105 protein-coding genes (2 of these 105 only partly in view) are annotated in these 114,733 nt (G+C 63.8%); 57 read left to right on the top strand and 48 right to left on the bottom strand.

Features of this window, described 5'->3' with window-relative positions; all coding sequences use genetic code 11:
- The 4 genes from PCA31118_RS15925 to PCA31118_RS15910 form a co-directional block, all read right to left on the bottom strand.
- A protein-coding gene (locus PCA31118_RS15925) for an SDR family oxidoreductase (protein WP_150626102.1) crosses the window boundary here: on the bottom strand, positions 1-32 show its beginning. 760 nt of this gene lie to the left of the window's left edge; 32 of the gene's 792 nt are visible here — the first part of the coding sequence; the start codon lies at positions 30-32; the stop codon falls past the left edge of the window.
- Between the two features lie 26 nt (positions 33-58).
- Entirely contained in the window at positions 59-841 is a 783-nt protein-coding gene (locus PCA31118_RS15920; RefSeq protein ID WP_150626101.1) for an ABC transporter permease, read from the bottom strand.
- A gap of 45 nt (positions 842-886) precedes the next feature.
- Positions 887-1,756: an ABC transporter ATP-binding protein gene (locus tag PCA31118_RS15915; RefSeq protein WP_150626100.1), complete on the bottom strand. Its 870-nt coding sequence runs from the start codon at positions 1,754-1,756 to the stop codon at positions 887-889.
- Between the two features lie 343 nt (positions 1,757-2,099).
- Entirely contained in the window at positions 2,100-3,176 is a 1,077-nt protein-coding gene (locus PCA31118_RS15910) for a porin (protein ID WP_174990498.1), read from the bottom strand.
- Positions 3,177-3,709: 533 nt separating this feature from the next.
- Between PCA31118_RS15910 and PCA31118_RS15905 the strand changes: the two genes are divergently transcribed.
- The 4 genes from PCA31118_RS15905 to PCA31118_RS15890 all read left to right on the top strand — a co-directional run bounded on the left by PCA31118_RS15905 (position 3,710) and on the right by PCA31118_RS15890 (position 7,891).
- The gene (locus PCA31118_RS15905; protein ID WP_150626098.1) at positions 3,710-4,867 is read left to right on the top strand and encodes an FAD-dependent monooxygenase; all 1,158 of its coding nucleotides are present in this window, start codon (positions 3,710-3,712) and stop codon (positions 4,865-4,867) included.
- Positions 4,868-4,992: 125 nt separating this feature from the next.
- A complete protein-coding gene (locus tag PCA31118_RS15900; protein WP_150626097.1) occupies positions 4,993-5,844 on the top strand; it encodes an IclR family transcriptional regulator in 852 nt (283 codons plus the stop codon).
- 485 nt (positions 5,845-6,329) lie between these two features.
- Positions 6,330-7,325, top strand: a complete 996-nt coding sequence (locus PCA31118_RS15895) for a hypothetical protein (RefSeq protein ID WP_150626096.1) — start codon at positions 6,330-6,332, stop codon at positions 7,323-7,325.
- A gap of 263 nt (positions 7,326-7,588) precedes the next feature.
- The gene (locus PCA31118_RS15890) at positions 7,589-7,891 is read left to right on the top strand and encodes a DUF4148 domain-containing protein (protein ID WP_150626095.1); all 303 of its coding nucleotides are present in this window, start codon (positions 7,589-7,591) and stop codon (positions 7,889-7,891) included.
- 148 nt (positions 7,892-8,039) lie between these two features.
- On the opposite strand, the gene PCA31118_RS15885 is transcribed toward PCA31118_RS15890, so the two are convergent.
- From PCA31118_RS15885 to PCA31118_RS15875, 3 genes are all read right to left on the bottom strand, one after another.
- Entirely contained in the window at positions 8,040-8,750 is a 711-nt protein-coding gene (locus PCA31118_RS15885) for an ArsR/SmtB family transcription factor (protein ID WP_425495367.1), read from the bottom strand.
- Between the two features lie 119 nt (positions 8,751-8,869).
- Positions 8,870-9,607, bottom strand: a complete 738-nt coding sequence (locus tag PCA31118_RS15880) for an ankyrin repeat domain-containing protein (protein WP_174990493.1) — start codon at positions 9,605-9,607, stop codon at positions 8,870-8,872.
- Positions 9,608-9,786: 179 nt separating this feature from the next.
- Entirely contained in the window at positions 9,787-10,119 is a 333-nt protein-coding gene (locus PCA31118_RS15875) for a hypothetical protein (RefSeq protein WP_150626092.1), read from the bottom strand.
- 323 nt (positions 10,120-10,442) lie between these two features.
- On the opposite strand from PCA31118_RS15875, the gene PCA31118_RS15870 reads away from it, so the two are divergent.
- The 3 genes from PCA31118_RS15870 to PCA31118_RS15860 all read left to right on the top strand — a co-directional run bounded on the left by PCA31118_RS15870 (position 10,443) and on the right by PCA31118_RS15860 (position 14,846).
- Positions 10,443-11,729 (top strand): cytochrome P450 family protein, encoded by a 1,287-nt coding sequence (locus tag PCA31118_RS15870; protein WP_150626091.1) that lies wholly within the window; start codon positions 10,443-10,445, stop codon positions 11,727-11,729.
- A gap of 227 nt (positions 11,730-11,956) precedes the next feature.
- Positions 11,957-13,372 carry an MFS transporter gene (locus PCA31118_RS15865; RefSeq protein ID WP_217431272.1) on the top strand — a complete coding sequence of 472 codons (1,416 nt, stop codon included), beginning with the start codon at positions 11,957-11,959 and terminating at the stop codon, positions 13,370-13,372.
- Between the two features lie 220 nt (positions 13,373-13,592).
- On the top strand, positions 13,593-14,846 hold the full coding sequence (locus tag PCA31118_RS15860) for an Hsp70 family protein (RefSeq protein ID WP_150626090.1): 1,254 nt from the start codon (positions 13,593-13,595) through the stop codon (positions 14,844-14,846).
- 84 nt (positions 14,847-14,930) lie between these two features.
- On the opposite strand, the gene PCA31118_RS15855 is transcribed toward PCA31118_RS15860, so the two are convergent.
- The 7 genes from PCA31118_RS15855 to zwf form a co-directional block, all read right to left on the bottom strand.
- The gene (locus PCA31118_RS15855) at positions 14,931-16,307 is read right to left on the bottom strand and encodes a GntT/GntP/DsdX family permease (RefSeq protein WP_246190259.1); all 1,377 of its coding nucleotides are present in this window, start codon (positions 16,305-16,307) and stop codon (positions 14,931-14,933) included.
- A 179-nt stretch (positions 16,308-16,486) separates the two neighbouring features.
- Positions 16,487-17,986, bottom strand: coding sequence for an AMP nucleosidase (locus tag PCA31118_RS15850; RefSeq protein WP_044454615.1), 1,500 nt, complete (start codon positions 17,984-17,986; stop codon positions 16,487-16,489).
- Positions 17,987-18,113: 127 nt separating this feature from the next.
- A complete protein-coding gene (locus PCA31118_RS15845; protein WP_044454613.1) occupies positions 18,114-18,323 on the bottom strand; it encodes a dodecin in 210 nt (69 codons plus the stop codon).
- A 46-nt stretch (positions 18,324-18,369) separates the two neighbouring features.
- Positions 18,370-18,993, bottom strand: a complete 624-nt coding sequence (locus PCA31118_RS15840; RefSeq protein WP_174990492.1) for a MarR family winged helix-turn-helix transcriptional regulator — start codon at positions 18,991-18,993, stop codon at positions 18,370-18,372.
- A gap of 74 nt (positions 18,994-19,067) precedes the next feature.
- Positions 19,068-20,939, bottom strand: a complete 1,872-nt coding sequence (locus PCA31118_RS15835) for a bifunctional transcriptional regulator/glucokinase (RefSeq protein WP_174990491.1) — start codon at positions 20,937-20,939, stop codon at positions 19,068-19,070.
- Positions 20,917-21,594: a 6-phosphogluconolactonase gene (pgl, locus tag PCA31118_RS15830; RefSeq protein WP_150626088.1), complete on the bottom strand. Its 678-nt coding sequence runs from the start codon at positions 21,592-21,594 to the stop codon at positions 20,917-20,919. The genes PCA31118_RS15835 and pgl overlap by 23 nt, the downstream gene beginning before the upstream one ends.
- A gap of 184 nt (positions 21,595-21,778) precedes the next feature.
- Positions 21,779-23,254: a glucose-6-phosphate dehydrogenase gene (gene zwf, locus PCA31118_RS15825; protein ID WP_150626087.1), complete on the bottom strand. Its 1,476-nt coding sequence runs from the start codon at positions 23,252-23,254 to the stop codon at positions 21,779-21,781.
- Between the two features lie 114 nt (positions 23,255-23,368).
- On the opposite strand from zwf, the gene edd reads away from it, so the two are divergent.
- The 4 genes from edd to PCA31118_RS15805 all read left to right on the top strand — a co-directional run bounded on the left by edd (position 23,369) and on the right by PCA31118_RS15805 (position 27,401).
- Positions 23,369-25,216 (top strand): phosphogluconate dehydratase, encoded by a 1,848-nt coding sequence (gene edd / locus PCA31118_RS15820; protein ID WP_174990490.1) that lies wholly within the window; start codon positions 23,369-23,371, stop codon positions 25,214-25,216.
- A 143-nt stretch (positions 25,217-25,359) separates the two neighbouring features.
- A complete protein-coding gene (locus tag PCA31118_RS15815) occupies positions 25,360-25,755 on the top strand; it encodes a hypothetical protein (RefSeq protein WP_150626086.1) in 396 nt (131 codons plus the stop codon).
- 137 nt (positions 25,756-25,892) lie between these two features.
- Positions 25,893-26,774 (top strand): 4-hydroxy-tetrahydrodipicolinate synthase, encoded by an 882-nt coding sequence (gene dapA / locus PCA31118_RS15810; protein ID WP_174990489.1) that lies wholly within the window; start codon positions 25,893-25,895, stop codon positions 26,772-26,774.
- A 51-nt stretch (positions 26,775-26,825) separates the two neighbouring features.
- Positions 26,826-27,401, top strand: a complete 576-nt coding sequence (locus tag PCA31118_RS15805) for a hypothetical protein (protein WP_150626084.1) — start codon at positions 26,826-26,828, stop codon at positions 27,399-27,401.
- Positions 27,402-27,460: 59 nt separating this feature from the next.
- Here the strand turns inward: PCA31118_RS15805 and mgtA are convergent, their stop codons facing one another.
- Complete coding sequence (gene mgtA / locus PCA31118_RS15800) at positions 27,461-30,229, bottom strand: magnesium-translocating P-type ATPase (RefSeq protein ID WP_150626083.1); 2,769 nt, start codon at positions 30,227-30,229, stop codon at positions 27,461-27,463.
- A gap of 78 nt (positions 30,230-30,307) precedes the next feature.
- Complete coding sequence (locus tag PCA31118_RS15795) at positions 30,308-30,511, bottom strand: hypothetical protein (protein ID WP_150626082.1); 204 nt, start codon at positions 30,509-30,511, stop codon at positions 30,308-30,310.
- A 627-nt stretch (positions 30,512-31,138) separates the two neighbouring features.
- On the opposite strand from PCA31118_RS15795, the gene PCA31118_RS15790 reads away from it, so the two are divergent.
- Positions 31,139-31,741 (top strand): phosphatase PAP2 family protein, encoded by a 603-nt coding sequence (locus PCA31118_RS15790; protein ID WP_150626081.1) that lies wholly within the window; start codon positions 31,139-31,141, stop codon positions 31,739-31,741.
- Positions 31,742-31,831: 90 nt separating this feature from the next.
- Here PCA31118_RS15790 and rnk read toward each other — a convergent pair whose 3' ends face one another.
- Positions 31,832-32,257: a nucleoside diphosphate kinase regulator gene (gene rnk / locus PCA31118_RS15785; protein WP_150626080.1), complete on the bottom strand. Its 426-nt coding sequence runs from the start codon at positions 32,255-32,257 to the stop codon at positions 31,832-31,834.
- A gap of 149 nt (positions 32,258-32,406) precedes the next feature.
- Here rnk and hemL point away from each other — a divergent pair, with 149 nt between their 5' ends.
- From hemL to ribD, 5 genes are all read left to right on the top strand, one after another.
- Positions 32,407-33,711 carry a glutamate-1-semialdehyde 2,1-aminomutase gene (hemL, locus tag PCA31118_RS15780; RefSeq protein WP_150626079.1) on the top strand — a complete coding sequence of 435 codons (1,305 nt, stop codon included), beginning with the start codon at positions 32,407-32,409 and terminating at the stop codon, positions 33,709-33,711.
- A 114-nt stretch (positions 33,712-33,825) separates the two neighbouring features.
- Positions 33,826-34,440 carry a LemA family protein gene (locus PCA31118_RS15775; protein WP_150626078.1) on the top strand — a complete coding sequence of 205 codons (615 nt, stop codon included), beginning with the start codon at positions 33,826-33,828 and terminating at the stop codon, positions 34,438-34,440.
- Between the two features lie 10 nt (positions 34,441-34,450).
- Positions 34,451-35,356 (top strand): TPM domain-containing protein, encoded by a 906-nt coding sequence (locus tag PCA31118_RS15770; protein ID WP_150626077.1) that lies wholly within the window; start codon positions 34,451-34,453, stop codon positions 35,354-35,356.
- 5 nt (positions 35,357-35,361) lie between these two features.
- Complete coding sequence (locus PCA31118_RS15765) at positions 35,362-35,919, top strand: TPM domain-containing protein (protein WP_150626076.1); 558 nt, start codon at positions 35,362-35,364, stop codon at positions 35,917-35,919.
- 14 nt (positions 35,920-35,933) lie between these two features.
- Positions 35,934-37,028 (top strand): bifunctional diaminohydroxyphosphoribosylaminopyrimidine deaminase/5-amino-6-(5-phosphoribosylamino)uracil reductase RibD, encoded by a 1,095-nt coding sequence (gene ribD / locus PCA31118_RS15760; RefSeq protein ID WP_150626075.1) that lies wholly within the window; start codon positions 35,934-35,936, stop codon positions 37,026-37,028.
- Between the two features lie 106 nt (positions 37,029-37,134).
- Here ribD and PCA31118_RS15755 read toward each other — a convergent pair whose 3' ends face one another.
- From PCA31118_RS15755 to PCA31118_RS15745, 3 genes are read right to left on the bottom strand one after another with little or no spacing between them, the layout of a single operon-like run.
- A complete protein-coding gene (locus PCA31118_RS15755; protein WP_044454586.1) occupies positions 37,135-37,896 on the bottom strand; it encodes a 2-keto-4-pentenoate hydratase in 762 nt (253 codons plus the stop codon).
- The gene (locus PCA31118_RS15750; RefSeq protein ID WP_150626074.1) at positions 37,893-38,723 is read right to left on the bottom strand and encodes a 2-keto-4-pentenoate hydratase; all 831 of its coding nucleotides are present in this window, start codon (positions 38,721-38,723) and stop codon (positions 37,893-37,895) included. Before PCA31118_RS15750 ends, PCA31118_RS15755 begins: the two co-directional genes overlap by 4 nt.
- Entirely contained in the window at positions 38,723-38,932 is a 210-nt protein-coding gene (locus tag PCA31118_RS15745) for a tautomerase family protein (RefSeq protein WP_150626073.1), read from the bottom strand. Before PCA31118_RS15745 ends, PCA31118_RS15750 begins: the two co-directional genes overlap by 1 nt.
- A 165-nt stretch (positions 38,933-39,097) precedes the next feature.
- Here PCA31118_RS15745 and PCA31118_RS15740 point away from each other — a divergent pair, with 165 nt between their 5' ends.
- The 6 genes from PCA31118_RS15740 to PCA31118_RS15715 all read left to right on the top strand — a co-directional run bounded on the left by PCA31118_RS15740 (position 39,098) and on the right by PCA31118_RS15715 (position 45,306).
- The gene (locus PCA31118_RS15740; RefSeq protein WP_150626072.1) at positions 39,098-40,003 is read left to right on the top strand and encodes a LysR family transcriptional regulator; all 906 of its coding nucleotides are present in this window, start codon (positions 39,098-39,100) and stop codon (positions 40,001-40,003) included.
- A 414-nt stretch (positions 40,004-40,417) separates the two neighbouring features.
- The gene (locus PCA31118_RS15735; protein ID WP_150626071.1) at positions 40,418-41,530 is read left to right on the top strand and encodes a branched-chain amino acid ABC transporter substrate-binding protein; all 1,113 of its coding nucleotides are present in this window, start codon (positions 40,418-40,420) and stop codon (positions 41,528-41,530) included.
- Positions 41,531-41,634: 104 nt separating this feature from the next.
- Positions 41,635-42,558, top strand: a complete 924-nt coding sequence (livH, locus tag PCA31118_RS15730) for a high-affinity branched-chain amino acid ABC transporter permease LivH (RefSeq protein WP_044454576.1) — start codon at positions 41,635-41,637, stop codon at positions 42,556-42,558.
- Positions 42,559-42,566: 8 nt separating this feature from the next.
- Positions 42,567-43,841: a high-affinity branched-chain amino acid ABC transporter permease LivM gene (locus PCA31118_RS15725; RefSeq protein WP_150626070.1), complete on the top strand. Its 1,275-nt coding sequence runs from the start codon at positions 42,567-42,569 to the stop codon at positions 43,839-43,841.
- On the top strand, positions 43,838-44,605 hold the full coding sequence (gene livG / locus PCA31118_RS15720; RefSeq protein WP_150626069.1) for a high-affinity branched-chain amino acid ABC transporter ATP-binding protein LivG: 768 nt from the start codon (positions 43,838-43,840) through the stop codon (positions 44,603-44,605). The genes PCA31118_RS15725 and livG overlap by 4 nt, the downstream gene beginning before the upstream one ends.
- A complete protein-coding gene (locus PCA31118_RS15715) occupies positions 44,605-45,306 on the top strand; it encodes an ABC transporter ATP-binding protein (RefSeq protein WP_150626068.1) in 702 nt (233 codons plus the stop codon). The genes livG and PCA31118_RS15715 overlap by 1 nt, the downstream gene beginning before the upstream one ends.
- A gap of 129 nt (positions 45,307-45,435) precedes the next feature.
- Here the strand turns inward: PCA31118_RS15715 and PCA31118_RS15710 are convergent, their stop codons facing one another.
- A complete protein-coding gene (locus PCA31118_RS15710) occupies positions 45,436-45,960 on the bottom strand; it encodes an SRPBCC family protein (RefSeq protein WP_150626067.1) in 525 nt (174 codons plus the stop codon).
- Positions 45,957-46,295: an ArsR/SmtB family transcription factor gene (locus tag PCA31118_RS15705; RefSeq protein ID WP_150626066.1), complete on the bottom strand. Its 339-nt coding sequence runs from the start codon at positions 46,293-46,295 to the stop codon at positions 45,957-45,959. Before PCA31118_RS15705 ends, PCA31118_RS15710 begins: the two co-directional genes overlap by 4 nt.
- A gap of 146 nt (positions 46,296-46,441) precedes the next feature.
- Here PCA31118_RS15705 and ribBA point away from each other — a divergent pair, with 146 nt between their 5' ends.
- From ribBA to PCA31118_RS15685, 4 genes are all read left to right on the top strand, one after another.
- Positions 46,442-47,563, top strand: coding sequence for a bifunctional 3,4-dihydroxy-2-butanone-4-phosphate synthase/GTP cyclohydrolase II (ribBA, locus tag PCA31118_RS15700; protein WP_150626065.1), 1,122 nt, complete (start codon positions 46,442-46,444; stop codon positions 47,561-47,563).
- 132 nt (positions 47,564-47,695) lie between these two features.
- On the top strand, positions 47,696-48,211 hold the full coding sequence (gene ribH / locus PCA31118_RS15695) for a 6,7-dimethyl-8-ribityllumazine synthase (protein ID WP_044454562.1): 516 nt from the start codon (positions 47,696-47,698) through the stop codon (positions 48,209-48,211).
- The gene (gene nusB / locus PCA31118_RS15690; RefSeq protein ID WP_150626064.1) at positions 48,211-48,663 is read left to right on the top strand and encodes a transcription antitermination factor NusB; all 453 of its coding nucleotides are present in this window, start codon (positions 48,211-48,213) and stop codon (positions 48,661-48,663) included. The genes ribH and nusB overlap by 1 nt, the downstream gene beginning before the upstream one ends.
- A 53-nt stretch (positions 48,664-48,716) precedes the next feature.
- Positions 48,717-49,919 carry a pyridoxal phosphate-dependent aminotransferase gene (locus PCA31118_RS15685; RefSeq protein ID WP_150626063.1) on the top strand — a complete coding sequence of 401 codons (1,203 nt, stop codon included), beginning with the start codon at positions 48,717-48,719 and terminating at the stop codon, positions 49,917-49,919.
- A gap of 210 nt (positions 49,920-50,129) precedes the next feature.
- On the opposite strand, the gene PCA31118_RS15680 is transcribed toward PCA31118_RS15685, so the two are convergent.
- Positions 50,130-51,185 carry a lytic transglycosylase domain-containing protein gene (locus PCA31118_RS15680; RefSeq protein ID WP_150626062.1) on the bottom strand — a complete coding sequence of 352 codons (1,056 nt, stop codon included), beginning with the start codon at positions 51,183-51,185 and terminating at the stop codon, positions 50,130-50,132.
- Positions 51,186-51,753: 568 nt separating this feature from the next.
- Between PCA31118_RS15680 and PCA31118_RS15675 the strand changes: the two genes are divergently transcribed.
- The 3 genes from PCA31118_RS15675 to PCA31118_RS15665 all read left to right on the top strand — a co-directional run bounded on the left by PCA31118_RS15675 (position 51,754) and on the right by PCA31118_RS15665 (position 57,148).
- Positions 51,754-53,304, top strand: coding sequence for a UbiD family decarboxylase (locus tag PCA31118_RS15675; protein ID WP_150626061.1), 1,551 nt, complete (start codon positions 51,754-51,756; stop codon positions 53,302-53,304).
- 360 nt (positions 53,305-53,664) lie between these two features.
- The gene (locus PCA31118_RS15670) at positions 53,665-55,116 is read left to right on the top strand and encodes an NAD-dependent succinate-semialdehyde dehydrogenase (protein ID WP_246190271.1); all 1,452 of its coding nucleotides are present in this window, start codon (positions 53,665-53,667) and stop codon (positions 55,114-55,116) included.
- Between the two features lie 415 nt (positions 55,117-55,531).
- Positions 55,532-57,148 carry an APC family permease gene (locus PCA31118_RS15665; protein ID WP_150626059.1) on the top strand — a complete coding sequence of 539 codons (1,617 nt, stop codon included), beginning with the start codon at positions 55,532-55,534 and terminating at the stop codon, positions 57,146-57,148.
- 110 nt (positions 57,149-57,258) lie between these two features.
- Here PCA31118_RS15665 and PCA31118_RS15660 read toward each other — a convergent pair whose 3' ends face one another.
- The 9 genes from PCA31118_RS15660 to PCA31118_RS15620 all read right to left on the bottom strand — a co-directional run bounded on the left by PCA31118_RS15660 (position 57,259) and on the right by PCA31118_RS15620 (position 64,621).
- Positions 57,259-59,166: a GGDEF domain-containing protein gene (locus tag PCA31118_RS15660; RefSeq protein WP_246190258.1), complete on the bottom strand. Its 1,908-nt coding sequence runs from the start codon at positions 59,164-59,166 to the stop codon at positions 57,259-57,261.
- A gap of 418 nt (positions 59,167-59,584) precedes the next feature.
- The gene (locus PCA31118_RS15655) at positions 59,585-60,397 is read right to left on the bottom strand and encodes a MetQ/NlpA family ABC transporter substrate-binding protein (RefSeq protein WP_150626058.1); all 813 of its coding nucleotides are present in this window, start codon (positions 60,395-60,397) and stop codon (positions 59,585-59,587) included.
- 76 nt (positions 60,398-60,473) lie between these two features.
- The gene (locus PCA31118_RS15650; RefSeq protein WP_010804449.1) at positions 60,474-61,127 is read right to left on the bottom strand and encodes a methionine ABC transporter permease; all 654 of its coding nucleotides are present in this window, start codon (positions 61,125-61,127) and stop codon (positions 60,474-60,476) included.
- On the bottom strand, positions 61,117-62,151 hold the full coding sequence (locus PCA31118_RS15645) for a methionine ABC transporter ATP-binding protein (RefSeq protein ID WP_150626057.1): 1,035 nt from the start codon (positions 62,149-62,151) through the stop codon (positions 61,117-61,119). Before PCA31118_RS15645 ends, PCA31118_RS15650 begins: the two co-directional genes overlap by 11 nt.
- Before the next feature lie 170 nt (positions 62,152-62,321).
- The gene (locus tag PCA31118_RS15640; protein ID WP_044454541.1) at positions 62,322-62,744 is read right to left on the bottom strand and encodes a response regulator; all 423 of its coding nucleotides are present in this window, start codon (positions 62,742-62,744) and stop codon (positions 62,322-62,324) included.
- 13 nt (positions 62,745-62,757) lie between these two features.
- On the bottom strand, positions 62,758-63,399 hold the full coding sequence (locus PCA31118_RS15635; protein WP_039400349.1) for a response regulator: 642 nt from the start codon (positions 63,397-63,399) through the stop codon (positions 62,758-62,760).
- Between the two features lie 71 nt (positions 63,400-63,470).
- Positions 63,471-64,028, bottom strand: coding sequence for a ferritin-like domain-containing protein (locus PCA31118_RS15630; protein WP_150626183.1), 558 nt, complete (start codon positions 64,026-64,028; stop codon positions 63,471-63,473).
- Positions 64,029-64,254: 226 nt separating this feature from the next.
- Positions 64,255-64,416 (bottom strand): DUF1328 domain-containing protein, encoded by a 162-nt coding sequence (locus tag PCA31118_RS15625; RefSeq protein ID WP_023597266.1) that lies wholly within the window; start codon positions 64,414-64,416, stop codon positions 64,255-64,257.
- A gap of 28 nt (positions 64,417-64,444) precedes the next feature.
- Entirely contained in the window at positions 64,445-64,621 is a 177-nt protein-coding gene (locus tag PCA31118_RS15620; protein ID WP_042114863.1) for a DUF1328 family protein, read from the bottom strand.
- A gap of 321 nt (positions 64,622-64,942) precedes the next feature.
- Between PCA31118_RS15620 and PCA31118_RS15615 the strand changes: the two genes are divergently transcribed.
- The 5 genes from PCA31118_RS15615 (at position 64,943) to PCA31118_RS15595 (ending at position 68,557) form a co-directional block, all read left to right on the top strand.
- Positions 64,943-66,418: a sensor histidine kinase gene (locus PCA31118_RS15615; protein ID WP_150626056.1), complete on the top strand. Its 1,476-nt coding sequence runs from the start codon at positions 64,943-64,945 to the stop codon at positions 66,416-66,418.
- 146 nt (positions 66,419-66,564) lie between these two features.
- Positions 66,565-66,771 carry a CsbD family protein gene (locus PCA31118_RS15610; RefSeq protein WP_039374866.1) on the top strand — a complete coding sequence of 69 codons (207 nt, stop codon included), beginning with the start codon at positions 66,565-66,567 and terminating at the stop codon, positions 66,769-66,771.
- Between the two features lie 121 nt (positions 66,772-66,892).
- Positions 66,893-67,030 carry an entericidin A/B family lipoprotein gene (locus tag PCA31118_RS15605; RefSeq protein ID WP_039374867.1) on the top strand — a complete coding sequence of 46 codons (138 nt, stop codon included), beginning with the start codon at positions 66,893-66,895 and terminating at the stop codon, positions 67,028-67,030.
- Positions 67,031-67,116: 86 nt separating this feature from the next.
- The gene (locus tag PCA31118_RS15600; RefSeq protein ID WP_246190257.1) at positions 67,117-67,701 is read left to right on the top strand and encodes a hypothetical protein; all 585 of its coding nucleotides are present in this window, start codon (positions 67,117-67,119) and stop codon (positions 67,699-67,701) included.
- 550 nt (positions 67,702-68,251) lie between these two features.
- Complete coding sequence (locus PCA31118_RS15595) at positions 68,252-68,557, top strand: hypothetical protein (RefSeq protein WP_084070380.1); 306 nt, start codon at positions 68,252-68,254, stop codon at positions 68,555-68,557.
- A gap of 169 nt (positions 68,558-68,726) precedes the next feature.
- On the opposite strand, the gene PCA31118_RS15590 is transcribed toward PCA31118_RS15595, so the two are convergent.
- Together PCA31118_RS15590 and PCA31118_RS15585 are read right to left on the bottom strand one after the other, a co-directional pair.
- Complete coding sequence (locus PCA31118_RS15590; protein ID WP_150626055.1) at positions 68,727-70,136, bottom strand: methyl-accepting chemotaxis protein; 1,410 nt, start codon at positions 70,134-70,136, stop codon at positions 68,727-68,729.
- 376 nt (positions 70,137-70,512) lie between these two features.
- On the bottom strand, positions 70,513-71,415 hold the full coding sequence (locus PCA31118_RS15585; protein WP_246190256.1) for a LysR family transcriptional regulator: 903 nt from the start codon (positions 71,413-71,415) through the stop codon (positions 70,513-70,515).
- 79 nt (positions 71,416-71,494) lie between these two features.
- On the opposite strand from PCA31118_RS15585, the gene PCA31118_RS15580 reads away from it, so the two are divergent.
- The 3 genes from PCA31118_RS15580 (at position 71,495) to PCA31118_RS15570 (ending at position 74,490) form a co-directional block, all read left to right on the top strand.
- Positions 71,495-72,382, top strand: a complete 888-nt coding sequence (locus PCA31118_RS15580) for a sulfite exporter TauE/SafE family protein (RefSeq protein WP_246190255.1) — start codon at positions 71,495-71,497, stop codon at positions 72,380-72,382.
- 120 nt (positions 72,383-72,502) lie between these two features.
- Positions 72,503-73,495, top strand: coding sequence for a carbohydrate kinase family protein (locus PCA31118_RS15575; RefSeq protein ID WP_150626054.1), 993 nt, complete (start codon positions 72,503-72,505; stop codon positions 73,493-73,495).
- 86 nt (positions 73,496-73,581) lie between these two features.
- A complete protein-coding gene (locus PCA31118_RS15570; RefSeq protein WP_150626053.1) occupies positions 73,582-74,490 on the top strand; it encodes a LysR family transcriptional regulator in 909 nt (302 codons plus the stop codon).
- 85 nt (positions 74,491-74,575) lie between these two features.
- Here the strand turns inward: PCA31118_RS15570 and PCA31118_RS15565 are convergent, their stop codons facing one another.
- Positions 74,576-75,682, bottom strand: a complete 1,107-nt coding sequence (locus PCA31118_RS15565; protein ID WP_150626052.1) for an SDR family oxidoreductase — start codon at positions 75,680-75,682, stop codon at positions 74,576-74,578.
- 45 nt (positions 75,683-75,727) lie between these two features.
- On the bottom strand, positions 75,728-76,633 hold the full coding sequence (locus PCA31118_RS15560; RefSeq protein WP_150626051.1) for a MipA/OmpV family protein: 906 nt from the start codon (positions 76,631-76,633) through the stop codon (positions 75,728-75,730).
- A 254-nt stretch (positions 76,634-76,887) separates the two neighbouring features.
- On the opposite strand from PCA31118_RS15560, the gene PCA31118_RS15555 reads away from it, so the two are divergent.
- The 11 genes from PCA31118_RS15555 to PCA31118_RS15505 all read left to right on the top strand — a co-directional run bounded on the left by PCA31118_RS15555 (position 76,888) and on the right by PCA31118_RS15505 (position 91,480).
- Positions 76,888-77,592 (top strand): response regulator, encoded by a 705-nt coding sequence (locus tag PCA31118_RS15555; protein WP_150626050.1) that lies wholly within the window; start codon positions 76,888-76,890, stop codon positions 77,590-77,592.
- A gap of 3 nt (positions 77,593-77,595) precedes the next feature.
- Positions 77,596-78,897 carry an ATP-binding protein gene (locus PCA31118_RS15550; RefSeq protein WP_150626049.1) on the top strand — a complete coding sequence of 434 codons (1,302 nt, stop codon included), beginning with the start codon at positions 77,596-77,598 and terminating at the stop codon, positions 78,895-78,897.
- Between the two features lie 177 nt (positions 78,898-79,074).
- Positions 79,075-80,211 (top strand): porin, encoded by a 1,137-nt coding sequence (locus tag PCA31118_RS15545; RefSeq protein WP_150626048.1) that lies wholly within the window; start codon positions 79,075-79,077, stop codon positions 80,209-80,211.
- Complete coding sequence (locus PCA31118_RS15540; protein ID WP_150626047.1) at positions 80,211-80,930, top strand: ABC transporter ATP-binding protein; 720 nt, start codon at positions 80,211-80,213, stop codon at positions 80,928-80,930. Before PCA31118_RS15545 ends, PCA31118_RS15540 begins: the two co-directional genes overlap by 1 nt.
- Before the next feature lie 39 nt (positions 80,931-80,969).
- A complete protein-coding gene (locus PCA31118_RS15535; protein WP_246190254.1) occupies positions 80,970-81,914 on the top strand; it encodes an ABC transporter substrate-binding protein in 945 nt (314 codons plus the stop codon).
- Positions 81,911-83,572: an ABC transporter permease gene (locus tag PCA31118_RS15530; protein WP_150626045.1), complete on the top strand. Its 1,662-nt coding sequence runs from the start codon at positions 81,911-81,913 to the stop codon at positions 83,570-83,572. The genes PCA31118_RS15535 and PCA31118_RS15530 overlap by 4 nt, the downstream gene beginning before the upstream one ends.
- Positions 83,573-83,940: 368 nt before the next feature.
- Positions 83,941-84,726 (top strand): DUF3050 domain-containing protein, encoded by a 786-nt coding sequence (locus tag PCA31118_RS15525; RefSeq protein ID WP_044457785.1) that lies wholly within the window; start codon positions 83,941-83,943, stop codon positions 84,724-84,726.
- Between the two features lie 162 nt (positions 84,727-84,888).
- Positions 84,889-85,812, top strand: a complete 924-nt coding sequence (locus PCA31118_RS15520) for a diiron oxygenase (RefSeq protein WP_150626044.1) — start codon at positions 84,889-84,891, stop codon at positions 85,810-85,812.
- Positions 85,813-85,822: 10 nt separating this feature from the next.
- Positions 85,823-89,509 (top strand): amino acid adenylation domain-containing protein, encoded by a 3,687-nt coding sequence (locus PCA31118_RS15515; protein WP_150626043.1) that lies wholly within the window; start codon positions 85,823-85,825, stop codon positions 89,507-89,509.
- Between the two features lie 93 nt (positions 89,510-89,602).
- Positions 89,603-90,097: an SRPBCC family protein gene (locus PCA31118_RS15510; protein ID WP_150626042.1), complete on the top strand. Its 495-nt coding sequence runs from the start codon at positions 89,603-89,605 to the stop codon at positions 90,095-90,097.
- Between the two features lie 156 nt (positions 90,098-90,253).
- Positions 90,254-91,480: an aminotransferase-like domain-containing protein gene (locus tag PCA31118_RS15505; protein WP_150626041.1), complete on the top strand. Its 1,227-nt coding sequence runs from the start codon at positions 90,254-90,256 to the stop codon at positions 91,478-91,480.
- Positions 91,481-91,574: 94 nt separating this feature from the next.
- On the opposite strand, the gene PCA31118_RS15500 is transcribed toward PCA31118_RS15505, so the two are convergent.
- Positions 91,575-92,489 (bottom strand): LysR family transcriptional regulator, encoded by a 915-nt coding sequence (locus PCA31118_RS15500; protein ID WP_150626040.1) that lies wholly within the window; start codon positions 92,487-92,489, stop codon positions 91,575-91,577.
- 300 nt (positions 92,490-92,789) lie between these two features.
- Here PCA31118_RS15500 and PCA31118_RS15495 point away from each other — a divergent pair, with 300 nt between their 5' ends.
- Positions 92,790-93,824: a sigma-54-dependent Fis family transcriptional regulator gene (locus PCA31118_RS15495; RefSeq protein WP_246190253.1), complete on the top strand. Its 1,035-nt coding sequence runs from the start codon at positions 92,790-92,792 to the stop codon at positions 93,822-93,824.
- Between the two features lie 58 nt (positions 93,825-93,882).
- On the opposite strand, the gene PCA31118_RS15490 is transcribed toward PCA31118_RS15495, so the two are convergent.
- Positions 93,883-94,881 (bottom strand): aldo/keto reductase, encoded by a 999-nt coding sequence (locus PCA31118_RS15490; RefSeq protein ID WP_150626038.1) that lies wholly within the window; start codon positions 94,879-94,881, stop codon positions 93,883-93,885.
- 435 nt (positions 94,882-95,316) lie between these two features.
- On the opposite strand from PCA31118_RS15490, the gene PCA31118_RS15485 reads away from it, so the two are divergent.
- Positions 95,317-96,123 carry a 4'-phosphopantetheinyl transferase family protein gene (locus tag PCA31118_RS15485; RefSeq protein ID WP_150626037.1) on the top strand — a complete coding sequence of 269 codons (807 nt, stop codon included), beginning with the start codon at positions 95,317-95,319 and terminating at the stop codon, positions 96,121-96,123.
- Positions 96,124-96,161: 38 nt separating this feature from the next.
- On the opposite strand, the gene ahpF is transcribed toward PCA31118_RS15485, so the two are convergent.
- The 4 genes from ahpF to PCA31118_RS15465 form a co-directional block, all read right to left on the bottom strand.
- Complete coding sequence (gene ahpF, locus PCA31118_RS15480) at positions 96,162-97,751, bottom strand: alkyl hydroperoxide reductase subunit F (RefSeq protein ID WP_150626036.1); 1,590 nt, start codon at positions 97,749-97,751, stop codon at positions 96,162-96,164.
- 195 nt (positions 97,752-97,946) lie between these two features.
- Positions 97,947-98,510: an alkyl hydroperoxide reductase subunit C gene (gene ahpC, locus PCA31118_RS15475; RefSeq protein ID WP_150626035.1), complete on the bottom strand. Its 564-nt coding sequence runs from the start codon at positions 98,508-98,510 to the stop codon at positions 97,947-97,949.
- Between the two features lie 186 nt (positions 98,511-98,696).
- Positions 98,697-99,392, bottom strand: a complete 696-nt coding sequence (locus tag PCA31118_RS15470; protein WP_150626034.1) for a Vgb family protein — start codon at positions 99,390-99,392, stop codon at positions 98,697-98,699.
- Between the two features lie 74 nt (positions 99,393-99,466).
- Entirely contained in the window at positions 99,467-100,687 is a 1,221-nt protein-coding gene (locus tag PCA31118_RS15465; RefSeq protein WP_150626033.1) for a helix-turn-helix domain-containing protein, read from the bottom strand.
- A 115-nt stretch (positions 100,688-100,802) separates the two neighbouring features.
- On the opposite strand from PCA31118_RS15465, the gene PCA31118_RS15460 reads away from it, so the two are divergent.
- Entirely contained in the window at positions 100,803-102,209 is a 1,407-nt protein-coding gene (locus PCA31118_RS15460; protein WP_150626032.1) for a DEAD/DEAH box helicase, read from the top strand.
- 66 nt (positions 102,210-102,275) lie between these two features.
- On the opposite strand, the gene PCA31118_RS15455 is transcribed toward PCA31118_RS15460, so the two are convergent.
- The 3 genes from PCA31118_RS15455 to PCA31118_RS15445 all read right to left on the bottom strand — a co-directional run bounded on the left by PCA31118_RS15455 (position 102,276) and on the right by PCA31118_RS15445 (position 105,618).
- Positions 102,276-103,769, bottom strand: coding sequence for a YfcC family protein (locus PCA31118_RS15455; protein ID WP_150626031.1), 1,494 nt, complete (start codon positions 103,767-103,769; stop codon positions 102,276-102,278).
- Between the two features lie 104 nt (positions 103,770-103,873).
- Entirely contained in the window at positions 103,874-104,668 is a 795-nt protein-coding gene (locus tag PCA31118_RS15450; protein WP_150626030.1) for an IclR family transcriptional regulator, read from the bottom strand.
- Positions 104,665-105,618: an N-formylglutamate amidohydrolase gene (locus tag PCA31118_RS15445; RefSeq protein WP_150626029.1), complete on the bottom strand. Its 954-nt coding sequence runs from the start codon at positions 105,616-105,618 to the stop codon at positions 104,665-104,667. Before PCA31118_RS15445 ends, PCA31118_RS15450 begins: the two co-directional genes overlap by 4 nt.
- A 378-nt stretch (positions 105,619-105,996) precedes the next feature.
- Here PCA31118_RS15445 and PCA31118_RS15440 point away from each other — a divergent pair, with 378 nt between their 5' ends.
- The gene (locus PCA31118_RS15440; protein WP_246190252.1) at positions 105,997-107,226 is read left to right on the top strand and encodes a porin; all 1,230 of its coding nucleotides are present in this window, start codon (positions 105,997-105,999) and stop codon (positions 107,224-107,226) included.
- 68 nt (positions 107,227-107,294) lie between these two features.
- Here the strand turns inward: PCA31118_RS15440 and PCA31118_RS15435 are convergent, their stop codons facing one another.
- Positions 107,295-107,537 (bottom strand): hypothetical protein, encoded by a 243-nt coding sequence (locus PCA31118_RS15435; RefSeq protein ID WP_150626028.1) that lies wholly within the window; start codon positions 107,535-107,537, stop codon positions 107,295-107,297.
- Positions 107,538-107,786: 249 nt separating this feature from the next.
- Between PCA31118_RS15435 and PCA31118_RS15430 the strand changes: the two genes are divergently transcribed.
- From PCA31118_RS15430 to PCA31118_RS15420, 3 genes are all read left to right on the top strand, one after another.
- Positions 107,787-108,269 carry a MarR family winged helix-turn-helix transcriptional regulator gene (locus PCA31118_RS15430; protein ID WP_246190251.1) on the top strand — a complete coding sequence of 161 codons (483 nt, stop codon included), beginning with the start codon at positions 107,787-107,789 and terminating at the stop codon, positions 108,267-108,269.
- Between the two features lie 13 nt (positions 108,270-108,282).
- Positions 108,283-110,082, top strand: a complete 1,800-nt coding sequence (locus tag PCA31118_RS15425; protein ID WP_425495364.1) for a chloride channel protein — start codon at positions 108,283-108,285, stop codon at positions 110,080-110,082.
- A 161-nt stretch (positions 110,083-110,243) separates the two neighbouring features.
- On the top strand, positions 110,244-111,107 hold the full coding sequence (locus PCA31118_RS15420) for a DUF72 domain-containing protein (protein ID WP_150626027.1): 864 nt from the start codon (positions 110,244-110,246) through the stop codon (positions 111,105-111,107).
- Between the two features lie 34 nt (positions 111,108-111,141).
- Here PCA31118_RS15420 and PCA31118_RS15415 read toward each other — a convergent pair whose 3' ends face one another.
- Both PCA31118_RS15415 and pobA read right to left on the bottom strand, forming a co-directional pair.
- Entirely contained in the window at positions 111,142-112,521 is a 1,380-nt protein-coding gene (locus tag PCA31118_RS15415; RefSeq protein WP_150626026.1) for an MFS transporter, read from the bottom strand.
- A gap of 244 nt (positions 112,522-112,765) precedes the next feature.
- Positions 112,766-113,944 (bottom strand): 4-hydroxybenzoate 3-monooxygenase, encoded by a 1,179-nt coding sequence (gene pobA, locus PCA31118_RS15410; protein WP_150626025.1) that lies wholly within the window; start codon positions 113,942-113,944, stop codon positions 112,766-112,768.
- Positions 113,945-114,245: 301 nt separating this feature from the next.
- Between pobA and PCA31118_RS15405 the strand changes: the two genes are divergently transcribed.
- On the top strand, positions 114,246-114,733 hold the 5' portion of the coding sequence (locus PCA31118_RS15405; RefSeq protein WP_174990488.1) for a helix-turn-helix domain-containing protein. Its footprint extends 484 nt past the window's final position; only the first 488 of its 972 coding nucleotides appear in the window; its start codon is at positions 114,246-114,248; its stop codon lies off the right edge, out of view.

Here is a 114,733-nt window from a genome sequence, read left to right as displayed (position 1 = left end):
GCGTCGAGCGGGAGGATGGGCAGTTCGTTCACGATGAATTCCTTCCGACGTCGTGCGCTCAGGCGATGTTCATCGAAGCACGCGGCACGTAATGCAGTGCGCGGCGCTCCAGCCAGACCACGGCGGCGTAGGCGGCGATACCAATGGCCGTCAGACCGGCGATGGCGACAAACACCATGGCGGTATTGCCCTGACCTTCGCCGTACACGAGCAAATAGCCCAGACCGCGGTCACCGCCGACGAGCTCGCCGACAGTCACACCGATCACGGCGAGCGTCGAAGCGATGCGCAGGCCGGCGAACAGCGCCTGCATGGCCGACGGAAACTCGACGAAACGGAAGATCTGCCAGCGACGACCGCACAGCGCGCGCACCAGATTGACCATGTCCGGGTCGACCGAGCGCACCGCGCCCAGCACGTTGATCATCACGGGGAAGAACACGATCAGCACCGCGACGAGGATCTTCGGATAGATCGTGTAGCCCATCCACATCACGAACAGCGGCGCGAAGGCCACCTTCGGCGCGATCTGCAAGGCGAGGATGTACGGCGAGAGCATGGCTTCGGTCGACGGCGACAGCCCGAGGATCACGCCGATCATCACGCCGAGCGCCGAGCCGATCACGAAACCGGCGACCACTTCGAGTGCAGTCACGCCGATATGCAGCCAGAGATTCTCGACCTCGAACATGCGCGCGCCTTCGACCAGGGTCGACGACAATTTCGGCAACACGAACTCGGGCACGCCGAACGCGCTCGGGCCCCACTGCCATACGGCCGCGAAGATCAGCAGCAGCGCAAAGCTGCCGACGGTCAGTTGCGTTTTGGAAAGGGATTTCATAGCGGAGATTCCAGTGTCTTGTGCGTAACTAGCCGTGAGCGGCGATCAGCCGAGATGGTCGTCGCGACCGACCTTGAGCAGTTCCATCAGATGGGCGACGTATTCGTTCATGCCTGCCTGCTTGCGACGCTCGATCGGGTTGTCGCGATGCGGCAGATCGACGGTGATCTCTTCGATGATCGTGCCGGGGCGCTCGCTCATGACGAACACGCGATCCGACAGCGCGATCGCTTCCGCCAGATCGTGGGTGATCATCAGCGCGGTCTTGCCTTCTGCCGCGAGCATTTGTGCGAGGTCCTGCTGGAGCACCATCTTGGTCTGTGCGTCGAGCGCGGAGAACGGCTCGTCCATGAGCAGCACGTCCGGCTCGATGGCCAGCGTGCGCGCAAGCGCGGCGCGCTGGCGCATGCCGCCCGAGAGCTGGTGCGGATAGTGATTCTCGAAACCCTTCAAATGGCAGCGCGCGAGCAATGCCTTGGCGACCTCGGCGCGCTCGGCCTTGTTGCGCCCGCGAATCTGCATGCCCAACTCGACGTTCTTCTGAATCGAGCGCCACGGCATGAGCAGATCCTTTTGCAGCATGAACGCGACCTGTTGCGACGGGCCACGCACCGGCTTGCCCGCGAGCGTCACCTGCCCTTCGCTCGGCGCGTACAGCCCCGCGCCCATGTTGAGCAACGTGCTCTTGCCACAGCCGCTCGGACCGATCAGGGAGACGAACTCCCCTGCCTTGATGCCGATGGACACGTTCGTGACGGCCGTCATCTCGCCCTTGCCCTGGCGATTTTTGAACCGACGCGTCACGCCGCGATATTCGATAGCGAACGGCAACGGCGTTGCCGTCGCCTGCGCCTGCCGTGCGTCGGCATAGGCCTCGGCTACGTTTGCGTCCTTCAACTGAATCGACCTGAGCATGGGAAACCACCGAGTTTCTGGATGTTCAACTTGCCTCGGACAACCCGCGACGTCGCTTCACGATCGCGGCTTGCCAGCCTGTCTTTCTCTTTCGCGCTTTTCTCGCGTTTCGTTTCATTGGTGAAACGTTGATTTACTTATGGATCAATTATAGGGAGTGAAAAGCGGAGTCAAAATTGTTTTTTGCCTAGGGGAAACCCGTATCCAAAGGGTTGCGCGAGCGTTAGGCGGTATGCGACGGGGTTCGAGACCGAATCCGAAGACGAAAAAAAAAAAAAAAACGCCGGTGGGCGAATGCCCGACCGGCGCGTCAAGAGAGACCACTGGGTGAAACAGTTGTGCGTCAGAACGAGTGATGCACGCCCGACATGATCACGAGCTGATTCGACGTCGACGACGGGCTGATCGTATTGATCGCCGTGACCGCGCCATTGCCGCTCGCGTGTTGGTAAGCGCCGCTCACGTACACCTGCGTGCGCTTGGAAAACGCATAGACATCGCCGAGGCTGACCTGCGTCCAGCGCTTGCCGGACATGTTGGTCGTGGCCGCGCCGAAGGTGATCGTGTTCGCAACGCTCGTCGCATAGTTCGCGCCTGCGTCGAATGCCTGATAGGTGTCGCTGTAGCCCGGCGACTGGAGCTTCACGCGCGTGTACAGGGCGTGCAGCAGCCACGGCCCGAAGCCGTACGACACGCCGGCGCCCATGTTCTCGACGTTCGACGCGGCGTACGTTGCGACGGGCTGCCCCTGGAACGTGGCGCCGCCGAGCACCGCAACGTTCGGCGTGCGGTTGTTTTCATTCGAATACACCGCCGACGCCTTGAAGCCGCCGTTCGTGTAGTTCGCCGCCACGCTCCACTTGCGCCCGTTGGCAAAGTTCGCGTTGTTGCCGAACGAGATCATCGCGCCGGCCTTGAAGCCCTTGAAGTCCGGTGTGACGTAGCGCACCGAGTTATCGGTCTGCACGACGGAAGTGTTGGCCAGTTCGTCGAGGTTACCCGGGTGGAACATGTACCAGTTCATGCCCAGGTAAGCGGTACTGAACGGGCCCAGCCAGTCGAAGTTGAAGCTGGTCATGTGACCGATGGTGACGGTGCCCATCTTGTCCGACTGCAATCCGACCCACGACTGGCGATTGAACATCGCGCCCGCCTTGAGCGTGTTCCCCGTGAGCGTGGAGAAGCCGTTCTCCAGCAGGAAGATCGCGCGATTGCCGCCGCCCAGATCTTCCACGCCGCGCAAGCCCCAGCGATCCGGCTGCGAGCCGCCTTGCTGTGCGAGCCAATTCGCGCTGCCGCCCTGATTGTTCACGAATGCCACGCCGGCATCCATGCTGCCGTACAGCGTCACGTTGCTCTGCGCGTGCGCAGCGACCGGCACGCCCGCACCCAGCAGCATGGCTGCGGCCAGCGCCGTCATGCCCGGGATCCGCCCCATCGGAAACCGCTTCATCTGTGTACTCCTGTCGTTCGATGATTCGAGAACGATGGATACGTCTCGCGGCGCGCACCTCAATCCGCATTCGTCGGCCACGCTCGACCAACGACACCCCTGCCCGGTGCCCGTCACTGACGTTCCATCTATGAAACGTTGGATTACTTATGAAACCAACTGTGCAGAGCTTAGGCCAGGACACCCGAGACACTCGCAGCGGAGATGCACGAATTGATGGCGGCAAATTGGCGTGCTAACGCGTGCGCGTTGGTCCACTGGTGGACGTGTCAGCTCGGTGCGGCAAGGCACCGAACGTCCCGCCCGCGTTGCCGGAAGTCCCGACGGTGCGACATCTGCGGCCCGGACGATGCGATGTGAGCCGATCCGGATTTACCCGAGGGAGGCTTGCGAACCGCCGAATCAAAAACAATAATATTTGAACGTTATGTTCATATTTGAACGTTTTATTTTTTCCGATTCATTCCGATTCATCGCCTCTTTCGTCAAAGGATGTCCCCATGCAAGCTCCCCTCATCGGCATCAACGGTGCCGGCATCGGCGGTCTGGCCGCCGCCATCGGTTTGCTGCGCGCCGGATTTCGCGTGCGTGTCTATGAGCAGGCGGCCCAGTTCGCTCGCGTGGGCGCGGACATCAATCTGACGCCGAACGCCGTGCGTGCGCTCGACGGGCTGGGTGTCGGCGATGCGCTTCGCAAGACCGCCGCGCAGCCGAGCCATCGCATCAGCCGCACGTGGGATTCGGGCGAAGAGACGTCGCGTCTCGAAATGGCGCAGACCGCGCAGACGAAGTACGGTGCGCCACAACTCACCATGCATCGTGCAGACCTGTTGCAGGCATTGGAGCAGGCCGTGCCCGCCGAATCGATTGCACTGGGCAAGAAGCTCGTGTCGTTCGAGGCGCCGGCCGCCGGTCAGACGGGCAGCATCCGACTGGCGTTTGCGGATGGCACCTATGACGAGGTCGACGTACTCATCGGCGCGGACGGCATCCACTCGGTCGTGCGCACGGGGCTCTTTGGCAAGGAGTCGCCGGAGTTCACCGGCGTGGTCGCATATCGCGCGGTCGTGCCTGCCGACAAGCTCAAGGGCGTGCCGAATCTCGGCGCCTTCACCAAGTGGTGGGGACCGAATCCGTCGAGCCAGATCGTGACGTTCCCGCTCAATCTCGGTCGCGATATCTTTGTGTTCGCAACGACGCCGCAGGACAGCTGGACGCTCGAATCGTGGACCGCTCCGGGCGATGTCGAAGAATTGCGCGCCATGTACGCCGACTATCACGCCGAAGCACGGGCGCTGCTCGAAGCCTGTGACAGCGTGCTGAAGTCGGCGCTGTACGTGCGCGATCCGTTGCCGCAGTGGTCACGCGATCGTGTGTCGCTGCTGGGCGACGCCTGCCACCCGATGATGCCGTTCATGGCGCAAGGCGCAGGCATGGCCATCGAGGATGCTGTGGTACTGTCTCGCCACCTGACGCAAGCGGGTCCGGCAGCAAACGCCGCCGCGCTCGCCGATGCCCTCGCCAGATACGAAGCGGCGCGTCGCGAGCGCACGGCGCGCGTGCAGATTGGTTCGCGCGGCAATCAGTGGCTCAAGGAAGGCGGCAACGCCGACTGGGTCTACGAGTACGACGCCTGGCAAGTGCCGCTCGCCGCGTGATCGGGAAAGCGATGTAGGGGCGTGGGGCAGATGGGCATAGGGGCGTTGGCGTCACACACTGAATGCCATGAATGCCGCGAATGCCCTGCCCCGGCCCTTCTATTTCAATGAATGGATTCGAACGCATGACCAAAGCAACGCCCGACGCCGCGCCGAGCGACGCCGCCGACACCGCCGACACCGCACAAGCGGGTCTCGTGACACCTGTCATGCGAGCGCTCAAGCTGCTGCGCTTCGTGGCCGACGGTGGCTCGACCGCCAACATGAGCGAGGTCGGACGCCGCATCGGCGTGAACCGCGTGACCGTCATGCGTCTGATCGAAACGTTGCAGTTCGAAGGCGTGCTGGAGCCGTTGCCCCACGGCGGTCATCGTCTGGGGTTGGGTTTTCTGACGCTGGCCGCGAGCGCCCTCGCTGGCGAAGATCATCTGGCGACGGCGCGACGTGTGCTTACGCGCGTCACGAGTGAAACGGGCTTGTCGAGCTACCTCACGGTGCTCGACGGCGCGCAGGTGCGTTATCTGCTGTGCGAGACGCCTGCACTTCCTCTGGTGAGCAACATTCGTGCTGGCAGTCGCGTCACGGCACATCTGACGGCACCGGGTCGCGCGTTGCTCGCGCATCTGAGCCCTGAGCGTCGCCGTGCGTTGCTGGGTCCGGAACCGCTTGCGGCGGCCACGGCGCAGAGCGCGCGGACATACGCCGCACTCGACGCGCAGTTGGCCCGCGATCGCGATGCCGGGTGCGCATGGAGTCAGGACGGCTTCGAAGCGGGCATCGACGCCTGTGCGGCTGCGGTACTGGACAGTCATGGCCGACCGCTGGCAGCCATCAGCGTCGCTGGCCCGCGCGCGCTGGTGGGAACCGACTCCGTCACCCGGGACCGCACGGCCCGCGCCGTCAAATCGGGGGCTGCCGATCTCGCGGTATTGCTTGCCGAGGCGCCGGCATTCTTGGCGGCGGCGCAGGGGATGTAAGCGACGCAAGCATTCCACGTCGCCAGGATTCACCTTAGGTGTACCGGCACCATCAGCCCCGCGACGTAGCGGCAAGCCGTTTGATACGTGCGGTGACAATCGCGTGTCCGACTTGATCGATCTCGCCGTATTACTGACGCACGTGTCAGTTTTCGTCAGGCCGACGACGTCCTCCTAAGTCGCTGGACAGCGCCCTTCCCCTTGTGTTCGTGCGGCGCCCGCCCCTTCCAGTCACGAGCGTCGGAATAGCGAGTCGTTGCCCGTCGTTTCGTCGCACGCAACGAAACAGCTCACGACGTAACACGTCGTAACGCGAATTCCGCCTTACTTTTCCCTTTCAATGCCCCTGGGCGCGGTTTGCGCTTGCTAGGATTTTTCGCTCCGGGCAGAGGCACATCGCGTCGAATCGATGCGGATCGATGCGAATCGGGGCGTCGCATTGACGCACGCGAACCTGTGCCAACGCTCGCTTTGCGGCGAGTCCAATGAAGAAAAATGTTTTGTGGTGGCAGCATGCGGCGATAGTCGGCGTGCTTTGTGGTGCTTCGGCGTTGGTGCAGGCACAGGAAGCGACCGTCTTCGCGGGCGGCATGAATGCGCGCAACGACGACAACGCCCACACGTACGCGTGGGGCTTGGACTATCGTCAGGCGTTGAGCGAGCACTTCGCGGCGAGCTTCACGTGGATGAATGAGGGCCATGTGCCGGACCATCATCGAGACGGCTTTGCGTTACAGGTCTGGGCACATCAACCGCTGTTCGACCGACGCTTCGACGTCGCGGTGGGTGTCGGGCCGTACCACTATTACGACACCGTGGCCGGCAGTCACGCACACCGCTACGAAGACGATCACGGCTGGGGCGCCATGTTCTCCGTCGCCGCGACGTGGTACTTCGAAAGCCGCTGGTATCTGCAAGCGCGTGCGAACTACGTGCAATCGCCGTCGAGCGTGAATACCGTCACGTACCTGCTTGGCGTGGGGTATCAGTTGGAGAAGCCGTCGTCGCCCGGTCCGCTCGCGGGCAATGGGAATCGTGGCGTGCCGACGGGCGATGTCTTGTCGGTGATGATCGGACCATCGGTTGTCAACAGCCTCGATTCGCAGAACGCATTGGCCGAGGCCATCGAATACCGGCACGGCTTCGGACGATGGATCGACGGCACGGTGTCGTTGATCAACGAGGGGCATAGCGACATCGGCAACCGTCAGGGTGCTGCGGCGCAGGTGTGGCTGAAGGACGATTTCTTCGACGATCGTTTCAGTCTTGGGCTGGGGTTCGGACCGTACGTGACGTGGAACAAGTACAAGGAGAATCGCGCGGCGGGCGGCGCGCAAAACGTCGTTGCCGGGTTGATGACGATGAGCATGGCGTACCGCTTTGCGGATCACTGGGTCGGACGTGTTTCGTGGAACCGCGTCGTCACCGGCTATGACCGCGATAGCGATATCTTTCTGGCGGGTGTGGGGTACAAGTTCTGATTCTGATTGATGCGACGTCCTGTCGCACTCCTGTTAATTAACATCTTTATTAGAGTCCTCACTCGACTCTCCTGGCATGTCGGTATCGCCTTGAGATCCTTACTTCATAGGGGTTTCGAGGCGATTCATTCTTCGCAATTCATTGTTGCGCCGCGTGCGGTTACTCCTGAGGCGTGGTCGTCCTACCTTAGAGGCGTAGGCGGTGCCGGACTCGAAAGCGAGCTGGCCGACCACCAAGAAAAAGCAATGACAGGAGAAAAATCATGACCCGCACTCTTTCCCATCTGATGATCGCCGCAACTCTTGCCGTGGCCGCCGTTCCGGCCGCCTTTGCAGGCACTGGCGGTAACGGTTATCCGAATGAAAACTTCTTCTGGCAATCGAGCGTGTACAGCGAACAGTTGGCAGTGCCGCGCGCTCAGGTGCGTCAGGAACTGATGAACGCGCAAGGCTCGCTGGTGCAGACCGATAGCCAGTATCCGGTCCTGAAGACCTACGGCACCCCGGTTGCCGGGCACGTGCAAGGCTCGACCGTGTTGATGAACTCGACTTATCGAGGCAATTGATCGACCCGGCGCCCGGCCTTTGCCGGGCGTTGAAGCCTGCACTGCCCCACACCCCGCATATTTCTGCGGGGTGTTTCTTTTTGGCGTCCGAATCCTGGCGACTGCTGCAATCGATGCCATCGAGACCATCATCTGAAGCGGCGGCATGTCAGACCGCGAAGCCAGCAAGCTTGCGCTCGCCAAGCGGCGTGACGCGTAGTGCCCGAGCCTCGCGAGTGGGTTCAAGCCATTTGGCGTCGAGGCAGGTGCTGAGCAGCGCCGCCCCCAAAGCGCCGCCGAGATGCGGTTTGCGCTCGCTCCAGTCGGGGCAAGTGCAAGCGAAACGACGTCGACGCGCGCGGGCCGAAGTGAGATCGACGCCAAGGGCGGTCAGCCCGTCCGAACCGGCGTCGGTAAGGGTGACATCGCTGCCATCGATCCGAATCCACCGACGGTCAAGCATCCGCGCGAAGACATCGACAGCGATTTCCCCTGCGAGATGGTCATAGCAAGTGCGCGCGTGACGAAGGGGAATGGGGGTGGAGCGACTGACGGGCACCGGACGCGGCTGAAGCTCCCGCGTCGCCAGAACGGCACTGGCAAGCGCCTCAATAGCAGCCGCGGTCTCAGGCGTCGCAATCCGAAAATAACGATGACGCCCCCGCGCTTCCTGCGCAAGCACACCACCATCGACAAGACGGGCCAGATGCCCACTGGCGCTAGACGGGGAAAGCCCGGCGACCAGCGCCAACTCCCCCGCAGGACGCGCGGAGCCGTCCATCAAGGCCCAAAGCATCGTCATGCGGCCAGGGTCAGCTAGGAGGGCAGCAAGGGAGCTGATGCCGGGGGCATGTTGACGAGTTCTATCCATATCAGCCAATCCAAGTGGATGTAGGGAAAGTATATGGGACAGAACTCCACCAATACTTCAGTTAGCAATGAAATATCGATGATTGGAAAAACTGAAAATATATTTCCAGCGAGGAAGCGGTAATGCAATCAGCGAGCATTGGGCAAAACCGATATTCCCTCGAACGCAGGCGGTCGCCCTGGCTTCGGTTCAAACCCCATAGATCGGAGGATTGCCAACGTCTTTTGACGCGGAATAAGACCGTCCGCCGATACCTTTCCATCATTAACCGCCCAAGCTAACCGAGGTAAATCGCGCCGGTATCCATGTTCAAGCAAATAATCCACAACCTCATACTGTCGTAAATTTGCAGCAATGTGCGCCACCCCGAACCCGCTGCTATCAGCCGCATTAACATCCGCTCCAGCCTCGACCAAGAGCTTCATGTTGGCAGGCCGCATGATAGATTGTCGCAACGCATTAAACATCAGTCCTTTGTGCGTAGCGTTGGGGTCTCCCTTGAATTCCAGTAGCACCTTCAAAATCTCAGGCGACTCAAACTCGGCCGCCAACCAAACGAGATGAATTTCATGCTCAGGCCCGATCGGCTGATTGGGATCTGCCCCTGCTTCGAGAAGTGCACGAAGACCCTCAACGTTTTTGGCCGAAAATGCCCATCCTAGTGGGGACATATTCTTGTCACCCACCGCATTGACGTTGACGCCCTCGCGCACAAGTTGTCGAACTTTTCCGAGATTGCCCTCGGCTGCAGCTCTCGCCAACGACGCCTCCTTTTCATCCGAAAAGTAATCTTTTGACACGCCATCAACTACGCGCATTTCACACCCTCCCAAGAGTGGAAAAATCAGCGCCATCAGCGAAATCACCAGACGACACCATCGGCTAGTCATACAAGCCCCTATTAGTCAAAATTCACCAAGCTCCCGCAACACGTCTCACAGCACTATTCAGTACGCTGACCATACCATGCGCATCCAGCGCATCACCAAAGGAACCGATCGAGTACATATTCTCAGGAACCAAAGTGTTTCGCTGAATCGTCGGTTCACGATGGAGGACGCCATGAGGCCGTGACCCGCAGACCATTGGCTTCGCAATACCGCTTGAAAACGATCTTGTCCGTGGAAATTGGCCATCGTTTTACTGCATACGGGAGCCACCCGACAAAGCCCGCCACGGTGTCGTCGTTGAGCGTATTGGAATAAGCCAATCCGTGATGGGCGCGAAACGAAAACTTCGGAATCAATACGACGGTGCGCCCGCCAACCTCGACGCTCGCGTGGTAGGTGTCAACATCAAGCTTCATCGAACCGCCCGCCGTCCTCGTCCATTGGCGCAAAGCCGTCAAATGCGCATTGAGGTTGAAAATATGAAACATGGTTCGGTCCCGGAGCGGGCGCACTCCACGTACAACCCGCAAGTACTTGTTATGAATTCAAGGATCGACTTCACGCGAACGGATGCGGAAACAATCCCGCCCTTTGCACCATGACGTCTCAATGTTGTAGTCCGACTATTTTGGACGCCGGCGCATTGCTCTACGGTTTGATCGAACGTCATTATGCATAGGCATAATCGACAGGCATGCCGGGTACAAGACATTTCACGACAGATTGAAGCATCCCGAGGTCGTCCTGCGCGAATATTGAAGCAACACCGTAGTCTTCGCTGCGCTCAACGACATTGCGACGGAACGCCCTCATGACGACAATTTCTCTGACAACGCACCCCCAGTTTCCCGTGCATGCGCTGGATGCCATCGTGCATCCCGATCCCTATCCGTATTACGCATCGCTCGCAGCACGTCGTCCGTTCGAGTACGACGCGTCGCTCGGCCTGTGGGTGGCGGCGGGGTCGCAGGCGGTGGCCGAAGTGCTCAGGCATCCGGCATGTGGCGTGCGCCCTGCCGGTGCGGTCGTCCCTGCGGCGCTGAGCCACGGACCGGCGGGCGCGTGGTTCGGTGCGCTCGTGCGCATGAACGACGGGCCTGCGCACGCCGCCATGAAACCTTGGCTCAAGGCCCGGCTCGCGGCACTGTCGTCGGATCGCGACTCACTCGCCAGATTGCACGAAGCCACGCAGGCCGCATGCGCCGATGCCTATCTCGCCTGCGGAAAAACGTCCGCCGCGCGTCTGGACGACTTCGTTTTTCGTCAGCCGGTGTACGCGCTGGCAGCCTGGCTCGGTGTGCCGGCGACCCAATGGACCGAGGTCCATGCAGACGTGCGCAAGCTGGTCGCCGCGATGGCCGAAGCTGCGCGCCCGTCTCCCCGCGAAGACGTGCTCGATGCTGGTCACACCGCCGCCACCGCGATGCGCAGCCGTGCGATTCGCTGGCTCGACGCAGACGCGGCGCCGGGTACGTGGTTGCAGGAGACAGCCCGCAGCGCAGCGCGCAACGAAGGCACCGACTTCAGCGCCCTCACGGCAAACATCGTCGGCCTCTTCACACAGACGCACGACGCCTGCGCCGGACTGGTCGCCAACAGCGTGAGACGAGTCGCGCGCGGAGTGTCCGGGACCTCCGGCACGTCTGGGACGTCCGGAATGTCCGGTACGCCACTGAATGGGGCCGTGGGCGCCTCGATGCGTGATTCAACGGGTGCACCACCTGCCGATCTGCGCGCCGCCATCCAAACCGTGAGCGACGTCATCCGCTTCGATCCGCCCGTGCAGAACACACGCCGTTTTTTGCACACGCCCGCAGTCATTCGCGGTCGGACGCTGGGCAAGGGGGACGTCATCCTCGTCTTGCTGGCATCGGCCGGTCGGGCTCCTGACGAAGTGGGCGACATGAACGCGACCGACGACACCGCGTGGACGTTCGGTCTCGGCGCGCACGCCTGCCCGGGGCGCACGCCTGCCAGCACGATCGCCGCTGTCGGCGTCCACGCGATTCTCGGCGGTGGTGAGGACCTTGCGCCGCTCGGCAGCGGCACGGCGTATCACCCGCTGCCGAATGCGCGCATCGCCCGGTTTTCCGCGTAGCGATTGGCGTGCCGAGGACATATCGCCACCAAAACCTATTTTGTTTTATCTGATGGAACTTTAATTCCACCAGACAAAACAGAGGCACCGAATCGAAAACCGTGTAAACACAAGGCTTTGCAAGGGGACGCGTCGCCGTCTCGGGATTTCGGGCAGGATGACGCTTTGCTTCTTTTGCCCGTTTGCCGTGCCTGCCGCGTCATGCCGACGCGACGGATACGCGACGGATGCGTCATCGCCTCTTCGCCGCCCTCATGTCCGACACACTCACCGACGGTATGCCCATGCCCGCAAGGCTGTGGGCCGTTGCCACCGTCATGCTTTCGATCTCGCTCTCGGTGCTCGACAGCGCGATCGCCAACGTTGCGCTGCCCACCATCGCGCGCGATCTGAATGCCAGCCCGGCAACGTCGATCTGGATCGTCAACGCCTATCAGCTCGCCATCACCATTTCGCTGCTACCGCTCGCCGCGCTTGGCGAGATCGTGAGCTACCGACGTGTCTATACGGTCGGCCTCGCGCTCTTCACGCTCGCGTCGCTGGCGTGCGCGCTCTCGGACTCCCTGATGACGCTCACGCTCGCGCGCGTGGCGCAAGGCTTCGGTGCCGCCGGAATCATGAGCGTGAACACCGCGCTGGTGAAGGCGATCTATCCGTCGCGCTGGCTGGGACGCGGTGTCGCGCTCAATTCGCTCATCGTCGCAGTGTCTTCGGCCGCCGGACCGACGATTGCCGCCGGAATTCTCTCCATCGCCCACTGGCCGTGGCTCTTCGCGATCAACGTGCCGCTGGGCATCGTTGCCTTCGCCATTGCCGTGCGTTCGCTGCCCGACACCACGCGCGCTTCGCATCCCTTCGACTGGACGGGGGCCGTGCTCAGTGCGCTGACGTTCGGGCTACTCATCTCCGGCATCGATGCCTTCGGGCACGGCCAGGACCGTTGGCTCGTGGCCGTCGAGCTCGTGGCGGCGGTCGTCATCGGCACGATCTTCGTGCGACGCCAACGTCACCAGCCAGTGCCGTTGCTGCCGGTCGATCTGCTGCGCATCCCGATTTTCGGATTGTCGATCTGCACCTCGATGGCGTCGTTCTGCGCGCAGATGCTGGCCTTCGTCTCGCTGCCCTTCTTCCTTCAGGACACGCTCGGCTTCGATCATGTGCAAACCGGTTTGCTGATGACGGCGTGGCCGCTCACCATCGTGGTCGTTGCACCGATCGCGGGTCGCCTGCTCGAGCATTACAAGCCCGGATTGCTGGGCGCCGTGGGGCTAGCGGCATTTGCCGTCGGTCTGCTCGCCCTGGGCTTGCTTCCCCAACATCCGAGCACGCTGGACATCGTCTGGCGCATGGCGATGTGCGGCTTCGGCTTCGGCCTGTTCCAGTCGCCCAACAACTACGCGATGCTCATGTCTGCGCCGAAACACCGCAGCGGCGGTGCGAGCGGCATGCTCGGCACGGCGCGCCTGACCGGCCAGACGACGGGCGCCGCGCTAGTGGCGCTGGTGTTCAGCGTTGCACCGGACGGTTTCGGCACCCGTGCGTCGCTCTACGTCGCGGCGGCGTTCGCGGCAGTCGCTGCCGTGGTCAGTAGCCTTCGTACGTTGCCGTCCGCCCAGCCGGGCGCGACGTCGTCTCGCCGGTGACCGTGCCCATTGACCGCTGGCAAAGGCGACCGCCGTCTTCCGAAATGACCGGGGCCATGTCGAGGCCAATGTCGGGGCGAATGTCGAAGCCAACGTCGAAGCCAACGACGAGGCCAAAGACAGGGCGCGTCGGGCGCCCCGCGTGCGTTCATCCGGCCGGCCGTCCGGCCGTGCTACACTGCCGACCTTTTACGGCTCGCCCGCGCAAGCCGCAAATGCCATGAGTTTCTGCGCCATCGATTTCGGCACTTCGAATTCTGCCGTCGCCGTGCAAACCGGCGGCGCCATGCGTCTGGTCGAACTTGAAGCCGGCTACGGCACACTGCCCACGGCCGTGTTTTTCAATGCCGACGAAGGCGGCCGCGCGTCATTCGGCCGTCAGGCCGTCGCCGATTACATCGACGGCTACGACGGGCGCCTCATGCGCTCGCTCAAAAGCCTGCTTGGTTCCTCCCTGATCGAAAGCACCACCGACCTCGGCAACGGCTCGGCGATGCGCTATATCGACATCATCGCCACGTTCCTGCGTCACCTGCGCACCCATGCCCTGAAGGCCGACGGCGGCGATCTGCGTCAGGTCGTCATGGGCCGTCCGGTGTTCTTCGTCGACGACGACCCGAAAGCGGATGCCGCCGCGCAGCGCTCGCTCGAACAGAGCGCGCGCGACGTCGGTTTCGACGACGTGCAGTTCCAGTTCGAACCCATTGCAGCCGCCTTCGATTACGAGTCGCGGCTCTCGCAGGAGCAGCAGGTGCTGGTGGTGGACATCGGCGGCGGTACGTCGGACTTCTCGCTCGTGCGCGTCGGCCCGGACCGCGCGCGTCGTCTGGACCGCAAGGACGACGTACTGGCTCACCACGGCGTGCACATCGCAGGCACGGACTTCGATCGCCGCATCGAACTCGCGACGATCCTGCGCGAACTCGGCTACAAGGCGCTCGGACCGGACGGCAAGGAAGTGCCGAACCGCATCTACTTCGACCTGGCCACCTGGCACCTGATCAACACCGTCTACACGCCCAGACGCGTGGGCGAGCTGGCGCTCACCGCGCATCTCTATGCCGATCCGGCGCATCACCGTCGTCTCATGCGCACGGTCGAGCAACGTCTTGGTCACGCACTGGTCGGTCATGCGGAAACGGCCAAGATCGACGTGTCGGCAGGCGGCGAAACGCGCATCGACCTCTCGGTGATCGAGCGCGACCTGAGCATCGCCTTCTCGGAGACGGGGCTGGTAGAGGCCGTGAGCGACGAGATTGCGAGCATCACGACGGGTGCGGTACATACGGCGTCGCTCGCGGGCCTGAGTGCCGAAGACGTCGATGCCCTGTACTTCACCGGCGGCTCGACCGGTCTGCGCTGCCTGTCGGGCGCAATGTGCGCCGCCTTCCCCAAGGCAACGCCGGTCTTTGGCGATCGCCTCGCCAGCGTTGCGTTGGGGCTGGGGATTCACGCGAAGCGGGTGTTTTCCTGATCGTTGGCGTAGCGACGCTGAGACCTCAAGAAAAAAGCGCGCGACCGAAAGGTCAGCGCGCTTTTTTTCGTCAGATGGCAACGCTCAGGCAAGCCATTGCCAAAGCAGCAACGTCATTCCCAACCCGACCACGGAAACGATGGTCTGCAAGACCGACCAGACCCACAACGTTTCCTTGAGCTTCAGGCCAAAGTACTCACGCACCATCCAGAAGCCCGCGTCGTTGACGTGGCAGAAGAACACCGACCCGGCCCCGATGGCCAATGCGATCAGCGAGCCCTGCACGGGCGGCAGGTGCATCACCAGCGGCGCCACGATGCCTGCCGTCGTGGTCGTCGCTACGGTCGCCGAGCCCGTCGCCTGACGCAACGCCACGGCGATCAGCCAGGCGAGCAGGATCAGCGGCATGTGCGTGCCGACGGCCACCTTGCCGATGGTGGTGGCGATACCGGCCGTCACCAACGCCTGTTTCAGCCCTCCGCCCGCGCCGATGGTCAGCAGCAGGCCCGCGATCGGCGGCAGCGCGCGACGCAGCGTCTCTCCAACCCGTGCGCGCGGCAAGCCGCGTCCCCAGCCCAGCACCACGATGGCGACGACGACCGTCAACGCCAGCGCGATGATTGGCTCGCCGAGGAAATTGAGCGCATCGAACAGCGATGTCTCGGGGGTCAGCGCAACCTTGGCGAGCGTGCGGCCCAGCATGAGCACGACCGGCAGCAGAATGACCAGCAGCGCCGCCGCGAACGGCGGTTGCCCGATGTCGTCGTCGCGCTTGCTGAACAGATCGCCGAGCTGCTGCGGCGCCTCCACGTGCAAGCGTGGCGCGAGCCACATGCCGTAGAGCGGTCCGGCGAGAATCACTGCCGGAATGGCGATCAGCAGGCCGAGCCCCATCGTCATGCCCAGGTCCGCATGCAGCGCCGACACGGCGATCAGCGGGCCGGGGTGCGGCGGCACGAGCGCGTGCAGCGTGGTCATGCCGGCGAGCGCCGGAATCGCCACACGCAGGATCGGGGTGTTGGCGCGACGCGCCATGACGAAGATGATCGGCACCATCATGACCAGACCGACTTCGAAGAAGAGCGGCAGGCCGATAATCATGGCGACGAGCGCCATCATCCACGGCAAGGCTGCGCCCTTGCCGAACTTGAGCAGGACGGTCACGATCCGGTCGGCCGCCCCGGTGTCGGCCATCAGCGCCCCGAGCATGGCCCCCAGCGCGATGATCATGCCGGCGTCGCCCAGCAGACTTCCCGCCCCTTTGCTGAACGCGCTGGCCACCGCGTCGAGCGGCAAGCCCGCCCCCAACCCCGCGATGAACGTGCCGATGAGAATCGACAGGAACGGCGAGAGTTTGAGCGCGCTGATGAAAACGATGATGGCCACGAGGCCGACGAGACAGGACAGCAGAAGGCGAGTGTCGTGCGCTGCCCAGGGCACGACGTGGTTGACTATCTCCACGATGATCCTTGATGACGGAAAACGAAAACACCGGCGCGCAGCGCGCGGCCGGTGTGTTCGGAGATTGTGCTACCGGAGTCGGCCGCATGCACGCATGGGCCGCAACGCCCCGTGAGATGGGGCGGGCGGGAGGCGGCGGCAAGTTTCAGTCGACGAAACATGGCGGCCGCCCGGTGAAATTACTGGAATGCGACTTCGTTGAAGCTGCGAAGTTTGCGACTGTGCAGACGATCCAGACCGTTATCGCGCAACAGCTCCATCGCCTTCACGCCGATCTTCAGATGCTGATCGACACGCTCGCGATAGAAACGGTCGGCCATACCGGGCAACTTGAGTTCGCCATGCAGCGGTTTGTCGCTCACACATAGCAAGGTGCCGTATGGCACCCGAAACCGAAAGCCGTTTGCGGCAATCGTGGCGCTCTCCATGTCGAGGGCGATCGCACGGCTCTGGCTCATGCGCTGCACCGGCTCACGGTGATCGCGCAATTCCCAGTTACGGTTATCGACCGTCACCACGGTACCCGTGCGCATCACACGCTTGAGTTCGAAGTCGTCCAGTTGCGTGACGTCCGCCACGGCACGCTCGAGCGCCACCTGCACCTCGGCCAATGGCGGCACCGGCACCCACAACGGCAGGTCGTCGTCGAGCACATGGTCCTCGCGCACGTAACCGTGGGCGAGGCAGTAATCGCCCAGCCGCTGTGAGTTGCGCAGTCCGGCGCAGTGTCCGAGCATCACCCATGCGTGCGGGCGCAGCACGGCGATGTGATCGGTAATGGTCTTTGCGTTGGACGGCCCAACCCCGATATTCACCATTGTGATGCCGGTATTGTCCGGACGCACGAGGTGATAGGCAGGCATTTGCGGCAGCCGCGACGGCGACGTGCCCACGGCGGCGCGCGCGGCGAGATTCTGGTTCCAGTGCGTCACGTTGCCCGGCTCGACGAATGCGGTGTACTGGCTGCGGTACTCGCGCAAGGCGGGGTCGTCGGTCGCGCTCATCAGTTCACGCCCCAGTTCGACGAACTCGTCGATATAGAACTGGTAGTTGGTGAACAGCACGTAGTTCTGGAAATTCTCGGGCGACGTGGCCGTGTAGTGGCGCAGACGGTGCAACGAGTAATCGACGCGCGGCGCGGTAAAGAGCGCGAGCGGCAGGATCTCGCCCGGCAGCGGGTCGCGTGTGCCGTTGACGATGCTGTCGTCCATCTTGGCAAGGTCGGGCACGTCGAACACGGTGCGCATCGCGCGCAGGTGCGTCTGATCGAGATCGCCTTCGAGATAGACGCCGTCCTGATACGCGAAATGCACGGGAATCGGCTCGTCGGAGACACCGACCTCAAAAGCCACGCCATGGTTGTGCGCGAGTCGGCGAAGCTGCTCGATGTAGTAGTTCTCGAACAGGTCGGGACGCGTGACGGTGGTCTGGTAGCTCCCCGGGCCCGACACGAACCCGTACGACAGACGCTTGTCGAGCTGGGTAATGTCCTCGGTGGTGATGCGAACGAACGGGTAATGCGCGCTCACGCGGCGCGCCTGATCTTTCTGTCGGGAGAATTGCTCGAATGCGGAGCGCAGGTACGCCGTGTTGGCGTCGTAAATCGTCTTCAGGTAGGCGACGGCTTCCACCGGATCCGTAATCGATCGGGTGGCATGGACCGGTTCTTGTTCGGACATGCGCAAACCTCTTCTGTCTTTTTCATGATCTCGAGTATGCGCCTATTGTGACACGACTGTACGACAACCGCGGGGCGCCTGAGCGCCCCGTCTGCCTGCCGAATGCCGCGGTGACCGCCCACTGGACTCAGTCTTCGAGCCGCATGCCGACCTTGAGCGTGACTTGCCAGTGAGCGACCTTGCCGTCCTCGATATGACCGCGCGTTTCCGTGATTTCGAACCAGTTCAGATTGCGCAATGTCTTGCTCGCGCGCTCGATGGCGCTCGTGACGGCGTCGTCGATGGACTTGGTCGACGAGCCGGTCAGCTCGATTTGCTTGTACACGTGATTCGTCATGTCAGTCTCCGGGGTGGGTTTGGAGACTTCCCATGCTAGGCGCGTCCTACTGAGGCCGCAAGTCGGTGATATCCGACAAGTCGCCCTCGGGTGCGCCGATATAGGGGGTGGGAGACGTCGCGGGCGGGAGAGGTGAAGGGGAGGCGTGCTGAGCGGTCTCGCTCATACTTTGCGCACCGTCGGGCGCTTCACGACGTAGAACCGCCGGGACGACGGTGTCGAGGGGTGTGGGCACGACATTGCTGAGATTGCGCCGCACCTTCTGCAGCAACTGCGTGAGCTGCACCGCTTCGAATGCCGTGAGGCCGTGCAATGCTTCGTCGCGCACATCGTCCGACAATTTTCGGGCGATCTGCAATTGCGCGACCGCCGCGCGCGTGACGAACAGGCGCTCGATGCGCGGGTCTCGCGCGTCCAGTCGGCGACGCACCCAGCCGGCCTCCTCCATGCGCTCCAGCATGCGGGCGAGCGTTGGCGGCGGCGTCTCGAGAATGTCGGCAAGCACCGTCTGACTCACGCCCCGATTGACGCTGAGGTACGCCAGCAACCGGCATTGGGCGCGCGTCATCGGCAGCGTGCGCTGCGCAAACTGCTCGAAGCGGCGCCCGAACAGACGCTGAATGTCTGCTACGAGAAAGCCGAAACGTTGGGCGGAATCGGTCACTTTCATATGCCGCATTATGCTAAACATGTTTAGGGATATCAAGCGACCGAAGATTCGGCGTCAGTTCGGCGTCCGGCACGTCAGGCTGCCGCCGGCGTGCCTGTGTCGCGGCCACTGCCGTGACCGAGCCAGTCGAGCGCGCCTTCGCCCGCAGTCTCGGCCCCTGGGCCCGCACGACGGATCGCCACGCCCACAGCCAGCACGTCGATGGCCGCCAGATGCAGAATCCGCGCAATCATCGTGACGTGTGCGCCCATCGTCTCGACATGATCGTTAGGTAAAACGAGCGTCGCCTTGCGCGCGAGCGGCGAGTTGCGCGCCGTGAGCGCGATCACTTTCGCGCCTCGACCGAGCGCAATGTCGACCGCCCGGTTCAGGTCGGTCGAGCGCCCCGATGCGGAGATCGCGACGACCACGTCGTCTTCCCCCAGCAGCCCGGCGGACGCCTGCAACAGATACGGATCCCCGTACGCAATGGTTGGCTTGCCGAAGCGGAAGAACTTGTAGTGGGCGTCTTGTGCGATTACGCCGGAGTTGCCCAGTCCGTAGAACTCGATGCGACGCGCGCCATCGAGCAGCGTGACAGCCGCCTCCACAGTGCGTGCGTCGAGATGTTCACGCATCTGCAGGATCGACGACACGGTGTTGTCGAGCACCTTTGCGCTGAATTCCGCTGCCGTGTCGCCCACATGTACCTGTCCGTGACGCACCGGCAGCGTACCTGTCAACGCGCTCGCAAGCTTGAGCTTGAAGTCCGACAGCCCCTGACAGCCGAGCTTGCGGCAAAAGCGGATCACCGTGGGCTGGCTAACCCGCGCCAGACGTGCGATCTCCGCGACCGGTTCGGCCAGCAATGCACGCGGCTGCTTGAGCGTGAGTTCGGCAACGCGCTGCTCCGCAGGACTCAGGCGGTCGCGCAGGCGATGCAGGCGATCGATCAGCGCGCCCGCACCCGCCGCATGCGTGCCGAGTTGTTCGGCAAGAATCGCCGACGTACCGAGGAATGCCGGATGATCGGCGGTAATGACATAGGTCGGGATCTTCCTGAGATACGCCTCGAAGCGCCCTTTCGCCTCGAAGCGCTGACGAAACGGCGAGTCCTCGAACAGCTTGCCCAGCTTGGGTATCACGCCGCCGCCCAGGTAGACGCCTCCCACCGCGCCGAGCGATACCGCGACATTGCCCGCCAGCGTGCCGAGCATCGCGCAGAAACAATCGACGGTCTCGCGTGCGAGCTTGTCACCCGATTGCGCCAGTCCGACGATCGCCGGCGTCTCCAGCGCTTCGACACGCTTGCCGTCGCGCTCTGCCAGCGCCTGATAGACCAGCGCCATGCCGGGACCGGCAACGAGGCGCTCGAACGATACATGCGGGAAGTGCTTCCACGCGTAGCGCAACACGTCGATCTCACGCTCATCGGCCGGTGCGAACGTGGTGTGTCCGCCTTCGCTGCCCAGCGCGATCCAGCGATCGCCTGCCGGAATCAGGCCAGAGACGCCGACCCCGGTGCCCGGCCCCAACAGACCCAGCACACCATTCGGTCGGGCCTCACCGCCGCCGACCTGATACTTCTGCGCCGGCGTGAGATAAGGCAACGCCATTGCCAGGGCCGTGAAATCGTTGACGACCAGCAGCGTCTCGAAACGCAACGCGCGGCGCGTGGCTTCGATGGAGAAGTGCCAGTCGCGATTCGTCATGCGAATCTCGTCGCCCTCGATCGGATTGGCGATGGCGATGGCCGCGTGTTGCACCGGTTCCGCGTGATCGGCTTCGTCGAGGTAAGCGCGGATCACTTCGGGCACACCGGCGTAATCGTCGCAGGCGTAGTCACGAATTTCGACGAGATCGCCCGGCGCGATCTCCAGCGCAAACCGGGCGTTGGTGCCGCCAATGTCGGCCAGCAATCGCGGACCGCTCAGGTGTGGCGGGTTATTCCTCACTCCAGAAGACATCGATCTTGACTCCTTCGAGGTGGATCAGGCGCGAGATGGCGTTGTCCTGCTCGTTGGCCTGCGCCGCTTCGAGCACCGCGCGCTTGGCCGGGCCCTGAATCTGCAGGATGAGCTTGTCGCATGCCGCGAGCGCGGCGAGCGACCACGACACCCGCTGGTATGGCGCGTTCTGCGGCTGCACGAGAACGAACTTGTCGTGGGTCGTGGTGGCGTCGCGCCATTGCGGCGCGTCCGCAAAGAGCGACGCCGTATGGCCGTCCTCGCCCATACCCAGCACGCAGACCTGCGGCACGCCGTGGGTCCAGGTGCTGTTGAGCGTGCGCACCTGCAATTCGGCGGACGTCGACGTATCGACAAGCGGCAGCCAGCGCGCGCCGGTGGCGCCGGGCAGCAGTGTCTCGGCAACCAGACGCGCGTTGCTGTCGGCGTGGTCGGCGGGCAACCAGCGGTCGTCGACCAGCGTGATGTCGACGTCACGCCATGCGACCGGCAAGCGGGCGAGCTGCGCCAAGAAGGCTTTGGGACTGGTGCCGCCCGATACCGCCAGCAAGGCGCGGCGTCGAATCGTCAGCGCTTCGTCTATGCCAGCCACGACGGCATTGGCCAATGCGTGCGCCTGCGCCTCGCGCGTGGGAAAAGTTCGCCAGTGAATCATGCGTGTCTGCCTCCGTAGCGTGGCGTTGGACGGATGCGCCGGGCCCGCATTTGCCGCATTTGCCGCATTTGCCGCGTTTGTCGCTTTTGTCGCGCGTGTACCGTGCAAGTACCGCGCAAGTGCCGCGTGTGCCAATGCGGCGATCCGTCTCGGTCATGCTTGTCGCGAACGTCGCAGGGATCGATCAGTTGTCCTCTTCGACCCAGCTTCTGCCGTACTGCGCGAGCAGGGCGCTCGCAGCGGGCGGCCCCCATGTGCCGGCGGCGTAGCGCTTGGGTCCCTTGTGCTGGCGCGACCAGTACGCCTGCACCGGCGCGACCCAACGCCATGCCTGCTCCTGTTCGTCACGTCGCACGAAGAGCGCAAGGCGACCGTTGATGACGTCGAGCAACAGGCGCTCGTACGCGTCCATGCGGTGTCCCTTGAAGAACTGGTCGAACGCGAGGTCCAGATGAACCGATTGCAGTGTCATGCCTTCGCCGGGCTGCTTGGCCAGGCAGTACAGACGAATCGACTCGTTCGGTTGCAGTCGGATCACCAGACGATTCACGCCGGGCTGCGCCGTGGCCTCGCCGAGCAGCGCATACGGGGTCGCGCGATAGTTGACGACGATCTCCGCCACCCGCTCGCCCAGACGCTTGCCCGTGCGAAGGAAGAACGGCACGCCTGCCCACCGCCAGTTGTCGATGTCGGCCTTGAGCGCGACGAACGTTTCCGTCTGGCTGTCGGACGGCACGCCGGGCTCGTCCGTATAGGCGGGCACGGCCGCCTTGCCGATCGCCCCGCCGCCGTACTGGCCTCGCACCACGTTACGCGCAACGCTCTCGTCGTCCAGTTGCCGCAACGAGCGCAACACGCGCATCTTTTCGTCGCGCACGGCGTCGGCATCCATCGAAAGCGGCGGCTCCATGGCAACGATCGCGAGCAGTTGCAGCAAGTGGTTCTGCACCATGTCGCGCAGCGCGCCGGTCTGTTCGTAGAACTCGCCGCGACCTTCGACACCGATCTCCTCGGCAATCGTGATCTGAATGCTGTCGATCAGTTCGCGACGCCACAGCGGCTCGAAGATCGCATTGCCGAAACGAAGCGCGAGCAGGTTCTGCACCGCCTCTTTGCCGAGGTAATGATCGATGCGGTAAATCTGGTCTTCGCGGAAGATCGCGCCTACGGCGTCGTTGATCGCTTCGGACGAGGCCAGATCGTGGCCGAGCGGCTTTTCGAGCACGATCCGGCTGTTTTCGTTGAGCCTGGCGCTGCGCAGCCCTTCGCAAATGGGAATGAACAGCGACGGACCGGTGGCCAGATAGAAGATGCGCACGCCCGGACGCTTTGCCAGGCGCTCGGCCAGAACCCCGAATTCTGCCTCACGGCCGAGATCGAGCGGCATGTAGTCGATGGTCGCGAGAAAGCGCTGCCAGGCGCCCTCGTCCCAGACGTCGGGCTTGATGTGCTTGCGCACATGTTCCTCGCACCATGCGTGATATCCGTAAGCATCCATCGGCTTGCGCGCGACGGCGAGTATGCGGCCGGCGTCCGAGGCATGCTCCGGGCCCAACTGCCCGGTACGGAATGCGCGGAACAGCGAGGGCAGGACTTTGCGCAACGACAAATCGCCGGTGGCGCCGAACAACACAAAGGTATAGGGTGAAGGCGTGTTCATGAGAAGACGTCCACGTGTCACTGGGAAGGCGCAACTTTGACACTGCATTGTAGTTTAACTACACTGCAAATCAACAAATTCTCGTGCTTTGACTACATCAACGGCGATGCAACCATGACCCAGTTCTCACACAACGTGTCCCTGCATCCGGTGGTACAACGCGTGACCGAGCGCCTGATCGAGCGCAGCCGGTCGTCCCGTCAGGCATATCTGGAAGGCGTGGCGCGTGCCACGCAGGGACAGCCTGGGCGCGAAAAGATCGGCTGCGCCAATCTGGCCCACGCGCTCGCGGCGGCGCCCGCCGACGATCGGCTCAAGATCCGTTCCGAGCGCATTCCCAACATCGGCATCGTCACCGCCTACAACGACATGCTCTCGGCGCACGCACCGTTCGCCGAATTCCCCGACATCATCAAATCCGCCGCCCGCGCACATGGCGCGAGCGCGCAGGTCGCAGGCGGCGTGCCCGCCATGTGCGACGGCGTGACGCAAGGTTATGCGGGCATGGAGCTCTCGCTGTTCTCGCGAGACGTGATTGCAATGGCGTCGGTCGTAGCGCTCTCGCATCAGATGTTCGACGCGGCCATGTTCCTCGGCGTGTGTGACAAGATCGTGCCGGGTCTGGTCATCGCCGCACAGGCGTTCGGGCATCTGCCGGCGGTGTTCAGCCCGGCAGGCCCGATGCCTTCGGGCCTGCCCAACGACGAGAAGTCGCGCATCCGGCAGGAGTACGCTGCCGGTCGCGTGACCCGCGCGGCGCTGCTCGACGCCGAACTCTCCGCCTATCACACCGAAGGCACCTGCACCTTTTACGGCACGGCCAACAGCAATCAGATGCTCATGGAATTCATGGGACTGCACTTGCCGGGGTCGTCGTTCGTCAATCCGCACACACCGCTGCGTCACGCGCTGACGCAAGCCGCCACCGCCCGCGCCGTGGCGCTTGCGAAGTCCGGCATCAACACCTCGCAAATTCTCGACGAGCGGGCCTTCGTCAACGGCGTGGTCGGCCTGCTCGCCACCGGTGGCTCCACCAATCACACGCTGCATCTCGTTGCAATGGCGCACGCGGGCGGCATTCTGCTCGACTGGCAGGACTTCGCCGAACTGTCTGACGTCACGCCGCTGCTCGCACACGTCTACCCGAGCGGCAAGGCCGACGTGAATCAGTTCCACGCAGCCGGTGGCCTGAGCTTCCTCATCCGTGAATTGCTCGACGCGGGTTTTCTGCACAACGACGTGACCACCGTCATGGGGCATGGCCTACGCGCCTACACGCAGGAAGCCTTCCTGCGCGACGACGTGCTGTCGTGGCAGGAGGCGCCCGCAGAGAGTCTCGACGAGACCATCGTGCGACCGGCATCGCGGCCCTTCGCGCCGGAAGGCGGACTGCGCATGCTGGCCGGCAACCTCGGGCGCGCCGTGATCAAGTCGTCCGCCGTGAAGCCCGAACATCAGAAAGTGCGCGCGCCGGCACGTGTGTTCTCGGATCAGGAGTCGGCGCAGGCGGCGTTCAAGGCAGGCGAGCTCACACGCGACGTCGTGGTGGTCGTACGCTTCCAGGGTCCGCGCGCGAACGGCATGCCTGAGCTGCACAAACTCATGCCCATGCTCGGCTTGCTGCAGGACGAAGGCCACCACGTGGCGCTCGTGACCGACGGGCGCATGTCGGGGGCGTCCGGCAAGGTCCCCGCGGCCATCCACCTGTCGCCGGAAGCCGAGCAGGGCGGCATGCTCGCACGCGTGCAGGACGGCGACATCATCACCATCGACTGCGAGACGAACACGCTGACCTGCGAGGTCGACGACGCCACGCTCGCCGCACGAACGCCGGAGCCCGTGCCGCAACGACCGTTCGACCCGTGGCGCAACCTCTTCGCGCTGTTCCGCAACAATGTCGGTGCGGCGCCCCACGGCGCGTGCGTGCTGTTCAACGACGCACAGTATCCGAAGCAGGACTGATGTCACCGCGTCGATGGCGGCGCAACGAATGCCAATGAATGACAATGGAGAGCAATGAAGGCGTCGAAATCTTGACGCCTTTTTTACCCGCGCCTCCCTAGACTGGCCTCGTTGTCACTTCCGTCGCCAAACGACACGTTGCCATGCCTGCCATCGCTCAACGCGCCAGCCTCGAACCTCCCGGTGCGAACACCGCCGCTGCCGCTTTCGCCGACACCGGCGCCCTCACCTCTGCCTTGCCTGCTGTAAGCGCCTTACCCACCACACGGCAACGCCACCGATTCAATCCCCGCGCGCGCCTCGACGCCACGCTCGACATTACGCTCAGCCGCGCAGCCGTCTCTTCGCTGGCCGTGACGCTGGCGATGAGCCTGCCGCTGCCCTGGCGTGTCGAGACGATTCGGCCGATCCGCCGCGATACGGCCGCCGTAGTGTCGATTGCCCTGCCGCGCGTCGAAGCGTCGCATGCGATGCACGTCGTCATGCAATCGCTGCCTGAAGCCGAGTTCGGCGCGCTTCGTCTGCGCCCTGCCGCGTAAGCGGGCCCATGTTAGCCGGACGCATTCGCGACGCCTCGCGCAAATTCGCCAATTCGCCAGTTCGCACGCTCGTCAACGCGACAACTCGACTTCTCCGACCCGCCTCATCGGATATCCCCGATATCGCTTCTTCAGCCATGAACACTGCCATCTTCGAAGGCGTGTGGGTTCCACTCGTCACGCCCATGACCGGCGCCAATGGCGCCCAGATCGACCACAACGCTTTCGCCCGTCTGGTCGACTACTACCTCGCTGCCGGTGTGAACGGCCTCGTCGTCGCCGGGACCACGGGCGAAGGCACACTGCTGCACGATGACGAGCGCCGCTGGCTCGTGGAGACGGCTTGCCACCTCGCCCACGGTCACGCCCCGGTGCTCGCCGGTGTCGGCGCGGCCGACACGACAAATGCCGCGCGGCAGATTCGCAGTCTGGACGACCTGCCGCTCGCCGGGTATCTCGTGCCGCCGCCGTATTACCTTCGCCCCTCGCAGGAGGGCATTCTCTGGCACTACCGCACGCTCGCCGCAGGCACGCGCAAGCCGCTCGTGCTCTACAACGTGCCGCTGCGCACCGGCGTGACGCTCGGTGTCGAGACGATTCGCGAACTGGCGTCGCACGAATCGTTCGCCGCCATCAAGGAGTGCGATGCGCATCCCCTCACGCACTTGCCTTCGCAAGTGACCATGCGCGTGCTGTGCGGCGACGACATGCAGATCCTGCCTGCGCTGCAAGCCGGCGCGGTCGGCTGCATCTCGGCGGCGGCCCATATACGCCCCGATCTGTATCTGAAATTGATCCGCTATGTCTGCGAAGGCGACATGGATCGTGCGACCACGCTGTTCAACGGCATGAAGCCGCTGATCCGGCGTCTGTTCGTCGAGCCCAACCCCGTCGCCATCAAAGCAGCGCTCACCTCGCTCGGACTCTGTTCCGAGACGGTGCGCCGCCCGCTCATGCCGTGTTCCGCCGGGCTTCGCAAGGATATCGACGCGCAACTCGAAGTGACGATGGCGTTCTGAGCGCCAAATTCATGCCACTGCGCCGGCTCCCCTCATGACAGGACACTCGTTATGGATGACATCGAACAGCGCCACCGCACCGTCGCCCGTTTGCTGATCAAGCTCTCGGGCACCACGCTGGCACGACTCGCATACGCGACCGGGATCACGGGCAACACGATCTCGCGTTGGGTTCACGGCGACCCTTGCGCGCTCGGCGCGCAGGGACGAGAAAAACTGTTCGCGGCGCTCGGCGCCTGCAGCGACGGCGTGAACGTGCGCCTTGCACGCCGCGCCACCGGCGCCGCACAACCGGTCTTCCAGATCAACGGTCTCGTGCAGGCCGAGCGTTTCGCCACACTTGCCGCGCTGACTTCGACGCAATTCGTCGCGGCACGCGAAACGTGTCAGGGTCAGACGCTCGTCAGCCTCATCACGGACATCAGCGGACAGACAACGGCGCTGCTCGTTGGCACGCGCGAAGCGCTCGACGAGCTCTACGCGGAACTGGGCATCGTCGTCTCGCCCAAACGTCGTATCGAAGCGCATGGGGACGGGCGTCGGGGAGCCCTTCGCGATGCGCGTTTGGAGTCCGGCCTCCGTGGATCGGTGTCGAAGGGCCAGTCGATACGACTACACTCGAACTGACCGCGATTCGCGTATCGATTGATCGCCGGTCGACCGGTGGTCGAACGTCGCCCCCGACGTCACTGCCATCCGAAACGTCGCGCGAATATCCCCTTCATCCACTGCGTGAGCACGGCATAGGCCAGCAGGATCGCAGCGAGCATCGGGAAATAGGCGAGCGGCAATGCCTGCATCCGGAAGGTGTCGGCGAACGGCGACATCGGCAGCATGATGCCGATCAGCATCACCGCGCCCGTCATCAGCAGCAACGGCCATGCAGCGCGACTCTGGATGAACGGCAGACGACGCGTGCGGATCAGGTGGACGATGAGCGTCTGCGAGAGCAGCCCTTCCACGAACCAGCCGGACTGGAACAGTGTCTGATGCTCCGTGCTGTTCGCGCCGAAGAGGTGCCACATCGCCACGAACGTCAGCACGTCGAAGATCGAACTGATGGGGCCGAAGAACACCATGAAGCGCGACAGGTCCGCAGGGTTCCAGCGTTGTGGATGCGTGAGTTGTTCGCTGTCGACGTGATCGAACGGAATCGTGGTCTGCGACAGATCGTAGAGCAGATTCTGCGTGAGCAACTGCAACGGCAACATCGGCAGGAAGGGCAGGAACGCGCTGGCGATCAGCACCGAGAAGACATTGCCGAAATTCGAGCTGGCCGTCATCTTGATGTACTTGAGCATGTTGGCGAACGTGCGACGCCCCTCGATCACGCCCTGCTCCAGCACCATCAGACTCTTCTCCAGCAGGATCAGGTCGGCCGCTTCCTTGGCAATGTCCACCGCCGTGTCGACGGAAATGCCGATATCCGCTGCACGCAACGCCGGCGCGTCGTTGATGCCGTCACCCATGAAGCCGACGACGTGGCCATTCGCACGCAGCGTGCGAACGAGGCGCTCCTTGTGTGCCGGCGTGAGCTTTGCGAAGACGTTGGCGCGCTCGACCGTCTGCGCGAGTTCGGCGTCGCTCATCGCTTCGACGTCGTCGCCCAGCACGCAGCCCGTCACCGTCAGGCCCACTTCGCGGCAGACCTTTGCCGTCACGAGATCGTTGTCGCCGGTGAGCACCTTCACCTGCACGCCCGACGCGGCGAGCGCCGCCAGGGCAGGCGACGTCGACTCCTTGGGCGGATCGAGGAAGGCAATGTAGCCAACGAGCACGAGTTCGCTTTCGTCCGCCACGCTGTATCGCTCGCGCACGGGCGGCAGGTGGCGTGTGGCCACGGCCACCACCCGCAATCCCTCAGCGTTCAGGTCGGCCGTCACGCGGCGCAGGCGCGCGAGAACGTCGGGCGTGAGCGGCTCGATGTTCGCGCCGTGCTGCACGCGATTGCAGACGGCCATCACCTCTTCCACCGCCCCCTTGCAGATCAGCTCATGGTGATCGCCGTTCTCGCTCACCACCACCGACATGCGGCGACGCTGAAAGTCGAACGGGATTTCGTCGATCTTGCGGTAACGATTGACCACGTCCAGACGCTGGTGCATCTCGGCATGGTCGAGCACGGCCACGTCGAGCAGGTTCTTCAGACCGGTCTGATAGAAGCTGTTCAGGTAGGCGTATTCGAGCACGTACTCGGAGAAATTGCCCCACACGTCGGTGTGACGCTCCAGGCAGATCTTGTCCTGCGTGAGCGTGCCCGTCTTGTCGGTGCACAGCACGTCCATTGCGCCGAAGTTCTGAATCGCATCGAGCCGCTTGACGATGACCTTCTTGCGCGAGAGCACGACGGCGCCCTTGGCGAGCGTGGCCGTCACGATCATCGGCAGCATTTCAGGCGTGAGCCCCACGGCCACGGACAGGGCGAAAAGCGACGCTTCGAGCCAGTCGTGCTTCGTGAAACCGTTGATGAGCAGGACGATGGGAGTCATCACGAGCATGAAGCGAATGAGCACCCACGACACGCGGTTCACCCCTTGCTGGAAGGAGGTCACCGTGGGCTGCTGCGCCGTCACCCGTTCGGCGAGCGAGCCGAAGAACGTGCGTGCGCCCGTGGCTACCACCACCGCCGTGGCCGAACCGCTGACGACGTTCGTTCCCATGAAGGCCAGATTGTCGTATTCGAGCGGGTTGCTCCCGCCCGTCTCGCACGGGTGTGCGAATTTCTCGACGGGCAACGCTTCGCCCGTGAGCGCCGATTGCGAGACGAACAAGTCTTTCGCCGAGAGAATGCGCACGTCGGCCGGAATCATGTCGCCGGCCGCGAGCAGCACGATGTCGCCCGGCACCAGTTCGGCCAGCGCGACTTCGCGTCCCATGCGGCCCATATGCCCCGTACGGCCCACCGGCGCGATGTGGCGCACGTTGTCGGATTCGGTCGTGCCGTCTGCCGACGATTCGCGACGCAACACCGTCGCCGTGGTGCTCACCATGGCCTTGAGCTTCTCCGCCGCCTTGTTCGAACGGGCTTCCTGCACAAATCGCAACACCGTGGAAATGATCACCATCGACGCGATGATGATCGTTCCCTCGGTGTCGTCGGTCGCGTAAGACACAGCGGCCAGCGCAGTGAGCAGCAAGTTGAACGGGTTGCGGTAGCAGTGAAAGAGATGACGCCACCAGGGCAGCGGCTTTTCATGCTCGACCTCGTTGGAGCCGACGTGGGCACGCACCGTGGCGGCTTCGTCGTCGGACAGGCCGTTGCGCGTGGTGCGCAGGCGGGCGAGCAAATCCGGCCCGGTGTCGCGGGCGGCCTGAAGCAGACCCGGTGGTGCCTCGTGGCCGTGCGCGGGCGCATCGAGGGTTTCGAGCATGTCGCGGCGACGGAAAAAGCGCAGGCCGAGGCGCGCGCCAAGCACCGCAATCAGTCGCTCGCTGAGCGTGAGAGCTTGTTGCATCGGATACATCCTGAATGGCGGGGGACGCCGGTGTTGGCGCCAGCGCCCCCCAAATGACGATGAAAAACGGGCGCGGCCTCAGCCGTGCCGGGTCGGGGCGTGGCGGCGCACGAGCGCGCGCAGCCACTGCGCGGCACGCCCCACAGCACCGGAACGCGCGGACGTGGCATTGGCCGGTGCGGCGTCGCCATGCGGATCGACGTGATAGTGATGCAGGCACTCGGGCGGCAGCATCAGGGCTTGCGGATTACCTCCGCGCAGGGTCATGGAATAACGGAACACGATGAATCTCCCGGCCGCGCGGCGTCCGTCCGACGCAGGCGTCGCGATCGCGTTTCGATGAAAACCACGCGAACACACACGCACGACGGGACAGCCCGAACGGCAGATGTAAAACCAATAAGGGAGCGTGCTACGAAAGACGGACGCTATCGGCAGGGCCCAAAAACGCCCTTCGTCGCGCAATATTTGCGGCGAAAGGGTTCGGACAAACGAAACGTACGTCTGAGGTGCGCGCCAACCCGACGATGCGAGTTAGCGGCTGGGAAGATCCCGGGGACTAACTCGCGGTGGTGATGTCGACTTCGGTCGACCGGCAACTACCACTAGAACTACTGTCCACGGAAGGACCTCCTGAGAGCTATGACGGCGCGATTCTACCTCCGAGAGCGTCGAAAGAAAAGTGACAATTCACGGTGTTACAAAATGATGACAAATGGCACTTTCCTCCGCACGACGGCTCGGCCAGAATCTGTCATCCAATCGTCACAAACCGCCGGCCGGCGGCCGACGGTCCGCTGCCGCATCGGGACTTCCGAGTCCTTTCATGCCCTTCCTTGCCCGCGCTTAGGCGCCCGCTAGCCAGCAGTGTCCCGAACGTCCGGCAGGTATTCGAAAACCCCGGAGTTCATGGATTCACTCAATCGCGCCCTCTTCCTCGCCATCAACGCCTCGCCGAATGTGAGCGAAGGCGAATTGGCCCTCGCCGTCTTCCTGGCCAAATATCTGATCGTGCTGCTGCCGGTCGGGCTCGTCACGCTCTGGCTCGCGGGCGGCCGGGACCGTGAAGGTGGCGTTCACGGCCTGCTGGGCATTGCCCTCGTGTTGCTGATCAACTTCGTTATCGGACTGGCGTGGTTCGAACCGCGCCCGTTCGTTGTCGGGCTCGGCACGAATCTGCTGCCGCATGCGCCGACGAGCGCGTTTCCGAGCAACCACGGCGCGATCATGTTCACCGCCGCATTCGTCCTGATGGGCACGGCCGCACGCACGCCGCGCCTGCTTGGCAAACTGCTGCTGATTTGTGCGCTGCCGGTGTGCTGGGCGCGCATCTACCTCGGTGTGCACTGGCCGATCGATATGTTCGGTGCGCTGATCGTATCGATCGTGACCGCGCTCATCATGCGCACTGCAAGCGCAAGGGAGACGAGCCGCATCGTCGCGGCGATCCTCGAAGGCATTTATCGACGCCTGATGGCGTGGCCGATTGCGCGCGGCTGGCTGCGTCGCTAAGCGAAAAAAGGCGGGAGCGGAAAAAAACAGGAAGGAGGCTTGGGAGACTCGGGAGATCCGAATCTCCCAGTGGTGCTGCGCAGAGATGAATCAGCGGTGATATTCGCCAGCGGCTTCCGGCTGGTAATCGAGGCCGAGCAGTTCGAGCTCGATCAGATGGCCACCCGGCACCTGCCAGTGAATCGACTGGCCGACGCGCAGGCCCAGCAAGGCGCTGCCGACCGGCGCCAGCACCGAAATACCGTTTTCGGTGGCGGCAAGATGCTGCGGATACACGAGCGTTACGCGATGCTCCTGCTGCGTGGCGAGGTCACGATAGCGCACCACCGAATTCATCGTGGCGACGTCGGCCGGCATTTGCTCCGGGTCGACGACGCTCGCACGGGCGAGCTCTGTTTCGAGTGCCTCCACATACGGCAGGGCCGTGCGCGGCGCATTCTCGATGACCGAATAAAGACGATCGAGGTCGAGAGACGAGACAGTGATCGGAGGACGTTGCGAGTTGGCGGTGGACATGTCGACGGGCCTTGAATTTCCTTGGCATTGAGTAAAGGTGCCTTCAATCTAACAGAAGCCCCGCGCCGGGAGAAGTCCCGGACTTTGGCGCCATCCGCTAGAATCGACGCATTAAGGTGAATAGGCCGTCGCGCCGCAGAGCTGAACCCATGTCCGAAACCACGACCAATGCCGCGCTGTTCGAGCGCGCCCAGCAAACCATTCCCGGCGGTGTGAACTCGCCCGTGCGTGCCTTCCGTTCGGTGGGTGGCACGCCCCGCTTCATCGCCCGTGCGCAAGGCCCCTACATGTGGGACGCCGAAGGCGTGCGTTACATCGATTACATCGGTTCATGGGGACCGATGATCGTCGGCCACCTGCATCCGGAAGTCGTCGCTGCCGTGCAGAGCGCCATGTCGCAAGGCTTCAGCTTCGGCGCGCCAACGCAGGCCGAAGTCGTGATGGCCGAGGAAATCTGCCGTCTCGTGCCGTCCATCGAGCAAGTGCGTCTGGTGTCGTCGGGCACCGAAGCGACCATGAGCGCGCTGCGTCTGGCGCGCGGCTTCACGGGCCGCAACAAGATCGTCAAGTTCGAAGGCTGCTATCACGGTCATGCCGACAGCCTGCTGGTCAAGGCCGGCTCGGGCCTGCTCACCTTCGCCGATTCGACGCGCAATGCACCGTCCTCGGCCGGTGTGCCGCAGGAAGTCACCCGCGACACGCTCGTGCTGGAGTACAACAACGTCGATCAGTTGCGTGAACTGTTCGCGGGTCAGGGCAGCGAGATTGCCGCGGTGATCGTCGAGCCGGTTGCCGGGAACATGAACCTCGTGCGCGGTTCGCGCCACTTCCTTCAGACATTGCGCGAGTTGTGCACGGCTCACGGCGCCGTGCTGATCTTCGACGAAGTGATGTGCGGATTCCGTGTCGGGCTGGGCGGCGCGCAGGCGCTTTACGGCATTACGGCCGACCTCACGTGCCTGGGCAAGGTCATCGGCGGCGGCATGCCTGCGGCGGCCTTCGGCGGACGCCGCGACATCATGTCGCATCTGGCGCCGCTCGGCGGCGTCTATCAGGCCGGCACCCTCTCGGGCAACCCGCTGGCGGTGGCCGCAGGTCTGGCCACGCTCAAGCTGATTCAGGCACCGGGCTTCTATGAAGATCTGGCCAAGCGCACCTCGAAGCTGGTGACCGGACTGGTCGACGCCGCGCAGGCAGCGGGCGTGCCGTTCTCCGGCGACAGCGTCGGCGGCATGTTCGGGCTGTATTTCCGAGCCAGCGTGCCGCAAAGCTTCGCAGAAGTCACGACGTCGGACGTGGCTCGCTTCAACAAGTTTTTCCACGCCATGCTCGATCGGGGCGTCTATCTGGCGCCGAGCGCGTTCGAAGCGGGCTTCGTTTCCGCCACGCACGACGACACGATCATCGATGCGACGATCGACGCGGCGCGCGACGCCTTTGGGACGATTGCCTAAGCGCTGTTCTGCGCCCGTCTACCATGGGCTGCGTGGCACGTGCCACACATTGCGAAATCGCTGGATCTGCCGGACCGGTCTGACATCGGCCCGGCCATAACAAGGGGAAACATCATGCAGACGTTGCTGCCGATCAAGCTCCGCCAATCGTTCCTGCGCTGGCTCGCGCTGGGACTGCTCGCGTCGTTGCTGTCCGCCTGCGGCTACAACGAAATTCAGGTCAAGGACGAAGCGGTCAAGGCCTCGTGGAGCGAAGTCGTGAACCAGTACCAGCGACGCGCCGACCTGGTGCCGAATCTGGTCAACACCGTGAAGGGCTACGCTTCGCACGAGCAAGCCACGCTCACGGAGGTGATCAATGCGCGCGCCAAGGCGACGAGCATTACGGTCACGCCGGAGACGCTCAACGACCCGGAAGCGTTCAAGCGCTTCCAGCAGGCGCAGGGCGAGCTCTCCGGTGCGCTGTCGCGTTTGATGGCCGTCTCTGAGAACTATCCGAACCTGAAGGCTGACGGGCTGTTCCGGGACCTGCAATCGCAGCTCGAAGGCACGGAGAACCGCATTACCGTGGCACGCAACCGCTACATTCAGGCGGTGCAGGACTACAACGTGTATGTGCGTCAGTTCCCCAACAATCTGACGGCGAAGGTGTTCGGCTACGCCACGAAGCCGAATTTCACGGTGGACAACGAAAAGGCCATCTCCACGGCACCGGCCGTCAAGTTCTGAGGACCCCGCGATGGCGGCTTTCCTTCAGTCGAAGCGTTTGCTGTGGATCTTGTGGGCGCTTGCGCTGGCGAGTCTGTGCTCGCTGGCGCTGCCGGCCGGCGCCGACGCGCTGGTCGCCGTGCCCGCACTCACCGCCCGTGTGACCGACTTGACCGGCACGCTCACGCCCGAGCAGCGCAACGCCCTGGAAAATCAGCTCGCGCAGTATGAACAGCAGCGCGGCAGCCAGATCTTCATTCTGATGCTGCCGAGCACGGCGCCCGAGACCATCGATCAGTACAGCATCCGCGTGGCCGACGCATGGAAAGCCGGCCGCAAGGGGATCGATGACGGCGTGATCCTGCTCATCGCGAAGGACAATCCGAACGACCTGCGCAAGATGCGCATCGAAGTCGGTCGCGGCGTACAAGGCTCGCTCACCGATGCGATCTCCGGACGTATCCTGCGCGATGTCATGGCCCCCTACTTCCGCCAGGGCGACTTTTTCGGCGGTCTGGCCGCCGGCGTGGCCGCCGTACAGGCTGCCATGAACAACGAGGCCCTGCCGGCGCCCAACCTGCCTGCCACGCGCGCGCCGCATTCCGATCTGTCCGATTTCCTGCCGCTGCTCTTTATCGTCTTCATCATTGCGATGGTGGTGCTCATGGAGAGCCGCAGGCGTTTCCGTGGCGCCGGACTCCCCGGCGCAGACCCCAACGATCCGCGCTCGCGCGTGCTCACCGGGCAGCGCGGACGCATCGGCCCCGGTGGCTGGGGCGGTATCGGTGGCGGCATTGGTGGCGGTCTCGGCGGTGGCTGGGGACGTAACGACGGCGGTGGCGGCGGCGGCTTTGGTGGTGGCGGTGGTGGCGGTGGTGGCTTCGGCGGCGGTGGCGGCGGTGGATTCGACGGCGGCGGCTCGTCGGGGAACTGGTGAGCGCCATGACCACAGCACACGAGAAGGACATCGCGATGCCGCAAAGACCGCAACGGCCACACGACATCTCGCGCTGGTTGCGACACGCCGGCACGTGGCGCGCCCATGCCCGCTGGCTGTTTCCCGACAACGCTCTCGATACGCTGGAGCACTCGATCCGGGCGTCCGAGCGCGAACACCGCTGCGAGATCCGTCTGGTGATCGAAGCGGCCATGCCGCTGGCGAACGTCTGGCGTGGGCAAACCTGCCGTCAACGCGCCGTTCAGTTGTTTCATCAACTGGGGGTCGCGCACACAAGCGAGCGCACAGGCATACTGCTGTACATCAACATCGCCGATCACGATATCGAGCTGATCGCCGACAAGGGTGTCAATGCGCTGGTGGCCGCGCGCCGATGGGACGCCGTGGTCGCGCAGATGAGCGCCGGTTTTCGTGACGAACGCTATGTCCAGAGCGTGCTCGACGCGCTGAACACCCTGCGCGGCATTGCGCGCGAATCCCTGCCGGCCCAGGCCGGCGCAGCCCCGGACAATGCCCTGACCGACCGGCCGCTGATGCTCTGACGATCCGACGTCTCATGTTTTCCGAACAGGATTTTGCTTACATGCGCCGCGCGCTGGCGCTCGCCGAGCGTGGAATGTTTACCACCACGCCGAACCCTCGCGTGGGCTGCGTGATCGTGCAGGACGGGCGCGTCATCGGTGAAGGCTTCACTCAGCCGGCCGGCCAGGACCACGCCGAAGTGCAGGCGATGAAAGACGCCCGCTCGCGTGGCGAATCAGTGCGTGGCGCGACCGCCTACGTGACGCTGGAGCCGTGCAGCCATTACGGACGCACCCCGCCATGTGCGAAGGGGCTCATCGAAGCGGGCGTCAAACGCGTGATCGCCGCGATGGAAGACCCGAACCCGCTCGTCGCCGGACGCGGTCTGGGCATGTTGCGCGAGGCAGGCATCGAGGTGCGCTGCGGATTGCTGGAGAACGAAGCGCGTGAGATGAACATCGGCTTCATCGCCCGCATGACGCGCGGCACGCCGTGGGTGCGCATGAAGGTCGCCGCGAGCCTCGACGGGAAAACCGCGCTGCACAACGGTGTGAGCCAGTGGCTGACCGGTCCGGCCGCGCGCGCCGACGGCCATGCGTGGCGCGCGCGGGCCTGCGCGATTCTCACGGGCATCGGCACCGTGCGCGAAGACGACCCATCGCTCACCGTACGCGAAGTGGAAACCACACGTCAGCCGCTGCGTATCGTCGTCGACTCGCATCTGGACGTCTCGCCGACCGCCAAGGTGCTCGCCGACGGCAACGCGCTGGTGGTCTGCGCCAATGGCGACGCCGCACGCGCGTCGCGTCTGCGCGATCTGGGCGTGGAAGTGCTCGATCTGCCCAATGCCCACGGCAAGGTCGAACTGCCCGCGCTGATGCGCGCGCTCGGTGAGCGTCAGTTCAACGAAATTCACGTGGAAGCCGGCTACAAGCTCAACGGCTCGATGCTGCGCGAAGGCTGTGTGGACGAGTTGCTGGCCTACTTTGCGCCGTCCATCGTCGGCGACGCACAGGGCATGTTCAACCTGCCTGCGCTGACTTCGCTCGACGACACCCTCGCACTTGCGTTCACCGACGTGCGCCTGATCGAAGCCGATCTTCGTGTCATCGCTCGCGTGAAGCGCTGAGATCGCGCGAACATCGCAGTCGTCGATACAAAAACGGGGGCACCGCAACTGACGGTGCCCCCGTTTTCTTCGTGCGCTCGGCAAACCCTTGCCGTGCGCACGCCGCTCACACGTGGAAGCCCACGCGACCGAGCGACTCCATTTCTACCGACACGTACTGCCCCGGCTGGATGTATTCGGCCGGCGTGGCGCCACCCGCCATCACGATCCAGCCCGCCTGCAACGGCTCGCCCGCGGCCGCCGACAGTCGCGCCGCCGCCACCAGCGAGCGCAGCGGATGCCCCAGCAGCGCCGCCGTCGACCCGACTTGCACGGTACGGCCGTTGATCGACATCGCCAGCCCGAGATTCGAGAAGTCGACGTGCGGGTCATGCCAGGCGCCGATCACGAAACCGCTCGACGATGCGTTGTCGGCAATCACTTCCGGCAGCGTGAACTTGAAGTCCTTGTAACGCGAATCGATGATTTCGATGGCCGGTGCGATCGCCTCGACCGCCGCGAGCGCCTGCGGGCCCGTCACGTTGCCTTCGAGCGGCTTCTTCAGAATGAAGGCGATCTCCGGCTCGACACGCGGATGCACGTAACGCTTGAAGTCGATGGATGTCCCCTCCTCGACCTGCATGCCCGAGGTCAGACGGCCCCAGATGACATCCGAGAGTCCCATCTGAATCATCTTGGCGCGGCTGGTGAAGCCCATCTTCACGCCGACACGGGTCTCGCCACGTTCGGCGCGGCGCGCGAGCGAGGCGGCCTGAATGGCGTAGGCGTCGTCAAGCGACAACCGGTTGTCGGTATCGAACTGTTCGACTTCGTGGGCGAAGTGCGCTGCGTCGTCGAGCAGCTTGGCGTAATCGTGGATGTGGCTCATCGTGCAGCCTCGCTGGCAGGTTCAAAGACGGCGCGGACCGAGCCCAGGCCGTTGATGCGTGTCTCGAAGATGTCGCCCGGAGTGACCGCGGCCATCGGGCCAAGCGCACCGGAGAGCACCAGATCGCCGGCCTTGAGCGGTGTCCCCACGGCGGCCATGGTGCGGGCAAGCCACACGACGGCGTTGATCGGGCTGCCCAGACAGGCTGCGCCCGCGCCCACCGACACCGGCTCGCCACGACGCTCCAGCACCATGCCGCACATGCGCACGTCGAACTCGGAGAGTTTTTTCGGCGTATTGCCGAGCACATAAGCGGACGACGATGCGTTATCGGCGATCGTATCGGTAATGCGAATGTTCCAGTCGGCCACGCGGCTGCCAACGATTTCCAGCGCAGGCAGCGCGTATTCGATGGCGTTCAGCACATCGAGCTGTCCCGGATTGTCGACGTTCAGATCGCGGCCGAACACGAAGGCAATCTCGGCCTCGATCTTCGGTTGCGTGAGGATCGACGCCGGAATCGGTTCTCCATCGCCGTAGCCCATGTCGTCGAAAAGCATGCCGAAGTCCGGCTGGTCGACGCCGAGTTGCTTCTGCACGGCAACCGACGTCAGGCCGATCTTGCAGCCCACGATGCGGCGTCCGGCCGCCAGACGCCGTTCCGTATTGATGCGCTGAATCGCGTAGGCGTCGTCGATGGTCAGCGGCGCGAACGTCTCGCGCAGCGGGGCGATGAAGCGGCGCGAACGTTCGGCTTCGAGCAGCGCGTCGGCGGCCTGTTGCAGACGCGCCTGCGTGGCGGCGTCGCGAGGTGTCGTAGCGCTCATCACACGCCTGCCTTGGCCGGCGCGGCCGGCTCATCCTTGGTGCGCTCGCCCACGGCCCAGTGCGCAGCCGGGACCTGCGTGGCGAAAACGCGAATCGATTCGAGCGGCGCGCCGAGGGTCTCGTGCACCGTGCGTGCCACCGCCTTCACACAGGCTTTCACGGTGGCGTCGTCTCGACCTTCCACCAGGTTGATATGTACGATCGGCATGTTGGTATCCCCTGAAAATGCCCAAACGAGTACGAGTGCTGAAAGCTTCGTGCGCCCATGATGCGCGCGCAACCGGATACCGTCCAATACCAATTTCCGAGATTCCGATACCATTTCGGTATCAGACACAGGATCGGGCGTTGGAACGAATGCCCAGGACGACACATGGATATCAAGCAAATGCGGTACTTCCTCGCCGTGGCGCAGGAAGGCCATTTCGGGCGCGCCGCCGAGCGGCTGAACATGGCGCAGCCCCCGCTCACCCGCCACATCCACGCCCTCGAAGCGCAGTTGGGCACGCCGCTGTTCGTGCGCACGCCCAAGGGCGCCACGCTCACCGCCGCCGGTCAGACTCTGCTCGCCGAAGTGCCGAACATTCTGTCGCTCACGCGCCGGGCGGAGGAGCAAACGCGCCTGGCCGGCGAGGGATACATCGGGCGGCTCGACGTGGGCATTTTCAGTTCGGGCATTCTCGATGTCATTCCCCGGCTGCTGGCGGGCTTTCACACCGAGCGCCCCGAAGTCAAGATCGGCCTGCACAACCTCTCCAAGACGGAACAGATCGCCGCGTTGCGCGAGCGACGCATCGCCATCGGTTTTAACCGTCTGATTCCCGACGAACCGGATCTTGTCGTCGACTGGATTCATCGCGAGCCGTTTCTCGTCGCGCTCTATGAAGGGCATGCGCTGTGCAAGCGCGCCTCGCTCACGCTCGCCGATCTCGACAACGAACGGATGATTCTCTATCCGAACGCGCCGGTGCCCGGCCTTGCCGAGGAAGTGACGGCCGCCTTCCGCGCGGAAGGGCTCACGTTGCGCGTGGAGCAGGAGGTGGAGGACGTGGTGACGTCGATGGCGCTGGTGGCGAGTCGCTTCGGTGTGTGTGTGACCACCGAGTCGGCGGCGAATCTGCGCCTGCCCGGCGTGGTGTATCGCCCGCTGAAATCGAAGCGTCTGCGCTCGATCGAGCTCAATTGCATGTACCGGCGCGACGACGATTCACCGATTCTGGCCGCGTTTCTCGCGCTGATACGACAGTCGCGCAATCATCGGCACACCTTGCCGATGTAAGCCGTCAACGAGGGGAACGAGTCCAGCGGCTGAATGCAAAACATCCAAATTGGATTTCAATTCACGCAGGATTGTATCCAAAATGTCCTGATGCGCGATCGGCCGACGAACATCAACGTGACCCCGATTTGCCGATTTCGCCGGCTGGCGCCCCTGCTTTGATCTGCGTAGTACTACGGAGTATTGCTGTGACGACTCTTATTTTCTTCTTTTGACCCTTTTGAAACCCTTTATCCACGCGGGTTTCGAGGGGGCTCTGGATAGCTGTTTCTATTGGGGGGCGTATTACGCTACTATGGCGCATCGTTCGAGCCGGCAACGGCAGAATGATCCAATACCGACCAGGTTCAGCAGTCGATTAAGACCCCCGCATGCGCGGGTAGTCAAAAAATACAAATCAAGGAGATGTCCACAATGCAGTTCCGTCACAAATCCCTGTTCGTCGCCGCTGCTCTCGCCCTCCTCGGAACGGCCGCCAACGCCGAGACCGTCAAGATCGCCATCGCCGGCCCGTTCAGCGGCTCGGTTGCTCAGTACGGCGACATGGTCAAGGCCGGTGCGCTGACCGCGATCGAACAGGTCAACGCCGCTGGTGGCGCCAACGGCAACAAGCTCGAAGCCGTGTTCATGGACGACGCATGCGAGCCGAAGCAGGCTGTCGCCGTCGCCAACAAGATCGTCAGCCAGAAGATCAAGTATGTGATCGGTCACGTGTGCTCGGGCTCGACCATCCCGGCATCGGACATCTACGAGAACGAAGGCGTCGTGATGATCACGCCGTCGGCCACCGCACCCCAGCTGACCGAAGGCAAGAAGCGCCACTTCATCTTCCGCACGATCGGCCGTGACGACCAGCAAGGTCCGGCAGCCGCTCAGTACATCATCAACAAGGTCAAGCCGAAGAAGGTCGCCGTGCTGCACGACAAGCAGTCGTACGGTCAGGGCATCGCCACCTCGGTGAAGAAGGATCTGGACGCCGCCAAGGTGCCGGTCGTGCTGTTCGAAGGCATCAACGCCGGTGACTCGGACTACTCGGCGGTCATCACCAAGCTCAAGTCGCAAGGCGTGGACTTCGTCTACTTCGGCGGCTACCACCCGGAAATGGGTCTGCTGTTGCGTCAGGCACGTGAGCAAGGCGTGAAGGCCACGTTCATGGGACCGGAAGGCGTGGGCAACAAGGACGTGACGGCCATCGCCGGCCCTGCCTCGGAAGGCATGCTCGTGACGCTGCCGGCCGACTTCGCAGCGGACCCGGCCAACGCCAAACTGGTGAAAGCTTTCGCCGACGCCAAGCGTGACCCGAACGGCCCGTTCCAGATGCCGGCTTATACCGGTGTCAAGCTGATCGCCGACAGCATCGCCGGCGCGAAGAGCACGGACTCGGAAAAGGTTGCCAAGTATCTCCACGCCAACACGTTCGACACGCCGATCGGCAAGGTTGCGTATGACGCAGCCGGCGATCTGAAGTCGTTCAAGTTCGTGGTGTTCACGTGGCACAAGGACGCTACCAAGACCGCCGCCAACTGATTCCCTGACGCTTTACCGGCCAGCGAATCACCCCCAGCCGCCCGCCGCCCCCGGCGGGCGGCTCGCATTCGCGCTCGGCCCCCGCTAGTCGCGAGGCTTCCCGCATGAACGAATTTTTCCCACAGCTCGCCCAGCAACTGGTCAATGGCCTGACGCTGGGCGCGATCTACGCGTTGATTGCCATCGGCTACACAATGGTCTACGGCATCATCGGCATGATCAACTTTGCCCACGGCGAGATCTACATGATCGGTGCCTATGTCGGGCTTGTCACTCTGACTGCAATCGGAACGGCGGCGGGCTACCCCTTGCCGCTCGTGCTGGGCGCAGCGCTGCTGGTGTCGGTACTGGTCACGGGCCTGTACGGCTTCGCGATCGAGCGGGTGGCGTATCGCCCGCTGCGCGGCGGACCTCGCCTCGGACCGCTGATCTCCGCGATCGGCATGTCCATCTTCCTGCAGAACTACGTGCAGATCGGTCAGGGCGCGCGTGACGTTTCCGTGCCGATGCTGATCTCGGGCGCCATCGACATTCCGATGGGCGACTTCACCGTGACGATTCCCTACGCTCGCATGCTGATCGTGGGGGTGACGGTGGCACTGATGATTCTGCTCACGCTCTTCATCGCGAACTCGCGCATGGGCCGCGCCTGCCGTGCCTGCGCCGAGGACATGCGCATGGCCAACCTGCTGGGCATCGATACGAATCGCGTGATCTCGTTCACGTTCATTCTCGGCGCCATGCTCGCGGCCGTGGGCGGCGTGCTGATCGGCCTGACTATCGGCAAGCTCAATCCGTACATCGGCTTCATCGCCGGCATCAAGGCCTTCACGGCAGCGGTGCTTGGCGGTATCGGCAGCATTCCCGGCGCCATGCTGGGCGGCGTGCTGCTGGGCCTGGCGGAGACGCTCGCCTCGGGCTACATGCCCTCCGAATACAAGGACATCGTGGCGTTCTGCCTGCTGGTGCTGGTGCTGCTGTTCCGCCCGACCGGCCTGCTGGGCAAACCCGACGTCGAGAAAGTCTGAGGTCGACCATGACACAACAACTCACCATGAAGTCCGGCGCCGCCAACCGTGCGCCGGCAGGAGAGACGCTCAAGGGTGCGGTCATCGCCGCAATCGTGACGATCATCCTCACGGCCCCCATCCTGGGCCTGCAACTGAAGCTCGATGGCTACAAGGTCGTGCTGGAGCAACACTGGCGTCCGGTCTGGATCGCGACCGCCATCGTGTTCGTCTTCCAGTTGATCAAGCCGTTCCTGCTGCGCACGAAACGCGCGGTGACGTTGCCGACGATGCCCACGATGGGCCGCCGTCAGCAGCTCATCGCGATGTGGGTGCTGCTCGCCGTCGGGCTGGTGTGGCCGTTCATCGGCTCGCGCGGCGCGGTGGACGTTGCCACGCTCGCCCTCATCTACTGCGTGCTGGGCCTCGGCCTGAACATCGTCGTAGGATTCGCGGGCCTGCTCGATCTGGGTTACGTCGGCTTCTACGCCGTGGGCGGTTATACGTACGCCCTGCTCAACCAGTACTTCGGACTCACGTTCTGGGAATGCCTGCCGCTCGCTGCGCTCATGTCGGCGACCTTCGGCTTCCTGCTGGGTTTCCCGGTGCTGCGCCTGCGTGGCGACTATCTCGCCATCGTGACGCTCGGCTTCGGTGAAATCATCCGTCTGCTGCTCAACAACCTGACCAGCCTCACCGGCGGCCCCGACGGCGTGTCGGGCATTCCGAAGCCCAGCGTGTTCGGCTTCGAAATGGCACGCTCGGCCAGTGTCGAAGGCGCGAAAACGTTCCATGATCTGATCGGGCTGCCGTACAGCGGATCGCACATGGTGATTTTCCTCTACCTGCTCGCGTTTGCACTGGTGGGCTTCACGCTGTTCGTGACGAGCCGTCTGATCCGCATGCCGATCGGCCGTGCCTGGGAAGCCCTGCGCGAAGACGAAATCGCCTGCCGCTCGCTCGGCCTGAACCCCACGCGCATCAAGCTCTCCGCGTTCACGCTGGGGGCCTCGTTCGCCGGACTCGCCGGCGCGTTCTTCGCGGCGCGTCAGGGGCTGGTCACGCCCGAGTCGTTCACGTTCATCGAGTCGGCACTGATTCTCGCCGTGGTCGTGCTCGGCGGCATGGGCTCGCAGATCGGCGTGATTCTCGCAGCCATTCTGCTCACGATCCTGCCGGAAGTCGCGCGCGACTTCGCCGAGTACCGCATGCTGATCTTCGGTCTGGTGATGGTGCTGATGATGATGTGGCGTCCGCAAGGTCTGCTGCCTGCCACCCGCCCGCATGTGGAGTTGCCGCAATGAGTGCAGAACTGTTGAAACTCTCCGGCCTGCAGATGCGCTTCGGCGGTCTGCTCGCCGTCGACGGCGTCGAGTTCGACGTCCGCAAGAACGAGGTCTTTGCGATCATCGGCCCGAACGGCGCCGGCAAAACGACCGTCTTCAACTGCGTTGGCGGCTTTTACCGTCCGACCGGCGGCACGATCACCCTCGATGGCGCCGATATCACCGGTCTGCCGAGCCACATGGTCGCGCGGCGCGGTCTGGTGCGTACGTTCCAGAACATCCGCCTCTTCCGTCAGTTGACGGTCGTGGAGAACCTGCTCGTGGCACAGCACATGACCGTGCACACCGGCTTTCTCCAGGGGCTGTTCTCCACGGGCGCATTCCGACGCGCGGAGCGCAAGGCGCTCGAACGCGCCAAGATGTGGCTCGACCGCCTCGGCCTCACCCCGGTTGCCAACCGGGAAGCGGGCACGCTGTCGTACGGGCACCAACGCCGTCTCGAGATTGCGCGCTGCATGATCACCGAGCCGCGCCTGCTCATGCTCGACGAGCCGGCAGCCGGCCTGAATCCGCAGGAGAAGGTCGAATTGCAGCAGCTGGTCGACAAGCTGCGCCATGAGTTCGGCATTTCGGTGCTGCTCATCGAACACGACATGAGTCTCGTGATGGGGGTCTCCGACCGGATTCTCGTGATGGAACACGGCAAGCCGATCATGACCGGCAAGCCCGACGAGGTGCGCAACGACCCGCGCGTCATCAAGGCCTACCTCGGGGAGGAATAATGCTCAAGCTGGAACAGATCCATACCCATTACGGGGCCGTCGAGGCGCTCAGCGGCGTATCGATCGAAGTGAACAAGGGCGAGATCGTCACCCTCATCGGCAGCAACGGCGCGGGCAAGACCACGCTGATGATGACCGTGTGCGGCACACCACGCGCGTCGAGCGGTCGTGTGATGTTCGAAGGCAACGACATCACTGCGCGCCCGACGCACGAAATCATGCGCATGGGCCTGGCGATTTCGCCGGAGGGCCGTCGGGTGTTTCCGAGCCTGACCGTCATCGAGAATCTGAAGATGGGCGGCTTCTTCGCGTCCAACGACGAAATCGACGCCGGTATGGACCACGTCTTCAAGTTGTTCCCCCGACTGGCACAACGCGGCAAACAGCGCGCCGGCACGATGTCCGGCGGCGAGCAGCAGATGCTGGCCATCGGACGCGCCCTGATGAGCCGCCCGCGTTTGCTGTTGCTCGACGAACCGACGCTCGGTCTGGCGCCGCTCGTGATCGCGCAAATCTTCGACATCATTCGCGCGATTCGCGAGGAAGGCGTGACGGTGTTTCTGGTGGAGCAGAATGCCAACAAGGCGCTGCATGTGGCCGACCGCGGCTATGTACTCGAAACCGGTCGTGTCGTGCTCGCCGATTCGGCCGATAACCTGCTCGCCAACGACGACATCAAGCGCGCTTACTTGGGCGCATGAGTGGGTGCATGCATGATTGCTGCATGAGCGGCGTGTGATGCCGTGATTCGCCACCCGGCGACGAAAAAGGGGGACGCGCCTTCGGGCACGTCCCCCTTTTTTCGTCACAACGATCACATCGGTCCGACGTCACTTCATGAGATCGACCAGTTGATCGAGCGCCTTGCCCCAGCCGTCGTGGAAGCCCATGGCTTCATGCTGCGCACGCGTCGCTTCGTTGCCGTGAATCGCAATCGCGGTGTAGCGCGTGCCCTTGCCCTGCGCTTCCATGAGCACCGCCGCCGTGAACTGAAAACCGCCATGTTCGGCCTCGGGGGCGGGCGCCGGACGATATCCGGGCAACACCGCGTTCGTCCACACGAGCCGCGCGTTTTCGACCACTTCCAGATAACAGCCGACGTTCGGATACTCCTGCCCCTCCGGCGAGCGCATCACGGTATGAAACCGTCCGCCGGGACGCAGATCGATCTCGCACTCGACCGTTTTCCAAGGCGCTGGCGTGAACCACTTCTTGAGATGTTCCGGCTGCGTCCACGCCGCCCAGACACGCTCGCACGGCACATCGACATAGCGCTCGAGGACGAGGTCCAGTTTCGGATCGACCGAGAATAGGCTGGTTTGGGTGGATTGATTCGACGGCTTGGCAAGGCTCATGGTCGCGTCTCCTTCATCTGTAGCAGATAGTTGTCGAGTTGGTCGAGGCGGCGCGTCCATTTGTCGCGCTGCAACTGGAGCCAATCCTGTGCGCCCGCGAGCGTCTGTGTCTCCAGCGCGTACGTTCGCACGCGCCCGGTCTTGCGCGAGACGACCAGCCCGCTTTCCTCCAGCACGTTCAGATGCTGCGAGAACGACGGCAGCGCCATGGAAAACGGACGCGCCAGTTCGCTGACCGACGCCGGTCCCATCGTCAGGCGCTCGACGACCGCCCGACGTGTGGGGTCGGACAGCGCCTGAAAGATTCGGTCGAAGGGGATGGATTGGTTAGCCATGTGCCTAACTATAGTTGCCGCAATTACTTAGGTCAATACCTTCATATCAATGGATTTCCGTGGTTCGAAACAAGAGATCGGACGCTGGCGGGCATCCGCTTGGCGTAGAATAGAGCCTTTCCAAATTCAGCCCCCGCGTTGCCGCTATGCCGTTGGCCACTACAGAAGAAATCATTGCCGAGCTGAAGGCCGGCCGCATGGTAGTCCTCGTTGACGAGGAAGATCGTGAGAACGAAGGCGACCTGGTCATGGCAGCCGAATTCGCGACCCCCGAAGCCATCAACTTCATGGCCAAGTACGGGCGCGGCCTGATCTGCCTCACGTTGACGCAGGCCCGCTGCAAGCAGCTGAACCTGCCGCTCATGACTTACCGCAACGGCACGCAATACGGCACGGCGTTCACGCTGTCGATCGAGGCGGCGGAAGGCGTGACGACGGGCATCTCCGCGGCGGACCGCGCACATACGGTGCAGACGGCGATCTCGCGCGATGCGCGTCCGGAAGACATTGTCCAGCCGGGTCACGTGTTCCCGATCATGGCGCAGCCCGGCGGTGTGCTGGTGCGCGCCGGTCACACGGAAGCCGGGTGCGACCTCACCGCGATGGCGGGCCTCACGCCGGCCGCCGTCATCTGCGAGATCATGAACGACGACGGCACGATGGCGCGTCTGCCGCAGTTGATGGAATTCGCCGAGCAGCACAACATCAAGATCGGCACGATCGTCGATCTCATTCACTATCGCAGCCGCACCGAGTCGATGATCGAGACGGTGGCGTCGCGCGAAATGCAGACCGCGTGGGGACCGTTCCAGGCAACGTTGTATCGCGACAAGCCGAGCGGCAACCCGCATCTGGCGCTGGTGCGCGGCACGCCCCGCCCGGACGACGAAACCCTGGTGCGCGTGCACGAGCCGCTGTCGGTCATGGATCTGCTCGAGACCGGCGTGTCCACGCACTCGTGGACGCTGGCCGGCGCGATGCAGGCGATTGCCGAGGCCGGCAAGGGCGTGGTCGTGCTGCTGAACTGCGTGGAAACGCCGGAGCATCTGTTCAACCAGTTCGAAGCGCTCGACGAAACCGAGAAGGCTGCACGTGCGAAGCGTCGTCCGGTGGACTTCCGCACGCACGGCGTCGGCGCGCAGATCCTGCGCGAGTTGGGCGTCGGTAAAATGCGGGTGCTGTCGAGTCCGCGTAAGATCCCCAACATGGCGGGTTATGGCCTCGAGGTGACCGGCTTCCAGCCGATGCCCGGCGTCGAGACTGCCTGAGCATTCCATTTCGACGGCCCGCCCGCAAAGGCGCAAAGGCGGGGCGTCATCTTGCCGAGCATCGCTGTCTCGGGTGCATCGGCATTACGTTGGCCGCACCGCCTGGACGGTACTTTTTTGAGGAAGACCATTATGGAAATCGGACAATACCAGCCGGAACTCGACGGTGAAGGCCTGCGTGTCGGTATCGTGCAAGCCCGCTTCAACGACGCCGTTTGCGCCGCGCTGCGCGAAGCCGCCGTGGCCGAACTCGAACGCCTGGGTGTCGACGGCGAAGACGTATTGCTCGTAACTGTGCCCGGCGCACTGGAAATTCCGCTGGCATTGCAAAAAATGGCCGAATGCGGCCAGTTCGACGCGCTCATCGCGCTCGGCGCGGTCATCCGCGGCGAGACGTATCACTTTGAGCTGGTGTCGAACGAAAGCGGTGCCGGCATCACGCGCATCGGTCTCGATTTCGGCATCCCCATCGCCAACGCGGTGCTCACGACCGAAAACGACGAACAGGCCGAAGTGCGCGCCGCCGAGAAGGGCCGCGATGCAGCCCGCGTGGCGGTGGAAATGGCCAATCTGCTCGAAGCCATCGACATGCTCAGTGGCGACGACGGATCGGATGAAGACGAAGACGAAGAAGAGGAAGATCGGTAATGAAGAGTGCACGGCGCCGCGCGCGCGAATTTGCGCTGCAAGGAGTGTATCAATGGCTGATTTCGCGCGGCCACGCGAGTGAGATCGATGCTCACCTGCGCTCCACCCCTGGCTATGACAAGGCGGATCAGGTTCTCCTGGAAGCTGTGCTGTACGGCAGCATCCGCGAGGCGGACGCCTTGTCGCAGCAACTCCAGCCCTATCTGGATCGGCCGGCAGCGCAGTTGTCGCCCATCGAACATGCCGCACTGATTGCGGGGGCCTACGAACTGATCCACCTTCAGGACGTGCCGTACCGCGTGGTGATCAACGAGGCGGTCGAAGTCGTGAAGACGTTCGGCGGCCCGGACGGCCATCGCTTCGTGAACGGTGTGCTCGACAAGTTCGCCGCAGAAGTGCGTCCGGCCGAAGTTGCCGCGAATCGCAACGGCGCTCGCGGCAAGAACGCCTGAGGTCTCGCCGGCTGCCACCGGCTTCGGCCGATTTTCCGATACCCCCCGCCCCCATGGATCGCACGCCCAATCTCGCTCCCGCGCTGACACTCGCGCAACGTGTCGACGATATCGCTCCCTTTCACGTCATGGAACTGGCCAAACAGGCCGCGCTACGGGAAAAGGCAGGGCACCGGGTCATTCACATGGGGATCGGCGAGCCGGATTTTACGGCACCCGAGGCGGTCATCGAGGCTGCGGCGAAGGCCATGCGCGACGGTCGGACGCAGTACACCGGCGCGATGGGCATTCCCGCGTTGCGCGAGGCCATCTCCGGCTACTACCGTAGTTTTTACGGCGTGGACGTCGATCCGTCGCGAATCGTCGTGACGGCCGGAGCGTCTGCGGCGCTCGTTCTGGCGTGCGCTGCGCTCGTCGGTGTGGGCGACGAAGTGCTGATGCCGGACCCCTGCTATCCGTGCAACCGTCACTTCGTGTCGACGTTCGATGGCAAGCCGGTGCTGATTCCGTCCGGCCCGGCCGAACGTTTCCAGTTGACCGCGCAGCGCATCGAGTCGCACTGGGGACCGAAATCGCGGGGCGTCTTGCTGGCGTCGCCGTCCAATCCGACGGGAACGTCCATCGAGACGGACGAATTGTCGCGCATCGTCAAGACGGTGCGCGCGCGTGGCGGGTTCACGCTCGTCGACGAGATCTATCAGGGCCTGTCGTATGACGGCAAGCCGACCACGGCACTGAGCTTCGGCGACGACGTGCTGGTCGTGAGCAGCTTCTCGAAGTACTTCAATATGACGGGGTGGCGTCTGGGCTGGCTGGTGGTACCGCCCTCGCTGGTGCCCACGTTCGAGAAACTGGCGCAAAACCTGTTCATCTGTCCGTCGGCCGTCGCGCAACATGCGGCAACGGCGTGCTTCCTGCCGCAGACACTGGCGATTTACGAGGAGCGCAAGGAAGCGTTCCGTCAACGCCGCGATTACGTCGTGCCCGCGTTGGAACGACTCGGCTTCAAGGTCCCGGTCATGCCGGACGGCGCTTTCTACGTCTACGCGGATTGCACCGGCGTCTCGCATCCGCATGCCGGCGACAGCGACCAGCTCACGCAGTCATTGCTCCAGCAGGCCGATGTCGTGCTCGTGCCGGGCCTGGATTTCGGTTTTGCCGAACCGCGACAGTACATTCGTCTGTCGTACGCGACATCCCTTGCTCAGTTGCAAGAGGCCATGGATCGCATCGGCAAGGTCTTCGCAGCAGGCTGAGTCTCTGATTGACCAAGCCGAACCCACGAAGCAGTCCCCATAGCGCATCGCGTGCGCGCCCCAAACAAAAAACCCATCGAATCGCTTCGATGGGTTTTTTGTTGGCTGCGCTGACGTCTCTACTATATAGATAGCATCGCGAACCGATGGATGCGCCGGCCGTGGCGCATCGCGCGAGGTCGCGGCCCGTTCAGGCCACCTCCGGCCATATCAGGCCGCCGTGCTGTCGTCCGCTTCGAGCTTGCCGGCCGAAGCCGCCTTTCCCGTCGAGGTCGATGCTGCCGGCGCAGGTGCCGACTCCGACGTCGTGTCTTCCGACTTGCCCGCCGAGACCGGCTTGGCGACCGGCTTGGTCGAACTGACGATCACCGGTGCCTGCGGCTCGTTCGGCGAAACCTTGCGTCCCATCGACACGCCGCGCAGACGATCACGCTCGGCGAGTACCTTGGCGCCGTAGCCGCCGTCACCGGCGCTGGTCGAGCCGACATAAAGACGCAGACCACCCGCGAGCGAACCGCCGCGTGCGATGCATTCCTTCAGAATCAGCGCGCCCACCTTGATATTGGCGAGCGGATGCAGCGCCGCTTCCGGACCGCCGAAGTATTCGAGCTTGTCCTGATGCACCTTCGACATGACCTGCATGAGGCCCTGGGCGCCGACGGTGCTCTCCGCATACGGGTTGAAGCCCGATTCGATCGCCATCACGGCGAGCAGCAGCAGCGGGTCGAGGCCCACTTCCTTGCCGGTCGAGTAAGCCGCGCGCACGAGGTTGCCCGTCACGTCGCCCGCCACGCGATAGCGGCGTGCGAGGTAGTCGGCGACAGCGATCTGCTCACGCGTATCCAGCACCTTGGTGGCACGCGCATCGGCAGCCACACGCTGGTTCGGAATATAGGCGGCCAGCACGGCGGCCGACGGCACGTGTTGCGCGGCTTGGGCCATCATCGTCGAGTTCGACGGGGTACCCTGGGCGACCACGCCGCCGTTGGCGCCCTGGCCGGCCGCATTGGCCGAACCGGTGGCTGCCTCGAGCAGCGGACCCACGCGCGATGCCAGATCGGCACGCCACGTCGGTCGAGCCCACAACGCCAGCGTGCCGACCACGGCAACCAGACCTACCGCGCTGGACGCATACAGTCCAGCACGACCGCCGTGCCATGCCAGGCGACGCCAATCGCGGCGAGCCACGGCTACCGTCGCCGCGCCGCGCGCACGCAGCGCACCGAACACGGCCAGTAGCCAGGGTGATAAACCAGACTTCTTCATACTACGTACTCCGGTTACGCCGTCACCACGGGGTGGCCCCGGGGCGTAAGGAAGTAAGCCGGTATGCCCGCCAGGCATCCCGTGAAGCGCTTACTTACGGCATATGGAACGAGGCGGTGCATCGTGTTTGTCATTGACGATGCCGCTACCGCCGCAGCGCGCCGACCTGTTCAGGTCCCCGGCGCTGACGAGCTATCGCTCGCGCTGCTTCCTAAAACACTGGCTTCCCGACCTCGGTGAGAAAACCAGCCACTGAAAATCCACGTCGATGTTGTAGTTGTCGCTAAGCTTGAGCGGGTCGGCCTACCCGTCATCGAAGCCGCCTTTCTGGATTCAACGGGCGGATTGTAGCAGTGATATATAAACCGTCAATACTATTAATCCGGAAAATCATTACCAAAAGTAATTTGTAACAGGTGTTTTGCCGTGACGTTCGGCCGCCTTGGCCGGTAAAATGCCCTGCCTCACCCCGCGTTTACAAGGGTGTCACTCCGACATTCAACGGATTCAAACGCCCGTTTACTCCGGGCGTATGAATTTCGTAAAATTTTTGGTAACGGTTTGTTTCATGAAATATCTCGATCTTCGTGACTTCACCGCGCAACTGGAGCGATCCGGCCAGCTTCGTCGCGTAGACGTGCCGGTCTCGCCGGTGTTGGAGATGACCGCGCTCGCCGATCGCGTACTCAAAGCCGGGGGCCCGGCCCTCTGGTTCGAGCGCCCGACCGGCTATGACATGCCGGTGCTCGCCAACTTGTTTGGCACCCCTGAACGTGTGGCGTTGGGTATGGGTGTCGAAGACGGCGAGAACGCTCTGGGTTCGCTGCGCGACATCGGTCGCCTTCTCTCGACACTCAAGGAGCCCGAACCGCCGCGCGGACTCAAGGACGCGGGCAAGCTGTTCGGCATGGCCAAAGCCGTGTGGGACATGGCGCCGAAGGAAGTCAGCAGTCCGGTGTGTCAGGAGATCGTCTGGGAAGGTGAGGACGTCGACCTCTCCCGACTGCCGATCCAGACCTGCTGGCCAGGCGACGCCGCCCCGCTGATTACCTGGGGCCTGGTCATTACCAAGGGTCCGCACCGCAAGCGCCAGAATCTGGGCATCTACCGCCAGCAAGTCATCAGCCGCAACGAAGTCATCATGCGCTGGCTCGCGCATCGTGGCGGCGCGCTCGACTTCCGCGAGTTCGCGCAGGCGAATCCGGGCAAACCGTTCCCGATTGCCGTCGCACTGGGTGCGGATCCGGCAACCATGCTGGGTGCGGTCACGCCGGTCCCCGACACGCTCTCCGAGTATCAGTTTGCCGGCTTGCTGCGCGGCAGCCGCACGGAACTGGCCAAGTGCGTCACGCCCGGGCTGGAATCGCTGCGCGTGCCGGCGCGAGCCGAAATCGTACTCGAAGGGTTCATTTACCCGTCCGAACAACCGCCCGTCGTCCCCGATGGCGCACCGCAGCCGCCCTCGCGCGGCGCCACAGCCGGTTACGCGCACGCCCTCGAAGGGCCATACGGCGATCACACCGGCTATTACAACGAGCAGGAGTGGTTCCCGGTATTCAAGATCGAGCGCATCACGATGCGGCGCAATGCCGTCTATCACTCGACCTACACGGGCAAACCGCCCGACGAACCGGCCGTACTCGGCGTGGCGCTCAATGAAGTCTTCGTGCCGCTGTTGCAGAAGCAGTTCCCCGAAATCACCGACTTCTATCTGCCGCCGGAGGGATGCAGTTACCGCATGGCCATCGTCCAGATGAAGAAGGCGTATCCGGGCCACGCCAAGCGGGTCATGTTCGGTGTGTGGAGTTTCCTGCGCCAGTTCATGTATACGAAGTTCATCGTGGTGGTCGACGAAGACGTCGACATTCGGGACTGGAAGGAAGTCATCTGGGCGATCACCACGCGCGTGGACCCGACCCGCGATACCACGCTCGTCGACCAGACCCCCATCGACTATCTGGACTTTGCCTCCCCCAAGGCCGGGCTGGGCTCGAAGATGGGGATCGACGCCACGAATAAGTGGCCGGGCGAAACTTCGCGCGAGTGGGGGCGTCCCATCGAAATGACCGCCGACGTCGACGCTCGCATGGCTGCGCTGTACAAGGATCTCGGCCTGTAAAACCAGCCCGCGTTTCCTGAGCCCTACTCCTGAGCCCTACTCCTGAGCCATACCTCACGCCGGTGGCCCGTCGGGCTGCCGGCGTTTGCTTTTGCGCGCCGGGTCGCGGTGCGGAAAAAATCGCGCCACGTTGGCGTAAGCTGGCACCTGACACTGAGATGAGCGGTATCCGTACCCGCGTCCGTATCTGGATATCCGGGTATCCGCACGCTGTATCCATTTCCGTCCCCCGAGCGGTACGGCGCCCGTCAAGGCGCACCGCCCGGCCTTCGAAAGGAGCTGATCGTGTCGTCATCCCGCCCCACCCAAACGTCGCAGACCTCCCGGCGGTCTAACGCCTCGGCCAAAGCGCATCCGGCGCTGTCCCGTCTGAAAGACCCCGAACTGCTCAGATCCGACGCCTACATCGACGGCGACTGGACGCAGGCCGACTCCCACGCCACCTTCGCCGTCAACGACCCCGCGACCGACGCCGAGATTGCGCAGGTCGCCGATCTGGGCGCCAAGGAGGCCGAACGCGCGCTGGTCGCAGCCGAAACCGCGCTGCCGGCGTGGCGCGGCAAGACGGGCAAGGAACGCGCACGCATCATGCGTCGCTGGTTCGATCTCATCATGCAGGCGCAAGACGACCTCGGCGCCATCATGACCGCCGAGCAGGGCAAGCCGCTCGCCGAGGCCAAAGGCGAGGTGGCCTACGGCGCCTCATTCATCGAGTGGTTTGCGGAAGAAGCCAAACGTATCGATGGCGACGTACTCGCCTCGCCCGAAGGCGGCAAGCGGATGCTGGTGCTCAAACAGCCCATCGGCGTATGTGCGTCGATCACGCCATGGAACTTCCCCATTGCGATGATCACCCGCAAGATCGCCCCGGCCATTGCCGCGGGCTGCACCATCGTGGTCAAACCGGCGCGCCTCACCCCGCTCTCGGCGCTCGCGCTGGCAGAACTGGCCGACCGCGCCGGTCTGCCCAAGGGCGTGTTCAACGTCGTGACATCGAAAAACTCGTCAGACGTCGGCAATGTGCTGACCTCAAGCCCCCGCGTGCGCCATTTGTCCTTCACCGGCTCGACACCCGTGGGTGCCCGACTCATGGCGCAATGTGCGTCGACGATCAAGAAGGTTGCCCTGGAACTGGGTGGTCTCGCCCCGTTCCTCGTCTTCGACGATGCCGATGTGGACGCCGCCGTCGAGGGATGCATCGCGTCCAAATTCCGCAATGCCGGGCAGACGTGCGTCTGCGCGAACCGCATCTACGCGCAGGACGGCATCTACGACGCCTTCGTCGAAAAGCTCACGGAGGCCGTCGGCAAGCTGCGTGTGGGCAACGGCTTCGAGCCGGATGTCGCCATCGGCCCGCTGATCGAGGACGCCGCCATCACCAAAGTCGAACGACACATGCAGGACGCCATCGCCAAGGGCGGCCGGGTGACGGTCGGGGGCAAAGTGCTGCACGGTCGCTTCTTCGAACCCACCGTCGTGGCCGATGCCAGCGCCGACATGCTCGTCGCCCAGGAGGAGACCTTCGGGCCGGTCGCCCCGGTTTTCCGCTTCAAGGACGAAGCGGAGGGCATCCGGCTCGCGAACGCGTCGGACTTCGGCCTCGCGTCCTACTTCTTCGCTCGCGACGTGGGGCGCGTCTGGCGCGTGGCGGAGGGCATCGAGGCAGGCATGGTCGGGATCAACACCGGCCTGATCTCGAACGAAGTCGCTCCCTTCGGTGGCGTCAAACAGTCGGGTTTGGGTCGCGAAGGGTCGAAGTACGGCATCGACGAGTACCTTGAAATGAAGTATCTGTGCCTGGCCGGGATGTGATTCACATCTGACCCTTTAACAATTTGTAATAGTCCGATTCCCACGGCGCGAGCCGCGCCGTGACTGGCTTGCGCCGATATCCACCTAACGTCGTCGAACCGGCACCCATCCCGAAAGTGTTACAAAGTCCCACACACCTGGGCCGGCTCGGGTAGAATCGCGCTTTTTTCGCGAACGCCCACTCCGACCCCAATTCGGGCACTGCACGCTCACCCGGCGGTGCGATGGCGGGGATCGGGACGTTTGCGAAGTCGATCAACAGAAGTCGCGTTCGTCAGCGCCGCCCCCGCGCCGTCATGTTCGTTGTGACGGCGACCGGCCTGCCGACGTGTCCGCCCTCGCGCAGCGTGCCGCTCCTGCCCCCTCATGGCGTGGCCGCCTGCTCCCCCCGGGCGTGGAGAAGACAAGACATCGAATGGACAACAATCAATCCCTCATGCGCAACATCGGGCCGTTCGCCCTGATGTTGACCGGCCTCGGTTCGATCATCGGCTCCGGCTGGCTTTTCGGCGCCTGGAAAGCCGCCAAGATTGCCGGCCCGGCCGCCCTGTTCGCCTGGCTCATCGGCGCCGTCGTGATTCTCGCCATCGCCCTGACCTACGCCGAACTCGGCGCCATGTTCCCGGAGTCGGGCGGCATGGTGCGTTATTCCCGCTACTCGCACGGCAGTCTGGTCGGCTTCATCGCCGCGTGGGCCAACTGGATCGCGATCGTCTCGGTCATTCCCATCGAGGCGGAAGCGTCGATCCAGTACATGAGCACGTGGCCGTACGACTGGGCGAACGCGCTGTTCGTGGACGGCACGCTCACGACGAGCGGATTGGTACTGTCCGCCCTTCTGGTGATCGTCTACTTCATGCTGAACTACTGGGGTGTGAAGCTTTTCGCGCGCGCCAACACGGCCATCACCCTGTTCAAGTTCGCGATTCCTGCGCTGACCATCGCCGGTCTCATGATCGCGGGCTTCCACCCGGGCAACTTCAACATGGCCGAGCATGGCGGTTTTGCGCCCAACGGCATGTCGGCGGTGCTCACCGCCGTTGCCACGTCGGGCATCGTGTTCGCCTTCAACGGTTTTCAGAGTCCGGTGAACCTCGCCGGAGAGGCACGCGATCCGGGCCGCAGCATTCCGTTTGCCGTCGTCGGCTCGATCCTGCTGGCCACCGTCATTTATCTGTTGCTGCAAGTCGCCTACATCGGGGCGCTGTCGCCTGAGCAACTCGCGGGCGGCTGGCACATGGTGAGCTTCAGCTCGCCGTTCGCCGAGCTGGCGATCGCCCTCGGCCTGAACTGGCTGGCCATCGTGCTTTACTTCGACGCCTTCCTGAGCCCGAGCGGCACCGGCACCACGTACATGGCCACCACGAGCCGCATGATCTACGCGATGGAGCGCAATCGCACCCTGCCGGCGATTCTCGGCCGCGTGCATCCGCTGTACGGCGTGCCCCGCCCGGCAATGTGGTTCAACCTCGCGATCTCGTTCGTCTTCATGTTCTTCTTCCGCGGCTGGGACTCGCTGGCCGCCGTGATTTCGGTCGCTACCGTGATTTCCTACCTGACCGGCCCGATCAGCGTCATGGCGCTGCGCCACTCGGCGCCGGACATGCACCGCCCGCTGCGTCTGCCCGGCCTGTCGCTCATCGCGCCGTTCGCGTTCGTATGTGCGTCCCTGATCCTGTACTGGGCACGCTGGCCGCTGACCGGCGAGATCATCGTGTTGGTCGTCGTGGCGCTGCCCGTGTACTTCTACTACCAGGCGAAGGACAAGTGGCAAGGTTTTGGCCGTGACCTCAAGGCCTCGTGGTGGCTCATCGGCTACCTGCCCTGCATGGCGCTGTGCTCGTACATCGGCAGCAAGGAATTCGGGGGACTCGGGTTGCTGCCTTACGGCTGGGACATGGGTATCGTCGCCGTGCTCTCGCTCGCGTTTTATCACTGGGGCGTCAAGGCAGGTTGGCGCACGCCCTACCTTTCGGAAGAGCGTGAACAGGACGCCGCCAGCATGGAAGGCATGCCCGCGCTGTCTCACTGAGCGCCGATTGGTGGATGCAAGACGCAGCGCCCGCCATTCGGCGGGCCTGGATGCGTGACACAAAGCCCGCCGTTCGGCGGGCTTTTTCGTTGTCGGCGACACATCGCAAGCTATCGATGCGCGCGTCGCCGCTCGATGAACAGGCTGTTGCCAAGCGCACGTTTGGCCATCTTCTTGGCCTCGGCGGCGGCGGCCGAGACTTCCACGTGTGAGGGGAAACTCTCCGGCGTGACGGCCACCACGCCAATCGACAGGCTGGTGATGGGATGGAAGATGACCATGCCGCGCCGGTCCTCCGCTTCGAATCCGCCCGCCGCGATCTGATCTGGATGAAAGTATTCCGTCACGGCTTCGCCGAACCGCGTGAGCGCTTCACGGCAGCGGGTTTCCCAGTCGGGGCTGCGAAAGAGAATCAGGAAGTCGTCGCCACCGATGTGCCCGAGAAAATCGCGCTCCGGATTGCGCACCGCCATAAGCACGCGCGCGACCAGTTGAATCAGATCGTCTCCACGGCGATAGCCGAACACGTCGTTAAACGGCTTGAAGTTATCCAGATCGACGTAGCAGGCATGGAACGATTGCCGCTCGCCGATCATGCGATCCATGTAGTCGTCGATCGGCACGTTGCCGGGCAGCAGCGTCAGCGGATTGGCGTAGCGCGCAGCATCCAGCTGCATGTCGGTGATATGGCGCATGAGCGCATGGCCCTGCGCCACGCCGAAGTACCGCCCCTGGTCCGTCACGATGAACCCCGCCGCGATCTGTCGGCTTGCACCCTCGGCGATCATCCGGCTCAGGTCCTCGACCCGCGCGCCCTTGTCGAAGGTGAGCGGGCGGGGTTCCATCACGGCCGAGCACGGCTTGCGCCCGTACAGCTCGCGCGTGAACGGACGTGCAAAACGCCCAATCAGCGACGCACGCCCGATCAGGCCAACGGCACGCTCGCGCTCGACGACCGGCAACACCTCCAGCGCCGGATCGCTTTCGAAACGTGCCACCACATCCTCGCTGCGCGTGTCGGGCGAAACCGGTGCAACGTACGAGGCAATGCGCTCCAGGGTCACGTTTCCAGCGCCCAGTTGACTCGGTTGCTGATGCACATAGGCGCGACGCTCGTTCACGACCTCCTGCACATTCGCCGTGATCGCCCGCTGCGGCTGCGCTTCGGGCCGCGCGATGAAATAGCCCTGCCCGAGGAAGATCCCCAGATCGCGCACCACCTGTAATTCTTCCGCGTGTTCGATCCCCTCGGCAATCACCCGTGTGCCGCTCGTCTCCGCGATCTGACGCATCGATCGCACGAACTGAAGTTTGACGGTGTCGGTGTCGATACCGTCGACGAAATGCCGATCGATCTTGACGTAATCGGGGCGCAGTTCCGACCACAGGCGCAGGCTCGCGTAGCCTTCGCCCATGTCGTCGAGCGCCACTTCGAAGCCGAGCGCGCGATACGCCGCGAGCGAAGCACGGGTGCTCGCGAGGTCCAGTGTCGGCGCATGCTCCGTGAGTTCGAGGACGACCCGCTCAGGCGGCAGGCGAAACGATTGCAGCATGGCAAATGTCTCGTCGAGCCCGAGCGATTCACTCACGCCGCCGCCGGGCTGCGCCCGTGTGACCGGACCGATATTCAGGAAAAGACGTTCCGGCAGATCCTGCGCGACGAAGCCACGCAGCACCGTGCGCCGACAGGCGAGTTCCAGCGGGCCGAGCAACCCGTGACGACGCGCAGCGGCGAAGAGCGCCATCGGCGAGTGGATGGTCGTGCCGGCCGGCCCGCGCACCAGCCCTTCGTATCCGGCCACTTCGGAGGTTCGGAAGTCGACGATCGGCTGGAAGACGCAGGTCAGGCCAACGCCCTCGCACAGTTGCGCGAGCAGCGATGCTTCGTCCGGTTCTGCATAAGGGTGCGGGGGCGTGAAAGGTTCCGTGGAAGGGACCGAGGAAGCAGCCGGCGACGAAGAAGGAAAGCGTTCCTGCGGACGTATCCCGGCAACAGCGGCAGGCGGGAGAGGGTTCAACTCAGACTCCGTAAGTCGGTGCGGTGCGCCCGGCGCATGCAAACAGCCAAACAGCCTTACGTCGTGCGGGCATGTGTCGGGCGCCATTGCGCGCACCGGTGGCAGTGCGCCCCGATGAAGTCTCACCCGTTCCCCGTGCTTCGCGTGCGGTCGCTGCTCTTTGGCCCATATCCGCGTCTTGTGACGGTGCCCGTGGGCACCCTATTTTCGTTGGCACTCAGGCTATCGCCGTTATTTGACAAAACCGTGACAGCGTCGGAATTGCAACAAATGCCGCGTCGTGCGCGAACCCTTGACCTCACCCGGATACCTGCGCCGCACAAGGACGAAAAAAAACGGCAACGCCGCTTGGGCGTTGCCGCTTTCCGGAGCCTGCTCACCGCGATGCGGAGAACCGTCTCACAACATACTGTGTGCCTTACCAGGCCGTGACGACCGAGCCACCGAACTTCTGTTCGATGAACGCCTTCACTTCCGGCGAGTGGTAAGCCTTGATCAGCTTGGCCACCCACGGCTTGCTCTTGTCCGCCGTGCGAATCACCAGCACGTTGGCGTAAGGGCCGTTGGCGTCTTCGATGGCGATCGAATCCTTCTTCGGGTTCAGACCCGCTTCCATAGCGAAGTTGGTGTTGATCACCGCCACGGCAACGTCGTCGAGCGAGCGCGGCAGTTGGGCGGCATCCAGTTCCACGAACTTCAGCTTCTTCGGGTTTTCGGCCACGTCGATCGGCGTTGCCTTCAGGCCCGCGTCTGCGCGCAGCTTGATCAAGCCCTGCTTTTGCAGCAACAGCAGCGCGCGGCCACCGTTGGTCGGATCGTTCGGCAGCGAGACCTTGTCACCCGTCTTCAGATCGGCCAGCGACTTGAGCTTCTTCGAGTAGATGCCCATCGGGAAGATCACGGTCTTGGCGATGGATTCGAGCTTGTAGCCGCGATCCTTCACTTGCGCATCGAGATACGGCTGGTGCTGATAGCTGTTCACGTCCAGATCGCCCGACGACAAGGCGGCGTTCGGCTGCACGTAGTCGCTGAATTCGATGACCTTGATGTTCAGGCCATCCTTGGCGGCGACCTTCTTCACTTCGTCGAAAATCTGGGCGTGCGGGCCGCCCGTCACGCCGACCTTCAGGTTGACGGCATCAGCGGCGGCAGCGGGCGCTGCGAATTGCGTGGCGAAAACCGTGGCGGCACCGACACCGGCCAGCAGCTTGAAGAGCGTACGACGTTGCATAAATAACCCCGAGTTTGAATAGCGTGCCGGTGGGCCGGCGAGAAGTACTTTTGCGAATGACGACAGTGGTTCGAACTTACTTGTGGCTCAGACGCCGCACCAGCCAGTCACCGAACGTCTGCACCAGTTGCACGAAAACGATCAGGATCAGCACGACGGTGATCATGACTTCCGGCAGGAAGCGCTGATAACCGTAGCGGATGCCGAGGTCGCCGAGACCGCCGCCGCCAATGGCGCCGGCCATGGCCGAGTAGCCGACGAGGCTCACGAACGTGATCGTCAGCCCCGCAACGATGCCCGGCAGGGCTTCGGGCAGCAGCACCTTCATGACGATCTGCCCGGTCGTCGCCCCCATCGACTGGGCCGCCTCGATCAGGCCGCGGTCGACTTCACGCAACGCCGTCTCGACCAGACGCGCCACGAACGGTGCGGCCGCAATCGTCAGCGGCACCACGGCAGCCATCGTGCCGATGGACGATCCCACGATCAGTCGCGTGAATGGAATGACGGCCACCAACAAAATGATGAACGGCGTGGAGCGCACGGCATTGACGATGATCCCGACGATCCGGTTGGTCGGCAGGTTCTGCAACACGCCGTTGCGATCCGTCAGATACAGCAGCACGCCGAGCGGCACACCCACAACCGCGCCGATCAGACCGGAGATACCAACCATGATGAGTGTCTCCCAGAACGAAGAGACGAAAAGATCGAACATTTCACTCCACATGGCTCAGCTCCTCAACGACGACGCCTGCACTGGCGAGGAACGCCATGGCTTCGGCCACACGGGCCGGGGTGCCGCCCGCCATCACGGCGAGCGATCCGAATGCCTGCCCCTGGATCTCGTCGATCTGGCCGTGCAGGATGTTGAAATCGAGTTCGTACCGGCGAATCGCTTCGGACAGCAACGGCTGGTCGACGCCGGCGCCCGAGAACGCGAGACGATACAGGTGGTCGTGACCATTGCCGATACGCGACGCCACGCGCTCGCGCACGCCAGCGGGCAATTCCTGTGCAATCACGTCGCCGATCAGGGCGCGCGTGACATCGTGGCGCGGGCGCAGGAACACGTCGATCACGGCGCCCTGCTCGACCACACGACCCGCATCGAGCACCGCAACCCGGTCGCAGACCTGCTTGATGACTTCCATCTGGTGCGTGATAAGCACGATCGTCAGACCCAGCTCACGGTTGATGCGCTTGAGCAGATCGAGGATCGAGCGCGTCGTCTCGGGATCGAGCGCCGAGGTGGCTTCGTCCGAGAGCAGCACCTGCGGCTCGCTCGCCAGTGCACGGGCGATGCCCACACGCTGCTTCTGACCGCCGGAAATCTGTGACGGGTAACGATCCTTTTGCGCCGTCAGCCCCACGAGTTCGAGCAACGGCAGCACCTTCGCGCGGATCTCGGCAGCCGAGGTGCCCGCGAGTTCGAGCGGAAGCGCAACGTTCTCGTAGACAGTACGCGAGCTAAGGAGGTTGAAGTGCTGGAAAATCATGCCGATGCGGCGGCGCGCCTGACGCAGTTCGTCCGACGACAGCGCGGTCAGGTCCTGACCGTCGACCCGCACGGTGCCGTCGCTGGGACGGTTGAGCAGGTTGATGACACGCACAAGCGTGCTCTTGCCGGCGCCGCTTCGGCCGATGATGCCGAAAACTTCGCCGCGCTCGATCGACAGGCTGATATTGGAAAGCGCGTCGATCGGCCCCTTGGGTCCAGCGAAGCGCTGGGTAATGTTCTGGAGTTCGATCATGCAAAAAAATAGCAGCCCCACTGCCAAAACCGCCCGCAGTGCCGCCGCCAAGACTCTATTTAGCGCAAAGGCGACATTCTAGCCCATGCGCCTAAATAGTTGAAAATAATAAAATTTGATCTCTTTATGCCGAATTCCAGAGGTAGTCGGGCGAGGCCGACGATCGGGGGTCAGCGCGCGCGTTCGGTCGCAAATTCGTCGAGCACTTCGATGACCCGGTCGAATTCCAGCGATTTGTCGAAGAAATGCTGCACGCCGAGTTGCTGGCAGCGTTTGCGGTAGGTCGCCAGGGCGTAATTGGTCAGCACGATGGCCATGAGCTTTTCGAGCATGCCCTTGCTATGCAGATACGACAGTACGTCCATCCCGGAACCACGCCGCAACTGAATGTCGACGATCACCGCGTCGAAGGAATCGTTTTCCAGGGTGCGGACCGCATCATCGGCCGTCTCCGCCACACCTGTCACTTCCAGCATCCCGGTCGAACCGAGCGCTTCGGACAGGCTCTCGCGAATCACCGCCGAGTCTTCGATCAGCAGCACCTTCAGGGGCAAACGGGACCCCGTAAGCGTTGCCGCGTTCCCGGTTGACATGACAGCCTCTCTCTCAACTTATCAAGCCGTTCTTGAGCGCGTAGAGCGTAAGATCGGCATTGGTTTTCAAATGCATCTTTTCCAGCACCCGCGCACGATACGTGCTGACGGTCTTCACCGACAGATGCAACTCGTCGGCAATCTCGGTGGGGGTGCGCCCCTGCGCGAGCTTGCAAAACACCTGAAACTCACGCTCCGAGAGCTGCTCGTGCATCGGCTCATCGACAGGTTTGTCGAGCTTTTGCGCGAGCAGGTCCGCCGTCACTTCACTCACATAGCGATGACCGCGTGCCACCGTGCGGATCGCCCGGATGATCTCTTCGGGCGCAGCATCCTTCATCAGGTAACCGTCCGCCCCGGCGCGCAGCAGATTCACGGCGTACTGCGCCTCCGGGTAGGTGGACAGGAACAGCACCCCCTGCTCCGGTCTGAGTTGCTTGATCACGCGCAGGGTGTCGATGCCGTTCTTGTCAGGCATGGCGATATCCAGCAGCACGACATCGAACTCGGTTTCGCGCACGGCACGAATCACTTCGTCCCCGCTCGCCGCCTCCCCAAGCACCTCCATATCCGACTCGTCGGCAATGAATTGCTTGAAGCCGGTACGAACGATGGCGTGGTCGTCGGCAATCAGGATTTTTATTGTCAGTGACATCTAAGCTCCAGAGACTGTCCCCGTCGGCCTGCCGGCCGCGCTTGAGTAATTTCGACGCGCTCAGCATGGCTTCACTCCCGGTCGAGCAGGTCCCGCATGTCGTCGGCATGCTCTTCCTCGACCGCGAGAATCTCTTCGAGCATGCGACGCGTCGTGGTATCCCGGTCGCCTAAATAATGAATCATCTCGCGGTAACTCTCAATCGCAATACGCTCAGCGACGAGATTTTCGCGGATCATGTCGCGCAGATTATTGCCGGTGACATATTCGGCGTGGCTGCGCGAAGACAGGCTATCCGGCGAGAAATCGGGCTCGCCCCCGAGTTGCACGATCCGCGCCGCAATGCGATCCGCGTGATCCTGCTCCTGGGCCGCGTGCTCGGCGAATTCCGCCGCGACCGGCTCGGCGTGAATGCCGGTCGCCATGAAATGGTGGCGCTTGTAACGCAGCACGCAGACCAGTTCGGTGGCGAGCGCGTCATTGAGCATGTGAACGACCGCGTCGCGATCGGCACGGTAATCTTCCGTGACGGCACCGTCGTCCAGGTGCTCACGGGCACGCTCGCGCAGGGCACGAACGTCGATTTCAAAATCCGCTCCGCCGTGCTGGCCGTGACCATTACCGGTCATCGCGTGCTTGGCGTGCTGTTTGGCTTGCTTGGCGGTATGCATTGGCGAATTCTCCTGTAGCGGTTGTAGGGGGTTGGCGGGCTGGCAAGGGTGGCAGGGGTGACACGGGTATCGGCAGATCGACGGCATCCGAGGGGGCAAAAATGGCCGAAACTCGCCCGAACGCACCGGATGTGGCCAGATACAGCAAGGGGCGGCGCGTGCCGCCCCGTCTTCCCGAGCGCGACTATCGTCGGATCACCCCAAAGAGCAGCGTGACCAGGAAGATCACCAGGAAGATGAAGAACAGGATCTTCGCGATTTCGGCGGCACCGGCCGCAATCCCTGTAAAGCCGAAAACTGCGGCAATCAGAGCGATCACGAAAAAAACGACGGCGTAGTGAAGCATCGCAACCTCCTCGTATGTGGTCGAATGGCTAGTCGACGATCTTCTTGGCGACGGTCAGACCAAGCAGCAGGAAGATCACGAACAGCACCAGGAACAGTACGAACAGAATCTTCGCGATCCCGGCGGCACCTGCGGCGATCCCGGTAAAGCCCAACAGGCCGGCCACGATCGAGATCAGCGCAAACAACAAAGCCCACTTCAGCATGGCGTTCTCCTTGGTTAAAGCGACATTTCCCGGAGACTTTCTCTGCTCCCTGACGCCTGTTCGTGAGGCATCGCTCGGCGTCCAAACCTCAGGGTGCTGAGTGCATAGTAGAAAAACGCTGCATGTGGGACTGCCCGCGCGGCGCTGGTTTTTGCGTAGGAATTGGCTGACAATTGCGCGAATTGCACAATTTTCGCCGTATTATCAAAGCGCCGAAGTGCCGACGTACCGAAGTACCGACATATCGACGTACCGACGTATATTTCGCGCCAATACCCCGTTCACCGTCGCATCAACGCCACTCACGGCCAGACTTCCCCAATGCCCCGATTGTTCACGTCCTGGTTGCGTCGCAGAAGCTGGATCATCGCCATGATCGCCGCGATCGTGATAACGGTCGGCAGTCTGATCGGGCTCGAGTCGGCGCATCGCCGGCTCGCCGCCACCTACGAAGCGGCACTGCAAAACATGATGGCGGCCAATGAACTCAACGAGATCATTGCGCGCACCTCGACCGTGGTGGCAAGCCAGCGCGGTTATGTGCTCACGAACGACCCCGCCTATCTCGATCCGTATCTGTCGGCCGTGCGTCGCATTCGCGATCTTTCCGCGCTGATCATCCAGCACTATCAGGATGTTCACGACGACCAGGCCACGCACGACTTCGCGCGCATCATGCAGTTGTTCTCGCAGCGAATCACCGCGATGGACACGGCGCGCACCGCGCTCGCGCAGGGCCAGATGACGCTGGAGGAAGCGCTCTCGCCGTCGAACCTGGGTCTCGGGACGATGGAATCGGTGCAAACCGGCATTACCGATCTCTACAATCGCGAACTGGCCCGCGCGCGCACCGCGCAGGACGACGGTCGCTTCGATCAGGCAATCTCGGCCATCAGCGCCGGCGCGTTGTCGGTGCTCACGATCTTGCTGTTCATTCTCTTGTTCCGCACGCTGGGCAAGCAAATGCGGCAGGAACAACTCGCACGCGACCAGTTGCACGAGCAGCAGGCGCACCTCGACCGGCTGGTGCGCGAACGTACCGAACAGCTCGACGAATTGGCAACGCACTTGCAGAACGTGAGCGAAGATGAAAAGACGCGTCTGTCGCGCGAGTTGCACGACGAACTCGGCGCCATTCTGACCGCCTGCAAGATGGACGTGACGTGGGCGCATCACAAACTGCGCAACGTCGACCCCGTGATTTCGGAAAAGCTCGCGCGCGCGCAGCGCAATCTCGACTCCGGCATTCAGACGAAGCGTCGCATCATCGAAAACCTGCGCCCGACCGTGCTGATCAACTTCGGTCTTGTGACGGCATTGCGCTCGCTTGCCGAGGAAACCGCCGACCAGCAGCACTGGCAACTCGACCTCGATTTGCCCGAAGAGGATTTCGCGCTGCCCGAATCGACCGCCATCGTCCTGTTCCGCGTGGCGCAGGAAGCCCTGACGAACGCCGGCAAGTACGCGCGCGCGACTGCCGTGCGCGTGGCGCTGGCGTGCGACGATCAGCGCGTGCGGCTCGAAGTCATCGACAACGGCATCGGCCTCACGCCCGATCAGTTCAACAAGCCCAAGACACACGGTCTGTTCGGCATGCGCCAGCGCGTGTCGGCCAAGGGCGGGCGCATCGATATCCATTCGCTGCCGCAACGGCTCGGCACCGAAATCCAGGTCGTTCTGCCGCTGTGCAATCCGGCAGACGCGCCGGAAATCGCTTCGGAAGTCACCGAGAGCACCGTGACGTCACAGTCCGACGCCACCGGGTCGTCCCCGCGCCCACCGGTCGGAATGCACTGACAGCGCAACCCGACTCCGCCTACACCGCGACGACAACGCGGCTGACAGCGCAAACACTTCGCACTCCCTACCATGGAATCACCTCCCGCCGCCTCACCGGGCGCGGGTCAGAGGACGTGAATCCAACCCAACATTGAGGAGTTGCTATGAACTCGGATCTGATCAAGGGCAAGTGGAACCAGCTCAAGGGCGAAGCGAAGAAGCAGTGGGGCAACCTGACTGACGACGATCTGCTCAAGATCGAGGGCAACCGTGACAAGTTCGTCGGTGTGATTCAGGAACGTTACGGCAAGGCCAAGGCCGACGCCGAACGTGAAGTCGACACCTGGAACAACCAGCACAAGCTCTGGTAAGCGCGCATCCGGCGCGACGTCGCTCGCACGCAGGTCCTTGCTCGCCGGGAGGCGGGCATTGCCCTCCCCCCTCGCGCTTCCATTGCGCCTCGGACGCCATCTCTCTCCAAGGAGAAATCAAATGAAACGACTGATCGCCATCGCTCTGCTTTCGGGCTTCGCACTGGGCCTCGCCGGCTGCAACACGATCCACGGCGCGGGTAAGGACGTCGAGAAGGGAGGCGAAGCCATTCAGGGCGCCGCCGACCGCAACAAGTAACCCGGCGGATTCCCCGAAACACGACGCGCGACGCCTTTGCGTTGCGCCTCAGGCTCGCCACAACCCCAGCCAAGGAGGACTCTTACATGTCACATCGAATCGCCATGAACGTCCTGACCTGCGCCTGCATCGCTGCCGCAGGCATGCTGAGCGCCACCGCAGCGAGCGCGGCCGACGCCGCCGCCAAGGACCGTTACGAAGCCGCTCAGAAATCTGCCGAGGCCGACTACAAGGCAGCGTCTGCGCGCTGCGACGACATGAAGGACAACGCGAAGAAAATTTGCGTCGAGGACGCGAAGGGCAAGGAAAAGATCGCCAAGGCCAATGCGGAGGCCGATTACAAGCAGACACCGAAGGCACGCTATGACGCGGCCATCGCGAAGGCCGACGCCGACTACAGCGTGGCCAAGCTGCGCTGCGACGACAAGAAGGGCAATGACAAGGATGTCTGCGTGAAGGACGCCGACGCCGCCAAGACCAAGGCCTATGGCGACGCCAAGGTCATGCGCACCAGCCGCGAATCGTCGAAGGACACGGTGGACGCCCGCAAGGACGCCAACGCCGACGCCAACAAGGCCCAATACAAGGCCGCGATGGAGCGTTGCGACGCCCTGTCGGGCAACAGCAAGGATAGTTGCGTGGCAGACGCGAAGGCGCGCTTCAATCAGTAAAGCGCTGCCACTTATCGGTATGCGCAGGCATACCGATAGCGGCTTCGCCGACGACAGGCGCGAGCCAGCATCTCGCAACAGAGCGATTTAGCAGGGAGGAGAAGGCATCCAGTGCGTATACGAATCGGTGTACGCAGGACGCCGGCAACGGGCGAATACCGCGCAAGCGGCATTCGCCCGCTGTTTTTCCGCCACACGCGGCGTGCGCCATGTAAATGAATGTAACAAGTGTCGCGCGGCGTCGAACCTCGGGGGGTTCTGACGCCCCCACCCCATGTCAACCGAAACCAGCGCAAACCGTTGATTCTGCATAGAATAGAGGCCTGATTTACACGTTTGGCGGCCGCTTTTCTACGCCCGAACGTTCCCCACACCGGTCGCCCGCGCATACTTTGCAACAATTGCGACAGGACCGCGTTTCGGAACTTCAGTAAAGTTGAGCCAGGGAATCTGAGGAACCATGGTGCCGGCGGGCACCGGGCGAGTCGAACGGCATGGTGCCGTCCGGGCGCTGCCATCAGTACGCTGCCAAGTCCGCAGGAGAAATGTCATGAAAACCAAGTTTGCCGCCCTTGCCATCGCCGGGATCGCGCTCGCCGCGGGTGCGATCGGGACGGCGCAGGCGCACGTCTCGGTCGGGATCGGTATTGGCGTACCGCTGATCGCACCGGCACCGGTCTATGCACCGGCCCCGGTCTACGTGGCGCCGCCTCCGCCGGTCTATGTCGCCCCGCCGCCCGTTTATGTGGCGCCTGCGCCGGCCTATTACGGCCCGCCGCCGGTGTACTACGGTCGCCCGTACGGCGGCTACTACGGCCGCGGTTACTGGCGTCACGGTCGCTGGTACGGCTATTGATCGACGGCCGGATTTCCGGCGCTCGCAAATGCACGGCAAACGCGCCGCCGACCGAAAGGTCGGCGGCGCGTTTGCATTGAGCGGCCCGGCGGGGTGACGGTGTCGCGGCGGCGACGCCTGCTAAAGCATGGACTCAGAGACGGACTCAAAGACGAGCTCAGACGCGGGCTCAGCGCGCCACGCGATAAGCGATGCGAAAGCCGCCCCAGTGACGTCCGTTCACATAGATCGGCGCGGAGGCATCCTTCATCACCACGAACTCACCGCCGCCCATATCTCGACGATACGTTTGGAGCAACAGCGGCTTGGTGTTGCGCCCGGCCGCTGCGCCGGTACGGTCGTTGAAGAGTCGCCGATTGCGGCAGTGCGCAGCGTTCCAGACCGGGTCGTTGGTGGGCGCCTGAGAGAACTTTCGGTTGTGCGTGGGCAGGTAGCCGTTTTCGTCGACCGCCGCGCAGAAGGTGATGCGCTCGTTCATGTCGAGCAACGGCTCCTGGATCGCCGGCAGCGTCTCGTCGGTAAAGCGTGTGAAGCGGGCCATCAACTGTTGCGGGTTCGACCCCGGAATCGGCTCGTAGCGTCGGTCGAATAATTCCTGCTCGCTGATCTTGCCCTTCGCGAGCGCCGCCTCGAAGCTCTCGCCGACTTGCTTGGCCGCGCGGCGCACCGCGCGAATGAAAGGCGTGTCCTCGGTTTCGACGTCCGCCTCCGCGATCAGACCGATCAAATGCTCCGACACGGACAGCAAGCCGTTGATGCGCTCGCGCGCACTTTCGACATGATCGGCGGAGTGGGTCACGCCGTCGGCCATCTCGTCGACGTGTGCGGCGAGCGTGCTGCACTCGTTCTCGATGGCTTCGCTCGCCTGTGCGATTTGCCCGGCCTGGCGGTCGAACGTATCGAGCGCGTTGCCTGCCGTCTCGATCACACTCGCAATTGCCCGGGTCCCTTCGCGAGCCTCGTTGGCACGCGCGACGTTGGCATTGCTCTCGCGCATGAGGCGCTCGGTGCGCTCGCTCAGCGCGGCGAGCGTGTGTTCGATCTGCTGCGTGGCTTCCGCCGTCTTGCTCGCGAGTAGCTTCACCTCGGTGGCCACAACCGCGAAGCTGCGCCCGGCGACACCGGCGCGCGCGGCCTCGATGGCGGCATTGAGCGCGAGCAGATTGGTTTGCCGGGCGATGACGGAAATCCCTTCGGCCACTTTGCCCACATGGTCGAGCGCTTCGCGCAATCCCGAGATCTCGTCGGCCATGCCGGAGACCCCTTCGACCAGTCCGTGAATGGAAGCGAGCGACGCGTCTGCCGTGCCGCGCGACGCCGCAATTTCCGCGCTCGCGCGATCTGCCACATCACGGGCATCGCGTGCGGCGCTCGCAATGCGTTGATTGCCCTCGCTCGTGTCGGTAGCGGCGCGTCGAAGCTCCTGGAACACCTCGGCCTGACGCTTGATCCGAACGGCGATTTCGTCGACGTTACCTGCGATATCGCACAGTTCCACACCGAGGGTGCCCGCACTGTTCGCGACCTCGCTCATGATATTGGTCTGCGCGGCTCCCCTTGAGCGCGTGAATAGCCCCATCGTCAGTCTCCTCGCATCTCTGATCTGCTTGTTATGACGAGGGCGGGACGGTCGCCGGAACTGCCAGATACGTAATACGCCGGGCAGACGTCTGCGCCACACGTTGGCTGTCTTGAGCCTGTGTCGAAAAGTATAACGGGAGAAAAAACGGCGGACTTGAGGGTTTCCTCGCGCGCCCCATCCCCGGCAGGCCTGCCGGGTCGACCCGGTCCGCCGGGACCGCTCTGTCGGCGCTTGCCGGACTCCCTGCGCGCCTGAGGCATTGCGTCACCGCGTCACTGCCTCACCGCGCCACCTTTCGACGTTTATGCAGCCACACTCTCACGCAAGGCTTACGCCGGACTTACTGCACGGCTACTGCACGGCTACCGGGCGCCTACTGGGCGACGACTGCGCGACGCATGGCATCGGCCAGTGCGATGACAAGCTCACCGGCGTCGCGGCGGCGCAGCAATGCGACTTCGCTGTCGGCGCCCGCGTCCTCGAGATCGACCCGGCAGACGTCCGGCCCGGCAAGCGCCGCCAGACTCTGCGGCACGAGCGCCACACCGAACCCGGCGGCGACCAGATTGACGAGCGTCGCTTTGCGCGAGGTGGCCACGGCTGCCCGTGGAAAGAAGCCGTGCTGCTGGCACAGTTGTGCCACCCGGTAGCTCAACCCGCCCCGCTCGCGGTGCGGCAATGATACGAACGGCACCGAGGCCAGCGCGGCCACGCTCACCGAGCGCTCGCCCGCAAGCGCATGCCCCTTCGGTACGAGCAACAACAGGCGCTCTCGCAAGATCGTCTCGCATACGAGCGTCGGTGCGGGACGCAGCACCGGTAATCGCACCAGTCCCACGTCGATGCGCCCCGCCTCGATGTCGTCCTGTTGCTGCTCAGAGGACAGCGTCGAGACATCGACGCTCACGCCGCGATGCGTTTGCAGATGCGCGTACAACGCCGCAGGCCATGCCCCGGCGAACGGCACCGAACTCGAGTGCGCAAGCCGCACGGTGCCCTGCTCGCCGCGCGCGACGCTGCGCGTGAGCGCCACGGATCCCTCAAGCTCGGTGAGCACGCGCCGCGCCTCGTCGACGAAAGTGCGCCCGGCAGGGGTGAGGGTCACGCCTTTGGACGAGCGTTCGAGCAGCACGGCCTGAAGCTCACGCTCAAGTTCCGAAATCTGACGGCTCAGTGCCGATTGCGCGACGAACAGCCGCTCGGCCGCCGCACTGAACCCGCCCGCGTCGACCACCTCCAGGAAATAACGCAACTGCCGCAGCGACACCATGACCATGCCATTTCGAGATCGAACATCGCCACATTCTATATTGGCGCCCCGCCTGCACGCGGCCCTATGCTGACGGAAAACCCGCGTGCCGAAAACGGCAGCGCCCTCGGTGAATCGCCTGTCCATCATCATGTTCTCGACGTTATCCAAATCGCCCTTCGCCGTTGCAGGTATCGCTGCAGGTATCGCTGCGGTTGTCGGTGTGGTTATCCCTGTCTCCGACGCCGTTGTCACCGCCCTGCCCACGCCGGGCCACTGGCTGCTCATGAGCGCTGCGCTCGTCGTCGCCTACGTGATTTTCGGCATTGCAGGCTTCGGCACGGCGCTCGTCGCCAGTCCGATCCTCGCCTATGCAATGCCGGTTTCGCAGATTGTGCCGATGCTCGCGCTGCTCGATTTCGGCGCGGCATCCGGCAATGTCATCCGCAATGCCCGTGCGGCCGATATGGGGGAGTTAAAGCGGCTGCTGCCCGCCATTCTCGCGGGCAGTCTGGCCGGCGGCGCACTGTTGTTGCACCTGCAACCGGACGTGCTGCTGCGCTCGCTCGCCTGGTTCGTCTGCGGCTATGCCGTGTTTTCGTTGATCGGACCGCGCGCGACGTCGCGTCTTTCGCAAGCGTGGGCGGTACCGTTCGGGGTTCTGGGCGGCATGTTCGGTGCGATGTTCGGCAGCGGCGGTTTCGTCTTCGCCATCTATCTCACCAGCCGCCTGGAGCGTGTCGAAGCGATGCGCGTCACGCAGGCAACGCTGATCGGATTCAGCACGCTGGCGCGCGCCGCGTTGTTCCTGTTCGCGGGGGTCTACGCCAATGCTTCGATGCTCGTCACCGCCTTGTCGCTCGCGCCTGCGATGATCGTCGGCATGTGGCTCGGCAGGCACATCACATTGCGCCTCTCGCGTGCGCAGTTCGTCAAAGCGGTGAACCTCGTCGTACTGGCGGCCGGTGTGGCGTTGCTCATCCGCAGCCACTGAACGTTTGGCGCCAAACGCCGGGAAATGGAGAAGAAAATGAAGAGAAAAATAGGGAGAGAAAGCGCGGGAAAATCGGGGAAGGAGGTATGCTGACGGCCTTCGTTTCCCGGTCATTTCGCCATGCCATCGACGTCATCCGCGGCATCCCCGACATCCTCGACGCCCTCTGCATTGCCCGCCCTGCTGGTCTTCGGCGAAGCGCTTACCGATCTGATACGTGCGCCGGACAGCGCGGCTGGACCGGGTAACGACGGTCGCCACTGGGTCAGCCGCGCGGGCGGTGCATGCTGGAACGTCGCCCGCGTGAGCGCGGCAATGGGCGTACCCACCGGATATGGCGGCGCGATCAGCACCCATGCGCCCTTCGGTACCGAACTTCTCGCCCTCTCGCGTGAAGCGGGTCTCGACGAGCGCTACCTGCAAGCCGTCGATGCACCGCCGCTCGTCGCCGTCGTGCATCGCCACGATCCGCCCGCCTACTTCTTTCTCGGAGAAGGCGCCGCCGATCTGGCCTTCGACCCGGCGGCATTGCCCGCAGGCTGGCAGGACGCCGCCCATATCGCCCACTTTGGCTGCATCAGCCTGGTCAGAGAACCGCTCGCGAGCACGCTGCTGGGCCTTGCGGACCAGTTACATGCCCGCGGCGTGCGCATCAGCTTCGATCCCAATCTGCGCAACCTGATGGGGCCGACGTACTTCGACACGTTCAGCCGCATGGCAGGACTCGCCACGTGGCTCAAGCTGTCGGTGGAAGACCTGCGAGGTCTCTACCCGCACCGCACCGATGCCGATGCGCTGGCGGACATCCGCCGCATCGCCCCGCAGGCGAGCATATTGCTTACGGACGGCGAGCGCGGCATGCACCTGCTCACGCCCGACGGCGCGACATTCACGCAACCCGCCTTTCCGGTGAATGTCGCCGATACCGTCGGCGCGGGAGACGCCACCATCGGCGGCTGGCTCGCCAGCCTGTCGCGCGAGCCGGAGGCAGCGACGTCGACGCATTTGCGGCGTGCCGCGGCTGCGGGCGCGCTGGCCTGCACCCGCACGGGCGCCCATGCGCCGGACTGGGTGGCCGTCGAATCGCTCATCGCCTCGCACCCGCTGGTCTGAGCGCGGGTTCGCGGGCATCGTCCGAATCATCCGAATAATGGCTATGATGACGAACAATCATCACCGTAGCCGATGAATCGAACGATATGACGCCCGATCAATTGCTGACTTTCGCCACCGTGGCCGAACTGGGCAACATCAGCCACGCCGCGCAGGCGCTGCATCTGTCGCAGCCCGCCGTCTCGGGACAATTGCGCCTGTTGCAGGAGTCGTTCGGCGAGCCGCTGTACCGCCGCGACGGGCGCGGCATTCGCCTGACCGCCGTGGGCGAGCAAGTCGCCGTGTATGCCAACAAACTGCGTCAGGACTATCGGCAGGCAATGGCGCTGCGCGACAGCCTGCGCGGACTCGAGACCGGCGCGTTGCGCATCGGGGCGAGTACCACACCGGCAAGCTATCTGCTGCCCTACGTCATCGCGGAATTCCATCAACGCTATCCGGCCGTGGCGCTGCACATCGTCGACGGCAATACCAGCGAAATCGTGGCGCAACTCGACCGGCTCGACGTGGCGTTCATCGAAGGGGCGGTGCCGCCGGGGCTGGCGCCGGAGATCGCCGTGCGTCCGTGGCGCGACGACGAGATCGTCGCCATCGCCCGCGCCGATCATCCGCTCGCGCAGCAGCCCGAAGGGGCATCGCTGCAAGCCATCGCCGGCTATCCGCTGATCATGCGCGAGCCGGGATCGGGCGTGCGTGCGCTGGTAGCGCGTGCATTCTCGGTATCGGGGCTGGAGCCGCGCATCGCGCTCGAACTGGCGGGCGTGGAGAGTATCAAGGAAGCCGTGCGCGCCGGCATGGGCGTAGGGTTCGTCTCGGCGATGTCGATGCGCCACGAAGACGCTGCGCTTGCCACGGTGCGCATCGACCCGCCGCACGGCCTCAAGCGCCTGCTCACCGCCCTCGTGCCGCATGCGGATGCGCTGTCCCGGCCCACCGAGCGCTTTCTCGCGCAGTGCTTCGCGGGGGACGCCGCCGGTCCGGCCGCCATGCGGTGACACGTGACGGCGACCCCATCGTACGCCGCACGGCACTCGTCGCACCGCGAACCGGACCGGCGCGTCAGACCGATCTCCTACGGTCTCATTTGAAATCCCACGCCATCTGTTCGGCCACCGATGTCGACTCCGACGAGCGCACGCACACCTCCAGATAATCGGTCACAGGAGGTGGCGGGGGTGTGCCCTCCGAGAGCAAACGCCGGTTGTCGAATACGTAATCGAGCGCCGCAAACGCGCCATAGCGACGCAACGCCTTGGCCATCAACCGACTGTTGCCGTGCCCCAACTGACGCGCCAGCGCGGGCGTCAGACGATCGATCTCCGCTTCGCCGATATGGCGGAAGCGCTCGCCCAGCGGGGCGACGCCGCGCGCTCTGGCCAGCGCCGCCTCGATCTCGCGAATGGTTCTGGCGCTCCCTGCTCCCGCCGACACGTGATACAGGTCGTGGCGCAGGTGCGGCAGGAAGGCAAGATCGATCAACGCATCGGCGCAATAGTCGACCGGCACCACGTCGAGCCGGTCATCGAGTCCGCAGGTGAATGCGCCCAGCAACTGCACCATCCGGAACATCCAGAAGATGCTGCCGGAAGGCTCGCAGCCCAGGCGCGTATGTCCGACCACGATCGACGGGCGGGCAATGACCAGCGGCAAACCGGGCCACTCGCGTCGCAAACGTCGCTCGGCCTCGGCCTTCGACGCCGTATAGGCCACCACCTGATGATCGGACAGCGCAAGTTCGTGCGACTCGTGCACCAGTCCGTGCAGCGAGTCACCGCAGGCCATCGCCGTGCCGACGTGAACGAAGCGCTCCAGCACGGGCGACGCAGCCACCGCACGTGCCAACGCCAGCGTGCCCGTCACGTTGACGGTGTCCAGTTGCGGATGTGCAGAGAAACTGGCAATGGCGGCCGCATGAATCACGTGCGTGACCCGGCGCATGCGCGGGTCGTCGTCGAACGTGACCGGCTGCGCGAGATCGCCGCAGACGATGTTCGCTTCGGTGAGCGCGAGCCGATGCACGGGCGCGACCCGGAAGCGGTCCATCGCCGCGCGCACCCGCGCGAGTCCGTCGCTGCTGGTGCGCGCACGCACGAGCAGCAACAACGACGGTCCGAATCCGTCCTTGAGGAGTTGGGCGACAACGGCGCCGCCCACAAAACCGGTACTGCCGGTGACGAGAATTCGCATGGCTTTTGCCTCGCAATGCCGGATGGCATAGCATCCACGACGGGCTCAGAACGTGTAGTCGAGCGTCGCGGCGACCTGATAGTTGGTCTTGTTGAAAACGATGGGACTCTTCGACGCATTGCCGGTGTAGCGCATCACGCCGCCCGCGACCGTCGTGCTCCAGTGCTTGGTGAACTTGTGTGTCCAGTTCGCGGTGAGGCTCACGCCGTACAGACCGCCGCCGGGCGAGTACTGCCCAAATCCAGAGTTCAGGCTCTGGTTGGCCGTCACCCCGAAATAGGTCTGCGCGTACTTGCCGCTGGCGAAGTGCGCGGCCGCGCCCACGCCCACCGAGTCGGCGGCGGACTTGTAGACGATGCCGTCCACCGCAAATCGATACACGTTGCCGCGATCCCGGTTCGTCAGCGGGATGTCGGTCGCCACGCTCACGACCGCGATATCGCCGATGGCATAACCGGCTTGCAGCGTCGTGAACAGCGAGCCCTTGATGTCCCCCATGCCACGCAGCTTTTTCGAGCCGGAATCGAGACCCTTGGGGTCTTCCTTGCGACCGCCGTCGTAGGAGAGTGCGGCGGACAGGAAGAACCCCGCCGGCAGCGTCAGGCGATAGCCGATGCCGCCGAGCCCGACGAACACGCCGAACGGCGTTTGCAGCGCGAGATTCAGCGCGGGGGTCGCGCGATACTCGTCGCTGCCCATGTAACGCGGGGAGTACCCCACACCGCCGCCAATGGTGAATTCATAACCGCTGTCCGACGCGTTCGTGGGCAAGCTCTGGTCCTGCTGAATGCCGCTGTAGCGTGCCGGTTCGACGGCGCCGGCGGGCGACGCGGCGCCGGCCAACAGCAGTCCCGCCGCACCGGCGGCCGCGAGGCGGTGCAAGTGGCGATGCGTGCGAAGGCCTCGTTGAGCGCGAAGGTGACGGATGGGGCTGGCGAGACGGCGTTTCATGGCACTCCTACGAAATCCATTGAATGACGATGATCTGGGGATGGCGACCGATGCACGGATCGCGATGTGATCGCATAGTAGGCAAGAAGGCTACGGCTGGCTGTTATCCGATTTAGGAGAGTTGTGAACAAATGTTTTCATTTGTTCGCAGGTTTGAAACGCCCGCCCGGCGGGCCTTCAGGGCAGTAAAATGCGCGTCACGGGAGTGCCGCCGGATCGCGCGGCACAGCACAACAGGAAAAGGAACAACGGCCATGTACCGTGTCTTGCTGGTCGAGGACGATGCGCGTCTGGCCGCACTCGTCACCGAATATCTGCACGCTTACCGCTTCGAAGTGATGGTGGTGAGCGACGGTTCGCGCGCCCTGGAGCGCTTTCGCGGGTTCTGCCCCGACATCGTGGTCCTCGATCTGATGCTGCCAGGCATGGACGGCATGGAAATCTGCCGCCAGTTGCGCGCGGTGAGCGCCACGCCGATTCTCATCCTCACGGCGCGCGAGGACACGTACGATCAGGTGGCGGGTCTGGAAGTCGGGGCGGACGATTACGTCGTAAAGCCGGTCGAGCCGCGCCTGCTGCTTGCGCGCCTGCGGGCGCTGTTGCGGCGCGCCACACCGCTTGCTGAGGTGGAGGTCGAGAGCGACGACGGGCTGGCGTTCGGCCAGTTGCGCATCGTGCCGCGCGACCGCATGGTGTTTTGGCGTGGCGCGCCCGTCGAGCTCAAGTCCAACGAATTCAGCCTGCTGCTGATTCTGGCGCGCGGCGCGGGGCGGGTCGTGACACGCGACGAGATTCTTCAGCAGTTGCGTGGCATCGAGTTCGACGGTATCGACCGAACGGTAGACGTGGGCATCTACCGGCTGCGCAAGCGCTTCGAGGACACCGACGGTGAACCGCAGCGCATCAAGACCGTTTGGGGCCGAGGCTATCTTTTCAGTCCGTCGGCCTGGGAGAATTAACCCATGTTTCGCGTGCTTTTGAAGCTGTATTCGCTGGTAGGCATTTCGGTCGTCGCATCGATCCTGATCATCACCTACACGTTCGGCTATCTGTTTTTCGACACGATGAATCGCTCCGCACAGATGCAGCTGAGTGCGTATGCGTGGCTCATCAATGAAAAGCTCGGCACCCTTCCGGAATCCGAATGGCCAAAGTTCGTCGCGGAGTTTGCATCGAAGACGCAGGATAAGATCGAACTCAGACCGCTCAAGGACTTCCCGGTCGTGCGCGAGTATTTGCGCGAAGAGCTCGAGGCTGGTCTGCCGATCGCGAACGGCACCGACGGCGAGCACTACGCCATGCGCCTGCGCGATTCGCAGTGGGTGCTGACCTCGGAGAACGGCACGGACCTGAGTATGAAACAGATCAACTACCTTGCCTACGCGGTGGTGGCGCTGCTCATGCTGATCGCCGTGCTCACGTGGGTGCGCTGGTACTGGTCCGACCTGAAATCGCTCAATCGCGCGGCGATCCGCTTCGGCGAAGGCGATTTCAGTTCGCGCGCGAAGGTGTCGAGTTTCTCGAACCTGACGGCGCTGGTGCGAGTATTCAACACGATGGCCGACCGGATCGAGCGCTCCATCAAGGCACAAAAGGACATGATCAACGCAGTGTCGCATGAACTGCGAACGCCGATTGCGCGGCTGGATTTCGGGCTGGAGATCCTGCAACAGCGTCGTGAGGCACCCGATGCCGATGAGCGGATCAATGCGCTCAAGGGCGATATTCGCGAGCTCGATGAACTTGTCACCGAGTTGCTGTCGCTCGCGCGTCTCGACCAGATCACGGCGCCGCCGACGCGTCAGGCGGTGTCGCTGCGTCTGATGTTCGACAGCCTTGCGGCAAACTGTACGGAGGTCCTCGCCGCGCGCTCGATCGCGCTCGACATTTCGGCAGAGCCGGGGGCGGATTGCGTCGAAGTGGAGCCGAAACTGCTCGCGCGCGCGGTGCAGAATCTGCTGAACAACGCCATGCGCCATACCACCCGCCGCATCGTGTGCGGGGCGAAAGTTGGCGAAAACGGTGAGGTCACGATTTACGTGGACGACGACGGAGAAGGTGTGCCGGCACCGGAGCGCGCGCGCATTTTCGAGCCGTTCCACCGGCTCGACAGCAGCCGCAATCGCGCGACGGGCGGCTTCGGCCTGGGGTTGGCCATCGTGCGCCGCATCGCGCTGCTCCATGGCGGGCGGGTCGGCGTCGACACCTCACCGCTGGGCGGCGCGAGATTCACGATGACGTTGCCAGCCGTCGCACCGCACTAGGCGCTTCCGAGCACTTCCACGCACTTCCGAGCGCTTCGCCCAAGGCTCACGGCCGACACGCCAACGTCGGCCGTTTTTATTTGCAAGGTCTCTTTCGGACAGCGACACATTGTCATGTTCGCGACATGTTGGCCGCTTACATTGGCGGCTCAATTTAATCCCAAAGAGGACCTTGTCATGAAACCCAACCTCCGCATCGCGGCGGCCGGGTGCTGTCTGGCGTTCGCCAGCAGCCTGCCCACGCCCGCCCTGGCCCAGTCAAACGTTCAGCTCTACGGGCTGATCGACTCGGGCGTCGAATTCCTCACCAACGCCGACAAGAACGCCACCGGCAATACCGTCAACCTCACGCGCGTCACCTCGGGCAACCTCGCCGGTTCGCGTTGGGGCATCAAGGGTAGCGAAGACCTCGGCGGCGGCAACAAAGCCTTCTTCCTGCTCGAAAACGGCTTTAACCTCGGCAACGGTCAATCGCTTCAGGGCGGCCGCGAGTTCGGTCGGCTGGCCTACGTCGGCCTGTCGAACCAGTCCGTCGGGGCCTTCACCATCGGTCGCCAGGGCGGTGTGTTCCTTGACTGGGTCAGCAAGTTCAACCCGCTCAACAACGCCGTCTACGCCATCAAGATGCAGGACACGGCATTCTCCGATCGTCTGGACAACAGCTTCCGTTACACCGCCAGACTGGGCGACTTCGAAGGCATGGTCCAGTACTCGAAAGGGTATGACGACGTGAGCTTCGGCGCGGCCAGCACCACACCGGGCGACAACCGCCGCGCGCAGGTCGTCGACGCGGGTATCCGCTACGCCAACGGCCCGCTGTCGTTCGTCATCGCGTACGACCAGAAGAACGGTGGCTCGACCCTGCCGAACGCCGCCATGACCTCGAAAGTCGGCGGCTACGAAGGCAACATGGACCGCCGCATCGCCGCCGCAGTGCAGTACTCGCTGCCAAGCGTCGATCTGTATGTCGGTTATCGCTATCTCAACGCCAAGGCCATCCACCTGTCGGCGCTCAACAAGACACCGGTGGAGGCGTCGAGCTACTACTGGGTCGGCGCCACGTGGCATGCCCTGCCGGCGCTCGATCTGTCGACGACTGCCATGTATCAGGACTTCTACGGCACGAACCGCGATCCGCTGTCGTTCCAGGTCAGTGCCGACTACAGCTTCTCCAAGCGTACGGACGTCTACGTGAATCTGGGCTACGTGGTGAACCGCAACGGCTCCGACCTCGGTCTGAACGGCTTCGGCACCAACGTGGTGGCCGGCAAGAACCAGTTCGGCACGATGGCCGGCATCAAGCACACGTTCTGATGACGAGCGACACCCGCGCTTCGCAAGGCGGCGCCACACCGTTGCGCCCGGGCGTGTCCGTGTCGCTGCGTGCGCTGCACCAGACGTTCGGTGCAGCGCGCGTGCTCGACGGCATCGACCTCGATGTGCCGGCCGGCACCACGACCGCCCTGCTTGGGCCCTCGGGCTGCGGAAAGAGCACACTGCTCAAGCTGCTCGCCGGTTTGCTCGCGCCAACGGGCGGCGAAATCCGTTTCGACGACACCATTGTTGCCAGCGCCACCGAGTGCCACGCCCCCGAGCGGCGCTCGCTCGGCATGGTCTTTCAGGACTACGCGCTGTGGCCGCACATGAGCGTTGCGGCCAACGTGGCCTTCCCACTGGAAATGCGCGGCGTCAAACGCGCCGAGCGCGCCGGGCGCGTCGAAGAAGCGCTTTCGCTCGTCGGTCTGGCCGGACTCGGCGCGCGCCGCCCGCAAGCGCTCTCCGGTGGACAGCAGCAACGCGTGGCGCTTGCGCGCGCCATCGTCTCAGCGCCGCGTTTGCTGCTGTTCGACGAACCGCTATCCAACCTCGATCGCGATCTGCGCACACGACTGTGCACCGACATCGGCGCACTGCTCAGCCGCCTTGGCACCACCGCCGTCTATGTCACGCATGACCGCGACGAAGCCGAAGCGCTGGCCGACCAGATCGTGATCCTCGCCCACGGGCGCGTTGACAAACGTATTACGAGGTAGCCCATAATGCTCCACCGCAAAATTATCGCGACACTCACCATGGCCTTTGCTGCTAGTGTCGGCGCGCAACATGCGCATGCGCTGACCGTCTATACCGCCGGCCCCGGCAACCTGAGCAAGAAGCTCGCGGCGGGTTTCGAAAAGAAGACCGGCATCAAGGTCGATGTCTTTCAGGCCACGACCGGCAAAGTGATGGCACGCATCGAAGCCGAGCAAGCCAACCCGCGTGCGGACGTGCTGATCTCGGCCTCGTGGGACACCGCGCAGGATCTCGAAAAGCGCGGCTGGCTCGCGCCGGTCCAGAGCGCCAACGCCTCACGGGTGCCGGCCCCCTTCAAAACGACACATTACGTCGCCCAGGGCCTCTCCGCCCTTGGCATCGTCTGGAATGCGCGCTCGGGCACGCCCGAACCCCATGACTGGCGCGACCTGACCCAGAGCGCGTATCGCAACCTCGTGACGATGCCCGACCCGGCCCTCTCGGGGGCGTCCGCCGACCTGCTGCTGGGTCTGCAGGCGCGTCTGGGCGACGAAGCGTGGAAGCTCTTCGACGACCTGAAGCACAACGGCATGGTCGTCTCCGGGCCGAATGCGCAGGCGCTCAACCCGGTGCTGCAAGGCGCGAAGGCCGCCGTGTTCGGGGCGGTCGACTACGTCGCGTACGCCGCAGCGGCGCAGGGCGAAGCCGTCAAGGTGATCTTTCCGACCAGCGGCACGGTCATCGCACCGCGCCCGATGATGATTCTCAACACATCGAAACAGCAGACCGAGGCGCGTCAGTTCATCGACTACGTGCTCTCCGAAGAAGGTCAGCAGTTGGTCGCCGAAGCGTGGCTGATTCCGGCGCGCGAAGACATCGCCATCAAGCGCGCGTCGTTCAAGGATCTGCGTCTGCTGCCGCAAGGCGACGCCCAGTCCTCAGGCGCTTCGCGTGCGCAAGTGCTGGCACGGTTTTCCCGGCTCAACGCTGCGAACACACGGTGAAATCGCTCCGAGGACTCTCCACGGCGAGCGTCGCAGCGCTCGCCGTCGTGGTGGCATTGCCGGTCGCGTTCGTGCTGTTGCAGGCCGTTTTCCCGCATCTCGCGCAGGGCTCGTTCGCGGGGCCCTTCTCGGCCGTCTGGCCGACGCTGTCGCATGAGGATACGCTACCGCTCGTCACGAACACACTGCGTCTGGGGTTGTCAGTGGCGTTCGGCACTGCGCTGGTGGGCGGCGTACTGGGCGCGATTCGCGGGCTGTTTCGCGTGCCGGGCGCGCGGCTCTGGGATCTGTGCTTTCTGCTGCCGTTTCTCGTGCCGCCTTATCTCGCCGCACTGGGCTGGATGCTGTTGCTGCAAACCGGCGGCTACGCCCAGCAGCTCACCGGAATGGACGCCGGCGCGTTTCTGTTCTCGCTGCCGGGACTCGTCTTCGTGATGACGCTCAACATCTTCCCCGTCGTCTACTTCGCGGTATCGCGGGCGCTGGCGACGACCGGCTCGCGGCTCGCAGACGTCGCTCGTGTGCACGGCGCCTCCGCATGGCGTGCATTCGTTCGTGTGACGCTGCCGCTCGCACTGCCCGCGTTTGCGGCGAGTCTGCTGCTGGCTTTCACGATGGCCATCGAAGAGTTCGGCGCGCCTGCCGCACTCGGCGCACGCGCGGGCTTTACCGTCCTCGTGACCGCCATTGAAGGCCGCTTCGCCGATTGGCCGATCGATCTGCCCGGCGCTTCGATACTGTCGGTAGTGCTGGCCGTGCTTGCCCTGTTCGCCTTCGTGTTGCAGCACAGGCTCGCGGCGGGCAAGGATTTCGAGACGCAGACGGGCAAGCCCGTCGCTTCGCCGCCGCGCACCCTGGGGCCATGGAAAGTGCCCGTCATCGTCGGCTTCGCCGTCGTGGCACTGCTGGCAACAGTGGCGCCGCTATTCTCGATTCTCGCCACGGCGTTGTCCGGCACGCTCTCGGGCGGCCTGTCGCTCGCGAACCTGACGACGGCGCATTTCACGGCGTTGCTGGGTCAGGGGGCGGAAGGACTCGAAGCACTGATGACGAGCCTGTCGCTGGCGCTGGGCACGTCGCTCGTGACCGGCGTGCTGGGGTTCCTGTGCGCGTGGTGCGTCGTGAGGTCCACGATGCGCGCCCGTGTGCTGATCGACGGACTGTCGCTGCTGCCGCATGCCCTGCCGGGCATCGTCGTCGGCGTGGGGTTGATTCTGGCGTGGAACCTGCCGTTCTGGCCGGTAACGCCCTACAACACGTGGGGCATCCTGCTGCTCTCGTACAGTTGCCTGCTGCTGCCGTATCCGGTGCGCTACACGAGCGCGGCATTGCGTCAGATGGCTTCATCGCTCGAAGCGGCCGCGCGCGTGCACGGCGCGCCAACGGGGGTCGTGCTGCGACGCATCACGTTGCCGCTGGTCATGCCGGCACTCGGCGCGTCGCTGATGATAGTGTTCGCCATCGCCTCACGCGAACTGGTCACGTCGCTGCTGCTCGCGCCGAGCGGTGTGCAGACCGTGTCGATCTTCGTCTGGCGTCAGTTCGAGCAAGGGTCGATCGGTCAGGGCATGGCGATGGGCGTGGTGTCGATGGCGGTGAGCGGCACGTTGCTCCTGCTCGCATCGCGCCTGGGCGGCAATCGCGAGAGCGCTGCCTGAGATCCCCTTTGTCACCGTCTCTCTTGTCGCCGTCCCCTTTGTCACAGTCTCTTTTGTCACCGTCTCTTTCAGCGCATTGAAATCGGGGGCGCCGCCGTTCACCGGCTGGCGCTCCCTCCACCGCCTCCACTCTCTCGCGCAACGCCTGCGCTTCGCGACACCCGCGCGCACACCTGTCCATTAGTTGTACAGGTGTCAGCGCTTTGCACGCGTAATGGCGCTCGAAAATCCCCTCGATCATCGAGATGCTTGCGTTTCGAGACGCTGGCATCGAACTTGCTGATCCCTGTGAGCGACGACGCGAAAGTCGCGCCGCATTCCCCCTCGCACAGGTTGATTTCCATTTCGTCATCACAAGGATGCCTATCGTGGACAAGATCGAACATCTCGAACGTCAGATCAAGGAACATCACGCGACGCTTGCACATCATCCCGTTTTCCATTCCATCGAATCGATGCAGGGCTTGCAGACATTCATGGAATGGCATGTCTTCGCCGTCTGGGATTTCATGTCGCTGGTCAAACGGCTTCAGGCCGACCTCACCACGATCACATTGCCGTGGATCGCGCCGCGCAACATTCACGCGGCCCGCCTGATCAACGAGATCGTGCTCGGCGAGGAATGCGACGAGACGCCGCAAGGGCCGATGAGCCACTTCGATCTGTACCTTGCCGCGATGCGCGATGTGGGCGCGGATACGCGTCAGATCGAAAAGCTCATCGACCTGCTGGTCGCCGGTCACAGCGTGAGCGCAGCGCTGGCCGCCGTCGAGGCGCCGGCCCCCGTGCTTCGCTTCGTCAATTCCACGTTCGCGACCTGCTACGAAGGCAAGACCCACCAGGTGCTGGGCAACTTCTTCTACGGCCGGGAAAACGTCATCCCCGACATGTTCCGCACGCTGCTCGACGGCTGGCAGATCGATCCGAAGAGCGTGCCGCTGCTCACGTTCTATCTCGAACGTCACATCGAAGTCGACTCCGGCGAACACGGCCCGGCGGCGCGCGCCATGATCGTCGAAGCGGCACACAACGACGAACGCCTGCTCGTCGAAGCGCTGGAAGCTGGACTGCGTGCCATCGACGAACGCCTGCGTCTGTGGGACGGGTTGCATGAGCACATCGTGGCCACGCAAAAGGAAGCGGTCGCCGCCTGACGCGCAGGCGTCGCGCGGGTGCCGCAACCCGCCAGGGCGGGACGTCACGGCTCAAGCGATGCGCCAGACATCGCCCGCCGGGCACCCGCCACGCCCCTTTTCGTGTACCGACCGAAACCGGTCGAATGCGCTTCGCCGCCCCCCATCTTCCGAGGCAACGCCATGTCATTGCAGAGTTACGTCAGTCATGCTGACCAATGGGAACAACGCGCCACGATCCGTTCGCGCCCGCGCCGCATCGTCGAAGACGACGATCTGAGCTACTACCCGGTGGAGCGACAACCGTTGTACGCCCACCCCGCGGTGATCGACGCGGGTCGCGAGGTGCAGGACTACATCCTGCTCCAGAGCTTTTACAAGTACATCAACGACGTCATCATCTTCGAGACGGAAATCGTCAACCGCACGGCGCTGGCCATCGCCAAGTCGCGGTTTCCGTTCGAGTTTCCGTTCGCCTGCCGCAGCGACGCCATGTCGGTCGTCATCGACGAGAACTACCACGCGTACGTGGCCATGGACTACCTCGACCAGGTCGAGCGCAGCACCGGCATCGGCCCCATCGAACAAAACCGCGAAATCGAACTCTCGCGCGCGATTCCGCGAGCCATGGAATACGTGCCACCGCAATATGCCGCCGGCATGGAGCTGCTGGGTGTCGCCATCTCGGAGAACACCGTGACGGCCGAGGTCGCCGCGTTCTCGCGCGACAACACGCTCAAGCGCTCGGTCAAGGGGGTCATGGCGGACCACCTCGCCGACGAAGGCCGCCACTCCGTCTTCTGGATCAATCTGGTCAAGCTCTACTGGTCGGAAATCGACGAGACGGCGCGCGTGGAACTGGGGCGCGGATTGCCGTTCTTTCTGCGCGAGTACCTCACCAACGAGCTCCAGCTCGAGTTCGATCGTCGCCTGATCGGCACGCTCGACCTGCCGGCCGCCACACGCGAGCAGATCGCGAACGACATGGTCGGCGCCTACCCCATCACGAACCAGCACCCGATGATCGTCAATATTCGCAAGTTCCTGAAGATGGCGGGGCTGCTCGATCACGAACCCACTCGCGCGGCTATCGCGCAGTACCTGTGAGGAACGCGTCATGAGAGCGATTTCCTTCGCCATTGCAGGCAACAACCGTCTCGGGGCACGTCTGTTCGCCGCCCTTCACGACATGGGCCACGATGTCGTTCCACTGACACGCTCGAGCGGACCACTCGCCGAGATGGCGGCCCAACTGGGCGTTGTCGTTCCCGAGGCGGGCGCTGCGCCGGTGTCCGTGGAATGGCGCATCGACTGCGCCGATCGCAACGCGGAGCACGACAGGATTGCGGACGAAATCGCCTGCAACGCCTCGCAGGTGCTGACCTTCCGCGCGCGCTCGCAGTCCTTCCCGCCGAGCGGCGCCACGCTCTCGTGGCAGTGGCCGGGCCCGCGCGGCCTCGTCGACGTGGCCACCGTCGACTGCACATTCGTCAGCCCCCGCTGTGGCGCCGATCTCGTCGCGCAAATCGATGCCGAAGCCGAAACGATGCTCGTCGACATCGTCAGTCAGCTCGGGCGCGACGTTCTCACGCCCGAATCGCTCGCCGCACGCCCCATCTCAGCCCTCTCAGCCCTCTCAGCCCATGCTGCGGGCGCGCCGGGCAGCATCGAGCTGGACCTGCATGACCTCGCGGGCTGGCACGCCAGCAACGACACGGCGCGTACGTTTGCGCTGGAGCCGTCGCTGCCGGAAATGGTGTCGCGCCGTGCGGTCGCGACCCCCACGGCCATCGCCCTGCGCGACGCGCACGGCGATGTCGATTACCAAACGTTCGTCGCGGCCTCGATGAAGCTCGCCAACGAGCTGGCCGCCTTGCTGCCCAACGTGCCGAGCGCCGACGGATCGCCCCAGGTGGTTGCGGTGCGGCTGCCGAAGTCGCGTCTGCTGTACACGGCCATTCTCGGCGCCATCGGCGCGGGGGCGGCTTACGCCCCGCTCGACCCGTCGTTCCCGCCGGAGCGCGTGCGGCAGATCGTGGAGCAAAGTCGCGCGGTCTGCCTGATCACCGACGACGATTTCGACGCCAGCGCCCTCGATGGACTCGATGGACTCGATGTCAGGATCATTCGTCTGCGCTCGCTCGATGTGGCGGATATCGCCATCGATGTGAGCGCATGGCCGGTGGAGCGCTTTGCAGACCGTGCGAGCCGCTGCGCGATCACGATCTTCACCTCCGGCTCCACCGGTACGCCCAAGGGCGTCATGCTCACGCACCGCAACATCGTGCACTTCTGTCACTGGTATCGCGACTACATTGGCATGGACGCCAGCTCGCGTGCGTTGCAGTTCTGCACGGTGGCGTTCGACGTCTCGCTGCTCGACATCTTCCCGACGTTCCTCGCCGGCGCCACACTGGTGATTCCGACAGAAGCGCAGCGACACGCGCTCGACGAACTGAGCGCGCTGATCGAGCGTGAAGCCGTTACCCACGCGTTCCTCCCGCCGGCGTTGCTCGGCGTGATGCCTGACGCGCAGTGGCCTGCACTGCGGCATCTGCTGACCGGCGGCGACGTGTGCTTCCCGGAGACGATCGCGCGCTGGAGCCAGGGCCGGGAATTCCACAACATCTTCGGCCCAGCAGAATGCACCGTGCTCGTGAGCATCGCGCGTCTGACGGCAGGCGACAGCAACCGGCTGATTGGCCGCCCGATGGCCAACGTGCGCTGCTATGTCCTCACGGAGACCGGCCAACCCGCGCTCACGGGCGAACCGGGGGAATTGTGCGTCGCGGGTGCGGGCGTGGCTAACGGCTATCTGCATCGCCCGGATCTGACCGAACGCAGCTTCGTGCCGAATCCGTTTGCGCAACATGAGGGCGAATGGCCCCGCGCGCATGACGAAAAACTCTATCGCACCGGCGACATCGTGCAATGGGATGACGAAGGTTGGCTGCACTTCGTCGGGCGGCGCGATGCACAGGTCAAGATTCGCGGGTTCCGCGTCGAACTTGGCGAGATCGAGTCCACCGCGCTGGCCACCGGGCTCTTCGGTCAGTGCGCCTGCGTGGTGGACGAGCGCAAGCGCATTCGCGGTTTCGTTGCCCGGCCATTGACGACAGGTGCGACGGGCGATGCATTGCGCGATCTGCTCGTGGCGCGCCTGCCCGACTACATGGTGCCGTACGAGATCGTGGTGCTCGACGCACTTCCTGCCACCAACAACGGCAAGATCGACCGCGGCGCTCTGTCGCGGCTTTCAGTGCAACGTGCATCGCCCGACGAAGCAAGAGCGACCGAACCGCTCACCGAGACGGAGACGAACCTGCGCGCGCTGTGGGCACGGTTGCTGGACCTCGAACCGTTCGAGATCGGCAAGGACGACTCGTTCTTCAATCTCGGCGGCCATTCGTTGCTCGTCTCGCGACTGATGCTTGCCGTCAAGAAGGAATTCGGCGGCAACGCCCCGCTTGCGCGCTTCATGGAACGACCGACCATCGCTGCGCTGGCTTCGCTGCTGGCGAACGACGACGTGAACAAGGGCGAGCGAATTCCGCAGCGCGTCTTCGACGACATGGTGCTGCCCGACGACGTGCGCCCGGTCGACGGCTTGCGGCCAGCGGCAAACGGGGCGCGCGCAGTCCTGCTCACCGGCGCGAACGGCTTTCTCGGCACGTTCATCGCCGCCGAGCTGATCGCGCAGACGTCGGCCACCATCCATTGTCTGGTCCGTGCGGCCACGCAAAAGGAGGGCGAAGCGCGTCTCGCACAGGCGCTTCAGGCCAACGGGCTTGCCGCGCTTGTCGGTCATCCTCGCCTGAAAGTCGTGCTTGGCGATCTGGCGCAGCCGCGGCTGGGGTTGTCACCGCAAACATGGCGCACGCTGGCTCGCGACATCGACGCGATCTACCACAACGGCGCCCACGTCAATCACGTCTACGACTATCCCTACCTCTATGACGCCAATGTCGGCGCGACGCTGGAACTGCTGCGTCTGGCCTGCGAGTTCCGCAACAAGTCGATGCACTTCGTCTCGACACTGTCCGCCGCGAGTGCCGTCGATGCCGACGGGCACGTGCTTGAGCAAGGCCCCGCCCGCAACGCACCCGCCTTCGTGAACAATGGCTACAACGTGACGAAGTGGGTCGCCGAGCATCTCGTATGGGAAGCTGCGGAACGAGGCATCGACGCCACGATCCTGCGCCCCGGCAACATCACGGGGGTGGCGGCGACCGGTCTGTGCCAACCGACGCGAAACCGGATCCTGCTCCTCGTCAAGGGATCGCTGCAACTGGGGGCGGCGCCCGCCGGCGATACGGACTTCGACTTCACGCCGGTCGACTTCCTGGCGCGTGCCATCGTGCGCTGCACGACTGACCCCCAGCGCGACCTGCGCGTTTTCCATCTCCAGAACCCGCAGCCGCTCACGTGGGAAGACTACCTCGGCGCGCTCGCGCAGTGCGGCTACTCGCTCGCGCTCGAAGAGCCCGCCGACTGGCGCAACCGGCTCACGTCGATCGACGAGACCAACGCGCTGTTCGACGTGGTCGCGTTCTATCTGGACGACAGCCAGGAGGACATCGGCGACATGGCGCGCATCGCCCATCGGCAAACCGCCCATGCGCTGGCACGTCTCGAACTTCCCTACCCGCGCAAGGATGCCGATCTGCTTGCCCAGCACTTCCGCTATCTCATCGATAGCGGATTCCTGCCCGCGCCGGCGGGTAGCAGTATCAGTCCCCAGCGCAACGAACGCGAGACGGAGGCTGTCACGGAAGCTGTGACGGAAGCGGCGTCGGTTGCCTGAGCGTCGCGCGAATCCCCTGACTCGAATCATGCATTTGCACGGCCCTGTATTTGCGCAGTCCTTTTTCCAATGTTGTCTATCGAGGAGTTCATCATGCTGCAAAGAGTCCGCACCGAACTGCAACCCGATACGCTGATCCACAACCTGAACACGACCGTTCACGCCGGGGTCGCCGAGCTCAACGCCTCTGCGCGCGACGTCTGGAACGTGGTCGGGCGCTTCGACGGCTACAACCGCTTCGTCACCGGCCTCGAATACATCCAGATGACCGGCACCGCGACCGGCCCGCGCTCGCTTCGCCACAAGCACTTCACCGGCGGCGATCTGGTCGTCGAGCAACTCAATACGCGCGACGACGACGCCATGACGATGAGCTGGACGCTGATCTACACCACCTTCGACATCGGCAACATGTGGGCGTCGATGGAAGTCGTGCCGCGCGGGGACAAGGCGTGTACCGCCACTTATCGCATCGTGGGCGAAGCCCGTTCGGGCAATCCGAAGGACCAGCCGGCGTTCGACGCCTTCGCTGTCGGTTTTCTGAAGATGGCGATGGACAATCTGCGCAAGATGTTCAACGGCGCCTGAGCGCATCGCCCGAATCGACCGAATCGCCCGCTTCATCGATGACCTCTCGCCCCCGCGTACCGTTGCAAATTCCGTTGCAACCCCAGGCGTGTTGCACGCCTGCGGCGGACATCGCAACGCGGGGGCTCTCTTCTTCGCTTCGTCACGGACCGCTCCATGGACAGACATCTCCCGCCCGCCGGTCGCTGGCAACTCGCGGCGCGCGCGCAACGCATGCAGCCGTCGGCGCTGCGTGAACTTCTCAAGGTCGCCGAGCGGCCTGACATCATCTCGTTCGCTGGCGGGCTTCCGTCGCCCTACGCGCTGCCTGTCGAGCGGCTGCACGCCGCCATGGATCGCATTCTGCGGCGCGACGCCGTCTCGGCACTGCAATACGGCCCCTCGGAAGGCTACCTGCCGCTGCGCGAAGCGATCGCGGCGCGTCTGACCCGTCAGGGAGCGGCCGTGCACCCGTCGCAGGTGCTGGTGACAACCGGGTCCCAGCAGGCGCTGGATCTGGTCGCGCGCGTACTCGTCGACCCCGGCTCGCGGGTCTTGATCGAGACACCGACCTATCTGGGCGCCGTGCAGGCGCTGGCACAATACGAACCCACGTTTGAAGAAGTGCCGGCGGACGCAGCAGGCCTCGCGCCCGAGCGCATGTCCGATGCATCGATGCGCCGCGCACGACTGCTCTACACCCAGCCGAACTTTCAGAATCCCACGGGACGCACGCTCTCCATCGAGCGCCGCATCGCGCTGGTCTCGAAGGCCGCTCGCAACGACTTGCTGCTCGTCGAAGACGATCCCTATGGCGAGCTCGTCTATAGCGGCGTCACGCCACCGTCGCTGCTCTCGATGGCCCCGGACCATGTCGTGCATCTCGGCTCGTTCTCGAAGGTGATCGCGCCCGGTCTGCGTGTGGGCTACGTCGTCGCGCCGGACGAACTCCTGGCCAAATTGCTGCAAGCGAAGCAGGCGAGCGATCTGCACACGACCGGCATTACCCAACGGCTCGCACACGCCTTGCTGATCGATGGTGAATACGACGCGCACCTCGAAGCGATCCGACTGCGTTACCGCGCACAGTGCGCGCTCATGCTGGGGTGCCTCGCCGAACATATGCCCGAAGGCGTGTCATGGACGCGCCCGAGCGGCGGCATGTTCCTCTGGGTGACGTTGCCGGCGGGCATCGACAGCGCGAGTCTTTTCGAAGACGCGCTGGCGCGTGGCGTGGCGTTCATTCCGGGCGCATCGTTCCACGCCGTGGCGCCCCGGTCGAACACGATGCGGCTGACGTTTACCACCGCAACGCCATCGCAAATCGAAACGGGCATCTCGCGCCTCGCGCAAGCCATCAAGGCGCGGCTCACAAAAGCCGAAGCCTGCGCTATCGTCTCTTAGTCGTCGGCCCACCGCGCACACGCCGCCACCGAGCAAGGGGGCGGCGCGCTCTCGACGGCGTCTCGTTGCTCTCTCGTAGCTATCTCGCAGTACCTCACGCGCAGGCCTGCAGCGCTGCGTCAGACGGCTCGAACAGTCCGAGGTTCTGTGCCGTCTGCACGAAGCGCGGCACACACGGGTTGCTGCTCTTCGCGTCCCACACGAGCGCGACATCGATGTGCGGCGCGTGCAGCAGCGGCACGAATTGCACGTTCTCTGCGCGGGTACTGCGCATCGAACTGTGAACCAACGCCACGCCAAGTCGCTGGCCGACAAGGTTCACGATCGTCTGCTGAAAGTTTGTCTCCAGACGCACGCGCGGGGCAAAGCCCGCCTGACGGCAATGCTCCGTAATCGTGTTGTAGATGAAGGGCGACGCCTCGCGCGGAGAAATGATGAACGCGTCGTCGCGCAACTCGCCAATGGAGATGGCGGTGCGCGCCGCGAGCCGGTGACTGGCGGGCAGCACTGCCACCAGCGGTTCCCGGAATATCGTCTCGGTGCATAGCTCGTCGGATGCATCGGACGAGTACATGATGCCGACGTCCACTTTTCCGCAGCGCAGTTCGTCGGCCAACTCGGTCGGAATTTTCTCCCTGAGCTTGACTTCGATGCGAGGAAACGCCGCCGCAAAGGCGCGCGTGAGCACCGGCAACACGCTGCACGCGACAGCGAACATGAAGCCGGCGCACAGCATGCCCGAATCGCCTACTTCAGCGGCACGCGCATGCGAGCGCGCCTGATCGAGTGTTGCGAGCACGGAGCGCGCGTCGCGATAGAAGCGCTGCCCGGCCGCCGTGAGCGCCACGCTGCGCTGCGTTCGTTGAAACAGCACGACACCCAACTCCTCCTCGAGCATCGCGATCTGACGCGATAACGGCGGTTGCGAGATATGCAGCAGATTTGCCGCGCGCCCGAAGTGGAGCGTTTCAGCCAGTACTACGAAATAGCGGAGTTGCCTCAGTTCCATGGAGTGATTTCCCCTTGAAAGAACATCGGTTTCTATTCATAGCGAACCGGTATCAGTCATCGCATCATATGGTATTGGAGACCTCTCGCGAATCGAACTATCCTTGGTTTTGCTTTATGGAGCACCCCCCAAGGCATTCGCCATGATGCGAACCTGCGCCGCCAAACGTGGCGCTCGCCAATTCCAATAAAGTCAATGAGAGACGCTATGCACGCCCACGATCCGCTGGACCGTTCAAACGCAAACTTTCAGTCTTCCTTCAGACCATCGCTTGACCGGCTCTGCGGCAACGACCCTTCCATGCTCGCGACCCTCGCCCGCGCGCGCCTGCTCATCGATCGACAGCTTCCCATCCTGATTCTTGGAGAAACCGGCACCGGCAAGGAATACCTTTCGCGAGCCTTGCACGACTACAGCGCACGACGCCACGCCAGCATGGTGTCGGTCAACTGCGGCTCGATCCCCGAAAATCTGATTGAAAGCGAACTGTTCGGCTACCAGCGCGGCGCATTCTCCGGCGCGCTCAATACCGGTATGAAAGGCAAGGTCGTGCAGGCCGACGGCGGCACGCTCTTTCTCGACGAAATCGGCGACATGCCGTTTGCGCAGCAAACGCGCCTGCTGCGCGTGCTCTCCGAGCGGGAAGTCACTCCCATCGGCGCCGCCACGCCTGTGCCCGTCGATCTGCAACTCATTTGTGCAACGCACCAGAATCTCGAATCGCGCGTGCAGTCAGGTGGGTTTCGTGAAGACCTCTATTACCGGATCGCCGTTGGCATCGTGCATCTACCACCACTACGACTACGACACGACCGCGCCTGGCTATTGGACTCGATGATCGTCGCCGAATCGCATGGCAACGCCAGTTTCGAATCGCTCGACAGCGAGACCCGCGAATTGTTGCTGACCTACGCCTGGCCGGGCAACCTGCGTCAGATGCGCGCCGCGGTCCAGTACGCCTGCGCCGTCAAGAGCGACGACACGATCCGGATTTCCGACCTGCCCGCCAATCTCGTGCAAAGCGCGACGTTGGCAGCGGCCGGTGCGGCTTCGGCGACAACTCACACCACGTCGGCCGCCCCCACCGCCAGCGCTTCAAACACCTCAGGCGCCTCAGGCAATATCCAGGTCACGCCCATCGCCTCGCTGTCGGCCATCGCCAACGGCGAGCGCGAGATCATCATTCGCGTGCTGTCGTCGCGTCGCTGGAACATCTCTGCCGCGTCGCGCGAACTCGGCATCTGCCGCACGTCGCTCTATCGCAAGTTGCGCGAATTGCATATTCCTCATGTCCGCGATATGGGCAGCGACGTATTGCTCGGCCCGGATCGCTGAACGAGTCGGCGGGCGGTACGCTGCGCCGCCCGCCGCCCTGCGCTCACGACGGCGTTCCTTATGCCGGATCTGCCAGCAGCGCCATCATGGCCGTCGCCTTGTAGCGCGGTCCCGTCGTCGTCCCGGCAAAGAAGTGCGTATCGAGCGCCTTTGCCATCGCAGCATCGATGTGCAGGCTCGCGGCGCTCAGGTTTTCTTCGAGACGGCTCACACGGCGGGTGCCCGGAATCGGCACGATATCGTTCCCGCGTGAGAGCAGCCATGCGAGCGCCAGTTGGGCCGGGGTCACGCCGATTTGCGCAGCATAGCCCGCGAGCGTTTTCGCCAGCCTCACATTCGCGTCGAAGTTCTCTCCCTGCAAGCGCGGGTCGGACGTGCGGCGCGAATCGCCCTCCGGAAACTCTTCTGCCCGACGTGCGGTTCCCGTCAGAAACCCCCGGCCAAGCGGAGCGAACGGCACGAAGCCGATCCCCAGCTCGCGCAGGCACGGCAGAATCGACGCTTCGACGTCGCGGTGCCAGAGCGAATACTCGCTTTGCAATGCGCTCACGGGATGCACGGCGTGCGCACGCCGAATCGTTCGCTCGCCCGCTTCCGACAGACCGAAGTAGCGCACCTTGCCTGCCTTGACGAGCTCCCCGACGGTGCCCGCCACGTCTTCAATGGGCACATTGGGATCGACACGGTGTTGATACAACAGGTCGATGTAGTCCGTACCGAGTCGGATCAGGCTGGCGTCGACCACTTCCCTGATGTGCTCGGGTCGGCTATCGGCCCCGGTCACGGCGCCATTCTCGAAGCGGAAGCCGAACTTGGTGGCGATGATTGCCTTGTCGCGGCGGCCTTTGAGAACGCGCCCGAGCAAGCGTTCGTTTTCGAACGGCCCGTACACTTCCGCCGTATCGAAGAAATTGCACCCAAGGGCAAGCGCCCGTTCCAGCACGCGAACCGACTCCGCATCGTCGGAAGGGCCATAGGCGTAGCTCATGCCCATGCAACCGAGCCCCATAGCGGGGACCTCCAGTCCTTGATTGCCTAGTCGGCGGGTTGGCAGCATCGCAAGACTCCTGTGTTGTCGTTGAGGAACCGGTGTCGTCGGGCAACAGCGCACGACATCGGTACGTCATCGTCTCCATGCAAGTTTCGATCCATTTTTGTGCATGACATCCCGACGATTCCTTCGACCGCATTTGCCGACCGATGCGACGGTCTTTCAACCCGCATGTCTTCACGGTATGGGCCGTGAACCGATGGCTTCCATTGCACGACGTGCCATGAAAATCGTATGAGTGCCTGCGCATCGACGCAGGCTTCCCGGTGAATCATCTGTGCATTCATGCGACACCTGTCGCAGTGTGCGACAGGTGTTCGTTCGGATTTCAAAGCGATTAACGTGACCCGGCTTTTTGGCGTCGCACGCGTTTGACCATGGCATCCAAATTGCTTGGAGTCCATCATTTGTTCTCGCCGGTCACAAGGCGCACGACGCACAATGACGAACCACCACACGGCCGTTCGAGCCGATGGCGCAATGGATACGGGACCGAGCATGGGGATGGCGACGGGGCTATCGCTTGGCGTGGCGCTTTACGGCGCGTCCGGCAGTGTCCTCACGCGCTTCAGGGGATGGGCAACGCATCTCAGTCCCGAAGAACGGCAGCGTGCCGACGCCTATTCCCGACCGTCCGACCGGGAGGATTATGTTGCGGCGCATATTCTGGCGCGCGTTGCGGCCGCGCGGGTGACCGGCAGCGCCGATACGCCGGGCGCCTCTGCACGGACCTACGTGCTGGTGCAACGCTGTGAACGGTGCGGTGGCGCCCACGGCCGCCCCCGCCTGCCCGCGCACCCCGGACTGCATGTCAGCCTCAGCCACACTCGGGGCGTCGTCGCGGCCACCTGCGCCATATCGCCGGTCGGAATCGACGTCGAACACTGGGACGCGGCGCTCGCCACCGACGCCGAACTGCCCGGATTGAACGAGCGCGAGCGAATGCGTCTGGGCGCGTTCGCAAGTGTGGCGCATACCCATCATGCCCCGTCGCCCCGTGCACTGGCCTGGCTGCGTCTGTGGACGCGCAAGGAGAGTCTGATCAAACTCGGCGGGTTGACGCTGGCGGACATGACGGGCATCGACCTGTCGCGCCTGCCGATGAGCGAAGCGCCGTTGCGCGCATGGCAACGGCGCGTCGCCCACGACATGTGGGCGATGACGGACTGGCTCGACCCCGCCCTGCGCGTCACGGGGACCGTGTCGGGGATGGCGAACGTGAGCGTCGAACGGATCGACGCTTTCTAGGCTTTCCAGGCTTGAGGGTCGGCCATCCGACTGCCGAATCAGGCGGCGACGGCGACTGCCTCGGTGGCGATGTCGTCTTCCACCGAACTCAGCATCAGATGCTCGAACGCGCCCAGCGACGCTTTCGCGCCCTCGCCCAGCGCAATCACGATCTGCTTGAACGGCACGGTCGTCACATCGCCTGCGGCGAACACGCCCGGCACCGACGTCGCGCCCTTGGCATCCACTTCGATCTCGCCGTGACGCGAGAGCGACACCGTGTCCTTGAGCCATTCGGTGTTCGGCACCAGACCGATCTGCACGAACACGCCTTCGAGAGCAATCGTCGATGTCTCGCCCGACGCGCGGTCACGGTACACGAGGCCGTTCACCTTCTGGCCGTCGCCAACGATTTCGGTCGTTTGCGCGTTCATCAGCACGCGGACATTCGGCAGGCTGCGCAGCTTACGCTGGAGCACTTCGTCCGCACGCAGTTGTGTCCCGTATTCGATCAGCGTGACTTCCTTGACGATGCCCGCCAGATCGATGGCCGCTTCCACGCCGGAATTGCCGCCACCGACGACCGCCACACGTTTTCCCTTGAACAGCGGGCCATCGCAATGCGGGCAGTAGGCCACGCCGCGATTGCGATATTCGCGCTCGCCCGGCGCGCCGATTTCACGCCAGCGGGCCCCCGTCGCCAACACCACGGCGCGCGCCTTGAGCACCGCACCGCTGGCCAGATGCACCTCGTGGATCTTGCCCGGAATCAGGGCTTCGGCGCGCTGTGTGTCGATCACGTCGACGTCGTAGCTCTTGACGTGCTGCTCCAGCGCCGTCGCGAATTTCGGCCCTTCGGTGTGCGTGACCGAAATGAAATTCTCGATGGCCATCGTGTCGAGCACCTGACCGCCGAAACGCTCGGCGACGACCCCGGTCACGATGCCCTTGCGCGCGGCGTAAATGGCGGCCGCCGCACCGGCAGGCCCTCCGCCCACGATCAGCATGTCGTAGACAGGCTTGTTCGCAAGCGCCTTCGCAGCGCGCGCCGTCGCCCCCGTGTCGAGCTTCGCCAGCAACTCCTTCACGCTCGTGCGGCCTTGCGTGAACGACTCGCCGTTGAGAAACACCGTGGGCACCGCCATCACCTGACGCGCCTCGACTTCGCCCTGGAACAACGAACCGTCGATAGTCACTTGCTGAATGCGCGGGTTGATGAGCGCCATGACGTTGAGCGCCTGCACGACTTCCGGGCAGTTCTGGCACGACAGCGAAATGTACGTCTCGAATCGAAAGTCGCCGTCGAGTTCGCGAATCTGCGCAATGGTGTCGTCGTCGAGCTTGAGCGGGTGACCGCCGACCTGCAACAGCGCGAGCACCAGCGACGTGAATTCATGGCCCATCGGCAAACCGGCGAACCGGATGCGCGGCGCCTCACCGGGCGTGCCGATCGCGAACGACGGGCGACGCTCGCTGGCGTCGTCACGAAACACGACTGCGATCTTGTCCGACAGCGGCGCGATCGCTTCGACCAACGCCTTCATCTCGGCAGACTTGGGACTGTCGTCGAGCCACACGGCGATTTCGATGGGGCGCGTGACTTTCTGAAGGTACGTTTGCAACTGGGCTTTGAGGTTCGCGTCCAACATGGCTTTTTTTCCGTCTCGATAGGGTGAGCGAGGTCCACCGCGTCGGCCGATGGCTGGCGCAGGTAAGCGTCGGGGAATTCGGGGTTGGGGTTGGGGGTGCCGGCAGCGCGGGGTTTAGGGGGGCCCGCGCGCCGGCAGGAGACGCCGCCCCTTGACCGGAGCGGCGCTTACAGCAAAGCGACTGCGATGGACGGCTTAGATCTTGCCGATCAGGTCCAGCGACGGGCTCAGCGTTTCCGCACCCGGCGTCCACTTGGCGGGGCAAACTTCGCCCGGGTGAGCGGCGATGTACTGAGCGGCCTGCACCTTGCGCAGCAGCTCCTTCGCGTCACGACCGATACCGTTGTCGTGGATTTCGCACAGCTTGATCTCGCCTTCCGGGTTGATCACGAACGTACCGCGCAGCGCAAGGCCTTCTTCTTCGATCAGCACGTCGAAGTTGCGCGAGATCGCGAGGGTCGGGTCGGCAACCATCGGGTACTGGATCTTGCGGATCGTGTCCGACGTGTCGTGCCAGGCCTTGTGCGTGAAGTGCGTGTCGGTCGAAACGCTGTAGATCTCGACGCCCAGCTTCTTGAACTCGTCGTAATGGTCGGCCAGATCCCCCAGTTCGGTCGGGCACACGAAGGTGAAGTCGGCCGGGTAGAACACCACCACCGACCACTTGCCCTTCAGGGTCTCGTCGGTCACGGTGATGAAGTCGCCATTTTGGTAAGCGTTGGCTTTGAACGGCTTGATCTGGGTATTGATGATCGGCATGTCGTTGTCTCTCGGACTGGGTGGAAAGTGTTGCCAGTATGCCGAATGCTATCGATAACAAGAAATTGATTATTGAAATCTATGCGATTAAGCCAGACTATCGGCGGCGATAGTCTGGCGAGCGAGGGGTGTCGCGCGATGCCGACGCCCCTTGAAGGACAAGGCGCTACGGGGCTCTCGGGGAGGTCAGCCCTTGGGATAGCTCACGGCGCGGACCTTGCCGCTGGCGGCGCCGCCACAATAGAAGGTGTTCTTGCCGTCGAACTCGAGACCACTGACCACGACGCCGTCCGGCATTTGCACCCGCACCAGGACTTCCCCGCTCACGGCGTCGACCCGACGAAGTTCGCTCTCGTCGTTTTCCCACGTGCCATGCCAAAGTTCATCGTTCGCCCAGGTCACGCCCGTGACGAAGCGATCGGACTCGATGATGCGCAGCACGCGACCGTCGGCCGGATCGACCTGCAGGATGCGACGATTACGGTATTGCCCGACCCAGAGGCTGCCCTCGGCCCATGTGAGTCCCGAGTTGCTGCCGCGCTCCGCCGGTGCGGGAATCGAATGCAGCACGCGCCCTGTCGAAGGGTCGATCTTGTCGATGCGCGACTCGGCGATCTGATAGAGATGTTTGCCATCGAAGGCGGTACCCGCGTCGCTCGACGCCTCGATGGTGTGAGCGACTTCGCCGTTGGCGGGATCGAAGGCGACCAGCGTTTCGCCGGTCGCGGCCCAGACCTGTTTGCCATCGAAGGTCACGCCATGAATGCGTTCGAAACCCGCAAAGGGTCCGTACTCGCCGGTGATGTCGGCGGCACTGACGCTTGGGGTGCGAGTGCTGCCTTGCGGTTTGTTCGTCGGTGTGCTCGCCGGTTTGCTCGTCATAATGGACTCCTGTCTGCTGTGCTGTTAAGGGTGCTGTCGTTTGTCGCGACGCCGGCTCGGCGTGCAAGCTCACTCTAGCCAAACGCCCATCCGGCCGGGAGTAACAATATCGTCGTGAATTCGGTGAGCGGCGGCGCCATCCAGCGGCGCGCACGCGCGAGGCCGACGGCACGCACACGCCCCTGCGTTTGCAGATCGCCGAGGGCGCGCTGAACGGTTCGCTGGCTCACGCCCAGGGCCAGCGCCAGTGCCGAGGTCGACCATGCCGTGCCGTCGGCGAGCAAGGCGACAAGCGAGGCGCGATCACCATCGATCGGCGGCAGCAGCACGGCAACGTCTGCTGCCTCTGTCGGCCTTAGCGCGAAGCCTCGCGCGGTGGCGTCGATTTCGGCGATGCCTTTGAGAACTGTGCGCAGGCGTCCGATTTCTACGCGCAGACGCGCGCGATGGGTGTCATCCGGACGGCGCAGCCGGAAAGCCTCGGCAATCAGCGTCTCGCGATCCACGTCGCCCGGCCATGCCCGGGCGAGCTGCAAGGCAAGCGTGAACAACACAGGTCGTGTGACGAGCGGGCGCCAGACATTGCCAATCCCGACGCCGCGACGGCAGGCGTCGATGACGAGCGTGCCCGAATGCAGCAGCGCCGCCGCCTCGTCCAGATTCAGCGCGTGTTGTGCATCGCGCTGCAAACATCTCGCTGCGGGACGCATCAGGGCATCGGCCATGCGCTCGATTTCGGCGGTGAGCGCAGGCACGCGCGCGGTACTCGCCGCGCTTCGTGCCTGCGCAAGGGCATTTCGCGCGTCTGCGATACGCAGGGTACGCAATGCGATCTCCGTGGCGATCAGTGCATGGACGGCAGCCAGGCGTGCCGGGGCGCCCGGCACCGACGCCTCGTGAAGCGCTTGCGCCGCGGCATCGAGCTTGCCCAACAGCAGCAGCCGTCGCGCAACGATGAGGCGCGCGAGCATCGCATTGGGCAGGTCGGCGTGCAATGCGAGCAGTGTTGCGGCCGATTGCAGCGCGCGCGTGGTGCCGCGCAGATCGCGCATGGCCAGCGCGACTTCGGCGTCCGCCACGACGCACCGCGCGCGCGCCATGGCTTCCTGCGTCCCGAAGCGGCGTGCGGCACGTCGGAGCAAGTCTCTTGCACGTGCAAAATCGCCAAGCTGCGCCATCGCGATGCCGCGCAGCGCAAGCGCCGACGGGTCTTCGCGAAGCGCCACCAGACGCAACGCGCCCAGCGGATCGCCCGACGCCAGCGCGCGGGCCGAAGCGGCAATGAGAGAGTCCATCGGCGGATAGTACCGTGCGGCGCGCCTCCTCTCCGCTCTCGGCACGAATCGTCACGAATTGCGCAGCACCCCCTAGTAGAATTACGGTTTTCGCCGGGAATTCAGGAATACGTCCATGTCATTTGCTTCGCTTGGCCTGATCGCGCCGTTACTGCGTAACGTGCAGGCGCTCAATTACGAGACACCCACGCCGGTGCAGGCCAAGGCAATTCCTGTCGTGCTCGCGGGTCGCGATGTCATGGCTGCGGCGCAGACCGGCACCGGCAAGACAGCGGGCTTTGCGCTGCCGATCTTGCAGCGACTCGTGCAGCACGGCCCGGCGGTCTCGAGCAACCGGGCACGCGTGCTGGTACTGGTGCCCACGCGCGAACTGGCAGAGCAAGTGCTGCAAAGCTTCGTCGATTACGGCAAAGGACTCGATCTGCGATGTCTGGCCGCTTACGGCGGCGTGAGCATCAATCCGCAAATGATGAAGCTGCGCAAGGGCGTTGACGTGCTCGTCGCCACGCCGGGCCGTTTGCTGGATCTGCATCGTCAGAACGCGGTGCAGTTCGATCAGGTGGGCACGCTGGTGCTCGACGAGGCCGACCGCATGCTGGATCTGGGTTTCGCGCGCGAACTCAATGCGGTGTTTGCAGCATTGCCGACGCAGCGCCAGACGCTGTTGTTCTCGGCGACGTTCAGCGACGAGATTCGCGCCATGGCCGCGAACCTCCTGCGCGATCCGGTCGACGTCAGCGTTAGCGCGCCCAACGCAACGGCAAGCAAGATCAAACAGTGGGTGATCCCGGTCGACAAGCGCAACAAGCCCGACCTGTTCATGCATCTGGTGGCGCAGAACCGGTGGACGCACGCATTGGTGTTCGTCAAGACGCGCAACGGCGTGGAATACCTTGCATCGCTGCTCGATGAAGCGGGTTACGCGATCGACACGATTCACGGCGACAAGCCGCAACCGGCACGCCTGCGGGCGCTGGAGCGATTCAAGGCGGGGGAAGTGCAAATGCTCGTCGCCACCGACGTGGCGGCACGCGGGCTGGACATCGACGATCTGCCGCTCGTCATCAACGTCGATTTGCCCATCGTAGCGCAGGATTACGTGCACCGCATCGGCCGCACCGGTCGCGCGGGCGCGAGCGGCGTGGCGGTCTCCCTCGTCTGTGCCGACGAAGCGCCGCAACTGGCCGCGATCGAAGCACTGATCCGGCAAACGCTGCCGCGCGAGGAAGAACCCGGCTTCGAAGCCGAGCACCGCGTGCCGGAGACGAACGCGGCAGGGCAGATCATCAAGAAACCGAAGAAGCCGAAGAAACCCAAGGTAACCCTCGGGGCCCCGGGCACTGCACCCGCGCCCTCGAAGAAGCCGCCCCCGTCCGATAATGGCAAGCGACACAAGCACGCGAAGACGGACGCGAAGGCATCCCGTGGCGGTTTGTTCGGCGGGTCGAAGGCTCCCGGCAAAGGCGTTGCCGCGACCCTGCAGATGACGAAGAAGCCGTCCGGTGGGCGCGGCAAACGATAACCCTGGCGCCGCTCGCGCACAGGAATCGGATGTTTGCCGGAATCTGCTTCGCGCTCAGCCTTGCACTCAGTAACCGCTTAGCACTGCGAAGGCCAGCACACCGCCTGAGAGCAGCAACAGTACGGCGAATAGCGGCAGAATGAACTTCAGCCATTGGCCGAAGCCCACGCGCGCGGTTGCGAGGTACGCGAGCAACATGCCGGACGTCGGCGTGATCATGTTCGTCAGACCGCCGCCCAGCAGGAAGGCCAGCACCGACGTTTGGGGATTCACGCCCGAGAGTTGGGCAATCGGTCCGATGATCGGCATGCTCACCGCCGCTTTGCCCGAGACCGAGGGGATGAAGACGTCGAGCGCCATCTGCACCCCCATCAATCCATTCGCGACCGCTACGGCCGACTGCCCCCGCACGACGCGAGTGAAATCGTTGATCAGCGTGTCGAGCACATAACTGCCATGCAGAATGATCTCGACGGATGCCGCCAGCCCGATGAGCAACCCGGCAAGCATCATGCCCTTGAGCCCCTCGACAAAGGCGTCTGCCGCCGTACGCGAGTCCAGTCGCCCGACGACCGCCGTCACGAGACTCGTCAACACGTAAAACGCCGACAACTCCAGATTGCCCCACTTCAGCTCGCGGGTGCCGTACACCAGCATCGCGGCGGCAACGGCGAGCACCAGCAGCGTTGCCTTGTGACGCCCCGAAAGCCGCGCATGCAGATGCGCCACCGCCGCCATCTGCGAGCGCGCCGTGCTCAGACGGTACTCACTGCGATACACGTGCCACAGAAAATACGCGATGCCCAGCGTGAGGAAGACCACGAACACGGCAATGCGCAAGCCGATCCCAGAGAACAGCGGCAAGCCCACGAGCGGCTGCGCCACGGCCAACGCAAGCGGGTTCGTCACCGACGCGATGTAACCGATCTTGGCGGCAATGGCGACCAACGCGACGGCGAAGAGATTCGACAATCCCAGGCGGCGCGTGAGCACCATCACCATCGGAATCACCACCAGATACTCGGAGATGAACCCGAGCAACGTGCTGCCCAGCGCGATCAGTACCATCAGCAGCGGCGCAAGCACGTACATGTTGCCGGAGGTCAATTGCAACAGCCGGTCGATGCCCGCATCGATGGCGCCCGTCTTGCGCATCACCCCGAACATGCCGCCAACGAACATCACCATGAAGATGAGCGGCGCGTTCTTCACCAGCCCCTGCGGCACCGACAGGAACGCGGCCACGACATTGGCCGGCTGCGCCTGTTCGGGCGTGCTGTGCGTTGCCTTGGGTGCGACGAGCATGCCGATGTCGTGCGTCTTCGGCACAACCTGATACGTGCCCGGCACGACGAGTTTTCCCTCGCGCTCGAAGCGCCCGGCATCGACCCACCATGTCATCGCCACCGCCAGGATCAACACCCACATCATCATCACGACGGGATGCAACATCTTGCCGTGCGGCTTTTCGGCGGGCTCGGAAGGCGGGGCCGTCGTCTCGGCATGTGGCGTCAGGGAATGCGAATGCCCGTCGACGGGCGTCGGCGCGAGTGCTGTCATGTCAGTCCTGCCGTTTGTCTCTCTTGTGTTGTTGAAATGACGTAGCACCACGCCACACGCGCCTCGGCCCAAGCCTGACGCGTGGCAATGCGAATGCCGATGTGTTACGCCACCGTATTTGCCGACGCCACGACCGGCGCGTTTGCGGCCGAACTGCCGGTGTAGCCCAGTTCCGCCGAAATTTGACGGCTACAGGCCTGGAGGCGCTCCAGGTAATCGGGAATTTCGACACGACTGATGCGCGCCTCGGGCCCCGAAATGGACAGCGCCGCCACGACCTCGCCCGATACGTCGCGCACCGGCACCGCAATGGCCACTGCGCCGCTCGTGACTTCCCCCGCACTCATGGCATAGCCCTTGCGCGCCACCGAGGCGAGTTCGTCAGCAAACGCCATCGGCTCGGTCGCGCCGGACACGTGCTTCATCCGGGCGAAAAACTCCTTGCGTACCGTGTCTTGTGCGAAAGCGAGCAACAATTTTCCCGAAGCGCCCGAACTCAACGGGCGCCGATTGCCGACCGAGCCGACCGAGCGCACCTGATGCGTGGTCTCGCAGCGGGCGACACACACCGTCTCCAGTGCTTCCCGCACGCGCAGCACCACGGTCTCGTTGATCGCCTGATTGAGCGCGAGCATGTGCTTTTGCCCAACTTGCACGAGCACATTCTGCTGCGAGGCCGCCACGCCAATGACGAACGCCTGCGGTCCGAGCGAATAGGTCGTGGTGCGCACGTCCTGCAGTACGAAACGGTTGTGCTCCAGCGTGCAGAGCATGCGGTACGTGCGCGACTTGTTGATGCCCAGACGATTGGACAACTCGGTCACGCCAAGTCCGGGATGCTCCGCCACGAGCGAGAGCAGTTTCAGGGCGCTGTCGACGGAATCGACGATGTAGTTCATGAGGTTTCCTTCAGGCCTGGCTGCGCGCGAACCCAGCGGGCCAGCGCAGCCGTGAACGTTTCCAGATTGCGCCCGAGCGTATCAAATCCCGCGTGCTTCGCAAAACGTGCCTCGTCCATGTACAGCGCGCGATTGATCTCGATCTGCACGCTCGAGCGCCGACGCGCCGGATCGCTCACGGCCGTGAGCAGGTCCCCGCCCTGATACGGCGTGTTGACCTGCACCCGATAGCCGAGATCGCGCAGGGTATCGGCGACCCACTGCGTGAAAACCGGATCTGCCGTCGTTCCCTGCCGATCGCTCACGACCATGTCCGGCCGTGCTGCGCCTTCGTCCACGTTCATGGCATTACCGCGCGATTTCATCGAATGACAATCGACGTGCCACACCGCCCCATGGCGTGCGTACGCTTGTTCGGCCACGTCCGCCAGCGCCTGACGATAGGGGAGATAGTAGGCATCGATGCGATGCCGAACTTCCGCGACCGTCAGCTTCCGGTCGTACAAAGGCACGCCGGGCAGCGCATAGCGGCGCAACAGGCCCATGCCCCGCGCGGAATACTTCTCCGGGGCGATCGGACCCGGCCATGCGCCGTCGAGCATCTGGGCGTCGATATCCGTGACGGCACGGTTCGCGTCGATATACATGCGCGGAAAATCGGCGGCGATGAGGGTGCCGCCATGACGCGGGACACACGCCCACAGTTCGTCGACGAAAGCGTCCCACCCTGTGAGCAACGCGTCGCGCGGCGCCGTCGTCACGAAGTCGTCCGGCATGCGAACACCGCTGTGCGGCGAATCGAACACGATGGGCAAGGCGGGAGCGACCGGGCGTGTGACGCGATATGCGCCACCGGTGTCACCCGCGCCAGCGCCGGCCTCACTGCGGCCGGTGCAATGCCCATCACCGGCATCCGCCGCCGGAGCTGTGTTGTTTTCTCGCGTCACCATCAAATTTTTTTCCGCGTTCTCGCGCCCCGCCAGGGGCCAAATTCGCTGCTCGTAAAAGTGCGCAGCATTCGATGTTTTATTTATTAAAACAACGTTTTGAAAATTAAGCCTTAAAAAATAACGCGGGTCAAGCGCTCAATCCGTCGCGGAGGCAAGTCAACGCCCATGCCCCGCGCTCCTCGCCCGAGAAATAAAGGCGAAACAGGCATGTCTTAGTGATTGAAACACTGAAGTCCCCGCTCCCGCAGACACCGGCATCCTCGAATTTTTTCTCGACAGTTGACGGTTTGGAATCGCGAAGTCGATAATTTTCAAAACATTGTTTTAATCATTAAAACATTGATGCCAGAGAATATTTCACACACCCGGAGGGGGGATATGAAGCACAAGGCTTGGCCAATCGCGCGCATGGCCGTCGTAGGGACAGGGTTGGCATGCATGGGGCTTAGCGCGCCGTCGTACGCACAATCGAATGTCACGCTTTACGGGCTGATCGACAGCGGTCTGACGTATGTCAGCAAAGTCGCCGGCCCCACCGGCACCGCCACAGGCAGCCGTTTCAGCGTCGACAGCGGGGATCTTCAGCAATCGCGCTGGGGCATGAAGGGGACGGAAGATCTCGGGAATGGGGTCAAGGCACTCTTCATTCTCGAAGGCGGCTTCTCGGTGGCCAACGGCACGTCGGGTCAGGGCAACCTGCCGCTGGGCCGCACCTCGGTCGTCGGCCTCTCCAGCCCGTACGGCACGGTGCAGATCGGCCGACGCAAGGATTACATCGACGAGATCGCCACGTGGTACTCCAGCGTGTACAACTTCGGCGTTTTCATCAACGGCGTGCACGACAACAACCTCGACCGGGTCGGCGGCAATCGCGCCAACAACTCGATCCGCTACGATTCGCCGGACTTTCGCGGGCTGACGGCGAATGTCACCTACGGCTTCGGCGGCACCGCCGGGTCGATGGCGACCGGCCAGTCGCTAGGCTTCGGCTCGAACTACAAGTACGGCGGCTTCGGTATCGGATTCGGTTACTGGCAGTCACGTCTTGGCACCGGCACGGCGGCGACCAATACGTCGAGCGACGTCGGGGCGGCATCGGGCGCCGGGTGCGACCCGGCGTTCGGGCATGGCGGCGACGTATGCATCCGTACGTGGATGGTCGGCACCAGCTACAAATGGGAGAAGGCACGCGTGTACGCCTCGTGGTCGCGCACGCTGCAACCGCTCGCGCGCTTTGGCGGTACGGCGGCCCCGCTCGCCACCACGTTTACCAGCGCCGCGAGCAGTGGCGCCTTCGCGGCGGCAGGTTCGAACAATAACGCGACGAACGTCTTCGACGTGGGTGTGAACTATTGGGTGCTGCCAAACCTGGAGTTGATCGGCGCCGTGCTTCACTCCCGATACTCGTTCGTCGGCGCGCCCGCGACAGGGCGTCTGCTGCAATTCAACGTGGGACTCGATTACTTCCTGTCCAAGCGCACGGACATCTATTCGTACTTCGCGAACCTGCGCGCGTGGGACATGTATAACCCTGGCATCACCGGCGGTGCGCCGGGACGCGACGCGACCCAGAACGCGCTGACGATCGGCATGCGTCACACCTTCTGACGACGCCCCACAGGCGAACGTTTTGGATGACTGAGCAACCGCACGCTGCAACGGCGTGCGGCCTGCGCTCAGCGCGTGGGGGATTCGCCATCGTCCCGGCAATCTGCACCGGGGCAGCGAGACGGCGCGCCTCGTGCGCGCGCGGCCTGGCCCGACGACGTGTGCTGACGTCCGAAGCCGATCTGCTCAAAGACACCGCCCCCGATCTCGAAGCCGGTGGCGTAGTGATAGGCGGCAACGGTCGAGCCGAGTGCCACCGACAGCAACAACAACGTTCCCGTACGCCAGCGGCGTCGGACCGTGGAAGCCATGTCTCCTCCCTGTCAGAGGTCGGCCCGCGCGGAACGCAACTGTCACCGGTTCACAGCAAACAGCACTGCGGTACGGCTACGTCCTGGCGGGCATCGAGTTTCCCGTCACTGCTGAGTCTCGTTTTTTCGCGATTCTGCACGCGAGCCCCCGAATTTGGCACCCCGGCTATCCCTTAGACGACCGAATATATCGCTATGTGATATATTTTTTCGCTTTCGGACCTTTCCCATATCCAAAGCTGCCGACTTATGACTGCATCGACACCGCCGGATACCTCGCCCCTCCCGCCCCTCCCGGATACACGGGACACGCCGACTGCGCCGCTCACTGCCGATGCGCTGACGAAGCGCGATTTCGAAGCGCTGTCGGAATTCCGCTACCGCCTGCGCCGCTTTCTCAACTTCAGTGAGACGGCCGCGCGCGAAGGGGGAATCACGCCGCAACAATATCTGTTGCTGCTGCACGTCAAGGGTATTCCGGGACGGGAATGGGCGTCCATCAGCGAATTGGCGGAGCGGCTTCAGGCCGTGCATCACAGCGTGGTGGCGCTCGTCGCCCGCTGCGAGAAGGCCGGGCTCGTGACCCGACGTCAGAACGAGAGCGACCGGCGCGTGGTGGAAATCCACCTGTCGCCGGCCGGCGAGGCGTGCCTGGCGAACCTCGCCGCCCAGCATCGCAACGAACTGAGTACGTTCGCCGACATCTTCCACATTCGTGGCGTTCATCTGTAACGCCGACACCGTCATGGCAACCGCTTCCCACGACACACATGCACATGCGCATACGCCCATGACATTACCCGAGCACGCACGCGATTTCGCGCGCTCGCCGGGACTCCCGCGGGTCATCGCGCTGGCCGCCGTCATCGGGTTGTGCGGCGTTCCCGCTGCATGGCTGCTGCTCAACCTCATCCAGGGCTTCACCAACCTGTTTTTCTACCAGACGCTCTCGTTCGCGCCACGCTCACCGGCACATCACACCCTCGGCGTTGCGGTCATCGCGCTACCCGTGATTGGCGGGCTGATCGTCGGCGCGATGGCGCGTTTCGGCAGCGACAAGATCCGGGGTCACGGTATTCCCGAAGCCATCGAAGCCATACTCTTCGGCAAGAGCCGGATGTCGCCGCGCGTGGCCGTGCTCAAACCGCTCTCGTCCGGCATTGTGATCGGCAGCGGAGGACCGTTCGGCGCGGAAGGACCGATCATCATGACGGGCGGCGCCATCGGCTCGCTCATCGCGCAGCACTTCCATCTCAGTGCAGCCGAGCGCAAGACCTTGCTCGTAGCGGGTGCCACTGCGGGCATGACAGCCGTGTTCGGCACGCCGGTCGCCGCCGTGCTGCTCGCGGTCGAACTGCTGCTCTTCGAATGGCGCCCACGCAGCCTGCTGCCCGTGATCGTGGCCTGCGCGGTGGCGGGTTTCGCGCGCCCGCTGCTGCTCGACGCCGGGCCCCTGTTCCCGATGGCAACGCCTGCTGTCGCACCGATCGCGGTGCTCTCCTGCCTGATCGCCGGTGTATGCGCCGGTCTGCTCTCGGCTGGCATGTCGCGCGCACTGTATGCCATCGAAGACGCCTTTCACAAGCTGCCCGTGCACTGGATGTGGTGGCCGGCCATCGGCGGTCTCGCCGTGGGCATCGGCGGTTATTTCGAACCACGGGCGCTGGGCGTCGGCTACGACGTGATCGCGGACCTGCTCGCGGGTCATTTCACGCTGCACGCCGCGCTCGCGCTACTGCTCGTCAAGGCGCTCATCTGGGCGATCGCGCTGGGCTCGTGCACGTCGGGCGGCGTGCTCGCCCCGCTGCTCATGATCGGCGCCGGGCTCGGCACATTGCTCGCCCCGGTGCTCCCCGGCGGCGACATCACGCTGTGGGCGCTCGTGTGCATGGCCGCCACGCTCGCCGGCGTACTCGGTGCGCCGCTCACGGCCATCGTCTTCGCGCTGGGTCTCACGCACGACGTGAATGCACTGCTGCCGCTATTGCTGACATGTGGCGTGTCGTACGGCGTCACGATCTGGATAATGCCGCGCTCGATCATGACGGAGAAGATCGCGCGACGCGGACGCCACATTCATCGCGAGTATGGTGTCGACCCGCTCGAACGACTGCACGTCGGCGAGCTGATGACCCGCGAGCCGGAAGCGCTCGATGCGAATCTCCCGATCGACGACGCGGCGCAAAAGGCCTTCGGTCCCGCACAGCGGCATCGCGCCTATCCGGTGGTGGACGCCTCGCGTGCGGTGCTCGGCATGGTGGACCGTCAGGCACTGACGCAAGCGAAGGTGCGAGGCCTGCGCACGCTCGGCGAGTTGTATGGCGTCAACCCGCCGCTCGTCGCCTTGCCGTCCGAGACGGCACGCATCGTGTCGGCCCGTCTCGCCGCCCATCATCTGGAACGTCTGCCCGTGGTGAGCGATGCCGTGTCACGCAGGCTCGTCGGCATCATCAGCCGCAGCGATCTCGTGAAGCCCGCCGAGCACTGGCGCGCCGAAGAAGAAGTGCGCGAGCGCATGCTGCACATCGGACGCAGGCGTCGCTGAGCATACGTCGACAAGACGGTCGACGAACGGCGTCGGCGTCGGCGTCGGCGTCGCCTGCCGGACGTATGTGGCGTGCCTCCCATTGACGCGCGCCGCACCCTTGATTCACCATCGGGGACTTCATCCCACCGAATGCGCACCGATGCGTGCGCGGCTTCCCGATGGCGACGACCCGATCCCGCAAGGCACCCAGCCCAGCCACCGCAACGGCCATGCCCGACAAGCACATTCGCATCGGCGTTGGCGGCTGGAATTTTGCGCCCTGGCAAGGCACCTTCTATCCCGAGAAGTGGCCCAAGCGCCGCGAACTCGAATACGCCAGCCAGCACCTCACCTCCATCGAAATCAACAGCACGTTCTACGGTTCGCAGAAACCCGAGACCTTCCGCAGCTGGTTCGCGCAAACGCCCGACGACTTCGTGTTTTCGGTAAAGGCATCACGCTACGCCACGCATCGACGTGTGCTTGGGGAAGCAGGCGAGTCCATTGCGCGCTTCTTCGATAGCGGGGTGCTGGAACTGGGAAAGAAGCTCGGCCCGGTGAACTGGCAGTTCGCTCCGACGAAGGCGTTCGACGCAGAGGATTTCGAGCATTTCCTGAGCCTGCTGCCGACCACGGCGGGCGGACAGACGATTCGCCATGCGCTCGAAGTCCGTCATGAGAGTTTTGCGGTGCCCGAATTCATCGCGCTGGCACGCAAGTACAAGGCGGCGATCGTGCTGGCGGGGGACGCCAAGTTCCCCTGTATTGCCGACGTCACCGCGCCGTTCGTCTATGCGCGCCTGATGGGCACGCAGGCGCGCTACAAGCAAGGGTACGCCCCCAAGGCGATGGCGCAATGGCTTGCACGCGCGCGCGTTTTCGCCGAGGGCGGCATCCCCGAGGATCTCGACACGCTCGCCAAAGCGCCGCCCAAAGCGAAACAACGCGACGTCTTCCTTTATGTCATCAGCGGCTTCAAGGAAAGTAATCCGGCTGCGGCAATGGCGATGATCGAGGCGCTAAAAGGCACCGAAGCGCGCTGAAAGGCGTTGACAAGCGCTGACAAGCCGCCTCAACTCAATGCAGCGCAGCGGAATTGCGCGCGTCGGCAGCGTTCTGTGCCGGAAGGTCACCACGGGCGCGCTCCCACGCATTTTTGGCGAGCAACGCGAGCGTCGCAATCACGGCCGGAATCGCCAGCAGCGAGAACGTCGCGGAAAAGCCCAGATGACGGCGCACGAGCTCCGCGCCCAGCAGTGCCCCGGCGATCCCGCCGAAACGGCCGATCCCGAGCATCCATGCCACCCCCGTCGCACGCCCCTGGGTCGGGTAGAACATGGCGGCAAGCGAGGGCATCGACGACTGCGCACCGTTCATCGCCGTACCCGCGAGGAAGATCAGCGTGACGAGCATGCCGATGTTGCCGATCGCCTGCCCCACGGCATACACGAGCACCGCAGTGAGCGCGTAGCCCAGCGCCACCACCTTCTGCGCATTGAACTTGTCCATCAGCCAGCCCGAGAGAATCGTGCCGATGCCGCCGCCAAGCGGGAACAGCGCCGTAATCAGGGCCGCGCGTTCGATGGTAAAGCCGGCATCCTTGAACAGGATCGGCATCCAGCTCGTGAGCAAATAGAAGATCACGAGGCCCATGAAATAGGTCACCCAGAGCATCAGCGAACCGAAACCGTACTGCTTCGAGAGCACCACGCCCACCGCCGAGCCGGTGCGTTGCGGCGCGGCCTCGTTCACCGTGAACGTGTCGACGCCGTCGAAAGATTCGCCCGCGATGCGCGAGAGAATGCGACGCACACGCGCCAGCGGCTTTTGCTTGACGACGAGGAACTTCACCGACTCGGGCAAGCAGATGATCAGCAGCACCGACAGCGCCAGCGGCAACACGCCGCCGAGCACCAGCACGCTGTGCCAGCCGAAGTGCGGGATCAGCCACGAGGCGACGAAACCGCCGACCGACGCGCCCAACGGGAACCCACAGAACATCGTATTGACGATCACGGCGCGACGCGCTTGCGGCGCGTACTCCGAGATCAGCGTCACGGCGTTGGGCATGGCGGCGCCCAGCCCGAGCCCCGTCAGAAAACGCAGCACCGTGAGCGTCTGCAAATCCTGTGCGAACGCAGTGGCAAGGCTTGCGACGCCAAAGAACACGACGGACAGGACCAGCACTGTCTTGCGCCCGATCTTGTCGGCCATCGGACCGGCGAAGATCGCGCCGCCCGCCAGACCGAAGAGCGCTGCGGAGAGCACCGGGCCGAGCGAGCCCTTGTCGATGTGCCACTGCGCCACGAGCGAGGGTGCGATATAGCCGATGGCAGCCGTATCGAAGCCGTCGATCGCCACAATGAAGAAACACAGAATCAGCACCAGCCATTGATAGCCGGAAAACCGCTGTGCGTTGATGTAGGCGGGCACGTCCACCGTGCGCGGATGATTCATGACGCTGTCTCCTCGGGGCGGGGGCCCCGTTGTTCATTCCATTATTTTTCTGCCGCTAATGTACGTCCTTCCCCCGCCCGCCGAAATGATCTTTCGTCAGGCCATCCATAACGCGTGGTTATGGGTGACGCCACCGGAGGCCGTTATAGCACACCGGTGGACGGGATCCGAGGTCTTAGCAGTCGTACATGCTTTAACGGCGTCGGGCATTCTTCGCTGGAATGCCGAATCAGGCCGAGCGAATTCAGACGAGCGGCAGGCCGACGTAGTTTTCCGCCAGCATCAGCGATGCGGCGCGTGAGCTGACCACGTATTCCAGTTCCGCGCGTTGCATCTGTTGCTCGAACGGCGTGGCGTCATCGAGACGGTGCAGCATGCGCGTCATCCAGTACGAGAAGTGCTCCGCACGCCAGATCCGTTTTAGCGCGGCATCGGAGTATCCCTGCAACGCGGTTTCACTGTCGCGATGAAAGAAGTCGTCGAGCGCGCGCGACAGACGCCACACGTCAGCTACGGCAAGGTTCATGCCCTTGGCGCCGGTCGGCGGCACGATATGCGCCGCGTCGCCCGCAAGGAACAGCCGCCCGTACTGCATCGGCGTTGCGACAAAGCTGCGCATCGCCACCACGTTCTTCTGGAAGATCGGCCCCTCCTTCAGACGCCAGCCGTCGTCGCTTTCCGTGCGCGTGTGCAGTTCTTCCCAGATACGCGCGTCGCTCCATTGCTCGGCGCGCTCGCTCGGGTCGCACTGGAAGTACATGCGCTGCACCGTCGGCGAGCGCGTGCTGATGAGCGCGAAGCCGCGTTCATGTGCGGCATAGATCAGCTCGTCCGACGAGGGCGGCGCCTCAACGAGCACGCCGAACCAGCCGAACGGATACATGCGCTGGTATTCCTTGCGCACCGAGGCCGGCATCGCCGGGCGGCACACGCCATGGAAGCCGTCGCAGCCCGCAATGAAATCACACGTGAGCCGGCGCGTCTGACCGTTCACCGTGAACTGCACGCTCGGCTGGGTGCTGTCGACGTCGTGCACGGAAACGTCCGCTACGTCGAACAGGATCTCGCCCTGTGCCGCTTCTCGCGCGGCGATCAGGTCCTTGATGACTTCATGCTGCGCGTAGACGGTGATCGAGCGCCCCGTGAGCTCCGTGAGCGCGATGCGATGACGCTCGCCGCCGAACGCGAGTTCGACGCCGTGGTGGACTGCGCCTTCGCGACGCATGCGCTCGCCCACGCCGGTCTCGTTGAGGATGTCCATGGTGCCCTGCTCCAGCACGCCGGCACGAATGGTCGATTCGACCGACTCACGCGAGCGCGATTCGAGCACGATAGATTCGATGCCCTTGAGGTGCAGCAAATGGGAAAGCAGCAGACCGGCGGGTCCGGCACCGACGATGACGACGGGGTAATGGGTACGCATGAGTTGTCTCCTGTAATGGCGACGCCCGCGTCCGGCACACTGGTTCCGGACATCTCGTGACATAGGGCAAGGTCATCGGGCGAATTGCACTTCTTGGTTGCTTCTTGGTTGCTTCACGCTCAATGCACCTGTTTAGGACTGCGCGTAAACGAGCATGTACCGAGCCTGTCCGAAGCGTTTTTAATGCCTTGTCACGAGGGGCGAATGCGTCATATCTTATGGAGCGCGCGCGTCGCGTTGAATGGATGAATCGACGACTTTCTTGTACTTTTTCGACAACTTCGACCAAGGGAAAACCAGTATGTCAGGCGCGTCATCCCGGCTGCGCGCGGCGCGCGAGACGATCCCGGAATTCTCGCTGTACGGCGAGTTGACCGAAACCGACAGCGCAGACTTCGTCCATATCGAATGGATCGAGACACGCAGCCGTCTCTACGACTGGCATATCGATACACATCGCCATCTGGGACTCTTTCAGGTCCTCGCGATTTTCGAAGGAACGGTCGAGGCGAATGTCGACGACGCGACCTGGGAAGTCGAGGGCCCGGCGGTCATCACGGTGCACCCGTCCGCCGTGCACAACTTCCGTTTCTCGCGCGGCGCACACGGGTTCGTGCTCACCATGGCGCAGAGCGTGCCCTTCGACGCCGCCATCGGGGCCGACGCCGACATGACGTCGCTGCTGCGCAAACCGTGGCTCTTTGCGCTGGCCGACGCACCGCAAACCCGCGACCGGCTCTACACGCTGCTCGGTCTGATCATGGACGAGTTTTCACGCCCGCAACTGGG

The organism is Pandoraea captiosa, assembly GCF_902459775.1.
GTDB lineage: Bacteria > Pseudomonadota > Gammaproteobacteria > Burkholderiales > Burkholderiaceae > Pandoraea > Pandoraea captiosa.
Note: the sequence above shows the minus strand (reverse complement) of the source record. Positions and strands in the feature narration are given on the sequence as shown.

Bases quoted from the DNA above. Each gene is read 5' to 3' on its own strand.
- PCA31118_RS15420 (WP_150626027.1), top strand. From the start codon at position 110,244: ATGGCGACGACCCGATCCCGCAAGGCACCCAGCCCAGCCACCGCAACG.
- PCA31118_RS15450 (WP_150626030.1), bottom strand. From the start codon at position 104,668: ATGAACTACATCGTCGATTCCGTCGACAGCGCCCTGAAACTGCTCTCG.
- PCA31118_RS15630 (WP_150626183.1), bottom strand. From the start codon at position 64,028: ATGACCGGTAATGGTCACGGCCAGCACGGCGGAGCGGATTTTGAAATC.
- PCA31118_RS15460 (WP_150626032.1), top strand. From the start codon at position 100,803: ATGTCATTTGCTTCGCTTGGCCTGATCGCGCCGTTACTGCGTAACGTG.
- PCA31118_RS15555 (WP_150626050.1), top strand. From the start codon at position 76,888: ATGTACCGTGTCTTGCTGGTCGAGGACGATGCGCGTCTGGCCGCACTC.
- PCA31118_RS15495 (WP_246190253.1), top strand. From the start codon at position 92,790: ATGCTCGCGACCCTCGCCCGCGCGCGCCTGCTCATCGATCGACAGCTT.
- PCA31118_RS15445 (WP_150626029.1), bottom strand. From the start codon at position 105,618: ATGGTGACGCGAGAAAACAACACAGCTCCGGCGGCGGATGCCGGTGAT.
- pobA (WP_150626025.1), bottom strand. From the start codon at position 113,944: ATGCGTACCCATTACCCCGTCGTCATCGTCGGTGCCGGACCCGCCGGT.
- edd (WP_174990490.1), top strand. From the start codon at position 23,369: ATGACCCAGTTCTCACACAACGTGTCCCTGCATCCGGTGGTACAACGC.
- ahpF (WP_150626036.1), bottom strand. From the start codon at position 97,751: ATGTTGGACGCGAACCTCAAAGCCCAGTTGCAAACGTACCTTCAGAAA.
- PCA31118_RS15570 (WP_150626053.1), top strand. From the start codon at position 73,582: ATGACGCCCGATCAATTGCTGACTTTCGCCACCGTGGCCGAACTGGGC.
- PCA31118_RS15705 (WP_150626066.1), bottom strand. From the start codon at position 46,295: ATGGCTAACCAATCCATCCCCTTCGACCGAATCTTTCAGGCGCTGTCC.
- PCA31118_RS15845 (WP_044454613.1), bottom strand. From the start codon at position 18,323: ATGACGAATCACGTGTACAAGCAAATCGAGCTGACCGGCTCGTCGACC.
- ribBA (WP_150626065.1), top strand. From the start codon at position 46,442: ATGCCGTTGGCCACTACAGAAGAAATCATTGCCGAGCTGAAGGCCGGC.
- PCA31118_RS15440 (WP_246190252.1), top strand. From the start codon at position 105,997: ATGAAGCACAAGGCTTGGCCAATCGCGCGCATGGCCGTCGTAGGGACA.
- PCA31118_RS15430 (WP_246190251.1), top strand. From the start codon at position 107,787: ATGACTGCATCGACACCGCCGGATACCTCGCCCCTCCCGCCCCTCCCG.
- PCA31118_RS15625 (WP_023597266.1), bottom strand. From the start codon at position 64,416: ATGCTTCACTACGCCGTCGTTTTTTTCGTGATCGCTCTGATTGCCGCA.
- PCA31118_RS15455 (WP_150626031.1), bottom strand. From the start codon at position 103,769: ATGACAGCACTCGCGCCGACGCCCGTCGACGGGCATTCGCATTCCCTG.
- PCA31118_RS15425 (WP_425495364.1), top strand. From the start codon at position 108,283: ATGGCAACCGCTTCCCACGACACACATGCACATGCGCATACGCCCATG.
- PCA31118_RS15590 (WP_150626055.1), bottom strand. From the start codon at position 70,136: ATGGGGCTATTCACGCGCTCAAGGGGAGCCGCGCAGACCAATATCATG.
- PCA31118_RS15565 (WP_150626052.1), bottom strand. From the start codon at position 75,682: ATGCGAATTCTCGTCACCGGCAGTACCGGTTTTGTGGGCGGCGCCGTT.
- PCA31118_RS15500 (WP_150626040.1), bottom strand. From the start codon at position 92,489: ATGGAACTGAGGCAACTCCGCTATTTCGTAGTACTGGCTGAAACGCTC.
- PCA31118_RS15755 (WP_044454586.1), bottom strand. From the start codon at position 37,896: ATGAGCCACATCCACGATTACGCCAAGCTGCTCGACGACGCAGCGCAC.
- zwf (WP_150626087.1), bottom strand. From the start codon at position 23,254: ATGAACACGCCTTCACCCTATACCTTTGTGTTGTTCGGCGCCACCGGC.
- PCA31118_RS15875 (WP_150626092.1), bottom strand. From the start codon at position 10,119: ATGTTTCATATTTTCAACCTCAATGCGCATTTGACGGCTTTGCGCCAA.
- PCA31118_RS15850 (WP_044454615.1), bottom strand. From the start codon at position 17,986: ATGTCCGAACAAGAACCGGTCCATGCCACCCGATCGATTACGGATCCG.
- PCA31118_RS15510 (WP_150626042.1), top strand. From the start codon at position 89,603: ATGCTGCAAAGAGTCCGCACCGAACTGCAACCCGATACGCTGATCCAC.
- PCA31118_RS15610 (WP_039374866.1), top strand. From the start codon at position 66,565: ATGAACTCGGATCTGATCAAGGGCAAGTGGAACCAGCTCAAGGGCGAA.
- PCA31118_RS15665 (WP_150626059.1), top strand. From the start codon at position 55,532: ATGGACAACAATCAATCCCTCATGCGCAACATCGGGCCGTTCGCCCTG.
- PCA31118_RS15775 (WP_150626078.1), top strand. From the start codon at position 33,826: ATGCAGACGTTGCTGCCGATCAAGCTCCGCCAATCGTTCCTGCGCTGG.
- PCA31118_RS15740 (WP_150626072.1), top strand. From the start codon at position 39,098: ATGGATATCAAGCAAATGCGGTACTTCCTCGCCGTGGCGCAGGAAGGC.
- PCA31118_RS15520 (WP_150626044.1), top strand. From the start codon at position 84,889: ATGTCATTGCAGAGTTACGTCAGTCATGCTGACCAATGGGAACAACGC.
- PCA31118_RS15750 (WP_150626074.1), bottom strand. From the start codon at position 38,723: ATGAGCGCTACGACACCTCGCGACGCCGCCACGCAGGCGCGTCTGCAA.
- ahpC (WP_150626035.1), bottom strand. From the start codon at position 98,510: ATGCCGATCATCAATACCCAGATCAAGCCGTTCAAAGCCAACGCTTAC.
- PCA31118_RS15535 (WP_246190254.1), top strand. From the start codon at position 80,970: ATGGCCTTTGCTGCTAGTGTCGGCGCGCAACATGCGCATGCGCTGACC.
- PCA31118_RS15710 (WP_150626067.1), bottom strand. From the start codon at position 45,960: ATGAGCCTTGCCAAGCCGTCGAATCAATCCACCCAAACCAGCCTATTC.
- mgtA (WP_150626083.1), bottom strand. From the start codon at position 30,229: ATGCAACAAGCTCTCACGCTCAGCGAGCGACTGATTGCGGTGCTTGGC.
- PCA31118_RS15675 (WP_150626061.1), top strand. From the start codon at position 51,754: ATGAAATATCTCGATCTTCGTGACTTCACCGCGCAACTGGAGCGATCC.
- rnk (WP_150626080.1), bottom strand. From the start codon at position 32,257: ATGTCCACCGCCAACTCGCAACGTCCTCCGATCACTGTCTCGTCTCTC.
- livH (WP_044454576.1), top strand. From the start codon at position 41,635: ATGAACGAATTTTTCCCACAGCTCGCCCAGCAACTGGTCAATGGCCTG.
- PCA31118_RS15435 (WP_150626028.1), bottom strand. From the start codon at position 107,537: ATGGCTTCCACGGTCCGACGCCGCTGGCGTACGGGAACGTTGTTGTTG.
- PCA31118_RS15680 (WP_150626062.1), bottom strand. From the start codon at position 51,185: ATGAAGAAGTCTGGTTTATCACCCTGGCTACTGGCCGTGTTCGGTGCG.
- PCA31118_RS15865 (WP_217431272.1), top strand. From the start codon at position 11,957: ATGCGTCATCGCCTCTTCGCCGCCCTCATGTCCGACACACTCACCGAC.
- PCA31118_RS15745 (WP_150626073.1), bottom strand. From the start codon at position 38,932: ATGCCGATCGTACATATCAACCTGGTGGAAGGTCGAGACGACGCCACC.
- PCA31118_RS15620 (WP_042114863.1), bottom strand. From the start codon at position 64,621: ATGCTGAAGTGGGCTTTGTTGTTTGCGCTGATCTCGATCGTGGCCGGC.
- PCA31118_RS15860 (WP_150626090.1), top strand. From the start codon at position 13,593: ATGAGTTTCTGCGCCATCGATTTCGGCACTTCGAATTCTGCCGTCGCC.
- PCA31118_RS15920 (WP_150626101.1), bottom strand. From the start codon at position 841: ATGAAATCCCTTTCCAAAACGCAACTGACCGTCGGCAGCTTTGCGCTG.
- PCA31118_RS15635 (WP_039400349.1), bottom strand. From the start codon at position 63,399: ATGTCACTGACAATAAAAATCCTGATTGCCGACGACCACGCCATCGTT.
- PCA31118_RS15685 (WP_150626063.1), top strand. From the start codon at position 48,717: ATGGATCGCACGCCCAATCTCGCTCCCGCGCTGACACTCGCGCAACGT.
- livG (WP_150626069.1), top strand. From the start codon at position 43,838: ATGAGTGCAGAACTGTTGAAACTCTCCGGCCTGCAGATGCGCTTCGGC.
- PCA31118_RS15650 (WP_010804449.1), bottom strand. From the start codon at position 61,127: ATGTGGAGTGAAATGTTCGATCTTTTCGTCTCTTCGTTCTGGGAGACA.
- PCA31118_RS15585 (WP_246190256.1), bottom strand. From the start codon at position 71,415: ATGGTCATGGTGTCGCTGCGGCAGTTGCGTTATTTCCTGGAGGTGGTC.
- PCA31118_RS15905 (WP_150626098.1), top strand. From the start codon at position 3,710: ATGCAAGCTCCCCTCATCGGCATCAACGGTGCCGGCATCGGCGGTCTG.
- PCA31118_RS15505 (WP_150626041.1), top strand. From the start codon at position 90,254: ATGGACAGACATCTCCCGCCCGCCGGTCGCTGGCAACTCGCGGCGCGC.
- hemL (WP_150626079.1), top strand. From the start codon at position 32,407: ATGTCCGAAACCACGACCAATGCCGCGCTGTTCGAGCGCGCCCAGCAA.
- PCA31118_RS15715 (WP_150626068.1), top strand. From the start codon at position 44,605: ATGCTCAAGCTGGAACAGATCCATACCCATTACGGGGCCGTCGAGGCG.
- PCA31118_RS15515 (WP_150626043.1), top strand. From the start codon at position 85,823: ATGAGAGCGATTTCCTTCGCCATTGCAGGCAACAACCGTCTCGGGGCA.
- PCA31118_RS15895 (WP_150626096.1), top strand. From the start codon at position 6,330: ATGAAGAAAAATGTTTTGTGGTGGCAGCATGCGGCGATAGTCGGCGTG.
- PCA31118_RS15490 (WP_150626038.1), bottom strand. From the start codon at position 94,881: ATGCTGCCAACCCGCCGACTAGGCAATCAAGGACTGGAGGTCCCCGCT.
- PCA31118_RS15655 (WP_150626058.1), bottom strand. From the start codon at position 60,397: ATGCAACGTCGTACGCTCTTCAAGCTGCTGGCCGGTGTCGGTGCCGCC.
- ribH (WP_044454562.1), top strand. From the start codon at position 47,696: ATGGAAATCGGACAATACCAGCCGGAACTCGACGGTGAAGGCCTGCGT.
- PCA31118_RS15465 (WP_150626033.1), bottom strand. From the start codon at position 100,687: ATGGACTCTCTCATTGCCGCTTCGGCCCGCGCGCTGGCGTCGGGCGAT.
- PCA31118_RS15890 (WP_150626095.1), top strand. From the start codon at position 7,589: ATGACCCGCACTCTTTCCCATCTGATGATCGCCGCAACTCTTGCCGTG.
- PCA31118_RS15870 (WP_150626091.1), top strand. From the start codon at position 10,443: ATGACGACAATTTCTCTGACAACGCACCCCCAGTTTCCCGTGCATGCG.
- PCA31118_RS15470 (WP_150626034.1), bottom strand. From the start codon at position 99,392: ATGACGAGCAAACCGGCGAGCACACCGACGAACAAACCGCAAGGCAGC.
- PCA31118_RS15605 (WP_039374867.1), top strand. From the start codon at position 66,893: ATGAAACGACTGATCGCCATCGCTCTGCTTTCGGGCTTCGCACTGGGC.
- PCA31118_RS15640 (WP_044454541.1), bottom strand. From the start codon at position 62,744: ATGTCAACCGGGAACGCGGCAACGCTTACGGGGTCCCGTTTGCCCCTG.
- PCA31118_RS15770 (WP_150626077.1), top strand. From the start codon at position 34,451: ATGGCGGCTTTCCTTCAGTCGAAGCGTTTGCTGTGGATCTTGTGGGCG.
- PCA31118_RS15900 (WP_150626097.1), top strand. From the start codon at position 4,993: ATGACCAAAGCAACGCCCGACGCCGCGCCGAGCGACGCCGCCGACACC.
- PCA31118_RS15765 (WP_150626076.1), top strand. From the start codon at position 35,362: ATGACCACAGCACACGAGAAGGACATCGCGATGCCGCAAAGACCGCAA.
- pgl (WP_150626088.1), bottom strand. From the start codon at position 21,594: ATGATTCACTGGCGAACTTTTCCCACGCGCGAGGCGCAGGCGCACGCA.
- PCA31118_RS15485 (WP_150626037.1), top strand. From the start codon at position 95,317: ATGACGAACCACCACACGGCCGTTCGAGCCGATGGCGCAATGGATACG.
- PCA31118_RS15560 (WP_150626051.1), bottom strand. From the start codon at position 76,633: ATGAAACGCCGTCTCGCCAGCCCCATCCGTCACCTTCGCGCTCAACGA.
- PCA31118_RS15645 (WP_150626057.1), bottom strand. From the start codon at position 62,151: ATGATCGAACTCCAGAACATTACCCAGCGCTTCGCTGGACCCAAGGGG.
- PCA31118_RS15415 (WP_150626026.1), bottom strand. From the start codon at position 112,521: ATGAATCATCCGCGCACGGTGGACGTGCCCGCCTACATCAACGCACAG.
- PCA31118_RS15725 (WP_150626070.1), top strand. From the start codon at position 42,567: ATGACACAACAACTCACCATGAAGTCCGGCGCCGCCAACCGTGCGCCG.
- PCA31118_RS15595 (WP_084070380.1), top strand. From the start codon at position 68,252: ATGAAAACCAAGTTTGCCGCCCTTGCCATCGCCGGGATCGCGCTCGCC.
- PCA31118_RS15805 (WP_150626084.1), top strand. From the start codon at position 26,826: ATGGATGACATCGAACAGCGCCACCGCACCGTCGCCCGTTTGCTGATC.
- PCA31118_RS15545 (WP_150626048.1), top strand. From the start codon at position 79,075: ATGAAACCCAACCTCCGCATCGCGGCGGCCGGGTGCTGTCTGGCGTTC.
- PCA31118_RS15540 (WP_150626047.1), top strand. From the start codon at position 80,211: ATGACGAGCGACACCCGCGCTTCGCAAGGCGGCGCCACACCGTTGCGC.
- PCA31118_RS15840 (WP_174990492.1), bottom strand. From the start codon at position 18,993: ATGAAAGTGACCGATTCCGCCCAACGTTTCGGCTTTCTCGTAGCAGAC.
- dapA (WP_174990489.1), top strand. From the start codon at position 25,893: ATGAACACTGCCATCTTCGAAGGCGTGTGGGTTCCACTCGTCACGCCC.
- ribD (WP_150626075.1), top strand. From the start codon at position 35,934: ATGTTTTCCGAACAGGATTTTGCTTACATGCGCCGCGCGCTGGCGCTC.
- PCA31118_RS15815 (WP_150626086.1), top strand. From the start codon at position 25,360: ATGCCTGCCATCGCTCAACGCGCCAGCCTCGAACCTCCCGGTGCGAAC.
- nusB (WP_150626064.1), top strand. From the start codon at position 48,211: ATGAAGAGTGCACGGCGCCGCGCGCGCGAATTTGCGCTGCAAGGAGTG.
- PCA31118_RS15615 (WP_150626056.1), top strand. From the start codon at position 64,943: ATGCCCCGATTGTTCACGTCCTGGTTGCGTCGCAGAAGCTGGATCATC.
- PCA31118_RS15735 (WP_150626071.1), top strand. From the start codon at position 40,418: ATGCAGTTCCGTCACAAATCCCTGTTCGTCGCCGCTGCTCTCGCCCTC.
- PCA31118_RS15910 (WP_174990498.1), bottom strand. From the start codon at position 3,176: ATGACGGCGCTGGCCGCAGCCATGCTGCTGGGTGCGGGCGTGCCGGTC.
- PCA31118_RS15835 (WP_174990491.1), bottom strand. From the start codon at position 20,939: ATGTCTTCTGGAGTGAGGAATAACCCGCCACACCTGAGCGGTCCGCGA.
- PCA31118_RS15915 (WP_150626100.1), bottom strand. From the start codon at position 1,756: ATGCTCAGGTCGATTCAGTTGAAGGACGCAAACGTAGCCGAGGCCTAT.
- PCA31118_RS15600 (WP_246190257.1), top strand. From the start codon at position 67,117: ATGTCACATCGAATCGCCATGAACGTCCTGACCTGCGCCTGCATCGCT.
- PCA31118_RS15575 (WP_150626054.1), top strand. From the start codon at position 72,503: ATGCCATCGACGTCATCCGCGGCATCCCCGACATCCTCGACGCCCTCT.
- PCA31118_RS15550 (WP_150626049.1), top strand. From the start codon at position 77,596: ATGTTTCGCGTGCTTTTGAAGCTGTATTCGCTGGTAGGCATTTCGGTC.
- PCA31118_RS15790 (WP_150626081.1), top strand. From the start codon at position 31,139: ATGGATTCACTCAATCGCGCCCTCTTCCTCGCCATCAACGCCTCGCCG.